This is a genomic window from Kineosporia sp. NBRC 101731, assembly GCF_030269305.1.
Classification (GTDB): domain Bacteria; phylum Actinomycetota; class Actinomycetes; order Actinomycetales; family Kineosporiaceae; genus Kineosporia.
The window spans coordinates 1-115343 of record NZ_BSTC01000015.1 but is presented as its reverse complement, the minus strand read 5'-3'; the positions used below and the strand labels follow the sequence as shown (position 1 = coordinate 115343).

The 115343-nt window shown below is 69.5% G+C and carries 102 protein-coding genes, 1 tRNA gene and 1 other RNA gene (1 of these 104 running past the window's edge); 44 read left to right on the top strand and 60 right to left on the bottom strand.

Annotated elements, in window-relative coordinates; translation table 11 throughout:
- Positions 1 to 594, top strand: partial view of a metallophosphoesterase family protein gene (locus QSK05_RS30385; RefSeq protein WP_285600819.1) — the 3' portion only. It extends 177 nt beyond the left edge of the window; 594 of the gene's 771 nt are visible here — the last part of the coding sequence; its start codon lies off the left edge, out of view; its stop codon occupies positions 592 to 594.
- Positions 595 to 657: 63 nt separating this feature from the next.
- On the opposite strand, the gene QSK05_RS30380 is transcribed toward QSK05_RS30385, so the two are convergent.
- Together QSK05_RS30380 and QSK05_RS30375 are read right to left on the bottom strand one after the other, a co-directional pair.
- A complete protein-coding gene (locus QSK05_RS30380) occupies positions 658 to 1872 on the bottom strand; it encodes a C40 family peptidase (RefSeq protein WP_285600818.1) in 1215 nt (404 codons plus the stop codon).
- A 349-nt stretch (positions 1873 to 2221) separates the two neighbouring features.
- Entirely contained in the window at positions 2222 to 2569 is a 348-nt protein-coding gene (locus QSK05_RS30375; RefSeq protein WP_285600817.1) for a hypothetical protein, read from the bottom strand.
- Positions 2570 to 2830: 261 nt separating this feature from the next.
- Here QSK05_RS30375 and QSK05_RS30370 point away from each other — a divergent pair, with 261 nt between their 5' ends.
- Complete coding sequence (locus tag QSK05_RS30370) at positions 2831 to 4585, top strand: DEDD exonuclease domain-containing protein (RefSeq protein ID WP_285600816.1); 1755 nt, start codon at positions 2831 to 2833, stop codon at positions 4583 to 4585.
- Positions 4586 to 5020: 435 nt separating this feature from the next.
- On the opposite strand, the gene qcrB is transcribed toward QSK05_RS30370, so the two are convergent.
- Genes qcrB through ctaE form a run of 4 tightly spaced genes read right to left on the bottom strand, consistent with a single transcriptional unit; the run spans position 5021 to position 9255 of the window.
- Positions 5021 to 6688: a cytochrome bc1 complex cytochrome b subunit gene (gene qcrB, locus QSK05_RS30365; RefSeq protein ID WP_285600815.1), complete on the bottom strand. Its 1668-nt coding sequence runs from the start codon at positions 6686 to 6688 to the stop codon at positions 5021 to 5023.
- Entirely contained in the window at positions 6685 to 7719 is a 1035-nt protein-coding gene (gene qcrA / locus QSK05_RS30360; protein ID WP_285600814.1) for a cytochrome bc1 complex Rieske iron-sulfur subunit, read from the bottom strand. The genes qcrB and qcrA overlap by 4 nt, the downstream gene beginning before the upstream one ends.
- A gap of 20 nt (positions 7720 to 7739) precedes the next feature.
- The gene (gene qcrC / locus QSK05_RS30355; protein ID WP_285600813.1) at positions 7740 to 8528 is read right to left on the bottom strand and encodes a cytochrome bc1 complex diheme cytochrome c subunit; all 789 of its coding nucleotides are present in this window, start codon (positions 8526 to 8528) and stop codon (positions 7740 to 7742) included.
- A gap of 49 nt (positions 8529 to 8577) precedes the next feature.
- Complete coding sequence (ctaE, locus tag QSK05_RS30350; RefSeq protein WP_502879835.1) at positions 8578 to 9255, bottom strand: aa3-type cytochrome oxidase subunit III; 678 nt, start codon at positions 9253 to 9255, stop codon at positions 8578 to 8580.
- 619 nt (positions 9256 to 9874) lie between these two features.
- On the opposite strand from ctaE, the gene QSK05_RS30345 reads away from it, so the two are divergent.
- Together QSK05_RS30345 and trpD are read left to right on the top strand one after the other, a co-directional pair.
- Positions 9875 to 10291 (top strand): response regulator transcription factor, encoded by a 417-nt coding sequence (locus QSK05_RS30345; protein WP_352303195.1) that lies wholly within the window; start codon positions 9875 to 9877, stop codon positions 10289 to 10291.
- Positions 10292 to 10295: 4 nt separating this feature from the next.
- Entirely contained in the window at positions 10296 to 11342 is a 1047-nt protein-coding gene (gene trpD / locus QSK05_RS30340; RefSeq protein WP_285600807.1) for an anthranilate phosphoribosyltransferase, read from the top strand.
- Positions 11343 to 11539: 197 nt separating this feature from the next.
- Here trpD and QSK05_RS30335 read toward each other — a convergent pair whose 3' ends face one another.
- The 4 genes from QSK05_RS30335 to ctaC all read right to left on the bottom strand — a co-directional run bounded on the left by QSK05_RS30335 (position 11540) and on the right by ctaC (position 16207).
- Positions 11540 to 12706 (bottom strand): L,D-transpeptidase, encoded by a 1167-nt coding sequence (locus QSK05_RS30335; RefSeq protein WP_285600806.1) that lies wholly within the window; start codon positions 12704 to 12706, stop codon positions 11540 to 11542.
- 314 nt (positions 12707 to 13020) lie between these two features.
- Positions 13021 to 13422 (bottom strand): cytochrome c oxidase subunit 4, encoded by a 402-nt coding sequence (locus QSK05_RS30330; protein WP_285600805.1) that lies wholly within the window; start codon positions 13420 to 13422, stop codon positions 13021 to 13023.
- On the bottom strand, positions 13419 to 15209 hold the full coding sequence (ctaD, locus tag QSK05_RS30325; RefSeq protein ID WP_285600803.1) for an aa3-type cytochrome oxidase subunit I: 1791 nt from the start codon (positions 15207 to 15209) through the stop codon (positions 13419 to 13421). Before ctaD ends, QSK05_RS30330 begins: the two co-directional genes overlap by 4 nt.
- On the bottom strand, positions 15209 to 16207 hold the full coding sequence (ctaC, locus tag QSK05_RS30320) for an aa3-type cytochrome oxidase subunit II (protein ID WP_285600801.1): 999 nt from the start codon (positions 16205 to 16207) through the stop codon (positions 15209 to 15211). Before ctaC ends, ctaD begins: the two co-directional genes overlap by 1 nt.
- A 109-nt stretch (positions 16208 to 16316) precedes the next feature.
- On the opposite strand from ctaC, the gene QSK05_RS30315 reads away from it, so the two are divergent.
- Both QSK05_RS30315 and QSK05_RS30310 read left to right on the top strand, forming a co-directional pair.
- Positions 16317 to 17510 (top strand): cysteine desulfurase family protein, encoded by a 1194-nt coding sequence (locus QSK05_RS30315; protein WP_285600800.1) that lies wholly within the window; start codon positions 16317 to 16319, stop codon positions 17508 to 17510.
- A gap of 7 nt (positions 17511 to 17517) precedes the next feature.
- Positions 17518 to 17769 (top strand): sulfurtransferase TusA family protein, encoded by a 252-nt coding sequence (locus tag QSK05_RS30310; RefSeq protein WP_285600799.1) that lies wholly within the window; start codon positions 17518 to 17520, stop codon positions 17767 to 17769.
- Here the strand turns inward: QSK05_RS30310 and aat are convergent.
- From aat to QSK05_RS30290, 4 genes are all read right to left on the bottom strand, one after another.
- Complete coding sequence (gene aat / locus QSK05_RS30305; protein ID WP_285600798.1) at positions 17766 to 18455, bottom strand: leucyl/phenylalanyl-tRNA--protein transferase; 690 nt, start codon at positions 18453 to 18455, stop codon at positions 17766 to 17768. The two genes, QSK05_RS30310 and aat, sit on opposite strands and share 4 nt — an antisense overlap.
- 111 nt (positions 18456 to 18566) lie before the next feature.
- Complete coding sequence (locus tag QSK05_RS30300) at positions 18567 to 19550, bottom strand: carbohydrate kinase family protein (protein ID WP_285600797.1); 984 nt, start codon at positions 19548 to 19550, stop codon at positions 18567 to 18569.
- Positions 19551 to 19667: 117 nt separating this feature from the next.
- On the bottom strand, positions 19668 to 20036 hold the full coding sequence (locus tag QSK05_RS30295; RefSeq protein ID WP_285600796.1) for a HesB/IscA family protein: 369 nt from the start codon (positions 20034 to 20036) through the stop codon (positions 19668 to 19670).
- A 202-nt stretch (positions 20037 to 20238) separates the two neighbouring features.
- Positions 20239 to 21405, bottom strand: coding sequence for a glycerate kinase family protein (locus QSK05_RS30290; RefSeq protein ID WP_285600795.1), 1167 nt, complete (start codon positions 21403 to 21405; stop codon positions 20239 to 20241).
- Positions 21406 to 21435: 30 nt separating this feature from the next.
- Here QSK05_RS30290 and nadA point away from each other — a divergent pair, with 30 nt between their 5' ends.
- Entirely contained in the window at positions 21436 to 22680 is a 1245-nt protein-coding gene (nadA, locus tag QSK05_RS30285; protein WP_285600794.1) for a quinolinate synthase NadA, read from the top strand.
- An 80-nt stretch (positions 22681 to 22760) separates the two neighbouring features.
- Here nadA and QSK05_RS30280 read toward each other — a convergent pair whose 3' ends face one another.
- Entirely contained in the window at positions 22761 to 24122 is a 1362-nt protein-coding gene (locus QSK05_RS30280) for a dipeptidase (RefSeq protein WP_285600793.1), read from the bottom strand.
- Between the two features lie 205 nt (positions 24123 to 24327).
- The gene (locus QSK05_RS30275; RefSeq protein ID WP_285600792.1) at positions 24328 to 24951 is read right to left on the bottom strand and encodes a TetR/AcrR family transcriptional regulator; all 624 of its coding nucleotides are present in this window, start codon (positions 24949 to 24951) and stop codon (positions 24328 to 24330) included.
- Between the two features lie 599 nt (positions 24952 to 25550).
- Between QSK05_RS30275 and QSK05_RS30270 the strand changes: the two genes are divergently transcribed.
- Together QSK05_RS30270 and QSK05_RS30265 are read left to right on the top strand one after the other, a co-directional pair.
- Positions 25551 to 26165: a DUF3043 domain-containing protein gene (locus QSK05_RS30270; RefSeq protein ID WP_285600791.1), complete on the top strand. Its 615-nt coding sequence runs from the start codon at positions 25551 to 25553 to the stop codon at positions 26163 to 26165.
- A gap of 58 nt (positions 26166 to 26223) precedes the next feature.
- Entirely contained in the window at positions 26224 to 27249 is a 1026-nt protein-coding gene (locus QSK05_RS30265; protein ID WP_285600790.1) for an aldo/keto reductase family protein, read from the top strand.
- Between the two features lie 46 nt (positions 27250 to 27295).
- Here QSK05_RS30265 and QSK05_RS30260 read toward each other — a convergent pair whose 3' ends face one another.
- Positions 27296 to 27508: a hypothetical protein gene (locus QSK05_RS30260; RefSeq protein WP_231484712.1), complete on the bottom strand. Its 213-nt coding sequence runs from the start codon at positions 27506 to 27508 to the stop codon at positions 27296 to 27298.
- Between the two features lie 108 nt (positions 27509 to 27616).
- On the opposite strand from QSK05_RS30260, the gene QSK05_RS30255 reads away from it, so the two are divergent.
- The 4 genes from QSK05_RS30255 (at position 27617) to QSK05_RS30240 (ending at position 33117) form a co-directional block, all read left to right on the top strand.
- Positions 27617 to 29152, top strand: coding sequence for a bifunctional adenosylcobinamide kinase/adenosylcobinamide-phosphate guanylyltransferase (locus QSK05_RS30255; protein WP_285600789.1), 1536 nt, complete (start codon positions 27617 to 27619; stop codon positions 29150 to 29152).
- A 76-nt stretch (positions 29153 to 29228) separates the two neighbouring features.
- Positions 29229 to 30623 (top strand): nicotinate-nucleotide--dimethylbenzimidazole phosphoribosyltransferase, encoded by a 1395-nt coding sequence (locus QSK05_RS30250; RefSeq protein ID WP_285600788.1) that lies wholly within the window; start codon positions 29229 to 29231, stop codon positions 30621 to 30623.
- Positions 30624 to 31475: an adenosylcobinamide-GDP ribazoletransferase gene (locus tag QSK05_RS30245; RefSeq protein WP_285600787.1), complete on the top strand. Its 852-nt coding sequence runs from the start codon at positions 30624 to 30626 to the stop codon at positions 31473 to 31475. It begins immediately after the preceding gene.
- Positions 31476 to 31608: 133 nt separating this feature from the next.
- Positions 31609 to 33117, top strand: a complete 1509-nt coding sequence (locus QSK05_RS30240) for a leucyl aminopeptidase (RefSeq protein WP_285600786.1) — start codon at positions 31609 to 31611, stop codon at positions 33115 to 33117.
- Between the two features lie 82 nt (positions 33118 to 33199).
- On the opposite strand, the gene QSK05_RS30235 is transcribed toward QSK05_RS30240, so the two are convergent.
- The gene (locus tag QSK05_RS30235; protein ID WP_285600785.1) at positions 33200 to 33568 is read right to left on the bottom strand and encodes a hypothetical protein; all 369 of its coding nucleotides are present in this window, start codon (positions 33566 to 33568) and stop codon (positions 33200 to 33202) included.
- Positions 33569 to 33897: 329 nt separating this feature from the next.
- Here QSK05_RS30235 and lpdA point away from each other — a divergent pair, with 329 nt between their 5' ends.
- The 3 genes from lpdA to QSK05_RS30220 all read left to right on the top strand — a co-directional run bounded on the left by lpdA (position 33898) and on the right by QSK05_RS30220 (position 38220).
- Positions 33898 to 35286: a dihydrolipoyl dehydrogenase gene (gene lpdA / locus QSK05_RS30230; protein ID WP_285600784.1), complete on the top strand. Its 1389-nt coding sequence runs from the start codon at positions 33898 to 33900 to the stop codon at positions 35284 to 35286.
- A 126-nt stretch (positions 35287 to 35412) separates the two neighbouring features.
- Positions 35413 to 37167 carry a 2-oxoglutarate dehydrogenase, E2 component, dihydrolipoamide succinyltransferase gene (gene sucB, locus QSK05_RS30225; protein WP_285600783.1) on the top strand — a complete coding sequence of 585 codons (1755 nt, stop codon included), beginning with the start codon at positions 35413 to 35415 and terminating at the stop codon, positions 37165 to 37167.
- A 162-nt stretch (positions 37168 to 37329) separates the two neighbouring features.
- Positions 37330 to 38220 carry a TIGR01777 family oxidoreductase gene (locus QSK05_RS30220; RefSeq protein ID WP_285600782.1) on the top strand — a complete coding sequence of 297 codons (891 nt, stop codon included), beginning with the start codon at positions 37330 to 37332 and terminating at the stop codon, positions 38218 to 38220.
- 94 nt (positions 38221 to 38314) lie between these two features.
- Here QSK05_RS30220 and QSK05_RS30215 read toward each other — a convergent pair whose 3' ends face one another.
- A complete protein-coding gene (locus QSK05_RS30215; RefSeq protein WP_285600781.1) occupies positions 38315 to 40033 on the bottom strand; it encodes a serine/threonine-protein kinase in 1719 nt (572 codons plus the stop codon).
- A 155-nt stretch (positions 40034 to 40188) separates the two neighbouring features.
- Here QSK05_RS30215 and QSK05_RS30210 point away from each other — a divergent pair, with 155 nt between their 5' ends.
- The gene (locus QSK05_RS30210) at positions 40189 to 41505 is read left to right on the top strand and encodes an NAD(P)/FAD-dependent oxidoreductase (RefSeq protein WP_285600780.1); all 1317 of its coding nucleotides are present in this window, start codon (positions 40189 to 40191) and stop codon (positions 41503 to 41505) included.
- A 110-nt stretch (positions 41506 to 41615) separates the two neighbouring features.
- On the opposite strand, the gene QSK05_RS30205 is transcribed toward QSK05_RS30210, so the two are convergent.
- Complete coding sequence (locus tag QSK05_RS30205; RefSeq protein ID WP_285600779.1) at positions 41616 to 41966, bottom strand: nuclear transport factor 2 family protein; 351 nt, start codon at positions 41964 to 41966, stop codon at positions 41616 to 41618.
- A gap of 95 nt (positions 41967 to 42061) precedes the next feature.
- Between QSK05_RS30205 and lipB the strand changes: the two genes are divergently transcribed.
- The 5 genes from lipB (at position 42062) to QSK05_RS30180 (ending at position 46571) form a co-directional block, all read left to right on the top strand.
- Complete coding sequence (gene lipB / locus QSK05_RS30200; protein ID WP_285600778.1) at positions 42062 to 42811, top strand: lipoyl(octanoyl) transferase LipB; 750 nt, start codon at positions 42062 to 42064, stop codon at positions 42809 to 42811.
- Positions 42812 to 43049: 238 nt separating this feature from the next.
- Entirely contained in the window at positions 43050 to 43541 is a 492-nt protein-coding gene (locus QSK05_RS30195) for an ArsR/SmtB family transcription factor (protein ID WP_285600777.1), read from the top strand.
- Positions 43542 to 43696: 155 nt separating this feature from the next.
- Positions 43697 to 44650: a cation diffusion facilitator family transporter gene (locus QSK05_RS30190; RefSeq protein WP_502879838.1), complete on the top strand. Its 954-nt coding sequence runs from the start codon at positions 43697 to 43699 to the stop codon at positions 44648 to 44650.
- 175 nt (positions 44651 to 44825) lie between these two features.
- Positions 44826 to 45836, top strand: a complete 1011-nt coding sequence (gene lipA, locus QSK05_RS30185; protein ID WP_285600775.1) for a lipoyl synthase — start codon at positions 44826 to 44828, stop codon at positions 45834 to 45836.
- Between the two features lie 27 nt (positions 45837 to 45863).
- A complete protein-coding gene (locus QSK05_RS30180) occupies positions 45864 to 46571 on the top strand; it encodes a DUF4191 domain-containing protein (protein WP_285600774.1) in 708 nt (235 codons plus the stop codon).
- Positions 46572 to 46665: 94 nt separating this feature from the next.
- On the opposite strand, the gene QSK05_RS30175 is transcribed toward QSK05_RS30180, so the two are convergent.
- Positions 46666 to 47139 (bottom strand): RDD family protein, encoded by a 474-nt coding sequence (locus tag QSK05_RS30175; protein ID WP_285600773.1) that lies wholly within the window; start codon positions 47137 to 47139, stop codon positions 46666 to 46668.
- A gap of 515 nt (positions 47140 to 47654) precedes the next feature.
- Between QSK05_RS30175 and glnA (QSK05_RS30170) the strand changes: the two genes are divergently transcribed.
- The 5 genes from glnA (QSK05_RS30170) (at position 47655) to QSK05_RS30150 (ending at position 54254) form a co-directional block, all read left to right on the top strand.
- Entirely contained in the window at positions 47655 to 49079 is a 1425-nt protein-coding gene (glnA, locus tag QSK05_RS30170) for a type I glutamate--ammonia ligase (RefSeq protein WP_231484695.1), read from the top strand.
- A gap of 337 nt (positions 49080 to 49416) precedes the next feature.
- Entirely contained in the window at positions 49417 to 51606 is a 2190-nt protein-coding gene (locus QSK05_RS30165) for a glycosyltransferase (RefSeq protein WP_285600772.1), read from the top strand.
- The gene (locus tag QSK05_RS30160; RefSeq protein WP_285600771.1) at positions 51603 to 52814 is read left to right on the top strand and encodes a glycosyltransferase; all 1212 of its coding nucleotides are present in this window, start codon (positions 51603 to 51605) and stop codon (positions 52812 to 52814) included. The genes QSK05_RS30165 and QSK05_RS30160 overlap by 4 nt, the downstream gene beginning before the upstream one ends.
- A gap of 136 nt (positions 52815 to 52950) precedes the next feature.
- Entirely contained in the window at positions 52951 to 53262 is a 312-nt protein-coding gene (locus QSK05_RS30155; RefSeq protein ID WP_285600770.1) for a hypothetical protein, read from the top strand.
- A gap of 251 nt (positions 53263 to 53513) precedes the next feature.
- Positions 53514 to 54254 carry a hypothetical protein gene (locus QSK05_RS30150; protein ID WP_285600769.1) on the top strand — a complete coding sequence of 247 codons (741 nt, stop codon included), beginning with the start codon at positions 53514 to 53516 and terminating at the stop codon, positions 54252 to 54254.
- A 54-nt stretch (positions 54255 to 54308) separates the two neighbouring features.
- On the opposite strand, the gene QSK05_RS30145 is transcribed toward QSK05_RS30150, so the two are convergent.
- Positions 54309 to 55889: a multicopper oxidase family protein gene (locus QSK05_RS30145; protein ID WP_285600768.1), complete on the bottom strand. Its 1581-nt coding sequence runs from the start codon at positions 55887 to 55889 to the stop codon at positions 54309 to 54311.
- Positions 55890 to 56052: 163 nt separating this feature from the next.
- On the opposite strand from QSK05_RS30145, the gene QSK05_RS30140 reads away from it, so the two are divergent.
- Positions 56053 to 56556 carry a hypothetical protein gene (locus tag QSK05_RS30140; protein WP_285600767.1) on the top strand — a complete coding sequence of 168 codons (504 nt, stop codon included), beginning with the start codon at positions 56053 to 56055 and terminating at the stop codon, positions 56554 to 56556.
- 3 nt (positions 56557 to 56559) lie between these two features.
- On the opposite strand, the gene QSK05_RS30135 is transcribed toward QSK05_RS30140, so the two are convergent.
- On the bottom strand, positions 56560 to 57594 hold the full coding sequence (locus QSK05_RS30135; protein ID WP_285600766.1) for an ADP-ribosylglycohydrolase family protein: 1035 nt from the start codon (positions 57592 to 57594) through the stop codon (positions 56560 to 56562).
- A 60-nt stretch (positions 57595 to 57654) separates the two neighbouring features.
- The gene (locus QSK05_RS30130) at positions 57655 to 58359 is read right to left on the bottom strand and encodes a FadR/GntR family transcriptional regulator (protein ID WP_285600765.1); all 705 of its coding nucleotides are present in this window, start codon (positions 58357 to 58359) and stop codon (positions 57655 to 57657) included.
- 232 nt (positions 58360 to 58591) lie between these two features.
- On the opposite strand from QSK05_RS30130, the gene QSK05_RS30125 reads away from it, so the two are divergent.
- A complete protein-coding gene (locus QSK05_RS30125; RefSeq protein ID WP_285600764.1) occupies positions 58592 to 59017 on the top strand; it encodes a hypothetical protein in 426 nt (141 codons plus the stop codon).
- A gap of 106 nt (positions 59018 to 59123) precedes the next feature.
- Here QSK05_RS30125 and QSK05_RS30120 read toward each other — a convergent pair whose 3' ends face one another.
- From QSK05_RS30120 to glnA (QSK05_RS30075), 10 genes are all read right to left on the bottom strand, one after another.
- Positions 59124 to 59876, bottom strand: a complete 753-nt coding sequence (locus tag QSK05_RS30120) for a hypothetical protein (protein WP_285600763.1) — start codon at positions 59874 to 59876, stop codon at positions 59124 to 59126.
- A gap of 7 nt (positions 59877 to 59883) precedes the next feature.
- On the bottom strand, positions 59884 to 60339 hold the full coding sequence (locus QSK05_RS30115; protein ID WP_285600762.1) for a hypothetical protein: 456 nt from the start codon (positions 60337 to 60339) through the stop codon (positions 59884 to 59886).
- Between the two features lie 319 nt (positions 60340 to 60658).
- Positions 60659 to 61663, bottom strand: a complete 1005-nt coding sequence (gene glnII, locus QSK05_RS30110; RefSeq protein ID WP_285600761.1) for a glutamine synthetase GlnII — start codon at positions 61661 to 61663, stop codon at positions 60659 to 60661.
- A 153-nt stretch (positions 61664 to 61816) separates the two neighbouring features.
- Complete coding sequence (locus QSK05_RS30105) at positions 61817 to 63112, bottom strand: cation:proton antiporter (RefSeq protein ID WP_285600760.1); 1296 nt, start codon at positions 63110 to 63112, stop codon at positions 61817 to 61819.
- Positions 63113 to 65497, bottom strand: a complete 2385-nt coding sequence (gene secD / locus QSK05_RS30100) for a protein translocase subunit SecD (protein ID WP_285600759.1) — start codon at positions 65495 to 65497, stop codon at positions 63113 to 63115.
- Between the two features lie 55 nt (positions 65498 to 65552).
- The gene (locus QSK05_RS30095; RefSeq protein WP_285600758.1) at positions 65553 to 65996 is read right to left on the bottom strand and encodes a hypothetical protein; all 444 of its coding nucleotides are present in this window, start codon (positions 65994 to 65996) and stop codon (positions 65553 to 65555) included.
- A 72-nt stretch (positions 65997 to 66068) separates the two neighbouring features.
- On the bottom strand, positions 66069 to 69311 hold the full coding sequence (locus QSK05_RS30090) for a bifunctional [glutamine synthetase] adenylyltransferase/[glutamine synthetase]-adenylyl-L-tyrosine phosphorylase (protein WP_285600757.1): 3243 nt from the start codon (positions 69309 to 69311) through the stop codon (positions 66069 to 66071).
- Between the two features lie 174 nt (positions 69312 to 69485).
- Positions 69486 to 70199, bottom strand: coding sequence for a type 1 glutamine amidotransferase (locus tag QSK05_RS30085; protein ID WP_285600756.1), 714 nt, complete (start codon positions 70197 to 70199; stop codon positions 69486 to 69488).
- A gap of 20 nt (positions 70200 to 70219) precedes the next feature.
- Entirely contained in the window at positions 70220 to 71221 is a 1002-nt protein-coding gene (locus QSK05_RS30080) for a LamG domain-containing protein (RefSeq protein WP_285600755.1), read from the bottom strand.
- Between the two features lie 89 nt (positions 71222 to 71310).
- Positions 71311 to 72648, bottom strand: coding sequence for a type I glutamate--ammonia ligase (gene glnA / locus QSK05_RS30075; protein ID WP_285600754.1), 1338 nt, complete (start codon positions 72646 to 72648; stop codon positions 71311 to 71313).
- Positions 72649 to 72981: 333 nt separating this feature from the next.
- Here glnA (QSK05_RS30075) and panB point away from each other — a divergent pair, with 333 nt between their 5' ends.
- Positions 72982 to 73863: a 3-methyl-2-oxobutanoate hydroxymethyltransferase gene (gene panB / locus QSK05_RS30070; protein WP_285600753.1), complete on the top strand. Its 882-nt coding sequence runs from the start codon at positions 72982 to 72984 to the stop codon at positions 73861 to 73863.
- A gap of 3 nt (positions 73864 to 73866) precedes the next feature.
- Here the strand turns inward: panB and QSK05_RS30065 are convergent, their stop codons facing one another.
- Positions 73867 to 74058, bottom strand: a complete 192-nt coding sequence (locus QSK05_RS30065) for a hypothetical protein (RefSeq protein ID WP_285600752.1) — start codon at positions 74056 to 74058, stop codon at positions 73867 to 73869.
- A 191-nt stretch (positions 74059 to 74249) separates the two neighbouring features.
- Between QSK05_RS30065 and QSK05_RS30060 the strand changes: the two genes are divergently transcribed.
- The 3 genes from QSK05_RS30060 to ppgK all read left to right on the top strand — a co-directional run bounded on the left by QSK05_RS30060 (position 74250) and on the right by ppgK (position 76468).
- The gene (locus tag QSK05_RS30060) at positions 74250 to 74624 is read left to right on the top strand and encodes a hypothetical protein (protein ID WP_285600751.1); all 375 of its coding nucleotides are present in this window, start codon (positions 74250 to 74252) and stop codon (positions 74622 to 74624) included.
- Positions 74625 to 74726: 102 nt separating this feature from the next.
- Positions 74727 to 75617: a type I methionyl aminopeptidase gene (map, locus tag QSK05_RS30055; protein WP_352303192.1), complete on the top strand. Its 891-nt coding sequence runs from the start codon at positions 74727 to 74729 to the stop codon at positions 75615 to 75617.
- A gap of 53 nt (positions 75618 to 75670) precedes the next feature.
- Positions 75671 to 76468, top strand: coding sequence for a polyphosphate--glucose phosphotransferase (gene ppgK / locus QSK05_RS30050; protein ID WP_285600749.1), 798 nt, complete (start codon positions 75671 to 75673; stop codon positions 76466 to 76468).
- 47 nt (positions 76469 to 76515) lie between these two features.
- Here the strand turns inward: ppgK and QSK05_RS30045 are convergent, their stop codons facing one another.
- Positions 76516 to 76776, bottom strand: coding sequence for a hypothetical protein (locus QSK05_RS30045; protein ID WP_231484670.1), 261 nt, complete (start codon positions 76774 to 76776; stop codon positions 76516 to 76518).
- 125 nt (positions 76777 to 76901) lie between these two features.
- An RNA gene (gene rnpB / locus QSK05_RS30040) (RNase P RNA component class A) lies at positions 76902 to 77281 on the bottom strand.
- Between the two features lie 417 nt (positions 77282 to 77698).
- Here rnpB and QSK05_RS30035 point away from each other — a divergent pair.
- The 4 genes from QSK05_RS30035 (at position 77699) to QSK05_RS30020 (ending at position 82467) form a co-directional block, all read left to right on the top strand.
- A complete protein-coding gene (locus QSK05_RS30035) occupies positions 77699 to 79459 on the top strand; it encodes a bifunctional metallophosphatase/5'-nucleotidase (protein WP_285600748.1) in 1761 nt (586 codons plus the stop codon).
- Positions 79460 to 79556: 97 nt separating this feature from the next.
- Entirely contained in the window at positions 79557 to 80345 is a 789-nt protein-coding gene (locus tag QSK05_RS30030; RefSeq protein WP_285600747.1) for a YaaA family protein, read from the top strand.
- 92 nt (positions 80346 to 80437) lie between these two features.
- Positions 80438 to 81985 carry a pyridoxal phosphate-dependent decarboxylase family protein gene (locus QSK05_RS30025; RefSeq protein WP_285600746.1) on the top strand — a complete coding sequence of 516 codons (1548 nt, stop codon included), beginning with the start codon at positions 80438 to 80440 and terminating at the stop codon, positions 81983 to 81985.
- Positions 81982 to 82467 (top strand): RidA family protein, encoded by a 486-nt coding sequence (locus tag QSK05_RS30020; RefSeq protein WP_285600745.1) that lies wholly within the window; start codon positions 81982 to 81984, stop codon positions 82465 to 82467. The genes QSK05_RS30025 and QSK05_RS30020 overlap by 4 nt, the downstream gene beginning before the upstream one ends.
- 42 nt (positions 82468 to 82509) lie before the next feature.
- Here the strand turns inward: QSK05_RS30020 and QSK05_RS30015 are convergent, their stop codons facing one another.
- From QSK05_RS30015 to QSK05_RS29965, 11 genes are all read right to left on the bottom strand, one after another.
- Complete coding sequence (locus tag QSK05_RS30015; RefSeq protein WP_285600744.1) at positions 82510 to 83712, bottom strand: O-succinylhomoserine sulfhydrylase; 1203 nt, start codon at positions 83710 to 83712, stop codon at positions 82510 to 82512.
- Positions 83713 to 83827: 115 nt separating this feature from the next.
- The gene (locus QSK05_RS30010) at positions 83828 to 84244 is read right to left on the bottom strand and encodes a rhodanese-like domain-containing protein (protein ID WP_285600743.1); all 417 of its coding nucleotides are present in this window, start codon (positions 84242 to 84244) and stop codon (positions 83828 to 83830) included.
- Between the two features lie 4 nt (positions 84245 to 84248).
- Positions 84249 to 84449 carry a DUF1737 domain-containing protein gene (locus QSK05_RS30005; protein ID WP_285600742.1) on the bottom strand — a complete coding sequence of 67 codons (201 nt, stop codon included), beginning with the start codon at positions 84447 to 84449 and terminating at the stop codon, positions 84249 to 84251.
- 286 nt (positions 84450 to 84735) lie between these two features.
- A complete protein-coding gene (locus QSK05_RS30000) occupies positions 84736 to 85422 on the bottom strand; it encodes a histidine phosphatase family protein (RefSeq protein ID WP_285600741.1) in 687 nt (228 codons plus the stop codon).
- Entirely contained in the window at positions 85380 to 86120 is a 741-nt protein-coding gene (locus tag QSK05_RS29995) for a zinc ribbon domain-containing protein (RefSeq protein WP_285600740.1), read from the bottom strand. The genes QSK05_RS30000 and QSK05_RS29995 overlap by 43 nt, the downstream gene beginning before the upstream one ends.
- A 185-nt stretch (positions 86121 to 86305) precedes the next feature.
- Positions 86306 to 87484 carry a Nif3-like dinuclear metal center hexameric protein gene (locus QSK05_RS29990; protein WP_285600739.1) on the bottom strand — a complete coding sequence of 393 codons (1179 nt, stop codon included), beginning with the start codon at positions 87482 to 87484 and terminating at the stop codon, positions 86306 to 86308.
- A gap of 167 nt (positions 87485 to 87651) precedes the next feature.
- Complete coding sequence (locus QSK05_RS29985) at positions 87652 to 89391, bottom strand: glycoside hydrolase family 35 protein (protein ID WP_285600738.1); 1740 nt, start codon at positions 89389 to 89391, stop codon at positions 87652 to 87654.
- A complete protein-coding gene (gene arfA, locus QSK05_RS29980; RefSeq protein ID WP_285600737.1) occupies positions 89384 to 90943 on the bottom strand; it encodes an arabinosylfuranosidase ArfA in 1560 nt (519 codons plus the stop codon). Before arfA ends, QSK05_RS29985 begins: the two co-directional genes overlap by 8 nt.
- An 89-nt stretch (positions 90944 to 91032) precedes the next feature.
- The gene (locus tag QSK05_RS29975) at positions 91033 to 92394 is read right to left on the bottom strand and encodes an ABC transporter substrate-binding protein (RefSeq protein ID WP_285600736.1); all 1362 of its coding nucleotides are present in this window, start codon (positions 92392 to 92394) and stop codon (positions 91033 to 91035) included.
- A 98-nt stretch (positions 92395 to 92492) separates the two neighbouring features.
- Positions 92493 to 93425: a carbohydrate ABC transporter permease gene (locus QSK05_RS29970; protein WP_285600735.1), complete on the bottom strand. Its 933-nt coding sequence runs from the start codon at positions 93423 to 93425 to the stop codon at positions 92493 to 92495.
- Between the two features lies 1 nt (position 93426).
- Positions 93427 to 94353 carry a carbohydrate ABC transporter permease gene (locus tag QSK05_RS29965; RefSeq protein ID WP_285600734.1) on the bottom strand — a complete coding sequence of 309 codons (927 nt, stop codon included), beginning with the start codon at positions 94351 to 94353 and terminating at the stop codon, positions 93427 to 93429.
- A 99-nt stretch (positions 94354 to 94452) separates the two neighbouring features.
- Here QSK05_RS29965 and QSK05_RS29960 point away from each other — a divergent pair, with 99 nt between their 5' ends.
- A complete protein-coding gene (locus QSK05_RS29960) occupies positions 94453 to 95517 on the top strand; it encodes a LacI family DNA-binding transcriptional regulator (protein ID WP_502879832.1) in 1065 nt (354 codons plus the stop codon).
- On the opposite strand, the gene QSK05_RS29955 is transcribed toward QSK05_RS29960, so the two are convergent.
- The 8 genes from QSK05_RS29955 to QSK05_RS29920 all read right to left on the bottom strand — a co-directional run bounded on the left by QSK05_RS29955 (position 95514) and on the right by QSK05_RS29920 (position 104910).
- A complete protein-coding gene (locus QSK05_RS29955; protein ID WP_285600732.1) occupies positions 95514 to 96002 on the bottom strand; it encodes an LURP-one-related/scramblase family protein in 489 nt (162 codons plus the stop codon). The genes QSK05_RS29960 and QSK05_RS29955 overlap by 4 nt on opposite strands.
- Before the next feature lie 28 nt (positions 96003 to 96030).
- A complete protein-coding gene (locus tag QSK05_RS29950; RefSeq protein ID WP_285600731.1) occupies positions 96031 to 97431 on the bottom strand; it encodes a hypothetical protein in 1401 nt (466 codons plus the stop codon).
- A complete protein-coding gene (locus tag QSK05_RS29945; RefSeq protein WP_285600730.1) occupies positions 97428 to 98021 on the bottom strand; it encodes a hypothetical protein in 594 nt (197 codons plus the stop codon). The genes QSK05_RS29950 and QSK05_RS29945 overlap by 4 nt, the downstream gene beginning before the upstream one ends.
- Complete coding sequence (locus QSK05_RS29940; RefSeq protein WP_285600729.1) at positions 98018 to 98821, bottom strand: ATP-binding cassette domain-containing protein; 804 nt, start codon at positions 98819 to 98821, stop codon at positions 98018 to 98020. Before QSK05_RS29940 ends, QSK05_RS29945 begins: the two co-directional genes overlap by 4 nt.
- A gap of 69 nt (positions 98822 to 98890) precedes the next feature.
- The gene (locus tag QSK05_RS29935; RefSeq protein WP_285600728.1) at positions 98891 to 99688 is read right to left on the bottom strand and encodes a zf-HC2 domain-containing protein; all 798 of its coding nucleotides are present in this window, start codon (positions 99686 to 99688) and stop codon (positions 98891 to 98893) included.
- Positions 99685 to 100221: an RNA polymerase sigma factor gene (locus tag QSK05_RS29930; protein WP_285600727.1), complete on the bottom strand. Its 537-nt coding sequence runs from the start codon at positions 100219 to 100221 to the stop codon at positions 99685 to 99687. The genes QSK05_RS29935 and QSK05_RS29930 overlap by 4 nt, the downstream gene beginning before the upstream one ends.
- Before the next feature lie 70 nt (positions 100222 to 100291).
- Positions 100292 to 102193 carry a putative bifunctional diguanylate cyclase/phosphodiesterase gene (locus QSK05_RS29925; protein WP_285600726.1) on the bottom strand — a complete coding sequence of 634 codons (1902 nt, stop codon included), beginning with the start codon at positions 102191 to 102193 and terminating at the stop codon, positions 100292 to 100294.
- Between the two features lie 335 nt (positions 102194 to 102528).
- Positions 102529 to 104910, bottom strand: coding sequence for a beta-glucosidase family protein (locus QSK05_RS29920; protein ID WP_285600725.1), 2382 nt, complete (start codon positions 104908 to 104910; stop codon positions 102529 to 102531).
- A 332-nt stretch (positions 104911 to 105242) separates the two neighbouring features.
- Here QSK05_RS29920 and QSK05_RS29915 point away from each other — a divergent pair, with 332 nt between their 5' ends.
- From QSK05_RS29915 to QSK05_RS29895, 5 genes are all read left to right on the top strand, one after another.
- Complete coding sequence (locus QSK05_RS29915) at positions 105243 to 106577, top strand: extracellular solute-binding protein (RefSeq protein WP_285600724.1); 1335 nt, start codon at positions 105243 to 105245, stop codon at positions 106575 to 106577.
- Positions 106578 to 106660: 83 nt separating this feature from the next.
- The gene (locus QSK05_RS29910; RefSeq protein WP_352303181.1) at positions 106661 to 107506 is read left to right on the top strand and encodes a carbohydrate ABC transporter permease; all 846 of its coding nucleotides are present in this window, start codon (positions 106661 to 106663) and stop codon (positions 107504 to 107506) included.
- A 10-nt stretch (positions 107507 to 107516) separates the two neighbouring features.
- A complete protein-coding gene (locus QSK05_RS29905; protein ID WP_502879836.1) occupies positions 107517 to 108398 on the top strand; it encodes a carbohydrate ABC transporter permease in 882 nt (293 codons plus the stop codon).
- Between the two features lie 6 nt (positions 108399 to 108404).
- On the top strand, positions 108405 to 109424 hold the full coding sequence (locus tag QSK05_RS29900; RefSeq protein WP_285600721.1) for a LacI family DNA-binding transcriptional regulator: 1020 nt from the start codon (positions 108405 to 108407) through the stop codon (positions 109422 to 109424).
- Positions 109425 to 109504: 80 nt separating this feature from the next.
- Positions 109505 to 110542, top strand: a complete 1038-nt coding sequence (locus QSK05_RS29895; protein WP_285600720.1) for a plasmid pRiA4b ORF-3 family protein — start codon at positions 109505 to 109507, stop codon at positions 110540 to 110542.
- Between the two features lie 3 nt (positions 110543 to 110545).
- Here QSK05_RS29895 and QSK05_RS29890 read toward each other — a convergent pair.
- From QSK05_RS29890 to QSK05_RS29875, 4 genes are all read right to left on the bottom strand, one after another.
- Positions 110546 to 110618, bottom strand: a tRNA-Val gene (locus tag QSK05_RS29890).
- A gap of 35 nt (positions 110619 to 110653) precedes the next feature.
- The gene (locus QSK05_RS29885; RefSeq protein ID WP_285600719.1) at positions 110654 to 111112 is read right to left on the bottom strand and encodes a peroxiredoxin; all 459 of its coding nucleotides are present in this window, start codon (positions 111110 to 111112) and stop codon (positions 110654 to 110656) included.
- 143 nt (positions 111113 to 111255) lie between these two features.
- Entirely contained in the window at positions 111256 to 111684 is a 429-nt protein-coding gene (locus tag QSK05_RS29880) for a DUF3052 domain-containing protein (RefSeq protein WP_352303175.1), read from the bottom strand.
- A 110-nt stretch (positions 111685 to 111794) separates the two neighbouring features.
- Positions 111795 to 112052 (bottom strand): hypothetical protein, encoded by a 258-nt coding sequence (locus tag QSK05_RS29875; protein WP_285600717.1) that lies wholly within the window; start codon positions 112050 to 112052, stop codon positions 111795 to 111797.
- Positions 112053 to 112377: 325 nt separating this feature from the next.
- On the opposite strand from QSK05_RS29875, the gene aceE reads away from it, so the two are divergent.
- Positions 112378 to 115119 (top strand): pyruvate dehydrogenase (acetyl-transferring), homodimeric type, encoded by a 2742-nt coding sequence (gene aceE / locus QSK05_RS29870; RefSeq protein ID WP_352303099.1) that lies wholly within the window; start codon positions 112378 to 112380, stop codon positions 115117 to 115119.
- Positions 115120 to 115343: the final 224 nt, after the last annotated feature.

Genomic DNA, 115343 nt, shown 5'->3' with positions numbered 1-115343 from the left:
GTGCACGGCAACTGCGAGCGCGAACTGCTGCACGCGATGGACGGGGGCGCCCCGGACGGGTCGATGCCCGCCGATGTGTGGGCCACGTGCGCCTACACGGCCTCACAGCTGTCCGGACGTCACCGTGACCTGCTCGAAAACCTGCCACTGTCGGTGGTGCTGACGGTGGACGGGCTGGGACCGGTGCGGTTCTGTCACGCCACCACCCGCAGCGACACCGAGATGGTGCTGGTCGACTCTCCGGTGGGTGCCTTCGTTCAGGGGTTCGCCGACTGCGACGAGTCGATGGTGGTGCTCGGTCACACCCACATGCCGTTCGACCGGCTCGCCGACCGGCGGCGCTTCGTCAATCCGGGCAGTGTCGGCATGCCGTACGGCGCCGCCCCGGGCGCCCACTGGGCACTACTGGGGCCCGAGGTGCAACTGAGGCGCAGTGAGTACGACGTCGCGGCCGCGGTGCGGCAGTTCGAGGCCGAGGCGTCCGGGTACCCGGGCCTGGCGGAGTTCCTTGCCCAGAACGTGCTGGAAGTGCCGTCGGACGCGGAGGCACTGGCGGTGTTCACCGAGATGGCCCGCACGGCCCGCAAACCGTGAAACGGCCCTGACCATCAGGTCAGGGCCGTTTCAGGTGGTTTCGAGCCGTGCGATGAGCTGTGATCAGCCGAGGCGGACCGCGGCGGTCGGGGTGGTCCAGACGGTGGCCACCTTGACCACGTCACCGGTCTGCGGTGCGTGCACCATCATGCCGTTGCCCAGGTAGATGCCCACGTGGTTGATCGGCGAGCCGAAGAACACCAGGTCACCGGCCTGCAGCGCGGAGTTGCTGATCGAGGTGCCGTATCCGGCCTGCATGCGGGAGCTGTGCGGCAGCGAGACGCCACCGGCCGCGTAAGCCTTCATGGTCAGGCCCGAGCAGTCGTACGAGCTCGGTCCGTCGGCCGCCCAGACGTAGGGCAGGCCGCGCTGGTTGCAGGCGAACTGGATGGCCGCCTTCGCCGCGGAGGACGGTGCCGCAGCGATACCGCTGGCGCAGTCACCGCCGCCACCACCGGTGGGCACGGAGCCGGAACCGGAGGATGCGCCACCGCTGGGGTCGACGTCGGCCGCCGCGCGCTCGGCCGCCTCGAGGGTGCTGAGCTCGGCCTCGGCCGCGGCGAGCTTCTTCTCCGCGGTCTCCTTGGACTTCTTCATCTTGACCTGGGAGGCCTGGATGGTCTTGACCTGCTTCTCCATGGACTTCTGCGTGTCCAGGAGCGCCGTCTGCGCGTCGGCGAGGTTGTTCAGGGCGCCGCTCTGACGCTCGGCCAGCGAGGGCAGGTAGCCGGACTGGGCGAGCAGCGCCTCGGGGTCGTCGGAGAGCAGCAGGCTGAGCGTGGAGAGCTCACCGCGCTTGTAGCTCTCGGCGGCCAGCAACCCGACCTGCTTCTTGAGTGCCGTGACCCGATCTTCCTGCTTGCCGACGTTCTTCTTCGCGGCCTTCAGCTTGATCTTGGTCGACTTCAGCTTCTCGCGGGTCTCGACGTAGTCCTCGGCGGCGGTGTCTGCCTCCGAACGGAGCTTCTCGACCTTCTTCTTGACGCTGCTGACGCTCGGGTTCGGCGCCGCCGAAGCGGTCGGCGAGGCCAGAACGGCTGAGCCGGCCAGCGCCAGGGGAACCAGCAGACCGGCGAAACGACGCCAGCCCGTCAGGCGCAGCAGATTTGCGGGGTTACGGCGGCGGAAGAAGGAGATACCGCGGGGGGCCGTACCGCCCGTGGATCCGAGGCTGTTCGCGGAACGGTTGCTGCGCTCGGGTCCGATCTCGGTGAGAGTGTCGGTCCCGGAGTCGCGCACGTTGTCACGCGTCTCGGAGTTGTGGGCCGCAGACCGCATTTCCGCAGGCTGCCCAAGTTTCGGACCGTCCGATCGCAAGGCGCGAGATCTCCGTTCTGGCGCCCGCGCGACGTTGTCTCGTCGCGGCGGGGACTGAGCCGTGCCGCAGGTGCAGAGCACAAAACTCTCATGACCTCGACAACGGTCTGTGAACGGAGGAAACATAGCGGGCGCGGACACGCCTACCAAAGCCAGCACATAGCCTCGATAAGAGCGCAGAGCGTCATCTCTGCTGGTAGAGCGACACCCAGCGGCATCATCCTTAACATCTCACAGGAATTCTTAACGTTCCGTAAATCTAGCCTTGAACCCTTTCGTCCGTTTTAGGTCCAGTGACACCCGGTATGACTCAGCCCGCCGCTCGGTGATCATTACCTGACCCATAGTGACCGCGGTGGCGTTCGGGGTAGCCGGAATCGCCGGGGTCGTGGTCCCAGCTCAGAACACCCGCCTCATCGGGATCGACGGGGCGGGCCACCAGGCGCAGCGGTGGCACCAGCCCCGAGCCGGCCAGGGCAGCGATCGCCGCCTGCTCCTGGCCGTCCAGATCGATACCGGTGGCGGGTGCGGGACCACCGCGGACAGACAGGTGACTCACGTGCCGGACCGGCGCCGCGGGCGCCCCCAGCAGGACGGAGACGACACAGTCACGGCAGGCCGGGCCACGGACGGCGCAGGCGTCACAGTCGATCAGCATGGAGCCCCTCCGAAAATGCTCACGGGCCCGTGCAACTGCGGTGGCCCGACCGGCTGGGTGCCGATGACAGGAACGCTAAGGGCGACCACCGACAGTCTTGGCCCGGCAACCGGCCGGAGAACGCCCGGGGGCCCCTGGCGACCCTGGAAGCCCTAGAAGCCCTAGAAGCCCTAGAAGCCCTAGAAGCCCTAGAAGCCCTGGAAGCCCTGGAAGGGGATGCCCGCCGCAAGACTGTCGGTGGTCGGGCATACCGTCCTCTTCATGAGCACCACACCCGAGGCCCCCACCCAGGAGGCGCTCTGGCCGGAAGAACTCGTGGTGTCCGGCGCGAGCGAGGCCGATCCCCAGATCCTGTCCGAGGTCACCTTCGTGGTGTTCGACCTGGAGACGACCGGCGGCGCCCCGGCCGACGGTGGCATCACCGAGATCGGCGCGGTGAAGATCCGCGGCGGCGAGGTGCTGGGCGAGTTCCAGACCCTGGTCCGGCCCGAGAGCCCCATCCCCGCCTTCATCTCGCTCCTGACCGGCATCACCGACTCGATGGTCGCAGGCGCGCCCTCGCTGGGCGCCGTGCTGCCCTCGTTCCTGGAGTTCTGCGCCGGCAGCGTCCTGGTGGCCCACAACGCACCGTACGACGTGGGTTTCGTGAAGGCTGCGTGCGACCGTCTGGGGCACGAATGGCCAGCGCCCACGGTGATCGACACGGTGAAGCTGGCCCGGCACATCGTCAGCCGCGACGAGGCGCCCAACCGCAAACTGCACACTCTGGCCGCGCTCTTCGGCTCCCCCATCGAGCCCGATCACCGCGCCCTGCAGGATGCCCGGGCCACGGTGCACGTGCTGCACGCCCTGCTCGGCCGGATCGGCACGCTCGGTGTCACCACGCTCGGCGAACTGCGCGGCTTCTCCGCGAAGGTGCCCGAGAGCACGCGCCGTAAGCGGCATCTCGCTGACGGTCTACCGTCCGGCCCGGGCGTGTACATGTTCCGCGACGAGAAGGACCAGGTGCTTTACATCGGCACCTCGGTGAACATCCGCACCCGGGTGCGAAATTACTTCACCGCGTCCGAGCACCGCAGCCGCATGCGCGAGATGGTGGCCCGGGCTGCCCGGGTCACCCCCGTGCCGTGCGCCACCACACTCGAGGCCCGGGTGCGGGAGATCCGGCTGATCGCCGAGCACGCACCGCCCTACAACCGCCGGTCCAAGAAGCCCGAACGCAAGCCCTGGCTGAAGCTCACGGCCGAGGCCTACCCGAGGCTCTCGGTGGTGCGTGACGTCCAGGCCGACGGTGGCACCTACACCGGGCCGTTCTCGTCGCAGGAGCAGGCTGAGCAGGCTGTGGCGGCCCTGTACGAGGCCTATCCCCTGCGTCGCTGCACGCCCCGGTTGCCCAAACGCCCGTCGAAGAACGCGAGCGCCTGCATCCTGGCCGAAATGGGCCGTTGCGGAGCTCCCTGCGTCGGCGGCATCGACATCATCGGCTACTCCGAGATCGTCACTCAGGTGCGCGAGGCCATGCTCTCCGACGCCGCGCCGGTGGTGGAGGCCTCTCTGCGCCGCGCTACGTCACTCTCCGAGCTGCAGCGCTACGAGGAGGCCGCGGAGCACCGCGACCGGCTGCTCTCCTACCTGAAGGGCGCGGCCCGCGCCCAGCGTCTGGCGCCGATCGCGGCCGTCCCCCACCTCGTCGGCGCCCGCCGGAGGGACAGCGGCGGCTGGGAATTCGCCCTCGTCCGTCACGGCCGCCTGGCCGGCACCAGCGTCTCCCCTCCCGGCGCCGACCCGATGCCGTACGTCGACGCCCTGAGCCTCACCGGTGAGGTCGTCACACCCCGCGATGTGCCCTACCCCTCCGCCCATCCGGAAGAGACCGAGATCGTGCTCAACTGGCTCGAGCAACCCGGCACCCGCCTGGTCGAGCTCGAGGGCACCTGGGCCTGGCCCGTCCGCGGTGCCGCTCACGCCCGGCACAGCCTGCCCCCGGAAGTCCACCGGACGATCGTCCTGAAGTAGAAGCCCCAGATGCACCGCCCAGTTCGGTGCCCCGAACCCTGACCCCGTTCCCGACCAGGCCCACATCCGGGATCGGGGAATTTCCGTGCGCCATCACCGCACGGAAATTCCCCGATCACGGCTCAAGGATCGTTCGGGTCCCCGGTGCTGCACGTCGGTGCTGTGAGATCGCACGACCACGCACCCAGACCCCACCCCCAGGCAGGCAGCCCCTGCCCGGGAAAGTTTGCATGATCACGAAGGAAGAGGTGGACGGAGCAGCTACCTCATCGTGTGCATTCGTTGCGCTCCACCTGCAATAAGTGCACACGATCCCTGAACCAGAGCGGGAGGGGAGCCGGTAGGCGTCCACCATGAGGATCGCCCGCCCAAAACCCGAGGGCCGGCACCGATCCGGGTTGGATCGGTGCCGGCCCTCGCGAGGCTCAGCCGGAATCAGTGCCCGCTGCTGATGGCGTGCTTCTCGTCGCCACCGCCGCTGGCGGAGATCTCCTCGTGGTCGCCGTGGTGGTGGGCCTCGGCCAGCTCGGCCGGGGTCACCGGGGCGACCCGGTCCTCGAAGTAGAACTTGCTGATCTTCTCGCGCACCTTCTCCAGCGCACCGCCCGGACGGCGGACACCGGAGGAGTCCGTGGCCGAGAGGGCCTGGGCCGGCTCCGGGGAGTCGAAGCCGACGAGCAGCCAGCGGTCGTTGGCGGAGAGCGGGGCGTGCAGCTCGAACACCTCACCCTCCTCCGTACGGAAGACGCGGCCGGTCTCGCGACCGTGCAGCACCTTCTCGCGGTCCTTGCGCTGCAGACCCAGACAGATGCGCTTGGTGATCACGTAGGCCAGCGGCGGGAAGACGAACACGATGACCCGCAGCACGTGCGTGATGTCGTTGATCGACAGGTGCAGGTGCGTGGCGACGATGTCGTTACCACCACTGATCCACAGGAGCACGTACAGCGTGATCGCCATGACGCCGAGACCGGTACGGGTCGGCTGGTTCCGCGGGCGGTCGAGCAGGTGGTGCTCGCGCTTGTCACCGGTGACCCAGGCCTCGATCCACGGGTACAGCAACGCCGGCGTCACCATCAGACCCGGCAGCACCAGGGTCGGCAGGAAGATGTTCGGCGAGACCGTGTGACCCCAGACCGTGAACTCCACGAAGCCCGGCATGATGCGCACCGCGCCGTCGAGGAAGCCCATGTAGAAGTCGGGCTGGGCGCCGGCGCCGATCGGTGACGGGTCGTACGGACCGTAGACCCAGATGCCGTTGATGGTGAACAGGGCACCCATCAGGGCGGTGACGCCGAACACGATGAAGAAGAACCCGCCGGCCTTGGCCGTGTAGATCGGGAACAGCGGGAAGCCGACCACGTTGCTGTTCGTCTTGCCCGGGCCGGGGTACTGCGTGTGCTTGTGCACGACGACCAGGATCAGGTGGAACGTGATCAGGGCCAGCATGATGGCCGGGATCAGCAGCACGTGCAGCGTGTAGAAGCGCGGGATGAACGCCTCGCCGGGGAACCCGCCCCCGAAGAGGAAGAAGCTGACGTACGAGCCGACCACCGGGATACCCAGGACGATGCCCTGGGCGATGCGCAGGCCGTTACCGGAGAGCAGGTCGTCCGGCAGGGAGTAACCGAGGAAGCCCTCGATGACCGCCAGGATGGCCAGGATCATGCCGATGACCCAGTTGATCTCCCGCGGCTTGCGGAACGCGCCGGTGAAGAAGATCCGGAACATGTGCACGATCATCGAGACGACGAAGATCAGCGCCGCCCAGTGGTGGATCTGCCGCATGAGCAGACCGCCACGGACCTCGAACGAGAGGCGCATCGTCGAGTCGAACGCCTCGGAGACGGTCTGCCCGGCGAGCGTGGTGTAGGGCCCGTCGTAGGTGACCTCGGCTGCGCTGGGGATGAAGAAGAACGTCAGGAACGTTCCGCTCAGCAGCAGGATGACGAAGCTGTACAGCGCGATCTCACCCAGCATGAACGACCAGTGGTCGGGGAAGACCTTGCGTGAGAAGCCCTTGACCACACCCGAGGCGCCGAGGCGCTCGTCGAGCCAGTTTCCGGTCGTGGCTCCGACCTTGTTGATAGCACTGTCGCTCATGAGCGCTCCCAGTAGCTCGGGCCGGTCGGCTCGCTGAAGGGTGCCGCGGCGACCAAGTATCCCTCGTCATCCACCGTGATCGCGAGCTGGGGAAGGGCGCGCTTGGCCGGTCCGAAGATGACCTTGCAGTTCTGCGTGAGGTCGAAAGTTGACTGGTGGCACGGGCAAAGCAGGTGATGCGTGCGCTGCTCGTACAGGGCCACAGGACAACCCATATGGGTGCAGATCTTCGAGTAGGCCACGATCCCGCCGTGCGCACCCGGGAGCGACTCCGGCGCCAGCAGGTCCTCTTCCAGACGGATCAGGAGAACCGCCGCCTTGGCCTTCTCGTTCAGCGGGTGCTCGGACTCCTCGATGCCTTCGGGGAGCACGTGGGCGACCGAGCCGAGGACCATGTCGGAGGCCTTGATCGGGCCACCCTCCGGGTCCAGCATGAGCCGGTCGCCGGCCTTCCAGAAGGTGGTGGCCAGATACTTGCCCGGCAGCGGGCCGGTGTCACGGAACAGGATCAGGCCGGGCAGCGGGAACAGTGCCATGGCGCCGATCAGGGTGTTGCGGATCAGCGGACGGCGGGCGAACCCGCTCTCCTCGACACCGGTCGCCAGCATGTCGACGGCCTCGGCGCGGACCTCGTCCGAACCGCGCTGCAGGTGCCGGTAGTCGATGCGCTCCTCGTCGGGCATGAGGGTCTTGGCCCAGTGCACCGCGCCGACGCCGATACCGAGCAGCGAGACCGCCATACCGATACCGAGCAGCTTGTTCGACAGCTCGAGCCGGTTGAGGTAGTCGATGAAGCCCAGCTCGTGGTCCATCTTCACGGCGAAGTAGCCGACGATCATGACCAGCGTGCCGACCATCGACAGCACGAAGAGGAAGGCGACCTGACGCTCGGCGCGCTTGGCGGCCTTCGGGTCGGTGTCGGCCATCCGGTGCTGGTGCTCCGGGATACCCGGGTTCTCGAACCGGGCGGGAAGGTCACTCTCCTGGACAGCCACGCCGTCCCCACCGTGGTCCGGGTCGTTCGTACTCATCGTTCCACCCGTTTCGTTGCTCACGAGGACTTCGCCCCCAGCCAGACCGCGAAACCGATCAGCAGTGTCAGGCCGACGATCCAGGCGACGAGGCCCTCGGACACCGGGCCAAGCTTTCCGAGAGCCATGCCGCCGGGGTTCGGCGTCTCACGGATCGTCGCCAGGTACGCGATGACGTCCGTCTTCTCGTCGGGGCTGATGGTCGTGTCCGGGAAGACCGGCATGGACTGCGGGCCGGTGACCATGGCCTCGTAGATGTGCTTGTAACTGACCTCATCGAGGTTCGGGGCGAACTTGCCCCGGGTCAGCGCGCCACCAGCGCCGGCCGCGTTGTGGCACATGGCGCAGTTGGTGCGGAAGATCATGGCGCCCTTGGACGCGTCGCCCGCTTCGGGGTCGAGCACGTCGTCGGACGGGATGGAGGGACCGGCCCCGAGGCTGGCGACGTAGGCCGACAGCTGGGCGGTCTGCTCGTCGGAGAGGCGCACCGGGGCCTTCTGGGCCTGCGGGCCGCTCATGGCGAGCGGCATCCGGCCGGTGCCGACCTGGAAGTCGACGGAGGCCGCGCCGACACCGATCAGCGAGGGAGCCTGGTTACGGCCTTCCGCGTCGATGCCGTGGCAGGTCGAGCAGTTGGCCAGGAAGAGCTTCTTGCCCTGCTCGATGTCGTCGGCAGAGGCCGTGCTGGTCGACGCATCCGCCGTGCTGGGCATGACGGCGGCATAGCCCACGCCCGTCACGAGTAGACCGAGCAGCACGATCAGTGCTGTGGCCAACGGGTGCCGCCGCCGGGCAGCGAGTGCGCTCACGATGTGAAACTCCTACGTTCCGAGGTACGAACGGCTGTCATCGACGGAATCACTTGATGACGTAGATGACGAAGAAGAGACCGATCCAGACCACGTCGACGAAGTGCCAGTAGTACGACGTGACGATGGCGCTGGTGGCCTCGGCGTGGCCGAATCGTTTGGCCGCGAAACTGCGGCCGATGATCAAGAGGAAGGCGATGAGCCCACCGGTGACGTGGAGGCCATGGAAGCCGGTCGTCAGGTAGAAGACAGAGCCATAGCCAGAGCTACTGAGGGTCAGACCCTCGCTGATCAGTTCCGCGTACTCGTAGACCTGGCCGCAGATGAAGATGGCGCCCGCGACATAGGTCAGCAGGTACCACTCCTGCATGCCCCAGTTACGGAAGCCGTGCTCCCGCGTCCAGGGAGCCCACCAGGTGCCCAGGGCACGCGGCTGGAAGCGCTCGGCGGCGAACACACCCATCTGGCACCACACGGAACTCAGTACCAGGTTGATCGTGTTGGCCGTCGAGAACGGGATATTGAGCTTGAGCGGCTCTGTCGCCCACAGGTCGGGCTGGACGGCACGGATCGTGAAGTACATCGCGAAGAGACCCGCGAAGAACATCAGCTCACTGGAGAGCCAAACGATCGTGCCGACCTGAACCATGTTGGGTCGGTTGAGAGTCGCATGAACGTTCGGCCCAGCCGGGCCGTCTACTGCCGCTACGGATGCCACGGGCGTCATTATGGCCTCACGCCGATCCGGATGAAGGGCGGGGGGCCCTTGTGCGCCCCGAGCCGTGTCCTAACCGTGTCCTGATAGGGCTTCCCGCAGGTGATGCGGGGTTTCGCAAGTCCGGTGTTCCCTAATTTCCCGGCCCTGCGCGGAGAAGTGCCACCGGTCGCGAGGACCTGCTCGTCAAGGGACATCACGTCAGGCTTCTTCGGCGTTCTCGACGCATTCCTGTTGCCCCCATCACCGTTCGGTCGGCAAATTCCGCCGACCCGCCGAGCCGTTCGCCCGGCCTCCGCGTGATTTTCCCCGCTCCCGGCGTGTCGCCCGGCCGACGGCATCTTTCGGCAGGATTCAGGACCCCGCCCGGGACCAAGGTCACAGGACCACGACGGCCGGTGACGCACGGATCCTCCACTTCGGTACGATCGTCGGCGACAGGCAGGCACTCGCCCGAAGCCTCCCGGCGCAGGGCGGACCCACGGCCATCACTCCTGTCACAGCGACCTGGAGACGATCGATGACGACGACCCCGACCCGAACCGGCGCCGTGGCCACGACCGGCGACCACTCCGGTTCCGGCCACGACCACGTGGCAACCGCACCGGCCGGCGATCACGAGGACGCCCGGCTGACCGGGGGCGCCCCGGTCTCGGGCACCCGGCCGATCTCGCTGCTGCTCTACAGCGACGACGTCGACACCCGCACCAAGGTCCGGACAGCCATCGGCAAGCGCCTGGCCGCCGATCTGCCCCCGGTCGAGTGGACCGAGGTGGCCACCCCGGCCGCGGTGGTGTCCGCAGCCGACGCCGGTGGTTTCGACGTGCTGATCCTCGACGGCGAGGCCGTGCCCGCCGGTGGCATGGGAATGTGCCGTCAGCTCAAGGAAGAGATCTTCGAGTGCCCGCCGGTTCTGGTGCTGACCGGCCGTCCCCAGGACGCCTGGCTGGCCACCTGGTCGCGCGCCGACGCCGCCGTACCGCACCCGCTCGACCCCCGTGCCCTGGCCGAGGCCGTCTCGGTTCTCGCCCGTCGTCGTAGAGGCTGAAACCTTGTCGTCCCCCGCCATCGCCACCCCGTCGTGGCCCCTGCTCATCACCACGCTGATCTCCGGGCAGGACCTGTCCCGGCCGGACACCGAGTGGGCGATGGAACAGGTCATGACCGACCGTTCCAACCCGGTGCAGCTGGCTGCCTTCCTGGTCGCGCTGCGGGCCAAGGGCGAGACGGTGCAGGAGCTGGGCGGGCTGGTCGACGTGATGCTGCGTCACGCCGTCCGGATCGAGATCCCCGGCCCGGCGGTCGACATCGTCGGCACCGGCGGCGACATGCACAAGACCGTGAACATCTCGACCATGTCGGCGATCGTCGCGGCGGGTACCGGCATCCAGGTGATCAAGCACGGTAACCGCGCCGCGTCCTCGTCCTCGGGCGCCGCCGATGTGCTGGAGTCCCTCGGACTGCGTCTCGACCTGCCCAACGACCGGATCGTCCAGGTCGCGCAGGAGGTCGGCATCACCTTCCTGTTCGCGATGAAGTTTCACCCGGCACTGCGTTTCGCCGGCCCGACCCGGGCCGAGCTGAAGGTGCCGACCGCGTTCAACTTCCTCGGGCCCCTCACCAACCCCGCACAGCCCGGCGTCTCGGCGATCGGCTGCGCGAACCTGCGGATGGCCCCGATCATGGCCGGGGTGCTGGCCGAGCGGGGCGACCGCGCCCTGGTCTTCCGTGGGGAGGACGGCCTGGACGAACTGTCCACCACCGGTCCTTCACGGGTGTGGCAGGTGAGCCAGGGGTCCGTCACCGAGTCCTTGTTCGACCCGGCCGACCTGGGTCTGGCCCGCGCCACCCTCGACGACCTGCGTGGCGGCGACCCGCAGCACAATGCCCAGGTGGTACGTGACCTGCTGGCCGGCAAGACCGGTCCGGTGCGTGACGCGGTCCTCCTCAACGCCGGCGCGGCTCTGGCGGCCTCTGGGCCCGCTGACAGTGATCTGACCAAGCAGATCAGCGAGGGCGTGCAGAAGGCCGCCGAGTCGATCGACAGCGGCGCCGCAGCGGCGGTTCTGGAGCGCTGGGTGGCGGCCACCAACGCCTGAGCCCGGCATTCGAAGGCCCGGTCGCGCTGCGGCCGGGCCTTCGTGCTGGGAGGACGAGGGTCACGGCGAACGCTCGCGGGTCGGCGGGCGTAGGCGCCCCTCTTCCCTTCACCGCACTTCCCTGCACCCCCTGCACGACGAAGGGTCCGGTCCGCCTTCATCAGGCGGGCCGGACCCTTCGTCGTTGCTGGTGTGACTCAGGCCTTCCAGTCCGAGTACGACTCGTTCCAGACGGTGTAGCCGTTGCCCCACTCGAGCTTGCGGTCGCTGTTCTTGTAGATCACCACGTCGCCGACCTTGGAGCGGTCGAAGAGCCACTTGGCCGCGGCCGTGGTCATACCGGTGCAACCGTGACTGACGTTCGCGCTGCCCTGGGAGCTGCTCGACCACGGGGCGGCGTGGATGAACTCGCCGCTGTAGGTGAGACGCATGGCGTACTTCGCGACCAGGTCGTAGCCGTCCGGGTCGTCCTCGTCGATACCGATCGTGGACGACCGCATGCGGTGCGAGGTCTCCCGGCTCATGACGACCTTGATGCCGTTGCGAGTAGCCATGTCAGCCTTGCCGGTGGTGACCGGGATGGTGCGGAGGACCTTGCCGTTCTTGCGCACGGTCATCGTGTGACCGGACACGTCGACGGTGCTGATCATCGCATCGCCGATGGTGAACGCGGACTTGGCCTTCTGCTTCTTGCCCCAGACGCCGTCCTGCACCTCGACACCGGTCAGGTCGGCCGTGACCTTCACGTCGGTACCGGGCTCCCAGTAGTCCTTCGGGCGCCACCAGACCTGCGTGGCGCTCATCCACTGCCAGGCGCCCTCGACCTTGTCGTCCCCGGTGTCAACCTTCAGCGCGTCCACCACACCGTCGCGCTTGCTCTGGCTCACCGACTTGGACAGCTCGACGACGACCGGCATTCCGACGCCGACCTTCCAGCCGTTGCCCGGCACCACGTAGGCCGTGACCTGACCGTTCGGGACCAGCGTGGAGAACGACGAGGTCTTCTCCGCGTCGACCCCGTCGGCGTTCGCCGCGGTGACGGCGACCGTGTAGCCCATGGCCGCCTTCAGAGCGGTCTTGCTGGTCCACTCCGTCTTGTCTTCGCTTAGCGTTCCCTTGAGCTTCTTGCCGGTAGCCGTGGCGACGTTGACCTCGGAAATGGTGCCCTGGGCGACCGAGACCTTGACCTTCTTCGCGGTCTTGACCTTCTTGTTGCCGTCGTCCGGCGTGATCGTGATTTCCGCCGGTGCGGCCGCGGCCTTGGTTTCGGACTCACCCGAACCGCCTGAACCGGAGGCCCCGGAATCGCCCGACTGGCATCCTGCCAGGGCGATCATGGTCGCCATCGCTACCGCGACCACCATCGACCTTCGGGATCGGCCCCGACCGATGGCACGACTGATCACTTCGCTACCTACCTGACTCAAGAGGCTCCGACTGCACGTGCAACGTTGATATAGACGCGTCGAACCGCGTATCGGTTGCAATGCTGCGCTAAAGGAAGTCTATCGGTACCTCATGAGAACCACCTGAATCACTACGGAATCGTCAAGCATTCCTAGGAAACAGACACGTTCGGTCTATACATCATGACGCTTCGGTCAACTCCTGCACCGCAAAACGGCCGACGCCCACGGTCAGGAAGACCGTGGGCGCCGGAACGCGGAGGAGAGCGGCGTCAGTGCGCGTGCTCGCCCCGGTAGAACTCGTAGACCCATCCGACCAGGGCGAGGCCCATCAGGACGGCACCGATGGCGATCAGCCAGAAACCGATCGCCGCACCGGCGAACACGATCGCGGCGCTGGCCGAGATCGCCAGCGGCCACCACGAGTGCGGTGCGAATTCACCGAGCTCACCGGCACCCTCGGCGATCTCACCGTAGGCGTTGTCTTCCGGACGGGCATCGATGTGCCGGGCCGTGTAGGCCAGGTACGCGCCGATCATGATCGACAGCCCCGCCGTGAGGAACAGGCAGGCCACGCCGACCGGCTCGTCCCAACCGGTCACCAGGCCGTAGGCGATGGCGAAGGCCAGGAAGAGCGGCGTACCGCCGATGAAAATCCCGCTTTCGATCTTCACTTCTGCACCCCCTGGTTCCCGGCGTTGTTGCCGGGCTCGTCGTCACCGTTCAGTCCCGGGCCCCGCTCGTGCACATCACCCTCGCCGTAGACCTTCGCGAGCATGCCCTTGTTCGGCGTGGGGTGATCGGCAGCCGCGATCTCGGGGTGGTGCAGGTCGAACGCGGGACGCTCGGACCGGATCCGCGGCAGCGAGTTGAAGTTGTGCCGCGGCGGCGGGCAGGACGTCGCCCACTCCAGCGTGCCGGCGTAGCCCCACGGGTCGTCGACCGTGATCATCGGGGCGCTCTTCCAGGTCTTGTAGATGTTCCACGCGAACGGGACCACCGACAGCGCCAGGACGACCGAGCCGATCGTGGAGATCTGGTTGTAGAGCTCGAAGCCGTCTTCCGGCAGGTAGTCCGCGTACCGGCGGGGCATGCCCTCGACACCCAGCCAGTGCTGGATCAGGAAGGTGGTGTGGAAGCCGATGAACGTCAGCCAGAAGTGCACCTGGCCCAGACGGTCGTCGAGCATCCGGCCGGTGAGCTTGGGCCACCAGAAGTAGAACCCGGCGTACATCGCGAACACCACGGTGCCGAACACCACGTAGTGGAAGTGCGCCACCACGAAGTACGAGTCCGACAGCGGGAAGTCCAGCGGCGGCGAGGACAGGATGACACCGGTCAGGCCACCGAAGAGGAAGGTCACGAGGAAGCCGATGGCGAAGACCATCGGGGTCTCGAACGTGATCGACCCACCCCACATGGTGCCGATCCAGTTGAAGAACTTCACACCGGTGGGCACCGCGATGAGCATCGTCATGAAGGCGAAGAACGGCAGAGCCACCTGGCCCGTGACGTACATGTGGTGGGCCCACACCGACACCGACAGGGCGGCGATGGTGATCGTCGCGAAGACCAGGGTCTTGTAACCGAAGATCGGCTTACGGCTGAAGACCGGCAGGATCTCGCTGATGATGCCGAAGAACGGCAGGGCGATGATGTAGACCTCGGGGTGCCCGAAGAACCAGAACAGGTGCTGCCACAGGATGGCGCCACCGTTCTCCGGTTCGAAGACCTGGGCCCCGAAGCGCCGGTCGGCACCCAGCGCCAGCAGCGCGGCGGCCAGCGGCGGGAAGGCCATGATCACCAGGATCGAGGTGATCAGCACGTTCCAGGTGAACAGACCCATCCGGAACATCGTCATGCCCGGTGCCCGCATGCAGATGATGGTGGTGATGAAGTTGACCGCACCCAGGATGGTGCCCAGACCGCTCATCGCCAGACCGAAGACCCACAGGTCACCGCCCAGACCGGGCGAGTAGACCGCGTTGGACAGCGGGGCGTAGGCGAACCAGCCGAACGAGGCCGCGCCCTGCGGGGTGAGGAAGCCGGAGACCGCGATCAGGCTGCCGAACAGGTAGAGCCAGTACGACAGCATGTTCAGACGCGGGAACGCGACGTCCGGGGCACCGATCTGCAGCGGCATGATCGCGTTGGCGAAGCCGGCGAACAGCGGTGTCGCGAACATCAGCAGCATCACCGTGCCGTGCATGGTGAAGAGCTGGTTGTACTGGTCCTTGCTGCTGACGACCTGCAGACCGGGCTCGAAGAGCTCCAGGCGGATCAGCACGGCCATCAGGCCGCCCAGTAGGAAGAACAGGAACGACGTGATCAGGTACAGGTTCCCGATCACCTTGTGGTCGGTACTCGTCAGCCACTTGACCGCGCTGCGGCCCGCGGTGAGCGGCACCGGCCGGGCGACGTAGCTTCCCTCGACTGCGTCTGCGTTGAAGGCTGCGGTCATTACTTCACCTCTGCCGTCGTCTTCGTGGCCGGCAGCGCACTGCTGTTGCCGGCTTCTTCTGCGTTCGAGTCCGACGGCGCCATCTCGCTGCGGTTCAGGTCTTCACCGAGCTGCCCGGTGTTGCCCTGGGCCTCGAGCTCGGCCATGTGCCGGTCGTAGTCGGCCTGGCTCACGACCTTGACGTTGAACAGCATCTCGGAGTGGTACTCACCGCACAGCTCCGCGCACTTGCCCTTGAACGTGCCCGTGCGCTGCGGGCGCACCTGGAACTTGTTCTGGACGCCCGGAACGGTGTCCATCTTCATGAGGAACGCCGGCACCCAGAAGGAGTGGATGACATCACGAGCGGTCAGGTCGAACTGGACCAGCTGGTTGACCGGCAGGTAGAGCGTGGGCAGTTCCGCCTCGGCCCCTTCGTTGCCGTCCAGCTGACCCATGACACCGGTCTCGTAGACGTCGGAGTCCTTGTAGTTGAAGTCCCACGACCACTGCTTGCCCACGACGCCGATCGTGACGTCAGGCTTGGCATCGGTGGAGATGAGGTCCGACTGGACGCTCGCGGTGTGGCCGAACAGCACCGCCACCATCATCACCGGGATGATCGTGTACATCACCTCCAGCGGGAGGTGGTAACGGATCTGAGCCGGGAACCCGGTCTCGTCCTTACGGCGCCGGTAGACGATCATGCACCAGATCGTCAGGCCCCAGACGATGACGCCCACGATCAGGGCGGCGATCCAGGACCCGACCCACAGGTCCATGATCTTGGTGGTCTGGTTGGTCGTGCCCTTGGTGCTGGGCAGCCAGCCCCTCTGCACCTGATCGGTGCAGCCGGACAAAGTCAGTAGAGCAGCGCCGGTCAAACCCACGGCAACTGCACGGGCGCGCCGACGCGCCATGCCGAACCCCTCGTGCGAACGCAACGGCGGCCTTCCCACGGTCTCGTCCCGGTGCTGGATCAATACCTGCGCACCGAGTGCTTTTGCTGAATGTTTCATGCTCCCGATTTCTCGTTCGTGAGCAGGGTAGCGGGTGCCCCGAGGCGTGCCCGCGATGGGTCGGGTTGGTTATCGGCGTGGCGCACCAGAGACGAGAGACACTGCCGGGATGACTTCCGGCCCTCCTGCACGCGCTGCCTCCTCGCCCGGCCATCCTCACCCGTCCGGAGCAAAAACGCAGCGGGCCTACCTGGACGCCTCGACGGTTGCGCCCCTGGACCCGGCCGGACGGGACGCCTGGCTGGCAGCGATGGACGAGGGCTGGGCCGACCCGCGACGCCTGCACCGGGAGGGACGCACGGCGCGGCTGCTGCTGGAGGGGGCGCGGGAGTCGATCGCCGCCGACCTGGGCGCCCGCACCGAGGAGCTGGTCTTCACCGGCTCCCACACCGAGGCCGTGCACGCGGCCGTGCTCGGCACGTTGCGCGCCCGGCGGCGGGTGGGCACGCGCGTGGTGCTCTCCGCCGTGGAGCACTCCGCCGTCCTGCAGGCCACCCGCTTCGGGGGTGAGGCACTTCTCATCGATGTCTCGGAGCTCGGGCGTGTCGATGTTTCACGCTTCACGGACGAGGTGGGCGGCGAGAGCGTGGCCCTCGCCTGTCTGCAGAGCGCGAATGCCGAAGTGGGCACCCGGCAACCGGTGACCGAGGTCGCCGAGGCGACCCAGGCGTCCTCCATTCCCCTTCTGGTGGACGCCGCGGCGACCGCCGGGCACGCCGCCGTACCGCAGGGCTGGGACCTGCTGACCGCAGACCCCCGGTCGTGGGGCGCGCCGGCCGGGCTGGGGGTGCTGGCGGTCGGGGCCAACACCCGGTGGGTGTCTCCCTCCCCCGCCGACGACGGCACCGAGCGGGTACCCGGCTCGGTCTCGGTACCGGTCGCCCTGGCCGCGGCGGTCGCCCTGCGCACCGTCACGGCCGGCCGCGCGGAGTCGGACCGGTTGCGGCGCAGTCTCACCGACCGGATCCGGGCGGTGGCGGCGACGATCCCCGACACCCAGGTGGTGGGCGACCCGGAGCGGCGACTGCCCCATCTGGTCACCTTCTCGTGTCTCTACGTGGACGGGGAGGCGATCGTCGACGACCTGGACCGGCACGGGTTCGCGGTCGGGTCGGGCTCGGCCTGCACCGCCTCGACCCTGGAACCCAGTCACGTGCTGGCGGCGATGGGGGTGCTCACCCATGGCAACATCCGGGTCGGGCTCCCGGTGGGCGTCACCCCGGAGGCCGTCGATAGGTTCTGCGCCGTTCTGCCCGGCGCGGTCGCACGGGTGCGGGCGATGCTGGGCGCCGAGGGTCTGTAGGTTTCCCATGGTGGACGCAGATGAGCTCGGTTCCGAGGTGGACGCCAGAGGGCTGCAGTGTCCCCTGCCGATCATCCGGCTGGCCGCCGCGGCACGCCTGGCCGTACCGGGCAGCGTGGTGACCGTGCTCAGTACCGATCCGGCCGCCGAGCCCGACATCGCGGCCTGGTGCCGCATGCGGAACGCGGAACTGGTGGCCCAGGAATGGACGGCCGACGACACCGGCGACTTCCTGCGCAGCCGGGTGCGAGTGGGTTAGAGCCGGTCGAACGCGGCGGGCCGGGGAAGGCGCAGGGCCTGCTCGAGGCGTTCCCGGTAGTCGTGCCGCGGGATCTCCACGACCCCGAGGCCGGCCAGGTGATCGGTGCGCCACTGCACGTCCAGCAGACGGCGCTCGTCACCGTCCTCGAAGAGCATCCCGACCAGGGCGACCAGGGCGACCTTGGACGCGTCCGTCTCCCGGTGGAACATCGACTCCCCGGCGAACAGTCCCCCGCTGGCGACCCCGTACAGGCCACCGGCCAGCCGGCCGTCGCGCCAGCACTCCACCGAGTGCGCCCAGCCCAGGTCGTGCAGGCGGCGGTAGGCCTCGGCGATGCGCGGCGTGATCCAGCGACCGGGCCGGCGCACGTCGGCGCACCCGGCCACCACCTCGTCGAAGGCCGTGTCCACCCGGATCTCGAAGGTCTTCACCGCCTTGCGCAGCGACCGGCTGACCTTCAGCCCGGCCAGCGGCAGCACACCCCGCGGGTCGGGCGACCACCAGCCCAGTGGACCCCGGCCGTGCCGGCCCAGGCCCATCGGGAACACCGCGGAGCGGTACCCGGCCAGCAGAGTCCCCGGCTCCAGGTCGGCGCCGACACCGATCAGGTCTTCCCCGGGCACCGCCACCGACAGGTCGAAGGCGTATCTGCTCGGCACCGGTTCCACGGGCTGCGCGGTCATCTCAGCAGGACTCCCGAGGCTCCCGAAGAACGGTTCGTCACGTCGCGGCTGGTTCAGCCCGTGTTCCTCCTCGTCGGCCCGGTGATGTGTCACGGGTGCGCCACCACCCCCCTACGGCCGGAACGTGGTGAGGTGCGGCTCCAATTCTGCCGCCGCGTCGGCGCCGTAGACAGAGGCGAAGCGCTCGACGAACGACGTGCGGGCCAGGTTGTACTCCTGGGGCCCGACCGTCTCCAGCACCAGGGTGGCCAGGGTGGCTCCGACCTGGGCGCTACGTTCGGGGGTGAGCTCCCAGGCGATGCCGGCCAGGAAACCGGCGCGGAACGCGTCGCCGATGCCCGTCGGGTCGGCCAGCCGGGTGGCCGGAACGATCGGTACGTGCACCGTCTCGGCGCCCTTGACCTCGATGAACACACCCTTCTCACCGTGTGTGGTGACGCGCATGCCCACCCGGTCGAGGATCTCGGAAGGAGTCCAGCCGGTCTTGGACTCGATCAGCCCGGCCTCGTAGTCGTTGCTGAAGAGGTAGGTGGCGCCCTCGACGTACTGCCGGATCAGGGGGCCGTCGGCCCAGGCGAGCTGCTGCGAGGGGTCCGCGGCGAACGGGATGCCCCGGCTGCGGCACTCCTCGGTGTGGCGCAGCATCGCCTCGGGGTCGTTCGGGCTGATCACGACCAGGTCGATGGGGAGGTCGGCACCGAGCGGGCCGAGCTCGATCTGGTTGGCCTCAGACATCGCCCCCGGGTAGAAGGAGGCGATCTGGGCCTGCTCGGAGTCGGTCGTGCAGACGAACCGCGCGGTGTGCTGCGTTTCCGAGATCCGCACCCCCGAGCAGTCCACATGGTGGCGCTCGAGCCACGAGCGGTAGTCGGCGAAGTCTTCACCGGCCGATCCGACCAGCAGCGGGCGCAGCCCGAGGTTGCCGAGGCCGAAGGCGATGTTGCAGCCCACGCCACCACGCCGGATCTGCAGATCACCGACGAGGAAGGAGAGGGACACCTTCTCCAGCTGCTCTTTCAGCAGGCTGTCGGCGAACCGACCGTCGAAGGTCATCAGGTGGTCGGTCGCGATGGACCCGGTAACTGCGATACGCACAAGTGGGAACCTTACTCGTGCAGATGCCCCGGAATCCCGGCTCGGGCCCACGGTGCGCCGCGCAAAAATGAAACCGGCCGCGCCCCAGGACGGGACACGGCCGGTTTCGTCGAACGATCAGTGGAAGCTGTCACCACATGCGCAGCTACCCGCAGCGTTCGGGTTGTCGATGGTGAAGCCCTGCTTCTCGATCGTGTCGGCGAAGTCGATGCTGGCACCCTCGAGGTAAGGGGCGCTCATCCGGTCGACAACGACACTGACACCGTCGAAGTCACGCACCAGGTCACCGTCGAGCGAACGCTCGTCGAAGTAGAGCTGATACACCAGACCGGAACAACCACCGGGCTGGACGGCGATGCGCAGGCGCAGGTCGTCGCGACCCTCCTGCTCCAGCAGGCTCTTCACCTTGCCGGCGGCGACATCGGTCAGCAGCACCCCGTGGGTCTTGGTCTCCGCGGAGGTCTGCTCGGTCTCGTTGACGGTCATAGGTAGATCTCCTGCTCGTCCGAACGGTCAGGTCGGCCAGTTCACTTGGGGTGTGCCCATGCCCGGCGGGCGTGAGCACCACGTCTGCACACCGATCAGCAGCGAGCTCTTCCGGGTAATTCCCGGTTCTCGCGGCGAATCTGCCGTCAGATTCACACTGAACGGCGGCGGCGTCACCATGTCCGTGCTATTCCAGCGTACGTCACCGGCGCGGCGACCAGGTGCGGGCCACCCGCTGGGCCCGGTCGGCCAGCCGCCCGGCCGGATCGGCGAGCGATGCCCGCACCTCGGCCGGGTTGCGGGCCACCGGATAGGCCGATTCGACCCCGGCCGTGAGCAGCTCGCGGCGGCCGACCTGGATCTGCCCGGCGACCGCGACCGTGGGCACCGCCTGCTCCTGCGCGAGCCGCGCGACGGCGGTGATCACCGTGCCCCGCAGCGACTCCCAGTCCAGGTTGCCCTCACCGGTGACGACCACCCCGGCTCCCTCGAGCCGGCCGGACAGGCCCACGGCGTCCGCCACCAGGACCGCCCCGATCTCCCGGGTGGCGCCGAGCAGGAACAGCCCGAACCCCAGACCACCACCCGCGCCCGCACCGGCCAGGGCGACGAGCTTCTGGGGCTGGGCGGTGGCGTCGACGGCGGCCCGGGCGAAGTCGGCGAGCGCCAGGTCGAGCTCCTGGGCCTGCTCCGGGGTGGCCCCCTTGGCGACCGCGTGCAGGGCGCTGACGCCCTTGAAGCCGAGCAGCACCACGTCGGAGTCGGTGGCCGCGACGAACTCGATACCGGCCAGGCGCTCGCGCAGGGGGTTGAGCACCTCCAGGTCCGGCGGGGTGATGCCGCGCAGCGCGGTGACGCCGCCGGCCAGCCGTTCGGCGAGCGCCCGGGCGCCGGGCAGGCCGAAGGCTCCGGCCAGGCCCGCGAGCATGCCCGCGCCGCCGTCGTTGGTGGCCACTCCCCCGACGCCGACGACGATCCGGGAGGCGCCGGCCTCGACCGCGGCGGCGATCAGGGTGCCCAGGCCGGTACTGGAGGCGGTGCCGGGGTCGCGCCTGTCGGACGGCACCAGGTCGAGCCCGCAGGCCTGGGCGGACTCGAGATATGCGGTGACCTGCCCGGTTTTCTCCGTTGTGACGAAAAGCACGGCGAGAGCGGGGAAACCGGCCGGACCGGTGACCTCGAGCGGGATCAGGCGGCCGTCGAGCCCGGCCGACAGGGCGTCGACGAAGCCCTGCCCGCCGTCGGACAAAGGACAAAGGTCCAGGTCATCGTCGGGTGCATGGCGCCGCCAGCCGACGGCGAGCGCCTCCGCCGCAGCCGGGGAGGTCAGGGTGCCGGAGAAGCTGTCCGGAGCGATTACCACACGCACGCGAAAATCATGTCATGGGATGATGACCGAATGACTACGAGGACCGATGGACCGGTCGCGACGCTCGCACCGGCGTCCCTGGATCAGGGCACTCCCTCGTTCGCCGAACCGGCTTCCACCCCCGCTGCTCTGCTTCTCCTGGGTCGTGCGCAAGACCTGGGCAGCGAGCGTGGCGTGGAGTGCCCCGGCGACCTGCCTGCCGCCTCCGACCCCGACCTGGTCGCCCGGGCCCGGGCCGCGCGCCAGGCCCTGGGCAGCAACGCCTTCGTACTCGGCCACCACTACCAGCGCGACGAGGTGATCGACTTCGCCGACGTCACCGGTGACTCGTTCAAGCTCGCCCGCGACGCCGCGAACCGGCCGGACGCCGAGTTCATCGTGTTCTGCGGTGTGCACTTCATGGCCGAGAGCGCAGACATCCTGACCGCCTCGCACCAGCAGGTCGTGCTGCCCGACCTGGCCGCGGGCTGCTCGATGGCCGACATGGCCGCCATCGCCCAGGTCGAGGAGTGCTGGGACACCCTGGTCGAGGCCGGCATCGCCGAGGACGTCATCCCGGTGACCTACATGAACTCCTCGGCCGCGATCAAGGCCTTCACCGGTCGTCACGGCGGCACGGTGTGCACGTCGTCGAACTCGCAGGTCGCGCTGACCTGGGCGTTCGGCCGCCGCCCGGAGGGCCGGGGCAAGGTCCTGTTCCTGCCCGACCAGCACCTGGGCCGCAACACGGCGGTCTCGCAGATGGGCTTCTCCCTGGACGACTGCGTGGTCTACGACCCGCACAAGCCGATGGGCGGCCTGACTCCCCAGCAGCTGAAGAACGCCCGGATGATCTTGTGGCGCGGGCACTGCTCGGTGCACGGCCGGTTCACTGCGGACAACGTCACCGCGGTGCGTGAGCGGGTGCCGGGCGTCAACGTGCTGGTGCACCCGGAGTGCCGGCACGATGTGGTCACGGCGGCCGACCAGGTCGGGTCGACGGAGTACATCATCCGCACGATCGAGGCGGCTCCCGCCGGCAGCTCGTGGGCCATCGGCACCGAACTGAACCTGGTGCGGCGCCTGGCCCGCACCCACCCCGAGCTGGAGATCACCTACCTCGACCGCACGGTGTGCTTCTGCTCGACGATGAACCGCATCGACCTGCCGCACCTGGTGTGGACCCTGGAGTCACTCGCGGCCGGGCGCAGCGTCAACCGCATCGTGGTCGACCCCGACGTCGCCCACTGGGCCCGTGTGGGTCTCGACCAGATGCTGGCCCTGCCGGGTATCTGAGACCGGCGTGCCGGCCGGGAAGGTCGGCATGATCACGGACGAACTCCTTCGCTCGCGATCATGCTGACCTTCCCCGCTGCCTACTTCTCCGCGAGCGCCGCGAGCAGCAGGGCCTCGGCCAGGCAGGCCCGCTCGAACTCGGCCAGGTGCAGCGACTCGTTGGCGCCGTGGGCCCGGGAGTCCGGGTCTTCCACCCCGGTCAGCAGCACCGTCGACTTCGGGTAGAGCTCCTTCAGATCGGCGATGAACGGGATCGAGCCGCCGATACCGATGCCGACCGGCGCCGTGCCCCAGGCCTTCTCCAGGGCCCAGCGAGCGGCGTCGTAGACCGGCCCCTCCAGGTCGGCCCGGAACGAGTGCCCCTGTTCCCCCTCGCTCACCTCGACCTGTGCGCCGAACGGGGCGTTGGCCTCGGCGTGCGCCCGGATCGCCGCCATCGCCGCGGCCGGCTCCTGCCCGGGGGCGATACGCACCGAGAACTTGACCGTTACGGCCGGGTTCAGCGTGTTCGACGCCTGTGCCACGGTCGGCGCGTCGATGCCGATGATGGTCATCGCCGGGCGGGTCCAGATCCGCGACGTCAGCGTGCCGGTGCCGATCAGCTCGACACCATCGAGAACTCCCGAGTCCGAGCGGAAGTCCGCCTCGGGGTAGTCCAGGGGCTCGCTCTCGCCCGACACCAGGCCCGCGACCGCGAGGGTGCCGTCCGCCGTCCAGAACGAGTCGAGCAGGCGCACGGTCGCCATCATGGCGTCGGGAACCGGGCCACCGTAGAGACCGGAGTGCACGGCGTGCTTGAGGGTGCGCACCGTGATCGTGCCGTCGACCAGGCCTCGCAGCGTGGTGGTCAGGCCGGGGACGCCGACCTTCCAGTTCGCCGAGTCGGCCACGACGATCACGTCGGCCTCGAGGCGCTCGCGGTACTCGTTGAGGAAGGCGGTGAAGGTCGGCGAGCCGATCTCCTCCTCGCCCTCGGAGAAGACGACCAGCCCGACGCCGAGCTCGTCGCCCAGCACGCGTAGGGCGGCGACGTGGGCCATGATCCCGGCCTTGTCGTCTGCGGCACCCCGGCCGTAGAGTCGGCCGTTGCGCTCGGTGGGTTCGAACGCCGGTGTCTCCCAGGCTTCTTCGTCACCGGGGGGCTGAACGTCGTGATGCGCGTACAGCATCACGGTGGGGGCACCCTCGGGACCGGGACGGCGGCCGACGACGGCCGGACGGCCACCTTCGGCGCGGAGGATCTCGACGTCGTCAATACCGGCACCCCGCAGTAGTTCAGCGACGGCGGCGGCGCTGTCCTCCAACGTGGACTGGTCGAACGCATCGGCAGACACGCTCCGGATCCGGACAAGTCGCTCCAGATCGGCCCGTACCGCGGGCATCAGCCCGGCCAGGCGCAGACGGAGGGACTCGACATCAGGGGAATACGGCTCGTGGCTCATCCCCCGAAACTATCCAGCAGCGACGGTGCGGCGCGAAACACCGTCGCTGCGTTGTGCGTGTGACCCACGTCCGGTCAGGACGTGAACCGGTGATGTGTCTTCATCCGGAAGCAGGTGGCAACCGGGATGACCCCGTTGAGCTACTGCTGAAACCACTGCCCGGACCAGGTCGGCCCGGGTGCCCTACTCAGCCCTGAAGCTGTGTTCAGCCCGGCTGTTCGGCCAGGTCACGCTCGCGGTGGCCGGCCGGCTGACAGAGCCGGTCGAGCATGCCCACGAGATCTTCGGTGAAGGCGGCCGCCGCGAGCGAGTCGGCCTGGTTGGTGACCTCCCGGGCCCCGGCCGCGATGACCGAGCCGATGACCAGCAGATGAGCCTGGTTCAGCGGTCGGCCGTCGGCCGACCTCAGGCCGGCTCCGCCGCGCTGCGCCCAGCCGGTGAAGCCGTTGCGCAGCACCTCGTCGAACCCGGGCGGACCATCGCCGGTGAGGAACAACCGGGCCAGATCCCGCTCGGCCCAGGCTCCCTGGAGGAACGCCCGGGAACCGGCGGCCATCAGGGCGACCGGGTCCCACTCGCCCTCCGCCATGGCCTCACGCACCGCGCCGTCGGCACGGGCGTCCTGCCTGGTCTGGAAACCGTCGTAGAGCGCGGTGTACAGATCGGCTTTACCACCGAAGTGGTGGTACATGCTGCCCACACTGGACCCGGCCCGCGACACCACCTCGGCAACGCTCGCATCGCTGTACCCCACGTCGGCGAACACCTGCCGAGCGGCGTGCAGCAACGCTGAGCGGGTGTCCTGGGCACGCCGCTGAATGACCGGCATCTCGACCCCCCATTGGCTGTTGTTGCTCGAATACGGACAGTGCACGACGCCTTGGATTCCAACGAGCCCGGGCACCGAGAGGTTCGGCCCCGGGAGCTGTCCCACGAATGCCCGTCGGGTGAGTGGGACGTGCCTCCCGTTGTGCAACGTCGTGTCGTGCGTGACTCGTGACGCCCGCGGCGAACCGGCCCGGTGACGTCGCGGTCCCTCCACGCGTCGTTCCGTTGCCACCCCGTTGCTGCCGGCCCGCATTCCTCGACCGGCCATTCCCCGCGTACGGCACCGTGCACCATCGCTGCCGACCCGCCCGGCGGGCTGCGGAAGCACGATGACCGCGGATCAACATTCCCACGTCCGGGGGGCCCTTGTCCGCTTCTTCGCACAGCCGGTTCCGGTCCGGTTCCTCTCCGTTGCCGAACCGGTGCCCCACCCGTCCCGCACTCACCGCGGGATCCGCCGGCGGACCGACCCCAAGATCTGTCCGGAAGATCTGTCCCGGCATCCGTCGCACGATCCGTCACAGCATCCGGAACCGGTTCGAGACCTTCCCCGGCCCAGGGCCGGGCCCAGCACGTACTCAGGGCAGTTACCCTGATGGCGTGTTCGGACGTGACAAGACCGCCGCTCCTGAGGAGCCCCAGGCCGATCAGGTGGTCAAGGCGGGGGGCAAAGGCCGCCCCACCCCCAGCCGCCGTGAGTCGGAGGCGCGCAACCGGCGTCCCCTGATCGGTACGCCGCCGGCCCCGAAGGGGGCCACCCGGGCCGAGCGCAAGGCTGCCCGGCAGGCGCGCTCCGCCGCCTCCCGCGAGGAGCGCTTCAAGGCCCGCGAGGCGATGAACCGCGGCGACGAGCGCTACATGCCGGCTCGGGACAAGGGCCCGGCCCGCCGTTACGTGCGCGACTACATCGACGCCCGCCGCAACATCGGCGAGTACTTCCTGCCGATCGCGCTGTTCTCCCTGGTGCTCGGCATGGTGAACGTGATCGCACTGCGGACGTTCGGGATCGTGTTGCTCTACGGCTTCGTGCTGATCGTGGCCATCGACTCATACCTGCTGCGCCGACGCATCCAGAAGCTCGTCGACACCAAGTTCGAGGGTCGTACCGGTGTCGGAGCGCCCGGGGCCGGCACCTACGGCATGATGCGCGCTCTGCAGTTCCGCCGGGGCCGCATGCCCAAGCCGATGGTCGCGCGGGGCGAGTTCCCCTCCTGAACCAGCTCTGACCAGTGCCGACGCATGTCTGTCGGGGGAGCGCAATAGGCTCCCCCGCATGGAGTATCGGTATCTCGGCCGCAGTGGCCTGAAAATCAGTGAGCTGACGTACGGCAACTGGATCACCCACGCGTCCCAGGTGGGCAACGACGTGGCCACCCAGTGCGTGCGGGCCGCGCTCGACGTCGGCATCACCTCGTTCGACACCGCGGACACGTACGCGAACACCGCCGCCGAGGTCGTCCTCGGCGACGCCCTGGCCTCCGAGCGCCGCGAGAGCCTGGAGATCTTCACCAAGGTCTACTGGCCGACCGGGCCGAAGGGCGCCAACGACGGTGGGCTCTCGCGCAAGCACATCATGGAGTCGATCAACGGCTCCCTGCGCCGGCTGAAGACCGACTACGTCGATCTGTACCAGGCACACCGCTTCGACGCCGAGACCCCGCTCGAAGAGACCATGCTGGCGTTCGCCGACGTGGTGCGGTCGGGCAAGGCGCTCTACATCGGTGTCAGCGAGTGGACCGCCGACCAGATCCGCGCGGGCCGCGTGCTCGCCGACGACCTGGGCATCCACCTGATCTCGAACCAGCCGGAGTACTCGATGCTCTGGCGGGTCATCGAGGACGAGGTGGTGCCCACCAGTCGTGACCTGGGCGTTTCGCAGATCGTCTTCTCACCGCTGGCCCAGGGCATCCTGACCGGCAAGTACCTCCCCGGCCAGGCCCCGCCCGCCGGGTCCCGCGCGACCGACACCAACGGTGGCGCCGACTTCATCTCCCGCTGGATGAAAGACGACGTGCTGCAGCGGGTTCAGGGCCTGGCCCCGATCGCCGCGGAGGCCGGCCTGTCGCTGGCGCAGCTCGGTGTGGCGTGGGTGCTGCAGAACCAGAACGTCGCCTCCGCCATCATCGGTGCCTCGCGGCCCGAGCAGGTGAAGGAGAACGTCAGCGCGGTCGGGGTGAAGCTCGACGCAGACCAGCTCTCCCGCATCGACGAGGTGCTCGGCGACATCGTCAATCGCGACGCCACCTGGACCAGCCGGCGCGCACCGAAGGGCCGGCCGCCGGTGCAGCCGCGCGTCTGAGAGTTCTCACCGGAGCCGGCCCGCGAACGGCCGGCTCCGGTGGCACTCAGGCCAGAGGGCGCAGGCTCATCGGGCCGTAGATCTTGTCATCGGCATTGAACAGGTTCACCTGCTCCACACCGGCGGCGAGCAGGTCGTGCCAGCTCTCGCCGACCCAGCTCTCCGCGTCGGCCTGATTCGGGAATCCGGTGCGGGGAAGTTCCGGGCCCGTCATGACCGAGCCGTCCGCTGCCTCGTACTGCCAGGTCCATGAATTCACGTGCCTACGGTACGTGTGAATCACTCCCCGGAGCCATCAGGTTCCGCACCTGTTCCTCCCGGTTTCCGGCGACCGCCGGTCCGGACCGTTCGGCGAAAGAGGCGACACATGCGGCTCACACTCACCGGAACCGGCCCGGCCGAGGGTTTCCCGGTGCCGGACTGCCCCTGCGCCGTGTGCGCGCGGGCCCGGCGCGACGGCGTCACGGCCGAACCGGCCCGCCTCGTCTCCTCCAGCGGGTGGGAGATATCGGTGGACGGTGTGGTCACGGTGACCGGTGCGCATCCCGCCGGCGGGATGATCGACACGGGTCTGGAAGAAGAAGACTTCCCGGCCGCAGTCCCCGCCGTGAACAGTCCGGACAGCCCGACCGGCTCCGGTCCGCAGCCGGTCGCCTCTCCCCGTCACCCCGTTCCCCGTCACCCGGTCAGCACCCTGCACGAACTCGAGCCCGGACGGGTCCTGACCCTCGACGGCGCCACACCCGGCACCCGCTTCGAGGCCCTGGGCGAGGGCGTCGTCCTGATCCGGGCGGCGGACCTGACCGTGGTCTGGGCGCCCCAGGCCGGCGCGATCGGCGACCTCACCATCGACGCGCTCGCAGCCCTGTCGACGGGTTCCCCGCCGACCCCTCCGCCGGCCGATGACCTACCTGCTGACCCGCGGCCGACGGGCCCGCTCTCATCCGACCCCCTGTCAGCAGCCGACCTTCTGCCAGCAGCCGACCTTCTGTCCGCCGACCCTCAGGCAACAGGGTCTCTGCCGACCGGCCCCCGGTCGGTGAACCGGCCACCGGACGCCCTGATCCTGGGTCCCGAACCGGAGTCCTCCGCCCCGTCCGGGGAGATGCCGTCGCTGGGCTGTGCCCGCACGATCGCCCGGTTGCGGGCCCGGGGCGTGATCGGCGAGCACACCCGCTGCCTGCTCGTCGGGTTCGGTCACCGGGAGACCCATCCGGCCCGGCTACAGGCCTGCCTTCCCGCCTGGGGGGCCGAACTGGCCGTCGCCGGAACCGCTCCCGGCCTCCCCCATCCGCAGAGCTCCCCGCTCCCGCGCCTCGGGCGCGTTCTGGTGCTCGGCGGGTCGGGGTCGGGCAAGTCCGCGTTCGCCGAGCAGCTCCTGTCCGCCGCCCCCGAGGTGGTCTACCTGGCCACCGGGCCGAAGCCCGTGAGATCCGGGGAGGAGACCCCCTCCACCGGCGACGGCTCGTCCCCCACCGAGCATCCCGAGGACGACGAGTGGGCCTCCCGGGTGCGCCGGCACCAGGAACGCCGCCCGGACTGGTGGAGCACGCTGGAGACCATCGACGTCGCCGGACCGCTGACCGGCGACGGCCGGGCGATCCTGCTGGACTCGGTGGGCACCTGGCTCAGCGGCGTCCTCGACCGCTGCGGCGCGTGGGACGACCGGCCGGGCTGGAAGGAACAGCTCGACGCCGAGACCGAGACCCTGCTCCGGGCCTGGCGCGAGCGGTCGGGGCCGCTGGTGGCCGTGTCCGACGAGGTGGGCTGGTCGATCGTGCCGTCGACGGAGTCGGGCCGGCTGTTCCGTGACCAGTTGGGGCGGCTCAACGGCAAGCTGGCCGAGGCCAGTGAAGACGTCCACGTCATCGTCGCCGGACGGTTGTTGCGAGCGGAGGCGTGACAGCCTTCCCTATCGGTGTGCCCCGTTCACCGGCCCCGTGCGGCAGCACGGCGCCGGGACCGTCATGATGGGCGCCGTGCAGGTGGATGAACTCAACCGGATCGCGGCCCTCGTCACCACGCCCGACGGATCGTCGGGCGGTATGCGGGCCCGCCCCCGCAACGGCGTGCCCTCGCCGGGCGGTGACCGGCTCGACGAACTGACCCGGTGGTGGGCCGAAGTGGTCGGCCGGCAGCTCCCCCAACGGGTCGAGCACTTCTGGCTGCCCCACACCGGCACCGCCGGGCCGGTGCGCTCGCAGGTCGTGCTGCACCGCTTCACCGCACCCCGCGAGGCACAAGATGCCATCGACTGGGGCCTGGCCACCGCCGACGACGCCGTGGACGACGGCACCGACCTGATCCTGCTCAGCATCCCCGCCCGTCCGGACGACACCGCCTGGCAGGTCGCGGCGGCGCAGGTGCTCGGGCTGGACGCGGTCGAGGCGATGGGCTGGCCCACCCCCGGCATGAGTGACCGCACCTGGATCGAGCGGGTCACCCGGATCCGTGACGGCCTGAAGGCCGTGCACGGCAACCGTAAAGACCCGCTGCGCCTGCTCCAGCTCCTGGAGCACCGGGAACTTCTGGCCGGCACCGGTCTGCTGCTGCAGGCCGCCGCCCGCCGCACCCCCGCGATCATCGACGGCCCGATCGCCACCACGTGCGCCCTGCTCGCCGCCCGCCTCGCCCCCGCCGCCCGCAGCTGGTGGCTGGCCGCCGACTCCGGCGGCGCCGTGCTGACCCGCAGGATGCTCGAGGAGCTGCGTCTCGTCGCCGTCACCGACCTCGGTCTGGACGACGGCGACGGCACCGGCGCCCGGCTCACCCTCCAGCTCCTCGAGACCGCGGTCCTGCGGGCGCAGGAGCGCAACGACGACATGGAGGACGACGCCCCCGCTTCCGACGTCGCCGAACCGGTCGCCGGGGCCGAGGAAGTGGGCGTGATCGAGGCCCTGCCCGCAGAAGCGACCCCGGTCACCGAAGAAGCCCTGGTCACCGGCAGAACGCAGGAGCCGGACGCCGCGGCGATCGACGGCGCGGACTTCGTGAGTGCCCTGCCCGACCCGGACTTCGACGGCGGGTCCGCCTTCGAGGCGATCCCCGGGCCGGACGAGCAGGACCCGCCGGGCACCGTGGCTCCGGGCACCGCGACGTCAGGCCTTGCGTCCTCCCCCGATCCGGCACGGGACGCCGCGCACTTCGACGCACCGGCCGATGGCGCCAGTCCTGTCTCCGGCGTCGAGCCGGACACCGAGGCCGGCACCCCGAATCCCCCCACGACCGCCACCACCCATTCCCCCAGCACCCCCGAAGCCCCCCGCGCAGTGAGCCACGAGACGTTGGCCGACGAGTCCGCTCTACCCCCAGGCCCGCATCCGGGCCAGGCATCCGGCGACGACCGCCCCACCGGTACCGGCGAGCGGCGCTGAGTGCCCACGTCGCGCGCTGAGACGGACTCTCCCGGGGGAGTCCTGGTCGATGCCCTCAGGCTCGCGTTCGGGACCCTGACGGCCTTCCCGGTCCCCCCACCGACCACCGTCGCCCCACCCGTACCGGGCCGGGCCATGGCGTTCGCCCCGCTCGCCGGGATCGTCCCGGGGCTGGCCGGCTGGCTGGTGGCGTTCGCCGCGATCCGGCTGGGCATCACCTCGCTGGTGGTGGCCGTGCTGGTGGTGGGAGTCTTCGCACTGAGCACGCGGGCGCTGCACCTGGACGGGCTGGCCGACACCGCCGACGGGTTCACCGCCAGCTACGACCGGGACAAGGCGCTGACCGTGATGCGACGGGGCGACAGCGGACCGGCCGGCGTGGTGATGGTCGTCATCGTGCTGATGCTGCAGGTCACCGCCCTGAACCAGGTCCTGGTGACCGCGAGCCTCACGGTGCCGGACAGCTGGCGCGGCGAGCTGGCGGCCACGTTCGCCGTGGTGACCGTGGCGATGACGGCCCGCGTCGCGATCCCGGTGATCTGCCGATCGGGTGTTCCCCCGGCCCGCCCGGAGGGTCTGGGAGCCATGGTCGCCGGGTCCGTGCCGAACCCGCTGCTGGTGGCCTGCCTGATCGTGACCGCCCTGGTCGCCGCCCTGTCCGGGTGGGCCGCCGGGCTGATCTGGTGGACCGGGCCGGTGGCCGTGGTGGCGACCGTCGTCGCAGCTCAGGTACTGGTGCGGCGATCGACGAGGCGTCTGGGCGGCATCACCGGCGACATCATCGGCGCGGGGGTCGAGATCGGCACGGCGGTGGCTGCGCTGGCCCTGATCGTGTCCACCCACGCGAGCTGAGACGCGTCCTCCATTCTGTGGAGTGATCGCCCCCACGCACGGCGGGCGCCCGGGCGACACCAGGTTCTGCGGTGCGACCGGGGACAGGCCTAGGATTCTCGACGGAAAGCCCGTTGACGTCGAAGGATTCTCGTTGCCCACGCTCAGTGTCACCGCCAAGGAAGCTGTCAGTCAGTCCGCCGATGCCCTCGTCATCGGGGTCGGCACCAACAAGGCCGGTGCAGTGCTCGCCGGGGCGCCGGCCTTCCCCGCACCGGTGCGCACAGCTCTGACCCAGGCGGTCAAGGCCGTGGGCGCCACCGGCGCCAAGGGCACGCTGCACCGCATCCCGCCCGTGGCCGGGGTGTCCGCCAAGTCGGTGGTCCTCGTCGGCCTCGGCGCACCCGCCGAGATCGACCACGAGACCCTGCGCCGCGCCGCCGGTGCCGCCACCCGCGAGCTCGCGGGCCTGGCCAAGGTCGTGTTCGGCCTGCCCACCACCACCGGTGAAGACGTCACGGCGGTCGCCGAGGGCGCCCTGTTCGGCGCCTACACGTACAACCGTTACCGCACCGGCGACTCGGTCAAGACGCCGGTCGGCACGATCGTCGTGTCCGCCCCGGCCGCCGCGAACACCGCCGCCCGGGCCGGTATCCGCCGCGCCAAGGTCCTCGCCGACGCCGTCCACGGCACCCGCGACCTGATCAACGCGGCGCCGATCGACCTGTTCCCGGCCCAGTTCGCCGACGATGCCCAGCGCGTGGTCAAGGACCTGCCGGTCACCGTCACCGTGCTCGATGAGAAGAAGCTGCTCAAGGGCGGTTACGGCGGCCTGATCGGGGTCGGCCAGGGCTCGTCGCGCCCGCCGCGCCTGGTGAAGCTCGAGTACAAGCCGACCGGGGCCACCACCCACGTCGCGCTCGTCGGCAAGGGCATCACGTTCGACTCCGGCGGCATCTCGATCAAGCCCGCCGCGAGCATGGACGACATGAAGAGCGACATGTCGGGTGCGGCCGCGGTGCTGCACGCGGTCGCCGCGATCGCCGAGCTCCGCCTGCCCGTGCACGTCACCGGCTGGCTCGCGCTCGCCGAGAACATGCCCTCCGGCACCGCCCAGCGTCCCTCCGACGTGATCACGATCCGCGGTGGCCGCACGGTGGAGGTGCTCAACACCGACGCCGAGGGCCGGCTCGTGCTCGCCGACGCGATCGTCGCCGCCGGCGAGACGAACCCCGACGTGATCGTCGACATCGCCACCCTCACCGGTGCGCAGCTCGTGGCGCTCGGCAGCCGCACGTCCGCGATCATGTCCAACGACGACGACCTGCGGAATCTGGTGCACACCGTGTCCGGAGAGGCCGGTGAGGCCTTCTGGCCGATGCCGTTGCCGCAGGAACTGCGCCCCAGCATGGACTCCCGGGTCGCCGACATCGCGAACATCGGCGAGCGGTTCGGCGGCATGATGGTCGCCGGGCTGTTCCTGAAGGAGTTCGTGCCGTCCACGGACGACGGCGCGCAGACCCCGTGGGCTCACCTGGACATCGCCGGCCCGGCGTACAACACGGGTTCCGCCTACGGCTACACGCCGGCCGGTGGCACCGGGCACGGCGTGCGCACGATGGTGGCGCTGTGCGAGTCGCTGGCGACCACGCCGCTGCACTGAGTCCTGCCGCCGTCCGATCATGACTGCAGGCCCGGCCGTTCTCGGCCGGGCCTGCAGTCTTACCTGAGGACGATCGGGTGGCCTATTGCGGCCAGGGCGGCAGTTCGGTGTCTTCCACCGGCTGCGGCTCGCCCCGCTTGGCGCGGGCGTTCCAGTCCCGCATGCGCTGCGGGTAACCCACCTGCTGAATGTCGTAGACCGGGATCATCAGACGCTCCGACAGCTCGCGCAGCACCCCGGGGTGCAGCACCCGGCGCCTCGTCCACTCCCCCGTCGACGCGATGAGCAGCACCGTCGGCGGGTTCATCGTGGTGGCGGGCTCGACGAACGCCTCCACCCCACGCCGGCTCCGGATGAACTCCTCGAGGTGCTCACGCACCCGGTTCACCTCGGCCCGCTGCTCGGCGCGGCTCTCCACCGGGGCCGCCTTACGTCGTGAAAACCAGCCCATGCGCCACCTCCCTCACCGGGCGCGAGTTTCTCACGCGACTCCTCATCTTTTCTCCCACCGTCAACGATGCGCCCCGCGGCGCCGTTCCCGATCGCCGGCCCACCGAACCGCTCAGCCACCTTCCGGCTGCCGCGTGATCATGGCGTGAATCCGGCGACCGACCCGTTCGGTACCGGGGTATTTGTGTCCCACGACTCATTGACGTGACGAATGACGCGGCCCGGGCACGGCGGATCCGACGTGACCACCCATCCCGGTGATGACAGGATGGCGGCAGGCTCACCGGCAACCAGGGCGCCGGTGGCGTTGAAACGCGAGGGAGCACCCAGGTGTCCGAATCCGGCCCCGGCCAGGTCCACGACGTTGTGATCCTCGGAGGCGGCAGCGGCGGTTATGCCGCGGCACTACGGGCTTCCCAGCTGGGCCTCGACGTCGTGCTGATCGAGAAGGACAAGGTCGGCGGCACCTGCCTGCACCGCGGGTGCATCCCGACCAAGGCTCTGCTGCACGCGGCCGAGGTCGCCGACTCGGCCCGCGAGAGCGAGCGCTTCGGGGTCAAGGCGAACTTCGAGGCGATCGACATGCCCGGCGTGAACAAGTACAAGGACGGCGTCATCGGCCGCTTGTACAAGGGTCTGCAGGGTCTGGTCTCCGCCGCGAAGGTGACCTACGTGGAGGGCGAGGGCCGGCTGGTCGCGCCCGGCACGGTCGAGGTCGCGGGCACCCGCTACCAGGGCCGCAACGTCGTCCTGGCGACCGGTTCGTACTCCCGTTCGCTGCCCGGCCTGGACATCGGCGGCCGGATCGTCACCAGTGACCAGGCCCTGAACCTCGACTCCGTCCCGCAGAGCGTCATCGTGCTCGGCGGCGGCGTCATCGGGGTCGAGTTCGCCAGTGTGTGGCGATCGTTCGGCGCCGAGGTGACGATCGTCGAGGCGCTGCCGAGGCTCGTGCCCGCGGAAGACCCGGCCGCGTCGAAGGCCCTCGAGCGGGCCTTCCGCAAGCGTGGCATAGCGTTCAGGACAGGGATCCGGTTCTCCGGGGCCCAGCAGGACGACGAGGGAGTCACCGTCTCGCTGGAGTCCGGTGACACCCTGCGGGCGGATCTGTTGCTGGTCGCGGTCGGGCGGGGCCCGAACGCGGACGGTTTCGGTTACCAGGAGGCGGGGGTGAACATGGACCGGGGCTTCGTGCTCACCGACGAGCGACTACGCACGAACGTGGAGGGAATCTTCGCGGTCGGCGACATCGTCCCGGGGCTCCAGCTCGCCCATCGCGGTTTCGCCCAGGGCATCTTCGTCGCCGAGGAGATCGCCGGGCTGGGCCCGGCCCCCCTGGTCGAGTCGGGCATCCCCCGGGTCACGTACTGCGACCCGGAGGTCGCTTCGGTCGGACTGACCGAGGCACAGGCGCGCGAGCGTCACGGCGACGACCACGTGCAGACCTACGAGTACAACCTGGCGGGCAACGGCAAGAGCCAGATCCTGGCCACCGCCGGCTTCGTCAAGCTGGTCCGCCAGAAGGACGGCCCGGTACTGGGTGTACACATGGTCGGCGCACGGGTCGGGGAACTCATCGGAGAGAGCCAGCTGATCGTCAACTGGGAGGCTTTCCCGGAAGAGGTCGCCCAGCTGGTGCACGCCCACCCCACCCAGAACGAGGCTCTGGGCGAGGCGCACCTCGCACTCGCCGGGAAGCCGCTCCACGCTCACGCCTGACAGCACGACCTGAAAACAAAGGCGCACCACCAGATGTACCCGCTCTCCCAGTACCCCGAGCGGTTGACCACAACACTTCAACGGCGCCACTGACGCCGACGAAACACGAAGGAGAGCGGAGAACAGATGTCGGACTCCGTGCAGATGCCCGCGCTGGGTGAAAGCGTCACCGAAGGCACCGTGACCCGGTGGCTGAAGCAGGTGGGTGAGCGGGTCGAGGTCGACGAGCCCCTGCTGGAGGTCTCGACCGACAAGGTCGACACCGAGATCCCCTCGCCGTTCGCGGGTGTGATCGAGCAGATCCTGGTCTCGGAAGACGAGACCGTGGAGATCGGCGCTCAGCTCGCCGTCATCGGTGACGGCTCCGCCTCGGCCTCCGAGCCGGCCCAGGAAACCCCTGCCGCCGCCCCGGCCCAGCCTCAGGCCGCACCCCAGCAGCAGGCCGCACCCCAGGCCCCGGCCGCTCCGGAGGCTCCTGCCTCTGGCGGCGACGAGGGCACCACCGTCTCGATGCCCGCGCTGGGCGAGAGCGTCACCGAGGGCACCGTCACCCGGTGGCTGAAGCAGGTCGGCGAGTCGGTCGAGGTCGACGAGCCGCTGCTCGAGGTCTCGACCGACAAGGTCGACACCGAGATCCCCTCGCCCGTCGGCGGCACCGTGCAGAAGATCTTGGTGAACGAGGACGAGACGGTCGAGGTCGGTGCTGCTCTGGCGGTCATCGGCTCCGGCGCCCCGGCTGCACCCGCTGCCCCGGCCCAGCCCGCTGCCGCTCCGGCACCGGCGCCCACCCCGGCTCCGGCTCCGGCCGCTGCTCCGGCTCCGGCCGCTGCTCCAGCGCCCGCGCCGGCTCCCGCCCCGGCCGCTGCTCCCGCCCCGGCCGCTGCTCCCGCCCCGGCCGCTGCTCCGGCCGCGTCCAACGGCGCGTCGCAGGACGGCCCGGGTTACGTCACCCCGCTGGTGCGCCGCATGGCCGCCGAGCAGGGTGTGGACCTCTCCGCCATCACCGGTACCGGTGTCGGCGGGCGGATCCGCAAGCAGGACGTGATCGACGCCGCGAAGGCCAAGGAGACCAGCCGGCCGGCTGCCCCCGAGGCGGCCCCGGCCCCCGCGGCGGTTGCTTCCCAGGCCGCGCCGGCCAAGCCGAAGCCGATCCAGGTCTCGGAACTGCGGGGCACCACCGAGAAGATGTCGCGTCTTCGCAAGGTGCTCGCCAAGCGCATGGTCGAGTCGCTGCAGACCTCCGCCCAGCTGACCAGCGTGGTCGAGGTCGACGTCACCCGGATCGCGCGCCTGCGTGACCGGGCCAAGGGCCCGTTCCTGGCCCGCGAGGGTGTGAAGCTCTCGTTCATGCCGTTCTTCGCCCTGGCCGCGATCGAGGCGCTGAAGCAGCACCCGAAGCTCAACGCCAGCATCGACGGCGAGAACGTGGTCTACCACGCTCAGGAGAACCTGGCGATCGCCGTGGACGCCGAGCGGGGCCTGACCGCGCCGGTCATCCAGAACGCCGGTGACCTCAACATCGCCGGGCTGGCCCGCAAGATCGTCGATGTCGCCGAGCGCACGCGCACCAACAAGCTCAGCATGGACGACCTGGCCGGCGGTACGTTCACGCTGACGAACACCGGCAGCCGCGGCGCCCTGTTCGACACACCGATCCTGTTCCCGCCGCAGACCGGCATCCTCGGCACCGGTGTCGTGGTCAAGCGCCCGGTCGTGGTGAAGGACTCCGACGGTGCGGAGAGCATCGGCATCCGCTCGATCGTCTACCTGGCGCTGTCGTACGACCACCGCCTGGTCGACGGCGCCGACGCCGCCCGGTTCCTCGGCACCATGAAGGCCCGGCTCGAGGAAGGCGCTTTCGAGGGCGACCTCGGCCTCTGAGAACGGCTCTGACCGACCGGCCGGTCCTTGTCCCCTGTCGGGGACGGGGACCGGCCGTTCGGCCTTTGTCTGCTCAGCAGGCAGGATCGTCAGCGGCACGGCAGGCTGGGCCACCTGGCCCTGCCCGGAAAGACATTCTCTGAGAACGAAAAGGACACACCCATGAAGGTCGCGGTCACCGGCTCGCACGGCCTGATCGGCTCAGCCCTCGTCGAGCGCCTGAGCGCGCGGGGGGACGAGGTGGTCAAGCTGGTGCGCGCAACTCCCTCCGGACCCGATGAGGTGCAGTGGGACCCGGCCGGTGGCAGCGTCGACCTGGACGGCCTGGCCGGCGTCGAGGGCGTGGTGCACCTGGCCGGTGCCGGCGTCGGCGACCACCGCTGGACGGCTGCGTACAAGCGCGAGATCCGGGACTCCCGGGCCCTGGGTACCCGCACCCTGGTCCGGGCACTGACCTCGCTCGAGACCCCGCCCCGGGTGCTCGTGAGTGGTTCGGCCATGGGCTATTACGGTGAACGCGGCGAGGAGATCCTCACCGAGCAGTCCGGGCCGGGCGCGGGCTTCCTGGTCAGCGTGGTCGAGGTGTGGGAGGCCGAGGCCGCCCCCGCCGCCGACGTCGGCATCCGGGTCGTGCACCCGCGATTCGGGCTGGTCATGGCCCCGAACGGCGGTGCTTTCAAGCAGTTGCTGCTGCTCGCGAAGCTCGGTCTGGCCGGGCCGATGGGCAACGGACGCCAATGGTGGAGCTGGGTCACCCTGCCCGACGCCCTCGCCGCCCTGGAACTCATGCTCGACGGCGACCTGACCGGCCCGGTGAACGTGGTCGGCCCCGAGCCCGCCCGCAACATCGACGTGATGAAGGCCGTCGCCGGGGCCCTGCACCGCCCCGCCCTGCTGCCTGCCCCCGCCTTCGCCCTCAAGGCCGTGCTCGGGGAGTTCGCCGGTGAAGTGCTGGCCAGCCAGCGGGTGGACCCGGGAAAGCTGCGCGCCGCCGGCTTCCGCTGGGAGCACGACACCCTCGCCAAGGCCGCGGCCTGGACCACCGGGCAGTAGGCGCCCGGCCTCACCCTCGCCCGTAACTCTCCCGACCACCACCCAGAACACCACCCAGAACACCGCGCAGGACATCCGGGCCGATGCCGCAACATCACTCACCGTTCCGGATGTCGTGCACCCGCCAGCGCCCCGCCCCTTCCTGCACCGGACCGACCGCGCGCAGCGTGAACACCAGGGGCGCGGCCTCGGCCGGGGGCACGCCGGCGGCGAAGCCACCGCTCACACGAACCTGTCGATGTGCCGTGGTGCTGACCACAGCGCGCACTTGTGCCGTGCTGCCCCGCACCTTCAGCACCTCCACCCGCCCGAACCGGTAGTCCAGAGCCTCCAACCGGTACCCATTGCGACGTAAGCGTTTCAACAGCCCTTGATCGGCCCGTTCAGCAGGCGAACCCGGATCGTCGGCCAGAGCGAGCTTCTGCTGCGAGACCATCTCGAACGCCTGGGCGCGGGCCCTGCCGATCCGGGTGAGCGCCTCGGTCAGTTCGACGTCGAGTTGTTCCCCCGGACGAATCTCTCCCGGCCCGTTTTCCCCCCGCTCGGCCACTCCTGACCCGGTTTCTCCAGACCCAGCCCTTCCCGGCCCTGCTTCCCCCAGCCCGGCCACTCCTGACCCGACTTCTCCCGACCCAGCCCCTCCTGGCCGCACTTCCCCCAGCCCGGCCTCTCCTGGCCCGGCCTCCCCCTCGGTGACCTGGACCGACCGAGCCGCGGCGACGTCTTCTGATCGGCTCCCGCTCGCCGCCACCGGACCGGCACCCGTCGTCCGCAGCATGTGCCGGCCCACCCCCGCCGTCACGGCGCCGAGCAGACCGATTGCCGCCAGGAGCGCCAGCAACCGGGTCACCGGGACTGTCCGCCGCACCGGAGAAACCTCTGGTGAAGGCTCTTTCACCGAAGGTCGGGCACTCTGACGCGGCGGCGGAACGCGGCGCGTCGTCAGCTCCCGCACCGGTGGAGCGCCCGCCCCACTCTTCAAGCGGATCGGTGAGGGACGAGCCGCCCGCCACGCCAGATCGGCCAACTCGGACAGACCGGGTCGCTGTTGCGGGTCCGCCGCCAGGCCGCGGGCCAGAACCCGGAACAGGTCGTCGGGTGGATCGGCCGAGTCGGCGGAGTCCACGGAGTCCACCGCGAGTGGATGGACCGGCGGATGGCCGGTCAGGGCGAACCAGCACGACGCCGCCAGCGCCCAGACATCCGCGGCGCGCAGGGCCGCCGCATCTACCGGACCGTCTCCGGCCAGCGTGTGCACCACCGCTGGATCTATGAAACCGGGTGTTCCCCATACGTCCTCGTGACGCTCACCGAGCATCCGAGCCACCCCGAGGTCGCCCAGCCGGGGACAGCCGTCAGCTGCCAGCAAAATGTTGCCCGGCGAGACGTCACCGTGGGTGAGCCCACTCTGGTGAAGGTGCTCCAGGGCGGAGACCATCGGGATGAGCACGGTGACGACCTCTTCCGGCGGCAGCGGGCCCCGGGCCGCCACCAGCGCGGCGAGACTGCCGCCGGCGGCAAGGTCGAGCACGAGCGCCAGGTGGTCGTCGGGAAGCACGACCACCCGCTGCATCCTCACGATGTGCGGGTGCTCGATCCGCGAGAGCAGGGAGGTCTCGTACTCCGGGCCGGAAAACGACTGCTCGGAGCCAAATTCGACCGGATCCCGGCGGCGCCCGATCTTCAGCGCCACCTCGTCGCCCAGGACCAGGTCTTCGGCCCGCCAGACCTCGCCGTGCGCACCGAAACCCAGCAGCGCGGACAGGCGGAAGCCGGGCACCTCGGGCGGTTCGGCGAAGGGCGTGAGATCCATGCCGCCACTGTGCCCCGAAGTACCGACGGCCCGTTTTGGATATCCACAGGGCGCCGGTTATCCACAGGACCGAGAGGCCGCCCTTGCCGGAGCCGCCGAACCTGACATGCTTCGAGGCGGAAACGCACCGCTGACCACGAGCACCGGAGGCCGCCGTGTCCGAGCAGAGCCCACCGCAGACCGTACCTCCGCGCGAACTACCCACGGCCGCCGACGTCGTCGTGGTGGGCGCCGGTCTCGCCGGTCTGGTCTGTGCCCGGCAGCTCTCCCGCCGGGGTATCGACGTGGTTCTGCTGGAAGCCTCCGACGCTCCCGGCGGCCGCGTCCGCACCGATGTGGTCGGCGGTTTCCTCTGTGACCGGGGTTTTCAGCTGCTCAATCCCGCATACCCCGAGGTCCGCCGGGCGCTCGACGTCGGCGCGCTACGGCTGCAGTCCTTCCCGGCCGCTCTGGTGATCGCGGGATCACGTGGTCGTCAGGTCCTGGCCGACCCGCGCCGCTCCCCCGGCCTGCTGCCCCTCACCGCAGCCAGTCTGCTCCGTGAGCGCACCGGAAGCTGGCGCGAGAAAGCTGCTTTCGTCCGCTGGGCACTGGAGGCGGCCCGGAAAGACCCGGAAAGGCTGTTGTCCGAACCGGATCTGCCCTGGGGCGAGGCACTCACCCGGCGCGGGGTCGACGGCGAGCTGCGCAACCAGGTGGTCGCGCCGTTCCTGGCCGGGGTGCTGGGCGAAGACGCCGGGGTCACCTCGCACCAGTTCGTGCAGTTACTGGTGCGGTCGTTCGTGCGGGGCACGCCCGCGGTTCCGTGGCGCGGCATGCGAGCCGTGCCGGAACAACTGGCCGCCCAGGTGCCCAACATCCACTACGGGGTGCGGGCCGGGTCGGCCGGCCCCGGGCTCGTGCAGACCGAGGCCGGTGACATCCAGGCCCGGGCCGTGGTGGTGGCAACGGATCCGCGTAGTGCCACCACACTGCTGGACCTGCCCGCGGTGCAGTCACGCGGCCTCACCACCTACTGGCACGCGGCCCCCGAGGCGCCTACCCGTTCCGGCGCCCTGCACGTCGACGGCGAGCGGCGTGGGCCGGTGGTCAACACCCTGGTCATCAGCAACCGGGCCCGCAGCTACAGCCCGGACGAACGGGCCCTGATCGCGACCACCGTGCTCGGCGGAGACCCCGATCTCAGCACCGAGCGCGCGGTCATGGCCCAGCTGGCCGAGATCTACGGTCAGCCCACGCACTGGTGGGAGTTGGTCCGGCGCGACGCCGTGCCCGAAGCCCTGACCGCCATGCCCGCGCCGCTGCAGGTGCGCAAGCCGGTCGCCCTGGGCGAAGGGGTGTTCGTGACGGGCGACCACCGCGACACCGCCTCGATCCAGGGCGCCCTGGTCTCCGGCCGCCGCACCGCCGATGCGGTGCTGGCCGACCTGGGCCTGCCCGCTGTCCCCCGGGAGCCGCTCCGGGCCAGGTGAACGACCCGTGCCGCCGGAAGTCCACCCTGGTCCAGAGCCTGTTCCCCGGTCGGTGAGCCCGATCCGGCCACGTCCGGTCGACCCGTTCCCAGCCCGGCGAGTTCGCCGTCCTACTCCACAACCATCCGCCGGACCAGTCCGTCGCGGAACCAGTACCGGTGGCGTAGCTCGTGCTGATCAGCCAGGACCTCACCGGCCAGACCGCGCACCTCGTGCTCGACCACGGCCACGATCTCATCGTCGGTGGCACCGGGTTCGAAGTCCGTCGGCACGGCCTGGGGGTCCGAGACCGCGAACTGGCCCTGCCAGTACTCGCGGATCTCGTCCTTGCTCCTCAAGACCCTGCCCCCGGGCAGGTCCGGCCATTCCACGTCGTCCGTCATCATCGACAGCAGCCCCTCGACGTCGCGCCCGTTGAAGCAGCGGTACGCGTCGATCAGAAGCGCCTTGCGAGCGTCCATGGGCGACAAGCGTAGTGATCTTCTCTGAGGATCCGTGCCGGTGCTCACAGATCGCCCGGACGATCCGGGGGTGAACGCCGCGTAGGCTCGACGGCATGGGTTCGCTGCGGATCGAGCATCTGGGCTTCGGCGCCGACGCCGTGGAGTACACGGCCGGCTGGGAACGTCAGCGTGAGGTCCACGCCGAGGTCGCGGCGGGCGCCGACGACACCGTGCTGCTGCTCGAGCACCAGGCGGTCTACACCGCGGGCAAGCGCACCGAGCCGCACGAGCGCCCGTTCGACGGCACTCCGGTGATCGACGTCGACCGCGGAGGCAAGATCACCTGGCACGGTCCGGGCCAGCTGGTGGGCTACCCGATCGTGCAGCTGGCCAAACCGGTCGACGTGGTGGCCTACGTCCGCCGCATCGAGCAGCTGATCATCGACGTCTGCGCCGGCATCGGGGTGCACGGCACCCGGGTCGAGGGCCGCAGCGGCGTATGGATCCCAGCGGGTGCGGGCCGCCCGGAGCGCAAGGTGGCGGCCATCGGCATCCGCGTCGCGCGCGGCGTCACCATGCACGGCTTCTCCCTGACCTGTGACTCCGACCTGGGTGCCTTCGGGCAGATCGTGCCCTGCGGCATCGCCGACGCCGGGGTGACATCGCTCAGCGCCGAGGCCGGCCGCGACGTCACCGTCCGGGAGATGCTGCCCCTGATCGAGGCCGCCCTGCCCGACTACGACCTGCCCGGCCACCACCACCGGCGCATCCCGAAGAAGCCGAAGGCCGACGCCCCCAAGATCGAGACGATCAGCGACGCCATCAGCAGCCTGACCCAGGAACTGAGCCGAACACAGCCCTAGGGCATGGCCACCTTCCGGTTCGTGATCACGCAGTCCCTGGCCGTCGGCCGGGCGGTGCCCCCACTTCCCCGGGAAGTGGGGGAAGGCCACCGCGCCGGCCCGATCCCTCGTTCGTGAGGAGCCACAGCTCCAGGGGGCCCACGTGACTACTGTGCGCCTTCACTGCGACACTCCAACAGACCAAGGTCCACCTAACCAACCCCTGGCCTCCACCCCTTCCACTCGCTATCATCGGCGAATGGCGATACCAACTGGGCTGACCAATGCCGCGGCCGGACAGAAGGCCAGCGCGACGTCTCCCGAGGGCGACGAGGACGTCACCGCAGCGGCCTACCTCTTCCGCACGCTCGGTGACCCGACCCGGTTGCTGATCCTTCGTCACCTGGCCCGCGGCGAGCACCGCGTCGTCGACCTGATGTCCCACCTCGGCCTGGCGCAGTCCACGGTCTCCGGCCATCTGGCCTGCCTGCGTGACTGTGGTCTGGTGCAGTCCCGGGCCCGGGGCCGGGCGTCGCTGTACTCGCTGGCCCGGCCGGAACTTCTCGACCTGTTCGGCGCCACCGAGTCGTTCCTCGAGGCCACCGGCGAGCGCGTCGTCCTCCATCACACCTCGGTGCGCGCCCGCACCGACCACGAGCACGACGGCACGCACCAGCACGCCCAGCCGACGAACAGCGAGCCGCGACCCGGTCTCGAACTGGCTCACGAGAACGTGGAGAGCCCTGTATGACCACGCATCCCGGCCCGGAGCACGAGCACGACCACGGTCACGCACACGACGACGTACCTGAGCACGGGCCGGAGAAGCGGGCTTCCTGCGGGCCCGACGGCCTCAGCGGGCTGAAGGCCCCCTGCGCCCCGGAGAGCAAGGCCGCCCCTCAGAAGATGCAGAAGGGCCAGAGCTCTCAGAACGACGATGCCGGTCACGGTCATGGTCACGGCCACGCCCTCCCGCAGGGAGCGGGGGCGAAGAGACGCCTGTCGCTCGTGCTGGGCCTCACCGTCGCAGTGCTGGTGCTGGAGGCTGTCGGTGCTGCGCTCACGGGCAGCCTCGCGCTGCTGGCCGACGCCGGCCACATGCTCACCGACACGGCCGGCCTGACCCTGTCGCTGATCGTCGCGATGCTCGCCGAGCGTCCGCCCACGGCCCGGCTGACCTGGGGCTGGAAGCGGGCCGAGGTGCTGTCCGCCGCTCTGCAGGCCACCGCACTGCTGGCGATCGGCGTCTACATCCTGGTCGAGGGTGTGCAACGGCTGATCGACCCGCCCGAGGTCGCCGGCACCGGGATGATCGTGTTCGGTGCGATCGGTCTGGCGGCCAACGCCGCTGCGATCCTGATCCTGCTCAAGGGGCAGGCCGAGAACATGAACACCCGCGCGGCCTTCCTGGAGGTGGTGAACGACGCCCTGGGTTCGGTCGCCGTGCTGATCGCGGCGGCGGCGATCTGGATCACCGGCTGGGACCGCGCCGACGCCGTGGCCTCGATCCTCATCGGCTCGCTGATCCTGCCCCGCTGCTGGATGCTGCTGCGCCAGGCGGTGACGGTGCTGCTGGAGGCCACCCCGATGACGGTCGACCTGGACGAGGTGCGCACCCACGTGCTCGGGGTGCCGCACGTGCGCGGGGTGCACGACCTGCACGCCTCGATGGTCGCGACCGGCCTGCCGATCCTGTCGGCGCACGTGGTGGTCGAGGACGACTGTTTCCACGACGGGCACCTCACCGTGATGCTCGACGAACTGCAGAGCTGCCTGGCCGGGCACTTCGACGTCGAGCACTCCACCTTCCAGTTCGAGGCGGAGACGCACGCCGACCACGAGCACCCCACCCACGCGTGATCAGCCCCACGTCCGCGCCGGGCCTGGAATGAGGCACCCGCGAGGGCGCTTAGAGTTGGGGCAGGGCGACGGCCGGCCAGGTGCGGGTCGCTGCCCACCAGACCGGCGGTCAACGGCAGGCCGGTGAGTAGCCAGACCCGGGTGACCCCCGGGAACGTGCGAACAGGGAGCACAGGTGACGATCGCACCCGAGGGCAGGCGGCTTCTGAGGGTCGAGGCCCGCAATGCCGAGACCCCGATCGAGCGGAAGCCCCCGTGGATCCGGACCACCGCGAAGATGGGGCCGGAGTACACCTCCCTCACCAGCCTGGTGAAGAAGGAAGGCCTGCACACGGTCTGCCAGGAGGCCGGCTGCCCCAACATCTTCGAGTGCTGGGAAGACCGCGAGGCCACCTTCCTGATCGGCGGTGACCAGTGCAGCCGCCGCTGCGACTTCTGCCAGATCCACAGTGGCAAGCCCTCCCCGCTCGACCGCGACGAGCCGCGCCGCGTGGCCGAGAGCGTGGCCACGATGGGCCTGCGCTACGCCACCGTCACCGGGGTCGCCCGCGACGACCTGGAGGACGAGGGCGCCTGGCTGTACGCCGAGACGATCCGGGCGATCCACCAGCAGTCCCCCGACACCGGGGTCGAGATCCTGGTGCCCGACTTCTCCGGCAAGCCCGAGCTGCTGCAGCAGGTGTTCGACGCGCAGCCGCAGGTGTTCGCCCACAACCTGGAGACGGTGCCGCGGATCTTCCGTCGTATCCGCCCGGCCTTCAAGTACGAACGGTCCCTGGAGGTCCTGCGGCTGGCCCGGGAGAAGGGCCAGGTGACGAAGTCCAACCTGATCCTGGGCATGGGCGAGACCCGCGAAGAAGTCTCCCAGGCGCTGGCCGACCTGCACGACCATGGTTGCGACCTGATCACGATCACGCAGTACCTGCGTCCGTCGCCGCTGCACCACCCGGTCGACCGCTGGGTGCGGCCCGAGGAGTTCGTCGACTTCAAGGACGAGGCCGAAGCCCTGGGTTTCGCCGGGGTGATGGCCGGGCCGCTGGTGCGCTCGTCCTACCGGGCGGGCCGGCTGTGGGCGCAGGCGATGACCAAGCGCGGCGAGCAGATCCCGGCCGGCCTGGCCCATCTCGCCCAGGAAACCACCGCGCGCCAGGAGGCCACGAGCCTGCTGGGACGCGCGTCACTCTGACCACCCCTGCGGAAGTATCCTTCGCTCATGGCTCGCAACACTCCCTCACAACCCGTCGACCCGGAGTCGATGGGCCGGTTCGCCCAGTTCCGCGCGGTGTTCTCGATGCTGCGCAAGGCCGACCCGATGGCGGTCGTCTGGATGCTGGTCGCGCTGGTCGGTCTCACGGCCGCCGGCATCCTCATCGGCCTGGCCGTGGGGCACCCGATCTACGCGGGCATTCTCGGCTTCATGGTCGGGCTCCTGCTCGCGATCATCATCATGGGCCGCCGCGCCGAACGCGCCGCCTACACCCAGATCGGTGACCGCAAGGGCGTCGTCGGCTACGCGCTGAAGGGCCTGCGGCGCGGCTGGAACGTCGAGGAGCAGCCGGTCGGCGTCGACCCGCGCACGCAGGACCTGCTCTTTCGCGCCGTAGGCCGTCCGGGTGTCGTACTGGTCACCGAGGGCCCGATGCCCCGCGTCGCGAAGCTGGCCGAGACCGAGCGCAAGCGCACGGCCCGGCTGCTGCCCGAGGTCCCGGTCATCGTGGTCCACGCCGGGGAGGGCCCCGACCAGGTCCCGATGCAGAAGCTCGTGCGTCACCTGATGCGCAAGAAGCCGGTGATCACCAAGCAGGAGGTCTCCGAGGTGAGCAAGCGTCTGCGCGCCCTCGGTGCCGCCCGCCTGCCCATCCCCAAGGGCGTCGACCCGACGCGCATGCGGCCCGACCGCCGCGCCAGCAAGGGCCGCTGACCTTCCCGAGCCGCACCACAGAATTGAGGACGTTGTCGAGACTCGAGTCTCGACAACGTCCTCAATTCGTGGGTGCCGTTGAACGCAAAAACCCTCAGTTGCGGGCGACGACCGAACTCGAGAGCAGGTCGTGCAGGCCGCGCCGGTCGACGTCCCAGCCCATCGTCAGCGGCGGGACCACCAGCGACAGCAGCACGGCGCGGTAGAGGCTGCGCAGCAGGCCGATCGGGCCCCCACCGACCACACGCTCGACGTGCACGCCCATCACGCGCTGACCCACCGTGTACCCGGCCGTGCCGACGAGCAGCAGGTTCTCCAGAGCCAGGAGCACCACGGGGATGAAGGTGCCCAGCCCCTGGGCGACCGTCTCGGCGCCGAAGAAGCCCCGCGCGATCACCAGGCAGAGCACCCAGTCGATGAGGACGCTGGCGAACCGGCGCCCAGGGCGGGCCAGCGATCCGGGACCGCGCTCCGGCCGGTCCAGACGTTCCCCCGGATACCCGGAGACGCCCGTCACCGCCTCGGGCCCCTGGAGCCACGACCCGATGTCCCGCCTGTCAACCGCCACGCCTCGAGCATAAGGGAGGCCCACCGGAAGGCTCCGGGCGTCCCGGTCCGGGCCCCTACCAGAGGCCTTGGGCACCAGTAAAAGTGAGATACGCGCCATTGCCGATTAATTGTTTCCACCATGTCACGTGGAAATTTCCTGATGATGTCTAAAGCACTCGATGGGGCCGGAGAGTGACCGAGAGAGACCCATTTCGAGTAGTTGGAAGACGTGAGAAGAACGTGTTCCAACCCGTGACCACGGTGTTGCCCGTGAACGATAGGGTCAGGTCCACGTACCCCACGATCAGCGTCGATCGCAGGTGACGGCACTTCCAGGTCGCTCTGCGCCTGAAGATCGGAGCAGCCCGGAACCGTCACCTGCTCGACATGACTCGACATGATGGGGCACGGCCGAAATCGCCGGTAAATGTCCGGGGCACTCCCCCCGGACGCATATCGGCGGTATAAGACGTCAGCACCACCGACGGTTCCCGACCCGTAGACCGCGACCGATCCCCGACCGTGGAGGTTGGATTGTTCAGCAACGCCGAAGAGGTGACCAAGTTCATCGCAGAGAACGACGTCAAGTTCGTTGACGTCCGGTTCTGCGACCTGCCCGGTGTGATGCAGCACTTCAATGTGCCGGCGTCCACCGTGGGCGAGGACTTCTTCAACGACGGCCAGATGTTCGACGGCTCCTCGATCCGCGGCTTCCAGGCGATCAACGAGTCCGACATGAAGCTGATGCCGGACCTGCACACCGCCTACATCGACCCGTTCCGTGTCGAGAAGACGCTCAACATCAACATGAGCATCGTCGACCCGTACACGAACGAGCCGTACAGCCGTGACCCGCGTCAGGTCGCGGCCAAGGCCGAGGCCTACCTCAAGTCGACGGGGATCGCCGACACGGCGTTCTTCGCCCCCGAGGCCGAGTTCTACATCTTCGACGACGTGCGCTTCGAGACGAAGCAGAACCTGTCGTTCTACGAGATCGACTCGATCGAGGCCGCCTGGAACACCGCCCGTAAGGAAGACGGCGGCAACCTGGGCCACAAGACCCCCTACAAGGGTGGTTACTTCCCGGTCCCGCCGGTCGACCACTACGCCGACCTGCGTGACCAGATGGTCATCGCGCTCGACAACCTGGGCCTCGAGGTCGAGCGGAGCCACCACGAGGTGGGCACCGCCGGTCAGGCCGAGATCAACTACCGCTTCGACAGCCTGGCCAAGTCCGCGGACAAGGTCATGCTGTTCAAGTACGTGATCAAGAGCGTCGCGCACGCCGCGGGCAAGACGGTCACGTTCATGCCGAAGCCGATTTTCCAGGACAACGGCTCGGGTATGCACTGCCACCAGTCGCTCTGGAAGGACGGCTCGCCGCTCTTCTACGACGAGAGCGGTTACGGCGGCCTGTCCGACATCGCCCGCTGGTACATCGGTGGCCTCCTGCACCACGCCCCGTCGCTGCTGGCCTTCACCAACCCGACGGTGAACTCGTACCACCGTCTGGTGCCGGGCTACGAGGCGCCGGTCAACCTGGTCTACTCGGCCCGTAACCGCAGCGCCTGCGTGCGTATCCCGGTCACCGGTTCGAACCCGAAGGCCAAGCGCATCGAGTTCCGCGTGCCCGACCCGTCGAGCAACCCGTACCTGGCGTTCTCGGCGATGCTGATGGCCGGCATCGACGGCATCAAGAACCGCATCGAGCCGCCGGCCCCGGTCGACAAGGACCTCTACGAGCTGCCGCCGGAGGAGCACGCGGGCATCGCCCAGGTTCCGGCATCGCTCAGCGAGGCCCTCGACAACCTCGAGAAGGACCACGCCTACCTCGTCGAGGGTGGCGTCTTCACCGAGGACCTGATCGAGACCTGGATCGCGTTCAAGCGCGAGGCGGAGATCGACCCGATCCGTCTGCGCCCGCACCCGCACGAGTTCGAGCTGTACTACGACGTCTGATCCAGACGCAGGTCGGCCCGGCTCATAGAGCTGCCGGGCCGGGCTGGGGCCGTCGGCCGCGGTGTTCCGATCCCGGAACCCCGCAGCCGGCGGCCCCTCGTGCTTTCGGCCGGGTGTCCGGCGGAGCGCGTGGACCCGGCGAAGGTCCGGTCCGTCCGGTCCCCGAACGGCAGATCGGCGCGGTGATCTTCAGCACAGCGAGCCATCGGGTCATCGGGCCCGGCGTCCGGGGCCGCGTCTGTTTCCGGGCCCCGGCACCTGATCTGTTCCGGAGCCGCTCCCGGACGTTCATCGAGTTCGCCTGGCGTGATCGGGTAGCCCAGCGTAGAAACAGGACATGACAGTCGAGCGCGCTCTCGCGACGGTGCGAGAAGCACCCTTCATCGTCGATGTCCTGCGAGCGGCGGACGACCTCGCCCTGGCCGCGGCCCGCAACGGAGGACGACGGGCGGCCCGCACGCTGACCCGGGCCATCCACGATCCGCAGGACCAGCTCACCGCCATCGCCGCCGTCCACGCCCTCGGCCGGGTCTTCGACGACGAGGCCGACGCCGTCCTCTCCGACCTGCTGTCCCACCCGCAGGGCTTTCTGCGGGAACACGCGTCCTGGACGCTCGGGGCCCGGCTGCCCCGGCTGGACGCGATCGGACGGCTCGTCGCCGTGGTCGCCACCGGCGGGGGTTTCGCCGGAATGCTGGCGCAGCGCACCCTGATCGGCTGGGCCCGTTCGGCATCCGATCACGTCGCCCTGGCCCTGGAAGGAGCGATCGCGGCCGAGTCCGACCCGCAGGCCCGGGCCCGGCTGGTGGAGACGCTCGGCCTGGTTCCGGGCGAGCTGGCCGGCCGGGCCGTGGTCCGGATCGCCGCCGACCCGGGCGAGCAGCCCACTGCCCGGCTGGCGGCGGTCGCCGCCCTGGGTGAGCGCGGGTCGGACCCGGCGGCGATCGAGCTGGTCCGCAAGCTGGCCGGCCGGGATCCCTTCCGCGCCGCGGGCCATGAGCTCCACGACGACGGCACCGGCGATCCGCAGCTACGGGCCGTCGCCCGGCTGGCTGCTCTGGACCTGGGCCTGATCCGGCCCGAGCCGTCCTCCGCCCCGCCGACCGGGCCGACCGTGGCCCAGCTCTTCCTGCACGCCGACATCGACCGCGAACTGACCCGCTCCGGCGTCGGTGACAACGGCGGTGTGGCCACCCTGCTGCTGCGACTGGGCGATGCGCTCGCCGCCGAGGCCCAGATCGGACAGGTCCTCACGCTGTCACGCGGATCGGCCACCTCCTCGATCGCCGCCCTGACCGAGCCGGCGGACGACGGGCCGGATCATCTGCTCTCGCCGGTGCCGCTGTTGCAGGTCCCGAGCAGTGCCGCCACGGCCTGGCCGACCCGGGTCGCGGCCGAACGCGCCATCCGGCGGGCGGTGCTGCATCACGGACGGGTCGATGTCCTGCACCTGCGGATGGCCGACGTCGGCAGCCTGGCCGCGGATGCGGTGGCCAAGGATCTCGGTATCCCGGTGGTCTTCACCCTGGCCCCCGATCCCCATGCGGTGATTCACGCGCTGGACATGACCGGAGCGCTGTCCCGGGCCGACTTCGGTGCGGTGGACGAGCAGGAGCACTACTGGTTCCGGGCCCGCCTGGTGCAGCGGCTGGCCGCGAACGCCGCTCACAACGTTCTGTTCCCGCGCCCGGACCTGGAGCACACCCTGCGTGATCTGCTCGGGATCGAGGTCACGGACGAGCCGCACCGGTACACCGTGGTGCCCGAAGGGATCGATCTCGCCGTCAGCGCCGCCGCCCACACCGACCTGGTCGCCACCATCAGCGGAGTCAGCGGCGTCCCGGCGCCGGCCCTCACCGACCTGACCGACCTGATCGCCGGGTTGCCGGTCCATCGGCACAGTCTCCCGCTGGCGATCAGCGTCGGCCGACTGCACCGGGTGAAGGGGATGGCCACCGTGGTCGAGGCCTGGGCCGGCGACCCGGCGCTGCGCGAACGCTGCAACCTGGTGATCGTCGGCGGTGACCTGGACGATCCGTCGCCGGAGGAGCAGGGGCAGCTGGAGTTGATCCAGGCGCTGCTGGCCGAGTACCCGGCCGCCGCGGAGGGCCTGGTGCTGGCCGGGCACCGGCCGAACGACGACGTCGCCCGCTGGCTGGCCGCGGCCCGGCTCGGCCTGTCACCCCTGGTCGGCGCCGACGGTATCTACGTCTGCGGAAGCCTGAAGGAGGAGTTCGGGCTGGCCGTCCTGGAGGCGATGGCCGCCGGTCTGGTCGTCGTCGCCCCGGACGGCGGTGGTCCCGCCACCTATGTCGAACCAGGTGTCACCGGTCTGCTGGTGAACACCCGGGAACCGGCCGCCGTGGCCGGCGGGATGGCTGCCGCTCTGGAACTGGCCGCCCGATCCGACCACGAGCAACGGGTGGACAAGGTCGCGACGTTGGTCCGCGACCGGTTCACCGTTCAGGCGATGGCCGCGACCCTGGCCGGGGTGTACGCCGGCGTCACCGAACTGTCCCGCCGATGACGCTCCTGGTGATCAGTCCGGACTACGCCTCGCACCTTCTGCCGTTGGCGACGATCGCGACCGCCCAACGCCGACCCGGTGAGCGGGTGGTGGTGGCCACCGGACCGGCGACGGCCGCCGTGGTGGCCGAATTCGGTTTTGAGCGCATCGATCTGGTGCTGGGGCGCGGGTCGAACCCGGGTGTCATCCGGGCCGAGCAACAGCCCGTCGGCGAGGACGACGCGCTGCGCGGTTTCTTCGCCGCGACGCACCACGGGATGGTGGCGACCCTGGCCTACCAGGCCGAGGCCAGACGCAACGACCTGCTCTGGGCCCCGGTGCCGACGGCCCGGGCCGTGCTGCAGGTGATCGAGCAGGTGAAACCGGACCAGGTGATCGTCGACCATCTGGCCTTCAGCGCCACCCTGGCCCTGCGCGCCGCTGGGATTCCCTTCCAGGACGTCGTTCTCGGTCATCCGACCGCGCTTCCGGTCGGGGTCGAGATCTACGGGTACCCGTCCACCTGGCCCGGCTGCTTCCACCCCGGCCCGACGGAACTGGCTGCCCTGGAACGGCTCTGCATCAATGTCAGGGACGAGTTCACGGCCGAGGTGAACGCCGCGGTGGCGGTGCTCGATCCGGGCGCCGCCGCGTTGGACGATGCGTTCGCCGCCCACGGCCCCACCGTGCTGTTCAACTACCCCGCCGTCCTGCACCCCTCCCGACGGACGGCGTTATTGCCTGCGCACCGCTTCCTGGGGTCGTCGATCCGGACCGAGAAGGTGACCACCGAAGTCCGTCAATGGCTGGACGAGAACGATGACCGGCCCTTGGTGTACGTCAGTTTCGGTAGCTTCCTGTCGGCTCGCGCCGACGTGCTGGCCCGGGTGGTCGAGGCTTTGCGCCCGCTGCCGGTACGGGTCGCGCTGGCCATCGGTTCGGCCGATCCGGCCGTGCTCGGCGAGCTGCCCGCCCCCTGGCTGGTCCGGGGCTTCCTGCCCCAGGTGGCGATCCTGGAACGGTCCGCGCTGGCGATCAGCCACGGAGGGAACAACAGCATCACCGAGGCGCTCCACTTCGAGGTCCCGCTGCTGGTGCTGCCGTTCTCCACCGACCAGTTCGCCGGGGCCGCCGCGCTCGAGACCGCCGATCGTGGTGCGGCTCTCGACCCCAATACGGCAACCCCCGAAGATCTGCGCCGGGCCGTCAGCACAACTCTGCGGCTCTGAGCGAGGCCCCGGCCATCTCGCGGCCGCTCAGACCGAGCCCGGATCACCGCTACGGTGTGTGATCGCCGCCCGGCCCGACCGGCCGCCACTCTGGCGTCCCCGCTGCGGAGGCGGTCGTCTTTTGCCAGGTCAGCGCGTGCAACGTTCCAGCTCGCAGAACGCTCTTGAGGGCATGGACATGTCTCTTGGTTTCGTCGGCGTCGGTCTCTTCTTCATCATCTGGGTCGCCGTGTTGGTCGCCATCATCGCCCTGACGGTCTACGGGGCGATCGTCACCTACCGGCTGGCGCTGTTCTACGCCCAGCAGCAGTCGCCGGAGCAGGCCGGCCTCATCGCGGCCGTCGCCACCGTCGCCTCCGTCATCTTCGGGCTGGCCCCGGTCGTGGGCGCCGTCGGCCTCGTCCTGCACTTCACCGGAAACCTGCCCTACGCAAAAAGGGTCGGTTGAGCCGTCCCGCACAGGTTCGCCCCTCGCGTGCCTACCGTGAGGGCGACGCGCCTCCCGGCGCTGCACCCCCGGCTCTGCACCCCGATCGCACCCGGCACCCTGATACGGCCGGTCATTCCTGGGCAAGAACGGTGTTCGACAGCAGGAATCGTCCCCATCGTCCGCTGCGGGAACCCGCGTGTTGCCGACATCGCCGTGCGCGAAGGGGCACGATCAGGGGGTCAACGTCGACACGCTGGACGGGGTGGGGCATGGACCTGGATGTGCTGGACAGCGGTCAGGTGACGGGGCACATGGTGCAGCGGACCGACCTCGGGGCACTGGGCCGACAGCTGGTGGTGCTGTCCGGCATCGCGAACCCGGCCGGGCAGGCCGGCGGCGACGAGGTGCAACGCGACACCTGCCGCGTGCTCCTGCGCGAGCCCGCCGAGCAACTGGAGCAGGCCACGGTGCATGTCGGCCGATCGCGCGACGATCTGCCCGCCACCGACCAGGCCCACGTGGAGACCGGCCCGGACGGCCTGCTCATTCTCGTCACACATCTCGCCATGCGGGGCGAAACCTCTGACCCGCAAGGGTTCTCCTACCAGGTGGTGCTGACCAAGCGAGTGGTCACCGCGGAGATCTCGGGCACGATCAGCTGGCCGACCGCCTGGCTGCGGCCCTCCGGCCCGGCCCCGGCCGCCGTTGCGGGTGTCTTCACGATGGTGGCGAACCCGCTCACCGCCACCGAAGATGCGCCTCCGGTCCCGCGGGGTGAGATCCTGTCGGTCATCATCGCCGGCGACACCTGTCACGCGATCTACCGCATGACCGAGCTCCCGAAGAACGCAGAGCTGCGGATCACCGTCACGCAGCGGGGACTCGCAGGTCCGGGCCCGATCTCGATGACGAGTACCGTCGCCGGTAACGACATCTTCACCCTGACAACGGCTTTCCCCCACCGCACCGGTGTCGACTTCCAGGCCGTCGCGGCCCGGGTGCCGCACTGAGCCCAGGACAGCCGTTCCGGCTGTCTCCCTGGTGCGGTCGCGGCTTCCCTGGCCTCACACCACCTCGAAGTTGGCCATCATCATCATGTCCTCGTGCTCGAGGTTGTGGCAGTGCAGCACGTATGTGCCCCGGTGACCGTCGAACCGCACGAGAAGTTCGGCCCGGCCACCGTTGTCGAGGTTCACGGTGTCCTTCCAGCCGCTGGTGCCACCACCGGGACCGGACCGCGCCACCACCTGGAAGGCACCCAGGTGCACGTGGAAGGGATGCTCGGCGTTCTGCGCGGTCACGATCCACTTCTCCACGGTGCCCAGGCGGGGCCGGGCGATCACGTGGTCGGGGTCGAAGGCCAGGTTGTTGACCGTCCAGAGGCTCATGCCGTGGGCCTGGGCCCCGCCGCGACGGAAGGTGAACTCACGGGTGGCCACCACGTCCGCCTCACTGAGCATCTCCAGTTCGGGCAGACCGGTCAGCTCGTCGGTCGGCCGGCTCGGGTCGTCTGCCTTGCCGGTCACCACGAACCGCATGACCTGCGCCGTTCCACCCGAACCACGCTCATTCACCATCGTCACCTCGTCCCCGGCCCGCTGCCCGGAGAAGTCGACCACCACGTCGAACCGCTCGCCCTGGGCCACGTCGATCCGCACCTGCTCGACCGGCTCGGGCAGGAACCCCTGGTCACTGCCGATCTGGACGAATGCGGGCCCGTCCTGGAGGCGTAACCGGAACCGGCGGGCGTTGGCCGCGTTCAGGATCCGGAACCGGTAGCGCACCGCCTCGACCTCCATCACCGGCCACGGCGCACCGTTGACCAGCACACAGTCCCCGAGCACCCCGCTCATGTAGTCCTCGCTCACCCCGGGCGTCTTCGTCAGGGTCGGGTCGGTCGAGGGATAGAGGAACGAGCCGTCGGCGGCGAACGAGCGGTCGGCGATCAGCAAGGGGATGTCCCGGTCACCTTCGGGCAGTCCGAGTCCCTTTTCGACGTCGTCGGTGATCAGGTGGAAACCGGCCAGGCCGCGGTAGACCTGCGGACCGGTGAAGTCCATCCGGTGGTCGTGGTACCAGAGCGTCGCCGCGGGCTGGTCGATGTCGTAGACGTAGTCGCGGGCTCCCGTCCGCCCGACCATCTCGCCCTGATCGTCCAGGTCGCCCTGGGTCGCGTCGGCGGGATGCAGCAGATCGGTGGGGTACCCGTCCTGGTCGGCCGCAATCCGTCCACCGTGCAGGTGTACCGAGACCGGTACGGGCAGTTCGTTCCGATGCCGCACCACGGTGCGCGCACCCCGGCGGGAGACGATCGTGGGCCCGGGGAAAGTGCCGTCGTAGCCCCAGACCGGGGTCTTCGGGCCGTCGAGGATCTGCGAGCTTCCCACCTTCTGGGTGATCTCGTAGTACTCGGTGGTGCCGTCGGTCCGAACCGGTTCGAGGACGCGCGGCACGGGCAGGGCGCGCACGAACGGTTCCGGCAGGGTCGCCTCACTGGGCAGGAGCCGGCCGGCGCTGCCCTGCGTGCTGACGTTGGCGCTCTCCTGCCCGCCCGCACCGCATCCGGCCAGGAGCACCGGGGTGGTCAGCGCGAGGCCGCCGATCCGGAACAGGTCACGACGGCTGGGGGCCACAGGAGCAGGCATGGGACCAGTGTCCCCGGACCCGTCCGGGGTACGCCGTCAGGGTTGGGGAGTCCGGTATGACCGAGAGATCATCACCCTGAGCTTCCTTAACCAGGCTCCGTGTGACGACCGTTACCACCGAACGGAGTACGTGTCACCCAAGGCGACCATTCACACTCGAACCGTGACCGCCTTCGCTACGCCCCAACCTACCTGGACCGCCATCGTCAATGCCTTGGACGAAGAACCGTCCGACACCGCCTGGGCCTTCAAACTGATCATCCAGTGCCGCAACCACCTGCGGCACGCCCTCCTCCAGGCCGGGAACGACCCCGACCTGATCCCCACCTCCGATCCGGCGGACTGGTCGAAGGATCCGGCCCGTAAGGCTCCGCGCCGGTCCGAGAACCCCAACCGGGTGCGGCGCCCGTCGACCGACATCTCGGGCGGACCGGAGGGGGCACGGGGCTTCTACGAACGCTGGCACGTGCTGCTGGGGGTGATCATCGCCCACGAGTACGAGGAATTCGGCCGGCCGGTGCCTGCCTGGACCGGGCCGCTGCGCATGAAGAAGGACTGGGTGCTGCCCACCCCGTCGATGACCGACACCCAGGTCAGGAACAGCACACCGCCCTGGCTCGCCGAGCGCGGCCTGTTCGTCAGCCCTCGCGAGCTCGCGAGGGCCTGAGACTCACCAGCCCGGGTAGCGGACGCCCCAGTTCGGGTCGTCCGGGGCATCGACCGACGACCCGCCCGGGTTGGCGTTCAGCTGCCGCACCAGGTCGCGAGCGAGAGTGTCCAGAGCCCAGACCAGTTCGTGCCGCACCAGCATCGGCACCGGCCAGACCTCGACACCGTACATCGAGCCCAGCACCGCTCCGGTCATGGCCGACACCCCCTGACCGGCTCGTGCGGTCGCAGCGAAATTCAAGGCCTGATCGATATTCTCCCGCCCGGGGAAGCTCGCGGCGGCGTAGATGCCGCCCATCAGAGCCGACGGCGCGCCGGCGTTCGGCGCCAGACTGAAGAGCACCTCCCGCTGGCCCGGCCGGGTCCCCGCCGCCCACAGGGCCGTGCGCAGCCCGGCGGCCACCTCTTCGTCCAGCCCGGGAAGGGCGTTCGCCACCAGAGCGGTCAGGTCGTCGTCACCGGTCCCGGCGGCGAGCAGACGGTTGAGCAGGCGGACGCCCGCGGCGGCGGTCGTCCACGACCTCTGGTGCCCGTGGGTGAGGGCGGCACACTCGGCGGCCATCAGGACGTCCGACCAGTGCGCCTGCGCGGACAGGGCCGCGAACGGCAGGCCCCGCACGAGCCCGTGCCAGCCCAGGCTGCCGCCGACCGGGGCGTCCGAACTGCCCGGCCGGTTGCCCAGCAGGGCAGCGACCGTGGCCGGGGCGTCCCCGGCGTGACGGCCCAGCTGAGGCACCTGGGCCAGCCAGCCGTCCAGCTGCCCGTCGTGCTCGAGCACCCCCTGCAGCTGCCCCCACCGGCGGTAGGCCGACCAGAGCTCCGACGGCGGGTGACAGATGCCTTGGTGCAGCGATCGCATCGCTGCCCGGATCGTTCCTTCGATGGTGAAAGCAGCCAGCTGGGTACAGGTTCCAGCTGGCAGAGGATCTGACTCGGGCCGGCCGAAGGCGAGGCTCTCACCGAGCGCGAGCCCGAGAAGGCTTCCGCGGACGCGGCTCTCCCAGACCAGCGGATGGGGCTCCAGGGCGTTGGTCACGGACCCGATTGTGACTTACCCGGCATCGGTCAGAAAATCTGAGCAGACCGTGGCGATCGGTCACTGCATCCAGTCGACGACCTCGTCCATCAGTGCCGGATGGCTCTCCTCGATCCGGCGGGCGTAGTCGCTCATGTGATCGCCCATCAGCCGCTCCGCCTCCTGCGCCCGGCCGTCCCGGATCGCGTCGGCGATCTGCCCGTGGACGTGCAGGATGCCCGCCCGGTCGGCAGTCGGCACGATCAGTTCCCGCACCCGGACGCGGAAGATCTCCTTCAGGGCGAGCGCGAACATCCCGATCACGCCGCTGCTCGCCGTCTCCACCACCAGGGTGTGGAAATCATCTGTGGCCCGGCGATACTCGGCGTCTTGCAGGGGGTCGGCGATGGTCGCGGTCAGCCCGAGCCGGGCCGCGTCCTGCGGGGAGCGGCGGGTGGCCGCGAGTCGCGCGGCGACCGGTTCCAGGAGCAGCCGGGCCTCGAGCAGCTCGCGCAGGGTCAGGCCGCGCGACTGCAGGAACAACGAGGCCGTGCGACCGAAGTCATGAGCCGAGAACTCCCGCACCATCGGGCCGCCACCGGGCCCCGGCCGGATCGCGATCAACCCGTTGACCTCGAGGATGCGCAGGGCTTCGCGCAGGGTGCTGCGGCCGACCCGGTACTCCGCCATCATCTGCGCCTCGGGTGGCAGACGGGTGCCGGGCGCGAGGCGTTGCCGCGTGATCCGGCTCAGGATCTCGCGGGCCACGGCGTCGCCGACCTTCACCCCTCGTCCCACCCTGCCCGTTCTGCCACGTGCTCCGGCCGACCCAACATCGGACATAAGGGGCATGCTATGGGAAAATGCGCATCATTCGGAGCGTAAATGGGCCTCGATTACCGCTCCACCCGAACGAGCAGAGGCTGCCTGCCGTCGCGGAGGCCATCTTGGGGATCGCCGGGGCCATCTACATGGACAGCACTTGCCATCCATGTAGACCGGGCGCATCATCGCGACTATGACCACCGTCACACTGACCTTCGACCCCGACAACCCGGCCGAGGTGGAGAAGGCCCGGGCCCTGCTCGACCGCCTGGTCCCGGCCCACGAGGCGCCCGACCCGGAGACCGTGCGCCAGCGGGTGATCGCCCTGCTGCGCGGATACGGCGAGAAGCGCACGGAGTACATCCGGCACGTGGCCCAGGCCTCCCCCGGCTCGGCCGACTACGACGACCTGGTCGCCATCGTCGGCTCGCCCAAGGCGGTCGGGGGCACTCACTCCGCCATCGAAAGGGCCTGGCGCGCGAAGAACATGCCCGGCCCCTTCATCGCCACGGACGACCTGGGCGGCGCCCACATGGACGCGGCCCTCGCCGACATCGTTCTCGCGGTCCTGCACGACGTGATCGACGAACCGGACCCGTTGCGGGCAGCCACGTTCTGAGCTGATCATCCGTACGTGCAACACCCCGGCCCCGAACCGCATCGGTCAGGAGGAAATCCCCGGGCGAACGGATGCAGCATGCCCCTCCACCCGCGGCGTCGGCGCCCTACTGAGCCGGCTGCCGGCCGGGCCGCGGCACTCCGATCACCGGATCCAGCGGTCCCCGTACCGGAGGAAGCAGAGGCGTGCCCGCCCGGCCGACCGCACGACGGGCCCGCACCGCGGTCCGTGAGGCGTTGCCCGCCAGCCCCTCGGCCGCAAAACCCGCGTTCACCATGGCGTCTTCCATGACCCTGGCCAGCTTCTCCGGGCTGCGCGAACCCAGGAGCCAGTAGGAGAACATCGGCTCGCGGGTACCGGAGTTGTACCCGCAGACCACCAGACCGCGGTCGGCGAAACCGGCCTGGTGAGTGGGCAGGATCCCGGCGAACTCCGGATACAGACCGGCCGCGGGCACGTTCTCCACCACATGCACCCGCCCCGGGTCGATCGTCTCCCAGGGCACCACCAGCCGCCCGCGACGCCACCCCAGCACCAGCCCGTTCGTACAGACCCGTTGCTTGCACAAAAAAGCGCCGACCACAGTGAGGACGACATACGGCACCGAGGTCAGGCAGCCGGCCATGACCCCACCCGCAACCCTCTGGTCCGTCCTGAGCCCGGGCCAGACCAGGAACGGCCCGGCCACCACCAGATGGACGAGCAACACCAGCCCGACCCGCCGCCACGTCGGCCAGGCCCGGAACGCAACCAGTTGCCGCCCCATGTCCCGATGGGTCATCGCTTCGTAGTCCCGCACGGTGAACGGAACCCGCGGATCGTCCGCGTCCACGACCTCGAAGAATTCCCGTGCTCTCACCGTCCGATCATCCCCCGGCGCGCGACACTCCGAGCACCGGATCGAAGAGCCCGCGAACGGGAGGCAACAGCGGCGCCCCCATCTTTCCCCGACCCCGATGAGCCCGCACCGCCGTCCGTGAGGCATGATCCGCCAGCCCCTCGGCGTCCAGACCGAAATCGCACATCGCCCGCTCGATCCGGGCCGCCAGCTTCTCCGGGTGCGGGGTGCCGATCAGCCAGTACACGAACGGTGGGTTCCGCTCACTCGTATTGAGACCGCACACCACCAGACCCCGATCAGCAAGACCGGCATGGTGCGTGGCCGAGAGCGTGTTGAACTCGGGGTGAAAACCCGCCGACAGAAAATTCTCGACGATGTGCACACGACCGGGGTCCACCGTCTCCCACGGCACCACCGACCGCCCCCGAAAACCCAGCACCAGCCCGTTCTCACAGACCCGCTGCTCCTCGAAGGCGGTCATCCGCTGGTCCCGAGGAGTCGCTCGATACAGCCCGCGAGCGGTCAGCCCACGCCTGGCCGTTGCGAGGGTCATCTCGGTCTGCTGAGCATCCAGCTGAGCGAGCCACGGCGTCGGAGCCGGCGGATTGCCACCCGGCCAAACACTCTAACGAAACGGGCCTTAACCAGGCCTTATACGCCGACCGCCCGAAAGCGCCTCTCCCCACAACCTAAGGGTGACCTGTGGGACCGAAGCTCACCGTCGTCCTCCATTCCGGAGACAAAACGCGAGAGGCCCGCGACCGGTGACCGGTCGCGGGCCTCTCTGACGTGCTACCGGATCACTCGCCCGCGAGCGCTGCGCAGCAGGTGGTGATCAGTAGGCGGGAGACCACGTAGGGGTCGACATTGGCGTTGGGGCGGCGGTCTTCGAGCCAGCCCTTCTTCGCCTTCTCGACGGCCCACGGGATGCGGATGGACGCGGAGCGGTCGGAGGCGCCCCAGCTGAATTCCTTGTAGCTGGCGGTCTCGTGGGCGCCGGTGAGGCGGTCTTCGATGCCGGAGCCGTAGGCGGCGACGTGCTCGGCGGCCTTCTTGCCCAGGGCCTCGCACGCGGTGACGATGGCGTCGTAGCTCTCCATCGTGGCGGCCGTGGAGAAGTTGGTGTGGGCGCCGGCACCGTTCCAGTCACCCTTGACCGGCTTGGCGTCGAAGCTGACCTCGACGTCGTAGTCCTCGGCGATCCGGGCGAGCAGCCAGCGGGCGACCCAGATGTGGTCACCGATGAGAGGGGCGGGAAGGACGCCGATCTGGAACTCCCACTGGCCCATCATCACCTCGGCGTTGGTGCCCTCGATGGCCAGGCCGGCTTTGAGGCACGCGTCGGTGTGCTTCTCGACGATCTCCCGGCCGACCATCTTGCCGCCGCCGACACCGCAGTAGTAGGGGCCCTGCGGGGCCGGGTAACCGACCGCGGGCCAGCCCAGGGGCCGGCCGTCCTGCATGAACGTGTACTCCTGCTCGATGCCGAACATCGGGCTCTGGTCGGCGTACTGCTCGGCGGCCGCGACGTTGGCGGCGCGAGTGTTGGTGGGGTGCGGGGTGAAGTCGGTGAGCTCGACCTCGCAGAGCACGAGCACGTCGTTCTCGCCGCGCAGCGGGTCGGGGCAGGTGAACACCGGGCGCAGCACGCAGTCCGAGTTCTCACCCGGGGCCTGGTTGGTGCTGGAGCCGTCGAAGCCCCAGATTTCCGGCTCGGTGCCGTCGGCGACGATGCGGGTCTTGCTCCGCATCAGCGGGGTCGGCTCGGTGCCGTCGATCCAGATGTATTCAGCGCGGTAGGGCATTCTTCGGGCTCCTCGTACTCAGTGATGTCGCCCCTGCAGCCACCGTGTTGATGGCTGCAGGGGCGACACTTTCCTGGTCCGAGCCTCGTGTGAAGATGCTGCGAAAGGATTGCCGCAGCGTGAAGAACTGGTTTCCCCGGTTACGGGGGCATTTCAGCCCTTCTGGCCGATTTCTTCGAGGGTGGCGTTCTGTCCCTTCGGCGGATCGCCCCGGTCGACGCCCTCACCGTCGTCGTTGCCGGGCATGTCGGTCATCAGTTCCGGGCGCTCCGGCAGCCAGCGACCGAAGGCCTTCTCCACCAGCACCGCGAACTCGTCACTGCGGCTGGCCGCCAGCGGCCCCAGGATGGCCAGGATCAGCACGTAGCCGGCGACGAACGCGGTGATCCTCGGATCCAGTCCGGCAGCAGCCGCCATCGAGGCCAGGATCAACGCGAACTCACCCCGGGCGAGCACCGTGAGCGATACGAAACTTGCTCTCTGCGGCCCGAATCCGTAGATCCGGGAGGACAGCGTACCGGCCAGCAGGTTGCCGAACACGGTGACCAGGACGGCCAGGGTGATCGGGATCCAGACGCCCAGGATGTCTCCCGGGTCGATGGTCAGGCCGAAGGTGAAGAAGAACAGGGCGGCGAAGGCGTCGCGCAGCGGGTGCACGAGCTTCTGGATCCGGACACCGGCCTTGCCCGACCCGAGAATCAGGCCGATCATGAACGCGCCGATGGCGTCCGACACCCCGAGTTTCTCGGCGACACCGGCGCTGAGCACGGCCAGGCCGACGAAGGTGACGATCAGGAGTTCGTCGTCGCGGGTCTCGACCAGGCGGCCGACCAGACCGGCACCCCAGCGGGCAACGGCGGTGAGCACCACCAGGAATCCGAAGGCGATACCGAACTTCTGCGCGGCTTCGCCGAATCCGCTGGCGTCACTCAGAACCGGCTGCAGCAGAGCCAGGTACAGAGCCAGGAAGACGTCCTCGACAACGACGATGCCGAGCACCAGCTTACTCTCCGGACGACCGAGGCGGCCGGTCTCGACGAGCACCTTGGTGACGATCGCCGAGCTGGAGATGCCGATGACCCCGGCGAGGACGAACGCCTCGCGGCTGCCCCAGCCGAGGGCGAACCCGAAGCCGAGGCCGAGGCCGACGTTGACGAGCAGGTAGATACCACCGGCGGCCAGGAGTTTCCGGCCACCACCGATCAGGTCGTCGAGGTGGAACTCCAGGCCCAGGTAGAAGAGCAGCAGGATCAGGCCGAGCGAGGACAGCAGGGCGAACTCGGTCGGGTCCTCGACCAGGGCCAGGCCGGGGGTGTTGGGGCCGAGCAGCAGCCCGGCCAGCATGAAGAGGGGAATGGTGGGCAGGCCGACTCGGCGGCCCAGGCGGGCCGCCAGCCCGGCGGCGAGGAACGCGCCGCCCAGAGCCATGAGGGTTTCGGCGAGATGCATCTACTGTCCTCCGTCGGTTCGACCCGAAGGGATATGGGCATAGGGATCAATGGACGTCCGGGTCACCGGACGAGGTCCCGAGCGGTTGTCGTCGGGCCCGGGTTCGGGTTCGGGTTCGGATTCGTCGGGCCAGAAACGCTCCAGCACGATCGCCAGGGGCGAGGCCGTGAAGACGCTGGACAGGGTGCCGACGACCAGTCCGATGAGCAGGGCCAGGGCGAAGTCGGTGAGCGAGTCGCCGCCCAGCACGGTCAGTGCGGCGAGGATGAACATGGCACCCAGGCCGGTGTTGATCGTGCGTGGAACTGTCTGCAGGATGGCGCTGTTCACCACCCGGCCGAACGGTTCACCGGGTTGTGAGCGCCGCAGCTCCCGCACCCGGTCGAACACGACGACGGTGTCGTTGACGCTCAGGCCGATGACGGTGAGGGCGGCGGCGAGGAACACGCCGTCGATCGGTTTGCCCAGCCAGGCAAAGATTCCGACCACCGCCAGTACATCGTGGAACATGGTCAGGGCGGCCGATATTCCGAAGGTCCAGCGGAAACGTATTGCCAGATAGATCATCTGGGCAAGAATTGCCGCCCCGAGGGCGATCAGGGCCTTCGTGCGCAGCTCGTCACCGAGGCTCGGGCCGATCAGCTCGTCGGTCTCCTTGCTGACCTCACCGCCGATCGCGCCCAGGGCCTCCTGGATCGAGAGGGCCTCGTCGTTGGTCAGTTCCTCGGTGCGCACGCTGATGGTCTCGGCCGCACCCCCGGTCGGGGACGACGTCTGTACCACAGCGCGCGGGAAACCGGCCTCACCGACCACCTCTCGCGCCTGATCGGCGGTGACGGCCTGGCTGGTGCTGAAGGTCAGCAGCCGGCCGCCGGTGAACTCGACCCCGAGGTTCAGGCCGCGCACCAGGATGCCCGCCACCGACACGACCACGATCGCGAGCGAGACCCCGAGCCAGATCCGGCCCCGGCCCATCAGGTCCGGGCCGCTCGTCTCCAGCCACTGCCGCAGCCGGCCGTTGCCGGCCAGACCGCTGAGGCCGGGACGCCGGCGCAGCATCTGCCGCCGCACCGCCCACTCGGTGAACACCCGGGCGATGATCAGCGCGGACACCATCGAGGCGATCACGCCGATGGACAGCGTGACCCCGAAGCCCCGGACCGGGCCGGTGGCCAGGAAGAAGAGCAGGGCCGCGGCCAGCAACGTGGTGACGTTGGTGTCGATGATCGCGGTCCAGGCCTTGTCGAAGCCCGTCTTCAGGGCGTTCGTCAGAGCCCCCTGGCCCTGGCGTTTGCCGGGCGGCAGCGCCCCGAATTCCTCCCGGGCCCGCTCGAACACCAGCACGTTGGCGTCGATCGCCATCCCGATGGCGAGCACGAAACCGGCCAGGCCGGGCAGGGTCAGGGTGGCTCCGAGCATCACCAGGAAGGCGTACGAGATCAGCGCGTAGCAGGCCAGGGCCAGCGTCGCGAGGAACCCGACCACCCGGTAGACGAGCGTGATGAACAGACCGGTGAGGATCAGGCCGACGATCGCGGCCTTGATCGAGGCGTCGATCGCGTCCGCGCCCAGCGTCGGGCCGACGGTGCGCTGCTCGATCACCTCGACCGGGATCGGCAGGGCACCGCCCTTGATCAGCACGGCCAGGTCCTGCGCCTGCTCGGCGCTGAACTGCCCGGTGATCTCGGTGCTGCTGCCGGTCATCCCGACGTTGCAGGCGATCGAGGGATCGACCTGCGGGGAGGAGATCACCTCGTCGTCCAGCACGATGGCGATCCGGCGCTGCGGGTCACCGGCCACCGCGCAGGCGGCGTCGGCGGTCAGCTGACGCCAGGCGTCACCCCCCGCGTCCTTGAAGTCGATCGTGACGAACCAGCCGGGGCCCCGGGACGGGTCGTTGAGGCCGGCGGCGTCGCCGACCCCCTCGCCCGTCATCACCGAGGCGCCGACGACCAAGGGCTGCCCGTCCTCGTCGACGAGTCGCTGCTGGCCCTTCGCCAGCTTCTCGTCCTTCCCCTCCGCCGGGGCCGGCTCGGCCGAGACCACCGGATGGAAGGTGAGCTGCGCGGTACGGCCCACGACCTCGGCCGCCTCGCGCGGGTCCTGCACACCGGGAAGTTCGATGATGATGCGGTTCTCACCCGAGCGGGTGACGCTCGGGTCGGTGACCCCGAGGGCGTCGATGCGGTTACGCAGCACGCTCAGGGCCCGGTCGGTCGCGTCGGCGTTCGCCTCGACCGTCTCGGTGCTCTTGCCCTGCAGCACGATCTGGGTTCCGCCGCGCAGATCGAGTCCCAGACGGGGGGACATCGTCAGCGCGACGAACAGGGAGGTGGCGATGACGGCCAGGGCCAGGACCGCGCGCACCACGGGGACAGCTCTCATGATTCCTCCGGGTAGGGGTGAGGCACCCCGCCCGGACGATGTCAGGAGGGGTGTTTCAGGTGCTGTACCCGGATGCCGGTGGAGCGCGGCCGCGGTGCGAGAGGCTGACGGTGGTCGCGACCACCTGGGCGAACGCGTCGATCGGCAGGTCGATCAGACCGGTGGGCAGGAACCACGCACGGTCGGTGAGAGTGGCCGGTACGTCGGGCGATCCGCCCGGGAAGTGGATCTCCGCGCCCTGGCCCGCAACCGTGGTCGTCAGCCGTCGCTCGGCGGTCTGGACCGACGTGCGGTGGGACACCGGCGAGGCGATCGGGTGGGGACGGTTCTGGACGCGGTGCGACGGGAGGGCGTCGGCGGAGACGGCGCTCACCGCAAGGGTGTCGTGCCCGTTGACGGCGCCGTGCCGGGTGACCAGACCGGTCACGCTCAGCAGGGCCAGGACGACGGCGACAAACGTGATCAGCGCGGCTGGGCGCACGCTGATACGAGGAGTCATCACGGACAGTCTACCGGTGAACCCTCAACCGTCTCGTCGGCCACCCCCGTGAACCTGAACACGAGCTGTGGGTCAGACGTCCCAGCCGTAGAACAAGCGCTCCACCACCGTGCGGGCCCGCCGTGTCGTCCTCTGGTAGTCGTCGTCGAACCGGCCGGCGCTGGCGGGTGGGTACCCCATGATCCGCGCGATGCCGTCGAGCGAGGTGTGGTTGGTCGGCGGCACGTCGCTGGCGTTGCCCTTCCACAGCATGATCGCGTTGCGGAAGCGGGCGGCGAACCGCCAGGCCTCGGCCAGCACCTCCCCGTCCCCCTCGGACACCAGGCCGGCCGCAACCGCGGCGGCCAGCGCGTCCATCGTTCCCGTGACCCTCAGCCCGGGGATCTCGTAGGCGTGCTGCAGCTGGAACAGCTGGACGGTCCACTCCACGTCGGCGAGGGCGCCCCGGCCGAGCTTGAGGTGGCGGTGGGGGTCGGCGCCGCGTGGCAGCCGCTCGCTCTCCACCCGGGCCTTGATCCGGCGGATCTCCTTGAGCTCGGCGGCGTTCAGGCCGCCGCGGCGCCAGCGCAACGGGTCGATCAGCTCGACGAACTGCTCACCGAGGTCGATCTCCCCGGCGATCGGGCGGGCCCGGGTCAGCGCCTGGGCCTCCCAGGGCGCCGACCAGCGGGCGTAGTAGTCACGGTAGGACGCCAGCGAACGGACGAGGGGCCCGTTACGTCCTTCGGGACGCAGGTTGGCGTCGACGGCGAGGGCCGGCTCCGGACCGGTCATCGAGAGCAGACGGCGCAGCTCGGAGCACAGGTCGACGGCCGCGGCCTGGGCCTCGTGGGCCGGTACGCCGGGGATCGGGTCGGCGACGAACATGACGTCGGCGTCGCTGGAGTAGCTGATCTCGCGCCCGCCGAGGCGGCCCATCGCGATCACGGCCATCCGTACCGGCAGGGCGCCACGTTTCGCGCGCACCGAGTCGGCCGCCGCCACCAGGGCACCGTCGAGTGCCGCGACCGCGCAGTCGCTGAGCGCGTGGCCGACGGTGTCGATGTCGCTGAGCCCGACCACGTCGGCGACCCCGGTGCGGATGATCTCGCGACGCCGCACGGCCCGCGCCGCCGTCGCCGCGGCCACCGGATCGCCCTCGTGCCGGGCCGCTCCCCGGCGCACCGAGCTGATCATGGCCTTCAGCGGCTGGGGCTGGAGCACCTCGTCGGTCTCCAGCAGGGCCACCGCCTCGGGGCTGCGCTGCAGCAGCTCGGCGACCAGCTGGCTGGACGACAGCACGTGGGCCAGCCGCTCGGCCGCGGCGCCGGAGTCGCGCAGCATCTTCAGGTACCAGTGGGTGGAGCCGAGTGCGTCGGACAGCCGGCGGAAGTCGAGCAACCCGGCATCCGGGTCGGCGCCGTCGGCGAACCAGCCGAGCATCACCGGCAGCAGCTGGCGCTGGATGGCCGCCCGCCGCGAGACACCGGTGGTGAGCGCGCTGATGTGCCGCAGCGCACCGGCCGGGTCGCGGTAGCCGAGGGCGGCCAGGCGCACCCGGGCGGCCTCCGGGGTGAGCCGGGCCTCGTCGCTGGTGAGCTCCGCCGCAGCGGCCAGAAGCGGCCGGTAGAAGAGCTTCTCGTGCAGCCGGCGGACCTCGCGGGCCTGCCGGCGCCAGAGGTCGGTGAGCTGGTCGGCCGGATCGGCGCGGAACCCGAACTCGCGGCCCAGGCGGCGCAGGTCTCTCACCCCGCTGGGCACCACGTGGGTGCGCTGCAACCGGAACAGCTGGATGCGGTGCTCCAGCGCACGCAGCATGCGGTAGGCCCGGTCGAACTCGGCCGCGTCGGCCCGGGCCACGTAGCCGAAGGTGCTCAGGGCCTCCAGACCGAGCAGAGTGTTGGGAGTGCGCAGCCGGGTGTCGATCCGGCCGTGCACGAGTTGCAGCAGCTGCACCGAGAACTCGACGTCGCGCAGGCCGCCCGCGCCGAGCTTGAGCTCGCGGTCGGCGTCGGGGCCCTTGAGCTGTTCCTCCACCCGGCGGCGCATGGCCTGCACGTCGGGCACGAAGTTCTCCCGCTCGGCGGCCTGCCACACCATCGGCTCGATGCCGGCCAGGTACCGCGCGCCCAGGTCGGCGTCGCCGGCCACCCGACGGGCCTTGAGCAGGGCCTGGAACTCCCAGGTCTGGGCCCAGCGCTCGTAGTAGGCCAGGTGACTCGTGAGGGTGCGCACCAGCGGGCCGTTACGCCCCTCGGGCCTCAGGTTGGGGTCGACCGGCCAGAGGGTGCCCTCCGGCGTGGCCTTCGAGCAGACCAGGCCGAGCGTGCTGGCCAGCCGGGTGCCCTCGGAGATCGCCTGGTGATCCTCCGCGCCCTCGACCGCCTCCACGACGTAGATCACGTCGACGTCGCTGACGTAGTTGAGTTCCCGCCCGCCGCACTTGCCCATCCCGATCACGGCCATGCGGCAGTTCTCACCGTGGCCCGGCAAGGTGCCCCGGGCCACCGCGAGCGCGGCCTCCAGCGAGGCCGAGGCCAGGTCGGCGAGGATCGCGGCGACGGTGGGCATGATGCCCAGCGGATTGTCGGCGGCCAGGTCCCGGGCGGCCAGGCCGAGCAGGCGGCGGCGGTAGGCCACGCGCAGGGCGTCGGTGCCCTCGTCCTGCGTGAGCGTGCTGACGGGGGTCGCGGCGTCGGGATCGGCGCCGACGGCACGCAGCAGCTCGGCCCGCAGCCCGTCCGCGGTGAACGAGGAGAAGGGCGCCGGCGGAGCGCCCTCGAGGTACTCCCGGGCGTGGCCGTGGTGGTCGACGGTGTGGTCGGCCTGATCACCCGGCCGGGTCACCGGGAAGTCGTCGTCGCCGCCCAGTTCGCCGTCGATGACGGGCCACTGCCAGGGATGACGGACGAGGTGGTCGCCGAGGGCGCCCGACCCGCCGAGCACGGCGAACAGGCGCCGGGCGGTGAGGTCGTCGCGGTGCAGGGCGCGGGACAGCTGGGCCACGGGGCCACCGCCCTGGGACAGACGTTCCAGCACGTCGGGCGTGAGACCGCCCAGACCGCCGGGCACCGTGTCGCAGTTGGCCAGCGACTCGACCATCCGGCCCAGCGCGGCCAGCGCCAGGTCCGGGTCCGGACTGTCGGCCAGGGCACTCAGCAGTCGCTCGCCGGGCAGGGGCCGCTCGCCGGTGAGCAGGCCGGACTCCCCGGCCGGCTCGGCCTCGAGCATCTCGATCAGGCCCGGCGTGCTGAGCACCCGCTCCGCGGCGCCGGGATCGGCGAAACCGAACCGGGCCAGACGGGCGGCGAAACTTGCCTGGCGCGCAGTTGTCACATGACCCACCGTAATGCGCCCGTGCTCGCCGCGCGGAAGAGACCACCGGCAAACACCATTTCCTCCGTGATCATGCAAAACCTCCCCAGAGTTCTAGAACTGTTGCCCTGAGAGTTCTAGAACTTCGGGGAGGTTTTGCATGATCACGGAGAAGAAGGGCTCGGGCTGGGCTGGTCAGCCGAGTTGGGCGGCGAAGGCCGCCGCGTGGGCCAGGGAGGTCTGGGCCTGGATCTGCTGCGTCGCGTGGACCTGGGCCATCACGGCCTGCGGGTCGGCCGGTAGCCCGTTGCTCGCGGCGCCCTTGACCACCCACTCGCCGAAGCCGTCGTCGGGGACCTCCGGGTGGTACTGCACCGCCCAGGCGTTCTCCCCGACCCGGAACCCCTGATGGGGATAGACCTTTCCGGTCACCAGGAGTTCGGCGCCGGGTGGCAGGACGGTGATGGCGTCGCCGTGGAAGTGCCGTACCGGCCACTGCGCGGAGCCCAGCCGGTCTCCGATCACACCGAAGTACGGGTCGGCGTCGGCCTCCGGCAGCGCGGTCACGGTGGTGACGCCGATCTCGAAACCGGCACTTCCCCGGACGACCTCACCGCCGCAGGCGAGCGCCAGCAGCTGGGCGCCCAGGCAGATGCCCAGGGTCGGCACCCGGTCCGAGACCGCGCGTGACATCAGCGCGCGGACGGCCGGGAGCCACGGGGCCACCTCGTCGTCCCACGCCGCCATCTCGCCGCCCAGCACGACCAGGCCCGCGTACTCGTCCAGGTCTTCGGGCAGCCGGTCGCCGCGATACGGGCGCACGATCTGGGAACCGATACCGAACGAGGCCAGCCCGTCACCGAACAATGCGGGCGGGCAAGTGCTCTCGTGCTCGACAACCAGAATCACAGGCAGCATCCAAGCACGCGTCAGGAGGTCCCGGCCGTGTACAGGGCGGAGATCTCCGCCGCACTCAGAGCCCGGTCCCAGAGCGCCACCTCGTCCACCGTGCCCAGGGCGGACTCGTTGAAACCGGGAGCACCGACCGTCACCCTCGCGGTGGTCGAGACGAGCTGGCCGGCTCCGGTGACGGTGGCCGAGCCGACCGGCGCCCCGTCCCGGTAGAGCCGCACGGCCGACCCGTCCCAGGTACCGACGTAGAAGTGCCAGGCGTGATCGGTGGGCACCGGGGCGTACGCGACCGGCCGGGACGGACTGCCCGCGGTCAGGTCGAGCAGCAGACGCATGGAGGTCAGGTCGCTGCTGAGGGCCAGCATGTAGCTGACCCCGCCGCTGCCGGAGGAGGCGTACTTGGCCACGACGCGGCCGTTCTGGGTACTGGTGCCGGTGGCAGGCATCTTCCACCAGGCCATCACGGTCATCGGGCCGCGCAGGTCCAGGGTCGCCGGGGCAGCGGCCGTCTGTGTGCCCTGGGCCGTGCCGGACAGGCCGAGAGCCCGTCCCGCGGGTGCCGAGAGGGCTCCCGGGAGCCCGGCCGCGGGCCCGCCGGAGTGAGCCATCGGGTTGCCGCCGGTGAGGTCCGCCGCCGTCGGGCCCGACGCCTCGTCCAGGGGCCAGTAGGAGACGGGGTGCAGCGAGCGGACCTTCTGGCCGAACACCGACCAGGTACCGGACCCGAGACTGAACGCCGTGCCGGTGGCGCCGGTGAACTGGGCCGTGCTCGCCGGTGTCAGGGTGATGAGAGCCAGCAGCCCGACCGCCGGGACGGTCACCAGCACCACCCTGCGGTGCCGCCGCACGATCCGGGCCGGCCCGGCGAGGCACCCGGCCGCCAGCGCCCGCAGCCGGCCGGTCACTGCCCCGGCCCGGGTGACCCGGGCCGGGCGATCAGCACCGGCGTCCGGCGACGGACGGCCAGGTCTGGCATCAGTTCGGGCTCCCGATCCGGTCTGGGGCCCCGGCGCGGGCACCCGCTGCCTGGATCAGTCGCCCAGAACCCGCCGTTCCTGAGGCCGCCGGGCCCGGATCAGCCGATCAGTGGTCTACGAGCCTCAGGGCCTCAGAGCAGGGGCAGATAGCGCTTGAGCTCGAACGGCGTGACCTGGCTGCGGTACTCGGCCCACTCCGCGCGCTTGTTGCGCAGGAAGAAGTCGAACACGCCCTCGCCCAGGGTCTCGGCGACGAACTCGGAGTCTTCCATGATCGAGATCGCCCGGTCGAGGTTCTCCGGCAGCCGGGTGATGCCCATGGACCGGCGCTCGGCCTCGGTCAGCGACCAGACGTTGTCGTCGGCGCCCTCGGGCAGTTCCAGGCCCTGCTCGATGCCCCGCATACCGGCGGAGAGCATGAGCGCGTAGGCCAGGTACGGGTTGCAGGCGCTGTCCAGGCCGCGGTACTCGATGCGGGTGGACTGGCCCTTGCCCGGCTTGTACATCGGCACCCGGATCAGCGCCGAGCGGTTGTTGTGACCCCAGCAGACGTAGGCCGGGGCCTCGGCGCCGCCCCAGATGCGCTTGTACGAGTTCACCCACTGGTTGGTGACCGCGGTGATCTCGGCGGCGTGGGTGAGCAGACCGGCGATGAACTGCCGGCCGATCTTGCTGAGCTGGTACTCGGCGCCGGCTTCGTGGAAGGCGTTCTGGTCGCCCTCGAACAGCGAGACGTGGGTGTGCATGCCCGAGCCCGGGTGCTCGTTCAGCGGCTTGGGCATGAACGAGGCGAACAGCCCCTGCTCCAGCGCCACCTCCTTCACCACGGTACGGAAGGTCATGACGTTGTCGGCCATGGTCAGCGCGTCGGCGTAGCGCAGGTCGATCTCGTTCTGGCCCGGGCCGGCCTCGTGGTGGCTGAACTCGACGGAGATACCCATCGACTCCAGCACGCCGATCGCGGCGCGGCGGAAGTCGTGCGTGGTGCCGCGCGGCACGTGGTCGAAGTAGCCCGCCTGGTCGACCGGCTCGGGCTCCACGCCGTCCGAGTTCGGCTCCTTGAACAGGTAGAACTCGATCTCGGGGTGGGTGTAGAAGCTCAGGCCGTGCTCGGCGGCCTTGTTCAGCGAGCGCTTGAGCACGTTGCGCGGGTCCATCATCGCCGGCTCACTGCCCGGGGTGAGGATGTCGCAGAACATCCGCGCGGTGCCGTGCAACTCACCGCGCCAGGGCAGCACCTGGAACGTCGAGGGGTCGGGCTTGGCCAGCATGTCGGCCTCGTGCACGCGGGCCAGGCCCTCGATGGCCGAGCCGTCGAAGCCGATGCCCTCCGCGAACGCGCCCTCCAGTTCAGCCGGGGCGATCGACACGCTCTTCAGCGAGCCGAGGATGTCGGTGAACCAGAGCCGGATGAACCGGATGTCCCGCTCCTCGATCGAGCGGAGGATGAACTCCTGCTGCCTGTCCATGCCGGTCCCTTCCTTGTTCCGTAGCGCGCGCCGGTGTGATTCCACCGGTACTGCGGAGCCTGCCAGATGCAGGGTTCATCAGAGCACTCGCCGTACCGCTCAGTTGCCCCTGGGCAGCCTACGGTGGCGCAACTACTCCCCCAGCCCTAGGGGGCCGGGAGGTGCCCCCACTCCCCCAGGTCGGTTCGGCACTTCGAACGCCCAGGTGAACGGTAAGCGTGTGATCGCCCGCACGTTCCACCCCGTCGCCGGGACGCCGCGCAGGAGGACCATGGGAGGCGGGCCCGCCCGACCGGCGGGCACCCCCAGGTCTGCCACGGAAGGACACCGCTGATGAACCAGCAGCCCGAGGAACCGGCGCCGTACGGCGGCGCCCGGACCACGCCCGACGCCACCGATGTCGTGCTGAAGAAGATCCGCATCCCGCACCTGCACCAGATGAAGGCCCGCGGCGAGCGCTGGGCGATGCTGACCGCCTACGACCAGCTGTCGGCGGCCGTGTTCGACGCCGCGGGCATCCCGGTGCTCCTGGTCGGCGACTCGGCCGCGAACAACGTCTACGGGCACGGCACCACGCTGCCGGTCACGCTGGACGAGCTGATCCCGCTGGTGCGGGCCGTGGCCGGGGCGTCGGCACACGCCCTGGTGGTGGCCGACCTGCCGTTCGGCAGCTACCAGGGCTCACCGCAGCAGGCGTTCGAGAGCGCCGTGCGGCTGATGAAGGAAGGGCTGGCGCACGCGGTGAAGCTCGAGGGCGGCGCGGCGATGGCCCCCACGGTGAAACTGCTCACCGACGCCGGTATCCCGGTGATGGCCCACATCGGTTTCACCCCGCAGAGCGAGCACACGCTGGGCGGTTACCGGGTGCAGGGGCGGGGGGAGAACGCGCAGAGCTTGGTGGACGACGCGCTGGCGCTCCAGGAGGCCGGCGCCTTCTCGCTGGTGATGGAGATGGTTCCGGCCCCGGCCGCGGCCGCGGTGACCAAGGCCCTCGACATCCCGACGGTGGGGATCGGCGCCGGGCCCGACTGTGACGCCCAGGTGCTGGTCTGGACCGACATGGCCGGCTTCACCGACCATGGGGCGGGGAAGACGCCGCGCTTCGTGAAGAAGTACGCCGACCTGCGCGGCATCCTGACCCAGGCCGCGCAGGAGTACGCCCGCGACGTGCGGCACGGCACCTTCCCGGCACCGGAGCACTCCTTCGAGGAGTAACTCCTACTTGTCGTCCCAGCGGCGGTCTTCCTCGTCCCACGCCTCGGTGCGGGCGCGGGCCGACTCCAGGGCCTGCTGGGCGGCCTCGCGGGTGGGGTAAGGACCCATCACGTCCTTGCCCTGCCCCTTGCCGGTGGTGGACTCCACCTGTCCGGTCGACAGGTTGTACCAGTACTGCACAGCACCTTCGCTCATGATCACGACGATAGCCCCGGGCCGCCGGGGCCGCCCCCGCAGCGGCATCGTGACTGGTCGTAGGCACCGCGGGTGCCACCTCGTCCTCCATTTCGGGCTCGTCGGGAAAGCCGTTCAAGCACCCGCGGGTAGGCACCGATGTTGGCTGCATCACCTTCCGCTCTCACGGATGAGACCGGCCGTGAGACACCTTGCCCGGGGGCATCTTCGTCATGGACCTACGTATCGGCGGGACACCCGTGTCCGCCGCCCAGATCGCTCTGTCGCCGGCCAACCCCGACGGCAACCCGGCCGGGTCGCAATCGGGCGCCTGGTCGTCGGCCACCGGCGACCCACACCAGAACCCTTCTCGCGGAAAGAGCTTCGGCTCGATCGCCGACGGGTTCAGTGACGCCGGGGCGACCGACGGCGACACCTACCTGACCGCACTGTTCGAGCAGTACGTCAACTACCGCGGCCCCAAGCGCGGCACCGTGGAGAACCCGCTCTCCCCGAGCAACATCACCGCCGTGCAGACGGTCGCCATGAACCGCCTCGAGGGAGGTCGGCTGGACGTCCTCGTCTGACCCTTGCCCAAGACCGCCGGTCACCGGCAACACCCTCCAACACCCGGCATCGCCGAACTGCCCGCCCTGCCCACAGCCCTAGACTGCCGGGCTATGAGCACGATGTCGGGAAGCAAGCCGTCCGCCCCACTGGGCACGCTGGTGCCCGGAACGGTCAGCCCGCGCCGGGCCGTGCCAGCCGACATCCCTCGCCCGGAGTACGTGGACAGGCCCGCGCCGGCCAGGTACACCGGCTCCGAGATCAAGGACGCCGCCACCATCGAGCTGATGCGCGAGGCCGGCCGGATCGCCGGGGCCGCGCTCGCCGAGGTGGGCCGGCACGTCGAGCCGGGCGTCACCACCGACGAACTCGACCGCATCGGGCACGAGTTCCTGCTCGACCACCACGTGTACCCGTCCACGCTGGGCTACAAGGGTTTCCCGAAGTCGCTGTGCACCAGCCTGAACGAGGTGATCTGCCACGGCATCCCGGACTCCACGGTGGTGCGCGACGGCGACATCATCAACATCGACATCACCGGCTACCTGACCCGCGACGGGCTCGGCGTGCACGGCGACTGCGACGCGACGTTCCTGGCCGGAGACGTGGACGAGGAATCGCGCCTGCTGGTCGAGCGCACCCACGAGGCGATGATGCGCGGCATCAAGGCCGTGCGGCCCGGGCGTCAGATCAACGTCATCGGGCGCGTGATCGAGGCCTATGCGAAACGTTTCGGCTACGGCGTGGTCCGTGACTTCACCGGGCACGGCATCGGTACCGGTTTCCACACCGGCCTGGTGATCCCGCACTACGACGCGGCGCCCCGGTTCGACACGGTGATCGAGCCCGGCATGACCTTCACGATCGAGCCGATGCTCACGCTGGGCACGCCCGAGTACGACCTGTGGGCCGATGCCTGGACGGTCGTCACGAAAGACCGCAGGCGTACGGCCCAGTTCGAGCACACCCTCCTGGTGACCGAGACCGGCGCCGAGATCCTCACCCTGCCCTGACCTGCCCTGACCTGCCCTGACCCGCCCTGACTGCCAGCCTGTTGAAGGAAGCCATGAGCTCTTCTGAAATGAACGCATCCACCAGCGGTTTCGGCATCGACATCGGCGGCTCCGGCATCAAGGGCGCCCCGGTCGACCTGGCCGGGGGCCGGTTCTCGGCCGAGCGCCTGCGCATTCCCACGCCGTCGCCGTCCACCCCCGGCGCGGTCGCCGACGTGGTGGCGCAGATCGTCGAGAGCTTCGGCGACGCGTCGGGCACCGGCCCGGTGGGCGTCACCTTCCCGGCGGTGATCCAGCACGGGATCGCCCGCACCGCGGCGAACGTGGACGACGCGTGGATCGACACCGACGTGGACACGCTGTTCAGCGCCCGGCTGGGCCGCCGCGTGCACGTGGTGAACGACGCCGACGCGGCCGGTGTGGCCGAGGCCCGGTTCGGCGCCGCGAAGGACACCAAGGGCCTGGTCATCATGGCCACGCTCGGCACCGGGATCGGCTCGGCCGTGCTGCTCGACGGGCGCCTGGTGCCCAACACCGAACTGGGGCACCTGGAGATCGAAGGTCACGACGCCGAGCACCGGGCCGCCGACAGCGCGCGCGAGCGCGAGGACCTGTCCTGGGAGAAGTGGGCCCACCGCCTGCAGACCTATTTCCGCACGGTGGAGAACCTCTTCTGGCCCGACCTGATCGTGGTCGGTGGCGGGGTGAGCAAGAAGAGCGCGAAGTTCCTGCCCCTGCTCGACCTGCGCACGCCGATCGTGTCGGCGCAGCTGCTGAACGACGCGGGCATCATCGGGGCGGCGGTGCTGGCGGCCGAGGCCCCCGAGGCCCCGGCCACGCCGGCTGTCTGATGTCTACCGATGACTGCTGACGTCTGCTGACATCGGGGCCGGGCCACTCAGTCGAGCGGCTCGGCCAGACTGGCGCTGGTCTCGGCGACCATGCGGAAGTAGTCCATCGCTCCGTCCTCCCCCATGTGCTTGCTGGCGATCGTCGCCGACAGCGAGGCGAGAGCGGTGACGAAGGACAGCTGCTCGGTGCCCTCCAGCTCACGCAGGATGAACGACATGGCCTCGTGGTCGCCCAGCATCTGGAAACGGATGAAGGCGGCGGCACGCTGATTGGCGAGGGCGGCAGCCCGTTGCTCTGCGGAAAACACGAGAACCCTTCTGGTCGACTCCCCGTTTCCCCAGTATGCGGACGCCCCGCCCCCCGCTGTCACTATTCGTAGACAAACACCCACCAGGGTGAATGCCGCCAGTGACAGTGCGTGGCGATGAGTGGCGGACGAGGTGGACTGTAAGCCGGATCTTGTACCGGGCCGGGCGAACCCGGACCGGCGACGACCATCCATCTCGGGGTGACGTTGCCGTCACCCTCATGCGGCCTACCCGGATGCTCGGCGGGCAGCCTCGAACGCATCCTGTCTGGCCTTGCTCCGGGTGGGGTTTACCTAGCCGCTCCGGTCACCCGGAGCGCTGGTGGTCTCTTACACCACCGTTTCACCCTTACCGACAGCTCTGACGAGCAGCCGGCGGTCTGTTTTCTGTGGCACTGTCCCGCGGGTCACCCCGGGTGGGCGTTACCCACCACCCTTGCCCTGTGGAGTCCGGACTTTCCTCGGCGAACGGCAAGCCGTCCGACGCGGTCGCCCGTCCACCTCGTCCGCCGTGAACATCCTAGGGCCTGCACTGTCGACCACGCGCAACCCTCCCCGGTTCCGCCGGATCGTGTGCCTTCATTGCGCCGTCACCACAACGAATGCACACGATCACGGCCATCGAGGGGCGCCGGGTCCCTGCACCCCACCGCCACCGCCCTCGACCGCCCCCGGATGACCCCGGACGACACTGATGCCTTCCCGTCCCGGCCTTCTCGTTCACCTGCACGACTCCCCCACTTCATCCCTGCCCCGCGCGTCATTTGGCCCTAAAACACCTCATCTTTCCCTTCGCCTACTGGTCGCTCACTGCACACGTTCGTTCACCCGGAGCTTCACGGATGTGGACAAGCTTGGTGGGACGGGGGTGCATCCAGGTGGACCGCCCCCCTCCCTGACGAGCTCCACGGAGGTACGGGACATGACTGCTTCAGACGGGGCGACGGGCGGCAAGGGCCGACGGGCGAGAGTGGGCATCGCGCTGAGCGTGGCGGCGACCATCGGGATCACCACCTGGGCGACCACCACCGCTCACGCGACGGCTCCCGCGCCGGCGAGCACGACGTCCACCATCGAGACGAAGGCCGCGGCGAAGACCGTGACCGCCCAGCTGCTGGCGTTCAACGACCTGCACGGGCACATGACCTCGGACGGCCTGTCGATCAGCGCGAAGACCTCCACCTCGAAGGGCGCGGGCTACGTCACCGCGGGCGGGGTGGCCTGGCTGGCCGCGAAGATCGCGAAGGCGAAGAAGGACAACCCGAACTCACTGGTGCTCTCGGTCGGTGACCAGATCGGCGGCAGCCCGCTGATCTCGGGGTATTACCACGACGAGGGCACGATCGAGTCGATGAACAAGTTCGTCGATGTCGCCGTGGTGGGCAACCACGAGTTCGACGAGGGCACGGCCGAGCTGCGGCGCATCGTGAACGGGGGCTGTCACCCGACCGACGGCTGCTCCCCCGTATCGCCGACGTTCAAGGGCGCCTCGTTCGACATGCTCGCGGCCAACGTGATCAGCAAGAAAACCGGTACGTCGATGCTGCCGGGCTACGTGATCAAGAAGGTGGGCGGCGCGAAGATCGGCATCATCGGCACGGTCACCCCCGACACGGTCGACCTGGTCGACAAGGCCGGGATCAAAGACGTGAAGTTCGTCGCCGAGGCCCCGGTGATCAAGAAGCTGGCCAAGCAGCTGCGGGCCCAGGGGGTGGACGCGGTCATCGCCATGACCCACAACGGCGCCGACCCGACGCCGCGCAGCCCGATCAACTCCTGCGTGAACCTGGCCGGCCCGGTGAAAGACCTGACGCAGCAGGTCGCGGGCTCGGTGGACGCCGTGCTCAGCGCCCACACCCACCAGGCCTTCATCTGCAAGGTCAACGGCACGCTGCTGACCAGCTCGGCGTCGTACGGGCGGCTGCTGACCAAGATCAAGGTCACGATGAACACGTCCACGCACCAGGTCACGAAGATCAGCGCGGGCAACGTGGTCGTCAACCACTCGGGCACGAGCAGCAAGAGCGTGCGCACGGTGGTGAACCGCTACAAGAAGGCGACCGACAAGATCGCGGGCAAGAAGGTCACGACGCTCAAGCAAGACCTCACCCGCACCCTGACCCGCAACGGTGAGTCGTACCTGGGCCGCACCATCGCCGACGCCCAGCTGGCCGCCACGAAGCCGAAGTCCAAGGGCGGGGCGCAGATCTCGATCATCAACCGGGGTCTGGCCCGGATGAACCTGGAGAAGGGCAAGGTCACCTACGGCCAGGTCTACGACGCCCAGCCGTTCGGGTTCCGCCTGGTCACGATGACCATGACCGGCACCCAGATCGACGCGATGCTGGAGAGCACGTTCTGCCAGGAGGCCGCGGTGGACAACGACAACCGCATGCCCATCGAGGTCAGCAAGAGCTTCTACTACAGCTTCGACATGGACAAGAAGTGCGGTCACCTGATCCGGATCCGCGACATGCGCCTGAACGGCCGGCGCATGTACGCGGCGAAGAAGTACCGGGTCACGACCATCGACTTCTTCTCCAACGGTGGTAGCAGCCTGAAGGGCTTCAAGGACGGTACGAACAAGGTCACCGGGGTGCTCGAGCGGGACGCCCTGGCGCAGTACCTGAAGAAGCACCCGAACCTGGGCCTGCCGCACGGCACCCGGATCAAGTCCCTGTAACCCGCGTCTGCTCTTTCTTCGTTCGTGATCATGTGAACTTTCCCGGGGAAAGTTCACATGATCACGACGTTGGTTGTGGACGACGTAAACTCCCGGCGTGCTCGTCTTGCTACCCCCCTCGGAATCCAAGGCCGTTCCCCCGAAACGAGGTACGGCCGTCGCGGTCGATCAGCTGTCGTTCCCCGAACTGACCGATCTGCGCAAGCAGGTGCTGGAGGCACTCACCGAGGTCAGCGCCCGCCCGGACGCTCTCGAACGGCTCGGCGTGGGCGCGTCTCTCACCGACGAGGTGGCCCGTAACCTCACGCTGCACACCGCCCCGGCCCGACCGGCCCACCAGGTCTACACCGGCGTCCTCTATGACGCTCTCGACTGGGCCACGCTCTCCCCCGAGGCCCGCCGGCGGGGCAACAGGCGGGTGCTCGTCATCTCGGCGCTGTGGGGAGTCCTGCGCCCCGGCGACAAGGTGCCCTCGTACCGGCTGTCGATGGACGGCGAACTCCCCACCCTGGGCCCGCTGGCCCGGCACTGGCGCGGTGAGCTGCCCGGGGTGCTGGCCGCGGCCGCCGGGAAGCGCGGCGTGATCGTCGACTGCCGGTCCGGTCCCTACGTGGCCGCCGCCCCGGTCTCGTCGTTCCCCGCCGACGTGGCCGCGCGCACCGTCGCGGTGCGGGTGCTGCGTGAGACCGCCGGCAAGCGCTCGGTGGTGAGTCATCTGGCCAAGCACACCCGCGGTGAGGTCACCCGGTTCCTGCTGGAACAGGATGCCGATCCACGCTCGGTGCCCGAACTGCTCCCGGTCATCGCCGGTCGCTGGCCCTCCGAGCTGACGGAGCCGGCCCGACCCGGCGCCCCCTGGACCCTCGACGTGATCCTGCGCGACTGAGTCCCCTCCATCCCCCGTGATCATGCAAACATTCCCCGTGATCGCGCCCCCGCCGGGGAACCTTCGCATGATCACGAACGAGGAGAGGTGCCGTGACCCCCGAGGAGTTCCGTGTCGCCGGTCATCAGCTGATCGACTGGATTGCCGACTACCGCACCCGCGTCCCCGATCTGCCGGTGCAGGCGCAGGTGAAACCGGGCGAGGTGACGGACGCGCTGCCTTCGACCCCTCCTGCGGATCCGGTCGGGATCGACTCGCTGCTCAAGGATCTCGACGAGATCATCGTGCCCGGCCTGATGATGGTGCAGCACCCGCGGCACACCGGCTGGTTCCCCTCGAATGCCTCTCTCGCTTCGGTTCTCGGCGACATCACCTCGTCGGGCATCGGGGCGCTGGGTATCTCCTGGCAGTCGGCTCCCGCGCTGACCGAGCTGGAAGGGGTGGTCTGCGACTGGATGCGGCAGCTCACCGGTCTTTCCGAGGGCTGGAAGGGCGTCATCCAGGACACCGCGTCGACCGGTTGCCTGGTCGCGTTGCTGGCCGCCCGCGAGCGCGCCGCCGACTACGTCAGCGAGCGCGGCGGGATGCAGTCGCTGCCCGCGCCGCTGACCGTTTACGCGTCCGAGCACGCCCACTCGGCGATTCCGAAAGCCGCTCTGCTGGCTGGTTTCGGGCGCGACAACATCCGCAGTATCCCGACCGGTTCGTCCTTCGCTCTCGACACCGCCTCGCTGCGCGCGGCGATCGAGAAAGACGTCGATGAAGGACGCTTACCAGCAGCGATCGTGGTCAGTCTCGGCACGACGGCGACCACGGCTTTCGACCCGCTCGCCGAGATCATGGAAATAGCCGCCGCGCACGGAATCTGGGTGCACATCGACGCAGCGATGGCCGGTTCGGCCCTGCTGCTGCCCGAATACCGCTGGATGATCGAGGGAATCGACGGTTTCACCACGCCTTCGGGCGTAACGGTTCCGCCCGCCGACTCGCTGGGCTGGAACCCACACAAGTGGATGGGCACGATCCTCGACACCTCGCTGCTCTACGTGCGCGAACCCGACCGGCTGGTGCGGGTGATGTCGACGAACCCGAGTTTCCTGCGCAACAGCGTGTCGGGTGAGCGGGTCGCGACCGAGTACCGCGACTGGGGAATCCCGCTGGGCCGTCGTTTTCGCGCCCTGAAGCTGTGGTTCCACCTGCGGCTGGACGGGGTGGCCGCGATCCAGGACCGGCTGCGCCGCGACCTGGCCAACGCCCGGCGCCTGGCGGCGCTGGTCGCGGCGGAACCGGGCTGGACCGTGGTGGCACCGGTGCAGTTGCAGACCGTGTGCGTGCGGCACGAGCCGGTGGTGAAGCGCGGGACGGAAGACGCCGGTGGGCGCCCCCTGAGCGGCGAGGCTCTGGACGCACACACCCTGGCCTGGGCGGATGCCCTGAATCGCAGCGGCGTGGGCACGGTGACGCCCGCGGTGGTGGGCGGACGCTGGACGGTGCGGATCTCGATCGGCGTGGAGACCACGGAATGGCCTGACGTGGAAGCGGTCTGGACCGCAGCGAAAAACCTGGCCGGCCGGGACATCGCCGTGCAGAGCCAGGTCACGACGGCGACGGTCGGCGACAGTGGGGCGAGCGGCGCATGACCACCGGTGGACCCAGGAACCCGGATGACCCGCAACCCGACGGGCGGCCAACCGCCCACCCGCTCACCGATGCCGCGACGAGTGCCGTCACGCTGATCCGCGCACCGGCACTGTCCGACGTGGCCGAGTATGCCTACGCCGCCACCGCTCCCCCGGGCGCCCGCCTGATCTTCCTGGCCGGGTCCTGCCCCCTGCACCAGGACGGCACCACCGCGGCGGTCGGTGACTACGCGGGGCAGGCCGCCGTCTGCCTGGAGAACCTGGTCGTCGCGCTGGCGGCCGCGGGGGCCCGGCTGACCGACGTGATCAGCACCCGGGTGCTGGTGGCGTCGTCACGGCAGCCGGACCTGGTGGCCGCCTGGCAGGTTGTGCGGGACGCGTTCGGTGACCACGACGTGCCGAGCACCCTGATGGGCGTCACGGTGCTCGGCTACGACGATCAGCTCGTGGAGATCGAGGCGGTCGCCGCCGTCGTGGACTGAACGGCTCGGACTGAACAGCCCGGCCGAACAGTGCTGTGCCGGTCAGCCCAGGGCGCGGTCGAGGTCTTCGAGCAGGTCGTCGATGTCTTCCAGGCCCACCGAGATACGCACCGTGCCGTCGGTGATGCCGGCCGCGAGGCGGGCCTCGGGGGTGAGGCGGCGGTGGGTGGTGGTGGCCGGGTGGGTGGTCATCGACTTGGCGTCACCCAGGTTGTTGGAGATGTCGATGATCTGGAGCCGGTCGAGGAAGGCGAACGCGGTGTCTTTGCGGCCCTCGCCGGAGCCGAGCTCGAAGGTGACGACCGTACCGCCGGCACTCATCTGTGCCTTGGCCAGCTCGTACTGCGAGTGGCTGGGCAGGTGCGGATAGGTGACCCGGCCGACGCGGGAGTCGCCCTCGAGGAACTGCGCGATCCGCAGCGCCGAGACGCACTGGTGATCGACGCGCAGCCGCAGCGTCTCCAGGCCCTTCAGCAGCACCCAGGCGTTGAACGGGCTCATCGAAGGGCCCGTGTGGCGCATCAGGTTCTGCACCTTCTCGTTGATGAAGTCTTCCGGCCCGAGGATGGCCCCACCCAGCACGCGGCCCTGACCGTCGATGTGCTTCGTGGCCGAGTAGACGACGATGTCGGCGCCCAGCTCGAGCGGCTTCTGCAGCAGCGGGGTGGCGAACACGTTGTCCACCACCACCTTCGCTCCCGCCGCGTGCGCCAGGTCGCTGACGGCGCGGATGTCGACCAGTTCCTGCGAGGGGTTGGACGGCGACTCGAAGAACACCGCCTGGGTGGGCACGCTCAGGGCCTTCTCCCACTGGGCCAGGTCGGGACCGTCGACGAACACGGTCTCCACGCCCCAGCGCGGCAGGATCTCGTCGAGGATGACGAAGCACGAGCCGAAGAGCGCCTTTGACGCCACGATCCGGTCACCGGCGCCCAGCAGCGCGGCCAGGGCGTTGAACACCGCGGACATGCCGGTGGCGGTGGCGAACGCGGCCGGGGCGCCCTCGATGAGCCGCAGGCGCTCCTCGAACATCGACACCGTGGGGTTGCCGTAGCGCGAGTAGACGAAGTGGTCGAGCTCGCCCTTGAACGCGGACTCGGCCTCGCCCGCGGACTCGTAGGTGTAGCCCTGCGTCAGGAACAGTGCCTCGGACATCTCCGCGAAGTTCGACCGGACGAGGCCACCCCGCACGCTGAGCGTGGCGGGACGGCGGGTGTCGGGGGTATCGGGGGTGTCGTTGGTCATCTGCTCGTCTCTCGAAAATGGTGGACGTTCTGCGCATCCGGCGAGGATCCGCCGGGTGCCGTAGGTAGCCGGTTGCGGACCGGCCAGACCAACCGGGTCAGCCCGGACAGCCGGGTCAGCCCTGCTTCCAGGGCAGGCCCCGCACCTTCCAGCCGGCCGAGTTGCCCCGGTGGTTCTGGCCGTCGGGCGGCCCCTCGAAGCCTTCCAGAATGTTGTACGCCTGGGTGTAACCGGCAGCCGTGGCGGCCTCGGCGGCGGCCACCGACCGCACCCCCGAACGGCACAGGAACAGCACCGGCGCGGACTTGTCGGACGAGACGGCGCCCACCTGGTCGAGGAAGGCACCGTTGCGCGCACCCTCGGGGAAGGTCGTCCACTCCACCAGGGCCACGTCCTTGGCCAGGGCGGTCAGGTCGGGCACCCCGACGTACGACCACTCGGCCCGGGTGCGCACGTCGACCAGCACCGCGGCCGGGTTCGACTGCACCAGCTCCCAGGCCTGCTCGGGGGAAAGATCACCGGCGTATGCCATGTCGTCATGCCTCCAGGATGTTGGCCACGGCGGGTGAGGGCAGGACCACGGCCTGCCCGGCGACCACCCGCTCACCGTCGAAGGTCAGGGTGGGCGGACCGTACAGCTCGTACCCCTCGGCCAGCACCGCACTGACGCGCTCGCAGAACGAGCGGTCGTCGGGGCCGGTCAGCAACCTGTACCTGAGCCGATCGTCGTCTGCCACGGACCCAGTTCTACCTCAGCCCCCCGACAGCCATAAGACCAGGACCCATTCGCATGCGTGATCAACCCACCAGAACGGCAAGGAGAACCCCACTCAGCCCGTCCGTGATCATGCAAAACCTCCCCGGCATTCTAGAACTCTGGCCGCCACAGTTCTAGAACTCTGGGGAGATTTTGCATGATCACGGAGAAGGGCTGGAGGGATACTCGCCGCGCCCGGGGACACCTTGCCTGATCACGAAGAAGGGCATGGGGATGCTCGCCGCACACGGGGAAGGTTTGCCTGATCACGACAAGGTTGGGCGGGTGGGGGCTGCGTTCACCGACGCCACCTCGACCCCGCCGTCGGCCCAGAACCTCAGGGTCGTCACGCTCGCCGGGTCGATGCGCAGGCGCCAGAAGGCCTGGAGGCCGGCGTCGAGGGCGCTCGCGACCGCGGCGCGGATCGGGCCGGTGTGCGTGACCACGACCACCGACCGGCCGGCGTGCTCCGAACGCAACCGGGCCACGGCGTCCTCGATCCGGCTCTTCAGGTCGAGCACCGACTCACCACCCGGGGGCCGCGCCGACGCCGACCCGTGCCACAGCGCGTACTCGTGGGGCCAGCGGGAGGCGATCTCCCGGTAGGGCAGACCGTTCCAGTCACCCAGCCGCAGCTCGGCCCATTCCGGCGCGACCTGCGTCGGCACGCCCAGGTCCAGCGCCTGGGCGGTCTGGCGCGCCCGCAGCATGGGTGAGGTGAGCAAAGCGTCGGCCGGCCCGACCCGCACGGCGTGGGCCTGGGTGAACCCCTCGCCGGTCAGCTCCGGGCCGATCTCGTCGCCACCGCTGGGCACCTGGCCGGTGACCGCGGTGCTCGCGTGCCGGACCAGGTGCAGGGTGAGCGGCTCACCCAGGTCGGCTGTGCTCAGGTCGCTCGGGCCTGCTGTGCTCAGAGCCCGGATTCCGCCGTGCGCACCAGGATCCGGCTGCACTCCTCGCAGCGCACGACCTCGTTCTGCGGGGCGTTGCGGATACGGGCCAGGTCGTTCGGCGGCAGGGTCATCCGGCAGCCCTCACAGCGGCGCTGGTAGAGCTTGGCCGCACCGACGCCGTGGCTGGTCGCCCGGATGCGCTCGTACAGGGCGAGCAGGTCTTTCGGGATGCCGGCAGCGGCGTTCTCGCGGTCGCGAGCCTCGGCGTCGCTCTCGTCGGTCAGGGCCTCGAGGGCCTTGTCGCGGGCGGCAGCCGCCACGGCGATCTCGGCGACGACCTGCTCACGCTTCTCGGTAGCACCCCGGACGGCCGCCTCGGCGGTCTCCTGGCGCTCCATCACCTCGAGCTCGGCGTCTTCCAGCACACCCTGCCGGTGCGCCAGGCTCTCCAGCTCGTGCTGGATGGCCTGGAGATCTTTGGAGTTGCCCTGACCGGAGTCGAGACGGGCCTGGTTGCGCGCGACCCGCTGACGCACCTGCTCGACGTCACCCTCGGCCTTGGTCAGGTCGCGGGCCGCGTCGGTGGCCACCGTACGGGCCTTGATCAGCACGTCGTCGACGTCGGCGAGCTTCTTCTCGAGCTCGGCGATCTTCGCGAGCTCGGGCAGCGAACGCTGCTTGTGCGCGATCTGGGTGAGCCGGATGTCGTGCGCCTGCACGTCCAGCAGCCGCCACTGATCCTGAGCCGCCGCGGTCACCACAGAAATAATCCTCCTAGCCGAAACATCCCCCCGGAATGAGCCCAGCTTAGGGGAGGGCGGGGCCCCGGGGTCACCGCCGTGGCGTAGAGGTGCCCGGTGGCCGCCCGGCAAGCCCGATGGGGCCCACGGAGAACACCGCTACGAAGTGCCCCGCAGTAGGTGGTGGCCCCGGAGCCCCGCTCTCAGCGGACCATGCTGCCCGGGCTCGGGACGCGGAAGGTCCACGGGTCGGTACTGCGGGTGGACACGAGTACCTCCACCGGCTGCCCGGCATCGGCCAGGGCACCCTCCAGACGGTTGGAAACACCGGCCAGCCATGGCCATTCACTGGCCCAGTGAGCCACGTCGACGAGATAGGGCGGGCCGTCACCGGCGGCGTCACGGGCCTCGGACGCCGGGTGATGCCGCAGGTCGGCGGTCACGTAGACATCGGCGTCGGCCGCGCGCACGGCGTCGAACAGGGAGTCACCGGCGCCTCCGCAGACCGCCACCCGGCGCACCTCGGCGGTCGGGTCACCCGCCACGCGCACCCCCTGGGAGGTGCTGGGCAGGGCCTCGGCGACGAGCATGGCGAACTCGCGCAGGCTGGTCGGCTGCTCCAGCGTGCCGACCCGGCCGATACCCCGGGGGCGCGACCAGGCGGCCAGCTCGTACAGGTCGACGGCGGGCACCTCGTACGGGTGCGCGGTGCGCAGCGCGGCCAGGGCCTCGTGACGGCGCCGGCGGGGCAGCACCATCTCGATGCGCCGCTCCTGGACCGTCTCGCGCTCGCCCGGCGACCCGACCGCGGGGCTCGCGCCGGAACCCGGCACGAAGGTGCCCGTGCCCACCGCGGTCCAGGCGCAACGCTCGTACTCGCCGATCTCCCCCGCGCCGGCCGCCGAGAGGGCGTCGAGCACCTTCTCCACGGCCGTCTCGGGCACGAAGGTGACGAGTTTGTCCACCGGGTCGGCGGGGTCGGCCGACAGCGGCACCAGGTCGGTCAGGCCGAGCACCCGGGCCAGGGCGTCGGAGACGCCCGGCGCAGCCGCGTCGGCGTTGGTGTGCGCGGTGTAGAGCGCGCAGCCGCCGCGGATGAGCTGGTGGATCGTGCGGCCCTTGGGCGTGGTGACCGGCACGCCGTGGACGCCGCGCAGCAGCAGCGGGTGATGAGTGATGAGGAGGTCGGCGCGCCAGGCGAGCGCCTCCTCGATGACCGCCGGAGCCGGGTCGATCGCGAGCAGGATCCGCCGCACCTGCGCGCCCGGGTCGCCGCACACGAGACCCACGGCGTCCCAGTCACGCGCCCAGGCCGGGTCGTACATCCGCTCCATGACGGCAATGACGTCGGCGAGGGAAGGAGAAACGGCTTCGGAGGTCACTCTCAGACTCTATCGGGCACAGCGCGTTCATGTGTCATGACTTGGCGTGGTCTTCGACAAGCGTCCAAAGACATTGGTCAAAGCTGATGGAAGCTGACGGAACCAGGTTCGGTGGGACGGACCGGGCCGGCCCGTCCCACCAAGAAACACCAAGAAACACCGGGAACTCAGAACTCGATCTGCCCCAGGCGCAGTCCGTCGACGAACGTGGCGGTCTGCCCGGTCATCGCCTCGAGCTCGAGCACGACGATCCGGTTGCGGCCCGCCCGCGTCACCGGCCCCGGCACGTACAGGGTCTGCGACGGGCCCCGACGCCAGTAGCGGCCCAGGTTGAAGCCGTTGACCCAGGCCAGGCCCTTGCCCCAGGCGGTGGTGTCGAGGAAGAGGTCAGCCGGCTCGTCGAGGTCGAACTCACCGGTCAGCACCGTCGGCCCGTGGTCGGTGGAGCCGGCGAACTCCAGCTCCGGCAGCCGGTCGACATCGAGCGCACGGGCGCTCCAGCCGGTCAGGATCTCGCCACCCAGCCGGATCTCACCGATCAGGCCCTTCTCCTCGCCCAGCCGCGGGCCGTAGTTCACCCGTCCCTGGTCCTCGACCAGGATCGTCAGGGTGGAACCGGCCAGCGGCAGGCGGATCGAGCTCTCGTGCGAGTCCCGCGCCAGCACACCCACCGGCACCCCGTCGACGAAGACGTAGGCCCGGTCGCGCACCTCGTCCAGGGTGAGCACACCCGGTGCCCGTCCCCCGATCGAGGTCTCGTAGAGCACGAAGCCGGTGTCCTGTGCCAGTTCCTCATACGTCGCGGCGTGTTCGGCCGTCACGACCTCGCCCAGCGAGCCGGCCAGCCCCAGGAGACCGGCCCCGGCCGTGAGCTCCACCGAGACGGTGGGCGCGGCGCTCGCCTCCGCCGGCACCTCGTCCGGCACCGGCGCGTACTTGGCGATGGTCTTGCGGAACGCGTGGTACTTCGCGGTCGGGTTGCCCGCCTCGTCCAGCGGCGCGTCGTAGTCGTACGACGTCACCAGCGGCACGTAGGCGCCCTTGTCGTTGGCGCCGTTCGTCATCCCGAAGTTGGTGCCACCGTGGAACATGTAGAAGTTCACCGAGCCACCGGCCGAGAGGATCTCGTCCAGGGCCGTGTCGGAGTCCTCCACCGTGGTGGTGTGGTGGTGGAAGCCCCAGCTGTCGAACCAGCCGTTCCAGAACTCCATGCACATCAGCGGCCCGGTGGGCTGGAACTCCCGCAGGGTCTTGAACCGCTCGGTGCTGCGCGACCCGAACGAGGCCGTCATGTGCAGACCGGGCAGGCTACCGTCCGCGAGCATGTCCGGCTGCGGCTGGTCGATCGTGTTGAGCGGCACGGTGATACCGGCCCCGCGGGTGACGCGTACCAGCTCGGCCAGGTACTCCTTGTCGCAACCGTAGGCGCCGTACTCGTTCTCGATCTGGACCAGGAAAACCGGGCCGCCCCGGTCGATCTGCAGCGGGGCGACGATCCGGTAGACCGACTCCAGATATTCGGTGACCGCCTCCAGGTACTGCGGCTCGGAGCGGCGCAGCCCGATGCCCGGAATGCGCAGGAGCCACGGCGGCAGGCCACCGTTGCTCCACTCCGCGCAGATGTACGGGCCGGGCCGCACGATCGCGTGCATGCCTTCCGCCGCGACCAGTTTCAGGAAGCGCTCGAGGTCCAGGCCGCCCTCGGTGACGAACTCGCCCCGCGAGGGCGAGTGCGCGTTCCAGGGCACGTAGGTCTCGATCGTGTTCAGGCCCATCAGGCGGGCCTTGTGGATCCGGTCGGCCCACAGGTCCGGGTGCACCCGGAAGTAGTGCAGCGCACCGGAGAGGATCTGGTAGGGCTCGCCGTCGAGAAGGAAGTCCTTCTCACCGATGGTCAGTTCAGACAAGGGAGTTCTCTTTCACAGCGGCAGCCGGGCGCAGCGTGAGCACCGACCAGGAGATGGGAGGCAGGGTGATCGACAGCCGGGTGGTGTCACCGGCCGTCGAGCAGTGGACGCCGTCGAGGGCCACGGGAGCGACCGGCTGCGAGGTCTGGGTGTTGGTGGAGAAGCGGTCTCCACCCTCCGGCACCGTCAGCACCTGGGCGTCCTCGAGAATGAGGGACGCGCCGGTCAGTTCGGTGGTCAGCGACACCGTTTCGGTGGTGGAACGGTTGACGACGAACAGCGAGACGCAACCGTCGTCGGCAACGACGCTCACCGCGTCCACCATGTCGACGTCACCGTACTGGCTCGTCCCGACGGTGGGCGCCGTGAGATCGGAGCGGACCACCCGGCCCCGGCCGCGGGCCGAGGTCAGGGCGAACGGGAAGAAGGTGGTCTGACGCCAGGCCGAACCGTCGGGCTCGCACCGGATCGGGGCGATCACGTTGACCAGCTGGGCCAGGTTGGCCATCGACACCCGGTCGCTGTGCCGCAACAGGGAGATCAGCAGCGAGCCGACGACCACCGCGTCGGTGACGTTGTACTCGTCCTCGATCAGCCGCGGGGCCTGCGGCCAGTCGCCGGAGAGCACGGCGTCCTTGTGGTTCTCGTTCCAGTCGCGCTGGTACCAGACGTTCCACTCGTCGACGCTGATCCCGATCTTCTTGTCCAGACCCAGCTCGAGAAGGACCTCGTCGATGATGCCCGCGACCGTGTCGAGGTAGCGGTCCAGCCCGGCGCCGGAGGCCAGGAAGCTGGCGACGTCGCCGTCGCTCTCCTCGTAGTAGGCGTGCACCGAGATGTGGTCGGCCAGCTCCGCGGTGTGCCGCAGAACGGTGCGCTCCCACTCCCCGAAGGTCGGCATCTCCATGTTCGAGCTGCCGGCCACCACCAGCTCGACCCGGTGGTCAAGAAAACGCATGTAGCGGGCGGTCTCGGCGGCCAGGCGGCCGTACTCGTCCGCCGTCTTGTGCCCGATCTGCCAGGGACCGTCCATCTCGTTGCCCAGGCACCACAGGGTGATGCCGAACGGCTCGTCGGCGCCGTTGGTGCGGCGCTGCTCGCTGAGCGCGGTGCCGGAGGGGTGGTTGGAGTACTCCAGCAGGTCACCGGCCTCCAGAACGCCCCGGGTGCCCAGGTTGACCGCCTGCATCACCTCGACACCGGCCCGGTCGGCCCAGCCGGCGAACTCGTGCAGCCCGACCTCGTTGGTCTCGGTGCTGTGCCAGGCCGCCTCCAGACGCACGGGCCGCTGCGCGAGCGGGCCCACGCCGTCCTCCCAGCGGTAGCCCGACACGAAGTTGCCACCCGGGTACCGCGCCACAGTGACCCCGAGCTCGCGGACCAGCTCCAGGACGTCCTCACGGAATCCGTGGGCGTCCGCGCTGGGGTGACCCGGTTCGTAGATGCCCTGGTAGACGCACCGGCCCATGTGCTCGACGAAACCGCCGAACAACCGGGGCGGAACCGCCGCCACCGTCTCGCCGAGGTGGACCCGTAGGTCGACCGGGATCATCGCTTACCTCGTTCCTGCTGTTGCTCAGAGCGTTTTTGGGCAAAGAACGGGCCGGGCCATGGTGCAGCCCGGCCCGTTCTCGTGCAGAACTACTTGACGGTGAAGCCCTGCTGCTTCGCGTAGGTGTCGATCGCAGCCTTCCACTTCGCCAGACCGGCGTTGATGTCGCCGTTCTTGGTGTAGGACTCCTTGCCGGCGGTGTCACCGAAGATGGTGAACGCGTACGCCTGGATCGGCAGGTAGTTCCAGTTCGGCGCGACGGTGCTGGCCGCAGCGGCCAGAACCTTGTTGACTTCCTGACCACCGAAGTACTTGGACTTCGTGTCGGTGAAGGCCGGGTCGCCGAGCTCGGCGGTGGTCGACGGGAAACCGCCGCTCTTCAGGAAGATCTCGATGCTGGCCGGGTCGTGGTTCAGCCAGCGCACGAACGCCGCGGCCAGGGCCGGGTTCTTGCTCTGCTTGATGACGGACTGCGCAGAGCCGCCGTTCTCGGCCGTGACAGCGGTGGCGCCGTCGTAGGTCGGGATCGGGGCGACGGCCCAGTCACCGGACGCACCGGCGGCGTTGGCCTCCAGGTTGCCCGGCATCCAGGCACCCGTGATCAGCGAGGCGATGCTGCCGTCGGTCAGACCACGGAACCACTCGTCGGTCCAGCCCGGGGTGTCGGACAGCAGTCCGGCCGTGTGGAGCTGGTTCCACATCGTGGTGAACTTCTTGGTGCCCTCGTCATCGAAGTTGACGTTGAGGGTGTTGCCGTCCACGTTGAACGGGTGGCCGCCGGCCTGCCAGATCATGCTGCTGGTGAAGCCGCCGTCACCGCTGTCCGCGGTGATGTAGTTCTTCGGGTTCTTGGCGTGGATCTTCTTCGCCGCGTCGATGTACTCGTCCCACGTGGTGGGAGCCTTGGTGACACCGGCCTCGGTGAAGACCTTCTTGTTGTAGAACATCGCCATGGGGCCCGAGTCCTGCGGAAGGCCGTACAGCTTGCCGTCGACCGACACCGAGCCCCAGGTCGAGGCCGTGTACGACGACTCCAGCTCGTTCATGCCGTAGGTGTTCAGGTCGAGCAGCGAGTCCGACAGCGCGTACTGCGGCACCGCGTAGTACTCGATCTGGGCCACGTCCGGGGCGCCGGAGCCGGCGTTGATCGCGTTCGTCAGCTTGGTGTACTGGTCCGTGTTGGTACCGGCGTTGACGAGCTTGACCTTGACCTTGGGGTAGGCCTTCTGGAACGCGTCGACCTGGTCCTTGGCCGAGGGCGTCCAGCTCCAGTACGTGATCTCGCCGCCCTTGGTGAGCGCGGCGTCGAGGTCGGCCTGGGTACCGGCGACCGTTCCCTCGTCACTGCCGGAGCTGGAGCCGCCGCCACAGGCGGCCAGGGAGCCGAGCGCGAGGACGGCGCCGGTGACGACGACCAATCGCGTCAGGGGGTTACGGAACTTACGGGACATCGGGGGGTGTTCCCTTCACTTCGCTGTGGTACGGGAGCCCGGCGCAGGGGGGTACGCCGGGACGACGGGGAGTTGGCTGATCGCGTGGAGCAGCTACTTCAGGCCTTGACGCTTCCGGCAGACAGACCGGACTGCCACTGACGCTGCAGGACCAGGAACGCGGCGACGATCGGGATGATCGACAGCAGCGATCCGGTCAGGACCAGGTTGAAGATCGGCTGTGATCCGGCACTCTGGGCCTGGGCATTCCATTGGTTGAGACCGACGGTCAATGGGTACCAATCCGGGTCGCTCAGCATGATCAGTGGCAGGAAGTAGTTGTTCCAGGTCGCCACAGTAGTGAACAGCAGCACCGTCACGATGCCGGGGGCCAGGAGCCGTATCGAAATCGTGAAGAAGGTCCGCAGCTCCCCCGCGCCGTCGACCCGCGCCGCCTCGAGAATCTCATTGGGTACAGCCTCCACGGCGTAGGTCCACATGAGATAGAGGCCGAAAGGGCTGATCAGCGACGGGATGATGACGGCCCACGGGGTGTTCGTGAGGTCCATCTTGCTGAACATCAGGAAGGTCGGGACGGCCAGGGCGGTGCCGGGCACGGCGACCGCGCCCAGGACGATCGCGAACACCGCGCTGCGGCCCGGGAACCGGAACTTGGCCAGGCCGTATCCGGCCAGGGCGGACAGCAGGGTCGCGCCACCGGCGCCGACCACCACGTAGAGCAGGGTGTTCAGGATCCAGCGCACGAAGATGCCGTCGTTGTACGACAGCGTGTCGCCGATGTTCGTGAACAGGGCGAACGAGTCGGAGAACCACAGCCCGAACGAGTCGAACAGGTCGGCCTGCGTCTTGGACGCGTTGATCACCAGCCAGACCAGCGGCAGCACGGTGTAGGCCAGGAACGCGACCATGAGGATGGTCAGCGCGACGGACTTCTGGGCCCCGGGGCGACCCGGGTCCTTGGCGCCCCGGGCGTGCCGGCTGGCCTTGTTACGGTTCCGGGCCTGCGCCCGGGTGATGGTGGGCGAGCTCATCTCAGAGGTCCTCCGTCCGCGAACCGCGCAGCTGCACCACGTACGCGATGACAGCCGTGACGACGCCCATCACGATCGCGACGGTGGCGGCGTAGTTCTGCTGCTGCCCACTGAAGGCCAGGTTGTAGGCGTACATGTTCGGGGTGTAGTCGGTGGTGATGATGTTCTCCACCAGCGGCCGCAGGATGTTCGGCTCGTTGAAGAGCTGGAAGCTGCCGATGATCGAGAAGATCGTCGCGATGACCATCGACCCGCGCAGGGCCGGCAGCTTGATCGCGCGGATGATCCAGAACTGGCCCGCACCGTCGAGTTCCGCGGCCTCGTAGAGCTCGGCCGGGATCGTCTTCAGCGTGGTGTAGAAGATCAGCATGTTGTAGCCGACGAACGACCAGGTGACGATGTTGCCGATCGAGATCAGGATCCAGCTGCTGTCGAACGGGTTCAGCCCGGTGCCGATCGCTTCGTTCAGCTGACCGACCAGGCCGAACTGGTCACCGTAGATGAAGCCCCACATCAGCACGGCCACGACAGCCGGCACAGCGTAGGGCAGGAAGAGTGCGATCCGGAACAGGTTCGCGCCGTAGAGCCGGGCGCTGTCGATCGCCATCGCCGCACCGAGCGCGATGGCCAGCATGATCGGCACCTGGATCACCAGGAAGAGCAGGACGCGCAGCAGCGCGTGCCAGAAGCTCGCGTCATGGAGCAGCTGCGTGTAGTTGTCGAGCCCGACAAAGCTGTTCCCGCCGATGAGCTGGTTGCGGAAGGTGCTCAGGTAGATCGCGTAGACCAACGGCGCGATGAAGACCAGAGCGAAGACAGCCATGAACGGTCCGACGAAAATCCAGCCACGCCAGTCCTTGCGCGACTTACGCCGTACCGGCGGCCGCGAGGGCGGGACCGTGCGAGCGGTGCCCGACGCCATCGTCATCTCTTTACCTCTCTGGAAAGAACACCAGAATGTTTACGTCAACATTTTGGTGTGGGGAAGCTAGCATGTTTACGTGAACATCACCACGGGCCGACGACGATGACGCCCCCCGAAGACACGGTAAAAGCACACGAAAGCCCCACCGTGGAAGCAGGAATTCGCCGACGCGGCCCATCCATGGCAGATGTGGCCCGGGAGGCCGGGGTCTCCGGGCAGACAGTCTCCCGCGTGGCGAACGGTCGATCGAACGTGGACGAGGGCACGCGCAGTCGTGTACTGGACGCAATGCGCAAGGTCGGTTACCACCCGAACAATGCCGCTCGCGCTCTGCGACTGGGCCGCTTCGGCAACATCGGCGTGATTATGTTCACGCTCTCGTCGTTCGGAAACATGCGCACGCTGGACTCCATCGCCATGGCCGCGTCGGACCACAACTACTCACTCACCCTGATACCCGTTCGGCGTCCCTCCCAGAAAGACGTCACCCGGGCGTTCGCGCGGCTGCACCGGCAGGCGGTCGACGGCGTGATCATCGTGATCGAGACTGCCCTCATAGACACCGCCGAGGTGCACTGGCCCGCAGGCCTGCCGGTCGTGGTGATCGACGCCGGGGCCGACCTTCCGCACCCGATCGTCGACACCGACCAGTCCGAGGGCGCCCGGCTGGCCACCGAGCACCTGCTCGACCTGGGGCACGCCACGGTCTGGCACGTGTCCGGGCCGGCGAACTCCTACTCGGCCACCCGCCGTCGGCAGTCGTGGTCCGACACCCTGCTCCATCACGGCCGATCGGTGCCGGCGCCGGTCAACGGCGACTGGACCTCCGACTCCGGCTACCGGGCGGGACTCGTGCTGGCCGCGAACCGGGATGTCACCGCCGTCTTCACCGCCAACGACCAGATGGCGCTGGGCGTGCTGCGGGCCCTGCACGAGCGCGGGCGGGCCGTACCGGGGCAGGTCAGTGTGGTGGGCTTCGACGACATGTCCGAGGCGAAGAACTTCTGGCCACCGCTGACCACCGTGCAGCAGAACTTCGAGGGGGTCGGGCGACGCAGCGTGGAGATGCTGCTGCACGGGATCCGGCAGGGCACCAGCACGCCCGCGAACGTGCTGGTGCCCACCCAGTTGGTGCTGCGGGAGAGCACAGCTCCCCCGGCTGTCTAGTCGTCGTCCTTCTTGCTGGAGCCCGCCATGTCGAGGGCCAGGACGGAGGCGAGGATCAGCAAGTGGTCCTCGCCCTCGGCGACCCGCACGGCATAGGTGTCACGGATCTTGAACCACCGCTTGGACACGTTCGCGACCTCCCGGCCGCCCCGTTCGACCGAGTACTCGTGGTCGAGCAGGTTGCCCTTCATGGTCAGGTCGTCCGGTCCGGGCACGTCGATGGTGAAGCGGTCACCGAACGGGGTGAAGAACTTCTTCTTCACCTCGGCGGCCTTCTGGTCGCCCACGGTGATCGTGTAGGTCTCGCGCAGGGAGATCAGCTGCCGGTGCACCGAGGCCACCTCCTGGCCGGAGGGGTCCTCGATCACCAGCCGCCCGCGCAGACTCATGACCTTGCCGTCGACGTGCAGCACCAGACGGCCGTCCTCGTCAGTGATGTCGAAGTCGTCACCGATGTCGAAGAAACGTTCCTTGATCAGGTACATGACGATCATTGTGCCGCGAGCTCATCCGTCACGCCTTCCCCAGTGCCATGAGGGCTGTCATGGCCTCCGGGCGGCAGGTCCGGGTCAGCGTCCAGACCTGACGCACCAGGTCCGTCTGCCGGGCCCCGGGCAGGGTCCGTAGTGCCTGGATCGCCCGGTCGCCCCGGTCGATCTCGTCGGTGTCCCAGATCAGCACCACGCGGTCGCCGAAGTTGTCGTCCGGGTGCGGCTCGAGCAGGGATCCGGACCCGGCCAGCCAGGCCCCGATCACGGCCACGCCCAGGTCGTAGTCGTCCTTGATCACGCTGACGTCGCAGTCCGGCAGGAACGCCTGGTCGGCGAGACCCTGCTGGAACGCCCGGACGCTGAACCCCTCGTCCGAGCGGTAGGTGGCGTAGGGATCGGTGAACGAGATCGTGCCGGCGCGATCCGTCACCGGCCGGCCGGACCGGTCGTCCATCCTCGACTCGGCCGCCCGGGTGGGTGCACCGGGCACGACCGCCAGACGGGTCAGCACCTGCTGGGCCGGGGCCGTGATCTCGTCCAGTTGGTAGGCGTGCACCGTGCTGACACAGATCTGCGGGCCGGCGTCGCTGCACCGCGGGGCGAAGGCCCGGGCGTCGTCGGCGAGCGCGGCGCTGCCCGACGCCGGGAGCAGCAGCGCGGCCCCGGCCAGCCCGGCCGCCGCCGGGACCAGGGCGGGTGCGATCCCCCGGCGACCGACTGAGGCCAGCAGCAGGCCGGTGACGGCCAGGCCCAGCAGCGCGATCGCCTGGAGCAGGCTGGTCCGGCCGGTCACGGTGTCGAAGTCCGGCACCGTGAAGGTCCAGACCGGGGTCAGCCACAGGGCGGCGGGCACCGAGTCCCGCTGGTCCACCCCGAAGTAGGAGTCCTGGACGAGGCTGGGCACGATCCCGGTGAGCCCGGCCGACAGCACCACGAGCACCGGGATCAGGATCAGCCGGGGAACGGCCCGGCCGGCCGCCAGGCCCAGCCAGCCGGCAGCCACGAGGGAGAGTGCGCCCACGGCCGTCACCGGCAGCGTGGCCATCGGCACGTAGACCGCCCGGCCCAGCACCCGGGGAAGGCCCGCCGCGAAGGCCGTCAGGTAGGCCACGGTCACCAGCCCGGCCAGGCTGATCGCCAGCGGCCGGATCCGCCGCGCCCGCGACCGGGGGCTGCTGGCCAGCAGTTCGCCCAGGTGATGCCGGTGCTCCCGCATCCCGAGCCAGGCCCCACCGCCGACGACCAGGGGAAGCGCCAGTTGCAGCATCGTGCGCACGGTGACGGCGAGCGGCAGCCACCGCCCCTCGAAACTGGAGACGGTGGTGAGGATCAGGGCCACCATGGGCACGGCCACGAGAAGGGCCACCGGGACCACTCCCGAGCGCCGTGTCTCGATGCCGATGATCCGGTTCAGGTGGTTCATGCCGCACGCTCCGGGCATCCGTAGAAGGTGTAGGCCGTGGCCCCGGCGAGCGCCAGCACCACCGCGCTGACAGTCGCGGCCGTCGCGTCGGAGGTCTGCACGGGCCAGGTCGCCATCTGGGTCAGAACGTCCGGGCTCGGCCCGCCGAACGGCAGCACGCAGACCAGGGTCCACACCGCTGATCCGAGCCAGGACAGGTCGGCGCCGAGCACGGCGGCGCCGAGCGCCGTCAGGCCGAGCAGGCCGACGACGTTGCGCAGCACCGTCGGGAAGGGGGCGAAATGGGCGGGGCCCAGACGGGTGGCCAGGGCCAGGGCCACGAGTACGCCGAGGGCGAGCAGCAGGTGCAGGGCGCGGCGCAGCGGCCAGTGGTGGGCCGCCGTGCGGTTCAGCTCCTCGTCGAACGTACCGAGGGTGAGCCCGAGCGCGGCCGTCCCCAGCATGACGCCCGTCGTCATCAACCGGTCGCCGACCGTGGGGTCGTCGCTGAACACGGCCCAGAGCAGGCAGGCCACGGCTGCGGCGGCGATCGCGACGAACAGCGACCGGGGCACCTGCCGGGAGCGGGCGTAGAGCGTCGTCCACCTCATCGGAGGGCCTGCTGCTGGCGGTAGCGACCCAGCACCGTGGCGTAGCCGCGCTCGGTCGGGCTGTCGCCGGGCGCGCCGTCGGCCCCGGCGGCGGCGAGCTCTTCGGGCGTGCCGGTCCAGGCGGTCCGGCCCTCGTGGATCATCACCACGTCGGTGCAGGCCGCCGCCACGTCCTCGACCAGGTGGGTCGACACCAGCAGGCAGCTCTCGGTGCCGAGAGTGCGCAGCAGGTCGCGGAAGTCGAGGCGCTGCTCGGGGTCCAGACCGACGGTCGGCTCGTCGAGCAGCAGCACCGCGGGGTCGTTGACGATGGCCTGGGCGATGCCGGCCCGGCGCAGCATGCCGCCCGAGAGCGACTTCATCTTCGCGTCGGCCTTGGCCTCCAGCCCGACCCGCTCGACCGCGCGCTGCACGGCCCCCGGGATGTCTTGTGCGGGCGTTTCTTTCAGCCAGGCCACGTACTCGACGAACTCCCGCACGGTGAATCGCGGGTAGTAGCCGAAGGCCTGGGGCAGGTACCCCAGGTCGCGGCGGATCCCGCGCAGTCGGGAACTGCGCGAGACCTCGGCGCCGAGCAGGCTGAGTTCTCCCCCGGCAGGCTGGATCACGGTGGCGAGACAGCGCATCAGAGTGGTCTTGCCGGCACCGTTGGCACCGAGCAGACCGTGCACACCGATGCCCAGGCTCAGGTCCAGACCGTTGACGGCCTGGTGCCGGCCGGCCTTGACCGTGAGGTTGCGGGCCTCGATCGACCATCGGTAGGTCTGCGGCGCGGTGTCGGTCGCGCGGACGGTTCGCATGAAAGCTCTCCAGACAGTGGCTATGAGTCGATGCGCGAAAGTTCTTGCGCAGTGCACGAAAGTTTTTGCTCAGTGCGCGAAGTCGCCGCGGTGTCGGATCTGGGCCCCGAGAACGGCGACGAGGGCGAACGTGACGAGCGCCCACCAGATCCGGCCGTCGGCGGCCAGCACCACCGACGTGTGCCGGTCCCGCAAGCTGGGGGCAACCACGGCCGCCGCCCAGATCACGCCCAGCGCGACAGCGGCCCGGTCCACCCCGCCCACGAGCTGCCCCGCCAGCAGGCTGCCGGCAGTCAGGGCCAGGGCGGGCAGCAGCCACACCGCCGGCGAATGACCGGTCAGCAGACCGGCCACCGTGAGAACCGGCAGCAGGACGAGCATCATGGCCAGCGTCCGGCGCAACAGCATCCACAGTCCGCCGCGGGGTGCCGAACCCGTCAGCTCCCAGGCCGGGTCCAGGGGCCGGCTCCACACCGCGGCCACCGGGATCAGCGGGACGACCGGAGCCAGAAGCATTACCGGTGAAGGCATCTGGGGAAAGATCCGGTCCAGGCCCAGCGCCATCAGTATCAGCACCCCGGCCGAGACGGGCCAGGGCCACAGCCGGGCCGTCGTCATCCGGCGGTGCCCGCGGCGGACCGGGACCGGAGCGGGCCCGCCCCCGATCGCGGCGTGGATGCCGGCGGACGTCCGGTCGAGCAGCCCCTGGAGGTCCGGTGCCAGCGCCCCGGCCAGGCCGGACCGGCAGCCCGCACACGACTCGAGGTGGGCCTCCAGGGCCCATACCGTCGCGTCGTCCACCCCGGGGTCGCCGGTCGCGTAGCGGGCGATCAAGGACTGGTCCGGGTGAGTGGCCGGGTGAGTCATGACAGTGCCTCCCTCAGGGCGGTACGGGCCCGCCGGGCCCGGGTCTTCACGGTTCCCTCCGGCAGGCCGAGCAGGATCGCGGTCTCGCGCACCGTCAGGCCGTCGAGCACCATGGCGGTGAGCACGCGGCGCAGTTCCGGGGGCAGGTCGAGCAGGGCCTTCTCCAGGCCACCGCCCAGTCCGCCGGCCAGGGCCTCGTCCTCGGCGGCCGGGGCCACCGGCTCGACCGCGGCCACCGGTACGCGGGCCTGCCGGGTCTGGGCGCGGAACCCGTCGACGAGCCGCCGGGCGGCGATCGTCCACAGCCAGCCCAGGGTCTGCGCCCCGCCCGCCACCGGCGCCAGGCTGCCCGCCGAACGCCAGACCGCCACGTAGGTGTCCTGGACCACCTCGGACAGCAGTTCCGGGTCGGCACAGCGACGCCGCAGCCGCACCGTCAGCCAGGGAGCCGTCCGGCGGTAGAACTGGTCGAAGGCGGCCCGGTCGCCGCGGGCGACCCGGCGGATCAGCTCGCCCTCGGATGTCTCGTCCACACCAGGAGAGTCGACAGCGACCGGGGAACCGGTTTTCCCGGCGGCCGTGATCCAGGTCACATGCTGCAGGTCAGCGGCGCGGCCCCAGGGCCTCGGGCAACACGGCGGTGGGCAGCCACTCGGTGAAGGCCTCCGAGCCGGCGAGCGGTTTGGAGATCAGCCAGCCCTGCAGCGTGTCGCAGCCCATGTCGGCGAGCCGCTCGGCCTGCTCGTTCGTCTCCACCCCCTCGGCGCAGACACTCATGCCCAGCGAGTGCGCGGTCTCGATGACCAGCCGGGCGAGCACGCTGTCGGTGGAGGCCTCCACGGCGATCTTGTCGATGAACGACTTGTCGATCTTCACCACGTCGGCCGGCAGGTCACGCAACATGGTCAGCGACGAGTACCCGGTGCCGAAGTCGTCGAGCGCCACGGTCACCCCCAGGTCGCGGATCTCCTGCAGGTTCTTGGCGGTGGCGTGCATGTCACCGATCACCGCGGTCTCGGTGATCTCCAGGCAGAGCGTGCGTGGCAGCAGCCCGGAGTCGACCAGCGCCTGCGCTACGTCGCGCACGAACGAGGGCTGGGACAGCTGCACGGCGGACACGTTGACGGTGACCTTCATCCGGCGCCGGATACCGTCCGCCGACTCGAACATGGGCCAGGTGGCGGCTTCCTGGCAGGCGGTGTTCAGGGCCCAGCGACCCAGATCGATGATCAGGCCCGTCTCCTCGGCGAGCTTGATGAACACGACGGGCGACACCGGGCCGAGCTCGGCGTCCTCCCACCGGGCCAGCGCCTCGGCCCCCACGATCCGGTTGCTGGCCAGCTCGGCCAGCGGCTGGTAGTGCAGGCGCAGCTCGCCGGCCGCGATGGCCTGGCGCAGCCGGCGTTCCATGTGGTGACGCGCCCGCAGCTCGGTCTGCGACCCCCGGGTGGCCAGCACCTCGGCGTCGAAGTGCGTGACCCGGCCCCGGCCGTGCGACTTGGACTGGAACATCGCCAGGTCGGCCTGCGAGACCAGATCTTCCAGGCTGACCCCGGAGGAGATCATCGAGTCCGCGCGGGCCACCCCGACGCTGGCACCGATACTGGCCACCGCGTCGACCTGCTGGCCGTCGCCGTGGTCGACCGTGACGCTGAACGGGATCGAGGCCTCGTGCACGATCCGCTCGGCCACCGAGCGCGACTCCTCGGGGGTCAGGGCCCCGGCGAGCACCATCGCGAACTCGTCACCACCGAGCCGGGCCACCCGGTCGTCCGACCGGGCGATGTTCTGCAGCCGCTCGGAGAAGATCCGCAGCACCTGGTCGCCGACGGCGTGCCCCAGGCTGTCGTTGACGTCCTTGAACCGGTCCAGGTCGATGTAGAGCACGGTCACGTCGCCCGTGCGGGCGTCGTGACCGCGCATCCACTCCATCAGGGAGGCCCGGTTCGGCAGACCGGTGAGGACGTCGTGGCGGGCCTGGTAGGCGTAGCTGTACGAGAGGGCGCGGAACAGGGTGGTCACCGAGACCGTCATCAGGGCGCCGTCGGCGGCGATCACCCCGACCGTGGTCACCGAGGCCTCCTCGCCGGGGGCCTCGTCGGTGACCACGGCCGCGGCCGCGTCGATACTCGTGTCGGCGGTCAGGAACATGCTCGGTACGTCGTCCAGGTCGGCCAGGGTCATCCGCTTGAACACCGACCGGCCGTAGCCCAGGGCCCCCGAGACCCACCGGTCGAACCAGGCGCGGTCCACCACGATCGGGCCCGACTCCAGCGGCACGACGACGGTGGTCGTACGCGGGTTGCCCCGGAACCAGTCGTCCAGTTCCGAGACCCGCATGTCCGGCGACATGGTGACGGCCGGGACGGCGATGTCCGCCAGAATGGCCTTCGCCCAGCCGGCCAGGGGAGCCGGCTGGGAGACCTCCTGATCCGGGAGCCGATGTCGGCCCCGGCGGGGACGGCCGGTCGACTGGGCCCACGGCATGGCCGGTGCCACCGCCACGTCGCTTCCCCCCTCCGGACAGGACACAACTGTTCGTGATTCCGTCGTCCGCCCACCCGTCCGCGATGATCCGCCGAAGGAGTGACACCCGACCGTGTGACGGTAACGCTCGGGAGGGGGTTCTGTGCATCGTCCGGGAGCCAACTGAGGTGGAAACCACCATCGCAAAAGTGGGCAAGCAGGGTGCTTTCCGGTTTGCTCACGTCGAATCCGGTTTCATTTCGTGATATGCACCCGCACCGGCCCCCGGACGACCGCCGGACCCGCCGGACCCGCCGGACCCGCCGGACCCGCCGGACCCGCCGGACCCGCCGGACCCGCCGGACCCGCCGGACCTATGCCTTCCGCACGCTCCCCAGCTCCACGGGTGTCCGCAGCTCCCGGTCGTGGCCGACCACCCGGCGTTCACCGGTCAGCCGCACGGTGCCGGTGAAGGGCAGATCCCGCGACGAGGTGCCCACTGCCACCTCGATCTCCCCGGGCTCCACCACGCGGGCCAGGTCCCGCCCGACCAGGGCGGTGCGATCGGCGTGCACCGTGAACGTCACCGGCACCGACTCCCCCGGTTCCAGCCGCACCCGGGCGAACCCGGCCAGCCAGCGGACCGGCCGGACCACGGTGGCCACCGGGTCGGTCAGGTAGAGCTGCACCACTTCCGTCCCGGGGCGGTCCCCGGAATTGTGGACGACGACCCTCACCTCGAACGCCGCGTCGGTCGGGATCTCGGCCCGGTCGATGCCGAACTCCTCCAGCCCGAACGCCGTGTAGGAACGGCCGTACCCGAACGGATAGAGCGGGGCGACGTCGACGCTGCTGATCGAGCTGGGCTCCCCCAGCGGCGGCTGCAGGTAGGTGTACGGCTGGCCACCCGCGCGGCGGGGGATCTGCACCGGCAACCGGCCACCGGGCTCGACCCGCCCGGACAGCACCCCGGCCAGCGCGGCACCGCCCTCGGCGCCGGGCATGAACGCCTGCACCAGACCGGCCGCGAGCGGCTCGACGTCACCCAGCGCGTACGGCCTTCCCGACACCACGACCACCACCACCGGCGTGCCGGTGGCCAGGACCGACGTCACCAATTCGTGCTGTCGACCCGGCAGTCGCAGGTCGTCGACGTCGCACCCCTCACCGGAGGATCCGAGCCCGAACATCCCGGCCAGGTCCCCGACGAAAGCGATCACCAGGTCGGCCCCGGCCGCCGCGGCCACGGCCGCCTCCAGACCCGAGGCGTCGTCACCCATCACCTGACACCCGGTCTCGTGCACGATCTGCGCCTGCGGGAACTCGGCGCGCAGGGCGTCCAGCGCGGTCGGGATCGGGATGCCGAAACCACCCTCGTGCCCGGGGAATTTGGGCAGCACGTGGTTCGGGAAGGCGTAACAGCCCATGAAGGTGCGAGCGTCGTCGGCGCACGGTCCGACCACCGCGATCCGGCTCGGCCCGTCCGGCCCGTCCGGCCCGTTCAGCCCGGTGATCGGCAGGGCCGTGCCCGGGTCGAGAAGCACGATCGAGGTCTCGGCGATGCGGCGGGCGATGTCGCGGTTGCCAGGTGGGTCGAGATTCACGTCCGACGCCGGTGCCGGCTCCCATCCCTCGTCAAGAAGGCCGAGCTCGGCCTTCTGCGTGAGCACGCGGCGGGCGGCCCGGTCGAGCAGTTCCTCCGGAACCTCCTTGGAGTGCACCAGATCGGGCAGGTGGGCGAAACAGACGGCGTCGGGCAGCTCCACGTCGACGCCGGCCCGCAGGGTCACCGCCGCGGCCCCGGCGTAGTCCTCGACGATCCGGTGCATGCCGGCCAGGAACGGGGTGGCCCAGTAGTCCGAGACCAGAGTGCCGGTGAAACCCCAATCCTCACGCAGAATCTCAGTGAGAAGCCAGGAATCCGCCCCGGCCGGAACCGCGTCCACGTCGGAGTAGGAGTGCATCACCGACCCCGCCCCCGCGGCCACGGCGGCCTCGAAGGGCGGCAGGATCAGGTCGAGCAACTCGCGCCGGCCCATCGAGACCGGGCCGTGGTTACGCCCGGTGCGCGAGGCCGAGTAACCGGCGAAATGCTTGAGCGTGGCGATGATCCCGTGATTCTGGAGCCCTCGCACGTAGGCGGTCCCGAGCTCGGCGACCAGGTAGGGATCCTCGCCCAGGGTCTCCTCCACCCGACCCCAGCGGTAGTCACGCACGACGTCCATCAGCGGCGACAGCCCCTGATGCACACCCAGTGCCGCCAGGTCCCGGCCGATCGCGGCGGCCATCTCCCCGACCAGCTCCGGGTCGAAGGTCGCGGCCCAGGCGATGGCGGCGGGATAAACCGTTGCGCCGTAGGTGGTGACGCCGGTGAGACATTCCTCGTGGGCGATCGCGGGAAGACCGAACCGCGACGCCCCCATCACGACCCGCTGCTGCCGGGCCAGTTCCGCGGCCCCCTGCGCCGGGCTGACGGGAGCACTTCCGTAGACCCGGGTGAGATGCCCCAGGCCGTGCCGGGCCGCCTCCTCGAGCGGAACGCTCGCTTCCGCCGCGAAGGCCTGCTCCATCGGGGCGGTCGAGGCGGTCGAGGCGGTCGAGGCGCTGTCCTCACTCACCGTGCCCGACGGCGTGTTGCCGACCCAGCGGCTGCCGAGCTGCCCGGCCTTCTCCTCGACGGTCATCCGGGCGAGCAGGTCGTCGACCCGTTCACCGACACCTCGTGCCGGGTCGCGCCAGAGTTCGGTAGGTTCCACCACTCACTCCCTCGTGAGGTGCTTCGAAAAGTTTTCGATCCCCGGTGCGTTCACCGGTCGCCAAAATCACTCGAAGACAAGCATTTTTCCGTTCACCGACGGATTCACTGTCCTCGGGAAGAGGATTGCTTTCAAGGGTTGACATCGCACAGCAGCGAAACTAGTTTTCGAGAACTTCCGACATTTCCGGCGACTTTTTCAGGACCTTGAGGTCGCCGACCCTGAACCTGCTCGACGAACACCCTTCAGCGCACCGGGGCGCTGCCCGTCCCGGTGCGACCCATGAGCCGCGTCCCCGCGGCCGGTACCCGATGGAGATCACCGTGGATCCCATGAAGACGTCCCGTCGTAATTTCCTCAGCTTCGCGCTGGGCGTCCCGATCGTCGGCGCAACGCTCGCCGCGTGCGGCAGTTCCGGCCCCGGAGGAGACTCCGACAAGGGTGGCGGCGGCGCGGGCGGCACCTACTGGTACCTGTCCGTCGACCCCAACGAGACCATCCGCCGGACCTCGCTCGACCGGTTCAACAAGGCCAAGCCGGACGAGGCGATCAAGGGCACCGCGTTCCAGAACGACGCGTACAAGGAAAAGATCAAGGTCGCGATCGGCGCCGGCCAGGCCCCGACCGTGATCTGGGGCTGGGGCGGCGGCGGCCTGGCGAGCTGGGTGGACGCCGGTGCCGTGGAAGACCTGACCTCCTGGTTCGACGACAACCCGGACCAGAAGACGCGACGCTTCCCGTCCTCGTTCGCCGCCGCGACCGTCGACGGCAAGATCTACGCAGTGCCGGCCGAGACCGTCACCCCGATCGTTCTGTACTGGAACAAGAAAGTTTTCAAGGACGTCGGGGTGGAGCCGCCCACCACCTGGGAGGACATGCTGGCCCTGGTGCCGAAGTTCACCGAGAAGAAGATCGCGGCCTTCTCGCTGGCCGGCCAGTCCCGCTGGACCAACATGATGTGGCTGGAGTTCCTCTTCGACCGGATCGGCGGCCCCGAGGTGTTCCAGGCCGTGTTCGACGGCGAGAAGGACGCCTGGTCCAACCCGGCCTCCATCAAGGCCCTCGGTGAGGTGCAGAAGCTCGTCAAGGCAGGCGGTTTCGTCAAGGGATTTGCCTCGATCACGGCCGACACCAACGCCGACCAGGCCCTGCTCACCTCGGGCAAGGCGGCGATGATGCTGCACGGCGCCTGGACCTACGGCTCGATGAAGACCGAGGGCGGCGACTTCGTCAAGAACGGCGACCTGGGCTACATGAACTTCCCGCCGGTCGCGGGCGGCACCGGCGACCCGAGCAACACCTACGGCAACCCGGGCCAGTACTACTCGCTCTCGTCCAAGGCCAGCGACGCGGAGAAGAAGGCCGCCAAGGACTTCTTCGCCACCCAGGTGCTCTCCGACGAGGAGCAGTCGGACTGGGTGAACGACGCCGGTCAGGTCCCGATCGTGGTCGGTGTGGACTCGAAGTTCAGCGGGCTCGAGGACGCCGACTGGCTGCAGTTCGTCTACGACACGGCGAGCAAGGCCCAGACCTTCTCGCAGTCCTGGGACCAGGCTCTCAGCCCGACGGCGGCCGAGGAACTGCTGAACAACATCGCCAAGCTGTTCTCCCTCGACGTCACGCCGCAGGAGTTCGCCGACAACATGAACGCGGTCATCGGGAAATGACTGTCCCCGTTCAGCTTCCGCCCGACCAGATAGCTCCCGGCCGGACCGCGTCGCACGCGGTCCGGCAGGGCTCCATCGCCTGGATGGTGCTGCCCGCCCTGGCGATGTTCGTGGCGTTCGCCGTCATCCCGCTGATCGGGGTGCTGCTGCTGAGCTTCACCCGGTGGGACGGCATCGGCGCCATCCACCCGGCCGGGTTCGACAGCTGGCACGACGTGCTCACCGATCCCGGCCTGCCGCACGCTCTCTGGGTCACCTTCGAGGTGATGCTGCTGTCGTGGGCGTTCCAGACCCCGATCAGCCTGCTGATCGGTGTGTTCCTGGCGGCCCGCCAGCGCTACCGCAGTGTCCTTGCGGTGTTCTTCTTCGTCCCGCTGCTGCTCAGCCAGGCCGCCATCGCCATCACCTTCAAGGCACTGCTCGACCCCAACTTCGGCCTGGGCGCCGGGCTCGGTATCGACCTGCTGGTGCAGGACTGGCTGGGCGACCCCACCCTGGCCCTGTGCACGGTGGTCTTCGTGGTGTCCTGGCAGTTCATCCCGTTCCACTCGCTCATCTATCAAGGCGCGGTACGGCAGATCCCGGTCTCGCTCTACGAGGCGGCCCAGCTCGACGGGGCCGGGCGGCTGCGGCAGTTCTTCAGCATCACGCTGCCCCAGCTGCGGAACACGATCGTCACCTCGTCCACCCTGATGGTGATCGGGTCGCTGACCTTCTTCGACCTGATCTGGGTGCTGACGGCGGGCGGTCCGGGCGACGCCACCCGGGCCCTGGCCCTCGACATGTACATCCGCGGGTTCCGCGCCAACCTGATGGGCCCGGCCAGCGTGATCGCCGTCATCCTCGTCGTCGTCGGCCTGCTGCTGGCTCTCGCGCTGCGGCGCCTGGGCGGCGGCCGCGACACTTCCAGCCAGCTCGAGGGGATGTGACGACGTGGCCGTGACCTCGCCTGCGCGCACCACCGGACCGACCGCCGTGCGCCCGACCCGCAACTACCGGAAACTGCTGCAGTTCAACTGGATCGGCGGACTGGCCGGCTGGTTCTGGCTGCTCGTGGTGATCCTGCCGGTCTACTGGATCGTGCTCACCAGCGTGAAGAGCCGGTCCAACTACTACACGACCAACCCGCTCGCCCCACCCGGTGACATCAGTTTCGAGAACTACCAGTTCGTGATGGACGCCGGTTTCCCGCGGTACTTCAGCAACACCCTGATCGTCACCCTGGGTGCGGTGATCCCCGCCGTGCTGATCTCGTACATGGCGGCCTTCGCGATCGTCCGGGCCGGTGACGGCCGGTTCCTGCGCTCGGTGAACCTGCTCTTCCTGGCCGGGCTGGCGATCCCGCTGCAGGCCGTGATCATCCCGGTGTACCTGATCATCATCAAGCTCCAGATGTACGACACCCTGCTGGCGATCATCCTGCCCTCGATCGCCTTCGCGATCCCGCTCACCGTCCTGATCCTCTCCAACTTCATCCGCGACGTACCACGGGAGCTGTTCGAGTCGATGCGGCTGGACGGCGCGAGTGAGTGGCGCACCGCCTGGTCGCTCGCCTTCCCGCTGACCCGGCCCGCCCTGGTCACGGTCGGTATCTACAACGCCCTGACGATCTGGAACGGGTTCCTGCTCCCCCTGGTGCTCACCACCGAGCCCAGTCAGCGCACCCTCCCCCTGGCGTTGTGGTCCTTCCAGGGGCAGTACGGGGTCAACGTGCCGGCGGTGGCCGCGGCGGTCGTGCTGACCACGCTGCCGATCCTCACCGTCTACGTGATCGGGCGCCGTCAGTTGCTGAGTGGTCTGACGGCGGGCTTCGGGCGCTGAGACCCGATGACCAACTCCAGGCCGGGGCGGGCCACCCTGTCCACGATCGCCGAAGCCGCCGGCGTCTCGATCGCGACCGTGTCGAAGGTGGTCAACGGCCGGGAGGACGTCTCCCCGGGCACCCGGGCGATGGTGGAGGAGTTGCTGCGGCTGCACTACTACACCGGCCGGGGAGGCGGCGGGGTGCGGCAGCCGACCGTCGAGGTGGTGTTCGCCGGGCCGCTCGCGGCGTACAGCAACGAGGTGCTGGAGGGGGTGTTGCAGGCCGCCGCCGAACCCGGTGTGGCGGTGATGCTGAGCAAGGGCCGCATCGACTCCACGCCCACCGCCTGGGCCCTGGCCGTGGCCAAGGCCGGGCGCAGCGCGGTGATCAGCGTGAGCAACGAGATGACCGACCAGGACGCGAACGCCCTGGCCCGGGCCAACGTGCCCCTGGTCGTCATCGACCCGCTCACCCCGGCCGGGGCCGACGTCGTGAGCGTCGGTTCCACCAACTACGCCGGGGGCATCAGCGCCGCCGAGCATCTGCTGGCGCTGGGGCACACCCGCGTGGCCTACCTCGGCGGTGACCCCGACGCCGGCTGCAACCAGGCACGGTGGCAAGGTTTTCGAGGCCGACTGGAGACCGCGGGGTATCCGGTCGAGCCGGAACTGATGCGGCACGACACCTTCCGCTACGCCGCCGGCCTGACCGGCGGCGAGTACCTGCTCGCCCTGGACCGCCCACCCACCGCGGTGTTCGCCGGCAGTGACGAGATCGCCGTCGGGCTGATCGAGGCCTGCCGGCGCCGGGGTCGACGGGTGCCGGAAGATCTCAGCGTGGTCGGCTTCGACGACACGCAACTGGCCGAGTTCTGCTCCCCGCCCCTCACCGTGGTGCGCCAGCCCCTGCGCGAGATGGGCCGCGTCGCCCTGCGCACCGCCCTGCAACTGGCCGCGGGAGCCTCCGTCGACTCGCACCACGTCGAACTGGCCACCAGCCTGGTGGTGCGGGCGTCCACGGCCCCGCCGAGAAGCTCGAGCTGACTGCACTCCCGCTGCAACGCTCTCTGGGGATATCCGCCACGGTCCGGAGCCGGGCCACAACCTGACGTAATCTCCCCCGGGTGACGACGACCCGCCTGAAAGTGACCCTCCGCGACGTCGAACCACGGGTGCTGCGGGTGCTCGACGTCCCGGCCGACTCCACCCTGGACGAGCTCCACGACCTGTTCCAGATCGGGTTCGGCTGGCCGGGGCGGCAGCCGTACCAGTTCGCCACCGGCCTGACGGTCTTCCTGGCCGACCCGGGTGAGGTCCGCGAGGAGACGCTGGACGAGGACCTGGATCCGCACTTCCAGTACCGCTACCACCCCGGCGAGGGCTGGGAGCACGACGTCGTCGTGCTCGGCCCGGGCGGCGAGGTGGGCTGCGTCTACGGTGAGGGGGTGTGCCCGCCGGAGGGCAGCGGCGGGCCCCGGCACTACGCGGAACGCCAGCGGGTCCTGGGAGATTCACATCCCGGTGAGTTCTGCCAGGGTGTGGTCGACCTGCGGGTCCGGCAGATGGCGGGCGCCGTGCCCGCATCGGTTCAGCTGCTGCTGGACCTCATCGGGGAGGGTGTGGAAGCCACGGCCTACGGCGAGTTTCCGGAGTCGGTGGCCGGGCCGATGCACGAGCGCCGTCCCCGCTGGAGCGTGCCCGGTCAGATCGGCGAGAAGAACGCCCTGCCGCCCCTGACCGCGCTGCACAGCGTGCTGCGCAGCGCCGGGGTGCTGGTGCCGGCCGGATCGGGACTGGTGCGCCCCGCACCCCGGGCGGGCGATCCCCGGTTCGTCGTGCGCCGCCTGCGTTCCTGGTTCGCACCAGGAACTTTCGGGGCCCTCGTGGCCGGCACGGCGGTCGGTCACCTGGCCGCGCACGGAGCGACCGACGAGAGCACCCTGATCGACGCCGTGCTGGGAGCCGAACGCGGCCACGCCGTCACCGAGTACGACATCCGCACGGTGCTGCACCACCTGCGACCGGCGCTGACCGGTCTGGACCTGGCCGAGTCCACCCGGGCCGGCTGGTTCCCGGGGCCCTCGGCGCGGTCGTTGCTGCCCCGCGCCACGGCGATGTCAACCGGGTCGGGAGCTCCTCAGCAGGAGCTCACGATCAGGTGAGAGTGGGCCCGGCCGGTCTCGAACCGACGACACCCGCGGTGTAAACGCGGTGCTCTACCAACTGAGCTACAGGCCCCTGCCCCGGATCGGCTCGCGATCCGGGAACGGTTCTCAGAGTGCGGCGATGGCCTCGCGGTAGCCGGCCAGCGACCGGGCCTCGCCCATGCCGTTGACGATGCTCCAGCGCAGCACGCCGTCCCTGTCGATGAGGAAGGTACCGCGAACGGAGCTTCCCGTGGTCTCGTTGAAGACGCCGTACTTCCGAGCCACCTCGCCGTGCGGCCAGAAGTCCGACAGCAGCGGGAACGGGTACTTCTCCGCCTCGGCCCAGTTGCGTAGGGCGAACATCGGGTCGCAGGAGACCGCCAGCACCTGAACGCCGCCCTCGTCGAAGGCAGCCAGGTTGTCGCGGATCTCGCACAGCTCACCGGTGCAGATGCCGGAGAAGGCGAACGGGTAGAACACCACGGCCACGTTCTGCTCGCCGCGGAAGCTTTCCAGCTCGACCATCTCGCCGTGCTCGCTCTTCAGAGCGAACCCGGGAGCTGCCTGCCCGATCTCGAGTGCCATGGATGAATCCTCTCAGACCGAAGGACCACACGGGTCCATGACTGTCCCGCACGCCAGGATCTCTCGACCTGGCGTGCGGGACACAGTCTGTCAGGAACCTCCGGACCCTGTGCCACCCGCACCGGGGTGCGGACGGCGAGGACTCAGCGGCGCCCGGCCTTCGGGGTCGCCAGGCGGGTCCCGGTCCAGTCCTGGCACACGCTGATGGTGCTGGTCGCGTGTAGGCCAGCGGTCGGGGCGGCTTCCTCGATCTCGCTGTGCTCGACGTGACCATCGCGGCCCGCCTTCGGCGTCAGCAGCCAGATCACCCCGCCCTCGGCAAGGTTCGTCAGGGCATCCACCAGCGAGTCGACGAGATCTCCGTCCTCGTCCCGCCACCAGTAGAGAGCCGCATCGACGACATCCTGGGAGTCCTCGTCGGCTAGTTCATTGCCCGTCAGCGTCTCGATAGCGAGCCGCAGATCGTCGTCCACGTCGTCGTCGTACCCGAATTCCTGTACGAACTGACCGGGCTTCAGTCCAAGCCTGCCGGCCATGGACTGCTCAGCCGCGGGCTCGGCGGTCGCGCCCACCTCACTGACCTCCTCCGCTGCCAACGCTCCCCGCGCGGCGGCACTGGCGGCCCGGAAGGGCCGCTCACTGTCCGGGCGAGTCGTCTGACCCACCCGCTTCACTGCTGGTGCTAGAAGGTGTTGCTCATTCCTTCACCTGCCGATGATGCAACCATCACCAGGCTGGTCAGGCTAGTGGACTCCATGAGTCGAGTGCCGCGCAACTGCCCCGTCACCTCGCAGATCGTGTTTTTGCCTGGGTACCAGAAGTTGCGGTACCCGGTCGGCAGAACGGCCAGGATCACCCGTTCTCCTGCACAACTCACCCGAGCATCGAGTACATCGCGCAGTTGCGCACCCCGATTCCGGTGACCGACATCGTCCACCATTCGGGCATCCTCTGTGAGAAAAATCTGCCGACCCGGGCCGACACGCGGTGCGACACGCCGCTGAACCCGCAGGAAACCAGCACGACACGCCGGTGACACTCCTTCGCAATGACGATCAAGCACGGCCCCCGGCGCACCCGCGCCAGGGCCGAAGGGGCACACTTGACCCCGAAGGCGCGGGAGCGCAGGCAAAGCCGCAGCGGGCTGACGGCGGGGTACCTGTGACGTCCCGTCCGCCGTCAGCCAAGATAGATCCGAGCCCGGTCGCGATCCGGCGGGTTCGGCGTGGTTTTTACCCGTTGTCCTAAAACCCAGGAGGACCGTCGTGGTCGGACGCGAATCATCAGGCCCGATCCTCAACGGGCTGCCGAGCCGGCTGCCCGACATCGATCCTGAGGAGACCTCGGAATGGCTGGCGTCGCTCGACGCCGCCATCGATGGCCAGGGCCGCCAGCGTGCCCGCTACCTGATGCAGTCGCTGCTGCAGCGCGCGCGTGAGCGCGGAGTCGGTGTGCCGAGTCTCACGGCCACCGACTACGTGAACACCATCCCGCCGGAGGCCGAGCCCTGGTTCCCCGGCGACGAGGAGGCCGAGCGCACCGCCCGCCGCTGGATCCGCTGGAACGCCGCGGTGATGGTTCACCGCGCCCAGCGTCCCGGTATCGGCGTCGGCGGCCACATCTCCTCGTACGCCTCGTCGGCGTCGCTCTACGAGGTCGGCTTCAACCACTTCTTCCGCGGCAAGGACCACCCGGGCGGTGGCGACCAGGTCTTCTTCCAGGGCCACGCCTCCCCCGGCGTCTACGCCCGCGCCTTCCTCGAGGGCCGGCTCACCGCCGACCAGCTCGACGGTTTCCGCCAGGAGAAGTCGCACCCGGCGGGCGGGCTGTCGTCCTATCCGCACCCGCGGCTCATGCCCGACTTCTGGGAGTTCCCGACCGTCTCGATGGGCCTCGGCCCGATGAACGCGGTCTACCAGGCGTCGTTCAACAAGTACCTGCACAACCGTGGCATCAAGGACACGTCCCAGCAGCATGTCTGGGCGTTCCTCGGCGACGGCGAGATGGACGAGCCCGAGAGCCGGGGCTTCCTCCAGGTCGCGGCCGGCGAGGAGCTCGACAACCTGACCTTCGTGGTGAACTGCAACCTGCAGCGCCTCGACGGCCCGGTGCGCGGCAACGGCAAGATCATCCAGGAGCTGGAGGCCCAGTTCCGGGGGGCCGGCTGGAACGTCATCAAGGTGGTCTGGGGCCGCGACTGGGACCCGCTGCTGGCCGCCGACCGCGACAACGCGCTGGTCAACCTGATGAACACCACGCCCGACGGTGACTACCAGACCTATCGGGCCGAAGACGGCGCGTACATCCGCGAGCACTTCTTCGGTCGCGACCCGCGCACGGCCAAGCTGGTCTCCAAGCTGTCGGACGACGACATCTGGTGGAACCTCAAGCGGGGCGGCCACGACTACCGCAAGGTCTACGCGGCCTACCGGGCGTCGATGGAGCACAACGGCCAGCCCACGGTGATCCTCGCCAAGACCATCAAGGGTTACGGCCTGGGTACGCACTTCGCGGGCCGCAACGCCACGCACCAGATGAAGAAGATGACGCTGGAAGACCTCAAGGCCTTCCGCGACGGTCTGCGCATCCCGATCAGCGACGCCACGCTCGAGGCGGACAAGTACCTGCCGCCGTACTACCACCCGGGTGAGAACGACGAGGTCCTGACCTACATCAAGGATCGTCGCCGTCAGCTCGGTGGTGCACTGCCGCAGCGCCGCCACTCGTCCGGCACGCTGAAGCTGCCGGAGGACAAGGCCTACGCGGGTGCCCTCAAGGGCTCGGGCAAGCAGCAGATCGCCACCACCATGGCGTTCGTCCGGATCCTGCGTGACCTGATGCGCGACAAGGACTTCGGTCCGCGCGTCGTGCCGGTCATCCCGGACGAGGCGCGCACCTTCGGGATGGACTCGTTCTTCCCGACCGCGAAGATCTACAACCCGCACGGCCAGCAGTACACCTCGGTGGACCGCGAGCTGATGCTGGCCTACACGGAGTCCACCTCCGGCCAGATCCTGCACGTCGGCATCAACGAAGCCGGCTCGGTCGCGGCGTTCCAGGCCGCGGGCACGTCGTACGCCACGCACGGCGAGCCGATGGTCCCGGTCTACGTCTTCTACTCGATGTTCGGTTTCCAGCGCACGGGCGACAGCCTGTGGGCCGCGGCCGACCAAATGGCGCGGGGCTTCCTGATCGGCGCCACCGCCGGCCGCACCACGCTGACCGGCGAGGGTCTTCAGCACGCCGACGGGCACTCGCCGCTCCTGGCGTCGACCAACCCGGCGGTCATGGTCTACGACCCGGCGTTCGGCTACGAGATCGCGCTCATCATGAAGGAGGGCCTTCGCCGGATGTACGGCGAGAGCCCGGAAGACATCTTCTACTACCTGACGGTTTACAACGAGCCGATCGTGCAGCCGGCGGCTCCCGAGAACCTCGACACCGAGGGCATTCTCAAGGGTCTGTACCAGCTGCCGCAGTCGGCCCGGACCGACGGCCCGAAGGCGCAGATCCTGGCGTCGGGTGTCTCGGTGCCGTGGGCCCTGGAGGCCCAGACCCTGCTGGCGAACGACTGGGGCGTGAACGCCTCGGTCTGGAGCGTCACCAGCTGGACCGAGCTGCGGCGTGACGCCCTGGCGGTGGAGAACCACGCGTTCCTGCACCCCTCGGAGCCCGCGGGCACCCCGTACGTCACGCAGAAGCTGCAGGGCGCCGAAGGTCCGGTCGTCGCGGTCACCGACTACATGCGGGCCGTTCCCGACCAGATCCGCCAGTGGGTGCCGCAGGAGTTCGTCTCCCTGGGCGCCGACGGCTTCGGCCTCTCGGACACCCGCGCGGCGGCCCGTCGGTACTTCGGTATCGACAGCCCGTCCGTCGTGGTCCGGGTGCTCGAGATGCTGGCCGCCCGCGGTGAGGTCGCCGCGGACGTCCCGCAGCAGGCGATCGACAAGTACGACCTGCTGAACGTGCGGGCCGGCACCACCGGCAACGCCGGCGGCGACGCGTAGAAGATCCATCAGTGAGGGGCCGCCGGGAGTCTTCCCGGCGGCCCCTCACTTTTTTGCTTGAGGACGACGGTGAGCTCCCAGCCCGAAGTCCCCCCATCCCCTTGGAGTCAAGTGGTGGTTGCACCATCGGCGAGGAGTAGGTCGTTGAAGACTTCAAGGGGGTTGGCGAAGTCGAGGACCTGTCGGGGCCGGTAGTTCAGGAGATAGGTCGCTTCCTGGAGTTC

Bases quoted from the DNA above. Each gene is read 5' to 3' on its own strand.
- QSK05_RS30275 (WP_285600792.1), bottom strand. From the start codon at position 24,951: ATGCCGGTCATTCAGCGGCGTGCCCAGGACACCCGCTCAGCGTTGCTG.
- arfA (WP_285600737.1), bottom strand. From the start codon at position 90,943: ATGATCCCGGTCGACCTACGGGTCCACCTCGGCGAGACGGTGGCGGCG.
- QSK05_RS30125 (WP_285600764.1), top strand. From the start codon at position 58,592: ATGACCACCGTCACACTGACCTTCGACCCCGACAACCCGGCCGAGGTG.
- QSK05_RS30065 (WP_285600752.1), bottom strand. From the start codon at position 74,058: ATGAGCGAAGGTGCTGTGCAGTACTGGTACAACCTGTCGACCGGACAG.
- lipB (WP_285600778.1), top strand. From the start codon at position 42,062: ATGGGTTCGCTGCGGATCGAGCATCTGGGCTTCGGCGCCGACGCCGTG.
- QSK05_RS30195 (WP_285600777.1), top strand. From the start codon at position 43,050: ATGGCGATACCAACTGGGCTGACCAATGCCGCGGCCGGACAGAAGGCC.
- ctaC (WP_285600801.1), bottom strand. From the start codon at position 16,207: ATGAAACATTCAGCAAAAGCACTCGGTGCGCAGGTATTGATCCAGCAC.
- QSK05_RS30190 (WP_502879838.1), top strand. From the start codon at position 43,697: ATGCAGAAGGGCCAGAGCTCTCAGAACGACGATGCCGGTCACGGTCAT.
- QSK05_RS30370 (WP_285600816.1), top strand. From the start codon at position 2,831: ATGAGCACCACACCCGAGGCCCCCACCCAGGAGGCGCTCTGGCCGGAA.
- QSK05_RS30215 (WP_285600781.1), bottom strand. From the start codon at position 40,033: ATGGATCTCACGCCCTTCGCCGAACCGCCCGAGGTGCCCGGCTTCCGC.
- QSK05_RS29950 (WP_285600731.1), bottom strand. From the start codon at position 97,431: ATGAACCACCTGAACCGGATCATCGGCATCGAGACACGGCGCTCGGGA.
- QSK05_RS29875 (WP_285600717.1), bottom strand. From the start codon at position 112,052: ATGGTGGACGATGTCGGTCACCGGAATCGGGGTGCGCAACTGCGCGAT.
- QSK05_RS30380 (WP_285600818.1), bottom strand. From the start codon at position 1,872: ATGCGGTCTGCGGCCCACAACTCCGAGACGCGTGACAACGTGCGCGAC.
- QSK05_RS30280 (WP_285600793.1), bottom strand. From the start codon at position 24,122: ATGAGCCACGAGCCGTATTCCCCTGATGTCGAGTCCCTCCGTCTGCGC.
- QSK05_RS30265 (WP_285600790.1), top strand. From the start codon at position 26,224: ATGGAGTATCGGTATCTCGGCCGCAGTGGCCTGAAAATCAGTGAGCTG.
- QSK05_RS30315 (WP_285600800.1), top strand. From the start codon at position 16,317: ATGACTTCCGGCCCTCCTGCACGCGCTGCCTCCTCGCCCGGCCATCCT.
- QSK05_RS30160 (WP_285600771.1), top strand. From the start codon at position 51,603: ATGACGCTCCTGGTGATCAGTCCGGACTACGCCTCGCACCTTCTGCCG.
- QSK05_RS29975 (WP_285600736.1), bottom strand. From the start codon at position 92,394: ATGTCCCGTAAGTTCCGTAACCCCCTGACGCGATTGGTCGTCGTCACC.
- ctaD (WP_285600803.1), bottom strand. From the start codon at position 15,209: ATGACCGCAGCCTTCAACGCAGACGCAGTCGAGGGAAGCTACGTCGCC.
- ctaE (WP_502879835.1), bottom strand. From the start codon at position 9,255: ATGACGCCCGTGGCATCCGTAGCGGCAGTAGACGGCCCGGCTGGGCCG.
- panB (WP_285600753.1), top strand. From the start codon at position 72,982: ATGAACCAGCAGCCCGAGGAACCGGCGCCGTACGGCGGCGCCCGGACC.
- QSK05_RS29940 (WP_285600729.1), bottom strand. From the start codon at position 98,821: ATGCGAACCGTCCGCGCGACCGACACCGCGCCGCAGACCTACCGATGG.
- QSK05_RS30020 (WP_285600745.1), top strand. From the start codon at position 81,982: ATGACCACCGGTGGACCCAGGAACCCGGATGACCCGCAACCCGACGGG.
- QSK05_RS30035 (WP_285600748.1), top strand. From the start codon at position 77,699: ATGACTGCTTCAGACGGGGCGACGGGCGGCAAGGGCCGACGGGCGAGA.
- QSK05_RS29970 (WP_285600735.1), bottom strand. From the start codon at position 93,425: ATGAGCTCGCCCACCATCACCCGGGCGCAGGCCCGGAACCGTAACAAG.
- qcrA (WP_285600814.1), bottom strand. From the start codon at position 7,719: ATGAGTACGAACGACCCGGACCACGGTGGGGACGGCGTGGCTGTCCAG.
- QSK05_RS29945 (WP_285600730.1), bottom strand. From the start codon at position 98,021: ATGAGGTGGACGACGCTCTACGCCCGCTCCCGGCAGGTGCCCCGGTCG.
- sucB (WP_285600783.1), top strand. From the start codon at position 35,413: ATGTCGGACTCCGTGCAGATGCCCGCGCTGGGTGAAAGCGTCACCGAA.
- QSK05_RS30205 (WP_285600779.1), bottom strand. From the start codon at position 41,966: ATGGACGCTCGCAAGGCGCTTCTGATCGACGCGTACCGCTGCTTCAAC.
- map (WP_352303192.1), top strand. From the start codon at position 74,727: ATGTCGGGAAGCAAGCCGTCCGCCCCACTGGGCACGCTGGTGCCCGGA.
- QSK05_RS30165 (WP_285600772.1), top strand. From the start codon at position 49,417: ATGACAGTCGAGCGCGCTCTCGCGACGGTGCGAGAAGCACCCTTCATC.
- QSK05_RS30095 (WP_285600758.1), bottom strand. From the start codon at position 65,996: ATGACTCCTCGTATCAGCGTGCGCCCAGCCGCGCTGATCACGTTTGTC.
- QSK05_RS30150 (WP_285600769.1), top strand. From the start codon at position 53,514: ATGGACCTGGATGTGCTGGACAGCGGTCAGGTGACGGGGCACATGGTG.
- QSK05_RS30105 (WP_285600760.1), bottom strand. From the start codon at position 63,112: ATGCATCTCGCCGAAACCCTCATGGCTCTGGGCGGCGCGTTCCTCGCC.
- QSK05_RS30310 (WP_285600799.1), top strand. From the start codon at position 17,518: ATGGTGGACGCAGATGAGCTCGGTTCCGAGGTGGACGCCAGAGGGCTG.
- aat (WP_285600798.1), bottom strand. From the start codon at position 18,455: ATGACCGCGCAGCCCGTGGAACCGGTGCCGAGCAGATACGCCTTCGAC.
- QSK05_RS30235 (WP_285600785.1), bottom strand. From the start codon at position 33,568: ATGGGCTGGTTTTCACGACGTAAGGCGGCCCCGGTGGAGAGCCGCGCC.
- QSK05_RS29900 (WP_285600721.1), top strand. From the start codon at position 108,405: ATGACCAACTCCAGGCCGGGGCGGGCCACCCTGTCCACGATCGCCGAA.
- secD (WP_285600759.1), bottom strand. From the start codon at position 65,497: ATGAGAGCTGTCCCCGTGGTGCGCGCGGTCCTGGCCCTGGCCGTCATC.
- nadA (WP_285600794.1), top strand. From the start codon at position 21,436: ATGACTACGAGGACCGATGGACCGGTCGCGACGCTCGCACCGGCGTCC.
- QSK05_RS29935 (WP_285600728.1), bottom strand. From the start codon at position 99,688: ATGACTCACCCGGCCACTCACCCGGACCAGTCCTTGATCGCCCGCTAC.
- QSK05_RS30115 (WP_285600762.1), bottom strand. From the start codon at position 60,339: ATGACCGCCTTCGAGGAGCAGCGGGTCTGTGAGAACGGGCTGGTGCTG.
- QSK05_RS29965 (WP_285600734.1), bottom strand. From the start codon at position 94,353: ATGACGATGGCGTCGGGCACCGCTCGCACGGTCCCGCCCTCGCGGCCG.
- QSK05_RS30295 (WP_285600796.1), bottom strand. From the start codon at position 20,036: ATGACCGTCAACGAGACCGAGCAGACCTCCGCGGAGACCAAGACCCAC.
- glnII (WP_285600761.1), bottom strand. From the start codon at position 61,663: ATGCCCTACCGCGCTGAATACATCTGGATCGACGGCACCGAGCCGACC.
- QSK05_RS29955 (WP_285600732.1), bottom strand. From the start codon at position 96,002: ATGTACCTGATCAAGGAACGTTTCTTCGACATCGGTGACGACTTCGAC.
- QSK05_RS30335 (WP_285600806.1), bottom strand. From the start codon at position 12,706: ATGGTGGTCGCGGTAGCGATGGCGACCATGATCGCCCTGGCAGGATGC.
- QSK05_RS30220 (WP_285600782.1), top strand. From the start codon at position 37,330: ATGAAGGTCGCGGTCACCGGCTCGCACGGCCTGATCGGCTCAGCCCTC.
- QSK05_RS30145 (WP_285600768.1), bottom strand. From the start codon at position 55,889: ATGCCTGCTCCTGTGGCCCCCAGCCGTCGTGACCTGTTCCGGATCGGC.
- QSK05_RS30010 (WP_285600743.1), bottom strand. From the start codon at position 84,244: ATGGCATACGCCGGTGATCTTTCCCCCGAGCAGGCCTGGGAGCTGGTG.
- glnA (WP_285600754.1), bottom strand. From the start codon at position 72,648: ATGGACAGGCAGCAGGAGTTCATCCTCCGCTCGATCGAGGAGCGGGAC.
- QSK05_RS30375 (WP_285600817.1), bottom strand. From the start codon at position 2,569: ATGCTGATCGACTGTGACGCCTGCGCCGTCCGTGGCCCGGCCTGCCGT.
- QSK05_RS29910 (WP_352303181.1), top strand. From the start codon at position 106,661: ATGGTGCTGCCCGCCCTGGCGATGTTCGTGGCGTTCGCCGTCATCCCG.
- QSK05_RS29885 (WP_285600719.1), bottom strand. From the start codon at position 111,112: ATGGCACTCGAGATCGGGCAGGCAGCTCCCGGGTTCGCTCTGAAGAGC.
- ppgK (WP_285600749.1), top strand. From the start codon at position 75,671: ATGAGCTCTTCTGAAATGAACGCATCCACCAGCGGTTTCGGCATCGAC.
- QSK05_RS29960 (WP_502879832.1), top strand. From the start codon at position 94,453: ATGACGCCCCCCGAAGACACGGTAAAAGCACACGAAAGCCCCACCGTG.
- QSK05_RS30180 (WP_285600774.1), top strand. From the start codon at position 45,864: ATGGCTCGCAACACTCCCTCACAACCCGTCGACCCGGAGTCGATGGGC.
- qcrB (WP_285600815.1), bottom strand. From the start codon at position 6,688: ATGAGCGACAGTGCTATCAACAAGGTCGGAGCCACGACCGGAAACTGG.
- QSK05_RS29915 (WP_285600724.1), top strand. From the start codon at position 105,243: ATGAAGACGTCCCGTCGTAATTTCCTCAGCTTCGCGCTGGGCGTCCCG.
- QSK05_RS30255 (WP_285600789.1), top strand. From the start codon at position 27,617: ATGCGGCTCACACTCACCGGAACCGGCCCGGCCGAGGGTTTCCCGGTG.
- QSK05_RS30015 (WP_285600744.1), bottom strand. From the start codon at position 83,712: ATGACCAACGACACCCCCGATACCCCCGACACCCGCCGTCCCGCCACG.